Consider the following 115,343-nt stretch of genomic DNA (forward strand, 5'->3'; position numbering starts at 1 on the left):
ATCAGTAATAATGTAGTCATCAGTTTTATGACCAATGGCCTTGATGTGCGACACAGTGCCCCCGAAAATTGGCAGATATCCAATGACATTCGACGTAAACAAAAAGAATTCATGAGATCAAATATCTGCGGATGAGCCAAGTCTTGAACAAGGAACATGGAGTTCGTTATTTTTTGAACCTCTAGTTAAACAGTGGTTATCATTCTATATGTCACCGATAGCGGTGGATGGTAAATCAGTAGGTATCTTTGCCAGTGCAATTAATGTCGATAATGTCATTAATGAACTTCGGAACAAATTAAAAGAGTCTCAAAATGGTTCAGAAATATTCATTTATGACGCTAGCGGCAATTTAGTATTTCATCCTGATTATGGTTCACGTTTAATTCGTCAAAATGACAACTTACACTTATTACAACGGACTAACTCAATTGTACGTTCATCAATCGTTGATTTTATTACCCTTGATAAACAAAGTGGAGAGATCTATCAGTTCACAGATTGGGGTAATAAAGTTTTTGCCGTTGTGCAAGATATTCCTCTAAATGACTGGACCGTGGTTAGTTATGTTCCTGAAAAAGTGATGTTGCAACATGCCAATCAACAGTTGATGAAGATGTTATCAATCATAGCCATATTACTTACCATCTTGTTCTTTATGACTATTTGGTTAACTAGACGTTATGTATCAATACGTTTAAGACAAACCGCAAACTTAATAACCCGAGCGAGTAACGGCCATCTAGACTTACGCCAACACATCAATGGTGAAGATGAAATTGCACAAGTTAACGATAAACTAAATCATTTGTTTGATCGTTTTAGTAGCCGTTTAGAAGGTAAACGAATTGCCATAGAACAATTAAAATTAGAAGTTGAAGAGAACCGGGCATTAGCTCAAGCAGTTAGTTATTCAGACAATGCAGTTCTTATTTTAGAGTTGGATTTCACCATTGGTTTTGTCGACAGTAAGTCGTTAAAGCTATTAAATTGTGACCGAGATATCGTGTTAGGTTCTCGTTTTTTCAGTCACATTCATAACCTGATGGCATTTATTCCAGAGCAGATAGTCAATGATATTAGACGAAAACAAAGTTGGCATGGGGAACTGGTGTTAAAGGAGTTTGGCTCTGAAAACCAAGTTTGGGTCAATACCACAATAACACCAATGAGAGATGATAACGGACACGTAACTAAGTATGTAGTGTCGTTACAAGATATATCGTTTATCAAAGACAGCCAAAGCAAAATTGAAAAGTTAGCTTACACCGACGAATTAACTAATTTAGCTAACCGTAGCTTTTTTGTTGCCCAGTTAGAAAAATTTGTAGAGATGAATAAACGCGGCCACTTTAACTTTGCCTTATTACACTTTGATATTGATGACTTTAAACGCGTTAATGATAAATATGGTTATGAAGGCGGCGACTCAATCCTAACTCAACTAGGTCAACGTTTAACCGAACGCTTACGCCGAGAAGATGTTGTGGCTCGTATGGGCGGTGATGAATTTGCGCTTATTATAGGCATGGGTGACTCTGAACAAAGTATTTTGAATACGGCAACCACCATTCTCAATTTAGTTGCGGAGCCATTTAAGATTAAAGATCAAAGCGTGCAAATAAACACAAGTATAGGTATCACGCTGTCTAATGATGACGTTAAAGATGCAGAGATATTATTACAGCATGCAGATCTGGCGATGTTTGAAGCCAAAAATAATGGTAAGAACACGTTTAACTTTTTTACTCAAGAATTAAATGACACAGTCAAAGAGCGTTTAGATATTGAACTGGCACTAACTAAGGCGTTAAGCCAAGATAAGTTGGAATTATATTATCAGCCCAAAGTTGACTTTCATAAACAACAACTTGTTGGTTATGAAGCCTTATTACGCTGGATGGATGACGATTTAGGTTTTGTATCGCCGGCTAAATTTATTCCCATCGCTGAACAAAGCCATTTGATATTAGAGATCAGTGACTGGGTAATGGAAAACGCCATTAAGTTTGTCAGCAGTTTAGATAACAAAGTCCCTGTGTCTATTAATATTAGCGCACGTCAGTTTGAGTCAGGAACCTGCAGTGAAACCATAGAGTTACTGATCAAAAAATATAATGTTGATCCAAACCTGGTTGAATTGGAAATAACGGAATCGTATCTGATGGCGGATGTTGAAGATGCCATTTTGCAGTTACACGAAATGAAACAAATTGGTGTTCAGATCTCCATTGATGACTTTGGTACTGGTTATTCGTCTCTGAGTTATTTAAAACGTTTCCCTGTCAATACCCTTAAGATTGATAGGTCATTTATCCAAGATATACCGCATGATGTTAATGATGTTGAGATCACCGGCGCTATCATCGCCATGGCCAAAAAATTAGGATTGGAAGTCATAGCCGAAGGGGCTGAAACAAAAGAACAAATAGACTTTTTACAATTAAACGAATGTTACTTAGTACAAGGGTATTTCTACAGTAAACCATTACCTGAACACGCCGCACGTCAATGGCAATTTACGAATTTGAAATAGACAGCTAAAGCCAGTAGTCGTCTAATTCCAGAGACGTTAAGCCTGTGTACCATAACCAGTTAAAAGCTGGAAGAATAGCGTCGCTACTAACCTATTGGAACGTGAGTTAACTTCGCTATTCACTGTCACAAAACTTCTAAACAATATGAGTATCAGGAAAGTTATGTGCTAGCGTAACTAGTTCATTGAGAATAACTAACGCTTTACTTTAAAGGACAAGGATTGTTTTACAACAGGCCACTCAGATTCAATTATGGAAAACACCACAGTATCCCTTATTGTGCCGTCTAACCCTATCTGGTGATTACGTAATACGGCATCTTGTTTGGCACCAAGTCCTGCAATCGCTGCTCTTGATTTTACATTATGCCAATGGGTCCTAAATTCAACCGCAATGCAATTTAATTGCTCAAAAGCCAGTTGTAATAACAATAGTTTACATTGACGATTCACTGCGGTTCGCTGGACACGTTTGGCGTACCAAGTGTAGCCGATTTCAACTCGTTTATGTTGTTCAACGGCATTACAAATACGTGTGCAACCAACAACGGTTTGTGTTGCATTCTCAATGATGACAAAGGGTAAAGCAGTGCCATCTTGTTGCTGCTGTAATGCTTTTTCAATATACCTGTGCACCGTGTCGGCTGAGGGGACGGAAGTATACCATAAGTTCCATAATTCACCGTCAGAGGCGGCCTCTACTAATGCCTCAGCATGTTCTAGGCGTAATGGCACCATAGATACTAAATCACTGGTTAATGTGGTCTCAACTAGCCATGGTGTAGTCATAACACACTCCTATCCATTTAACGGTGGTAAATTACTGTCGCTCTGTTTTTTGGTAGTAGAGTTAAACATTTTAAACGCATTCCAAAAGGCTTTACCAGACCACTCGGTATTATGTTTTGAATATTGGCTGTTTTGTAATATTGAAATTTGTTGCTGTAATTCAGGATTAACCAATGGCATTAACGCCGATAAGGTTAATACTGGTTGAGTAAATTCGACTTTTGCCCATTTTAATAATTCGGCGCGCACCATATTCGCTTGGTTGTTCAAACACGCTTGTTTTAATACCGATTTATCATAAGTCACTTTGCTATTAGGTGACTGAGATTGTTTATTTTGTTTACGGCGTAATAAGCTGGATAGCAACCAAATTAATGAGGTGAATATCCATAATGCCCAACCGGCCCACATTAATAGGGTGTTATAAGAACCGGTAGGGAGATTACTGCTGTCGTTGTCTGAATGAGTTGAATCAGAAGGCAGATCACAAGTTTGTTCACCTATAGCCGTTGATTCTATGATAGGTGTTTGTAAATTGGTCATCGGTGCCGCTTGAGCATTTGTTGATGGAACAATGTTCATTGTTTTAGCTGGAATTGTGGCAACTTCTTCACGCTTTGTTTTGGTATTAAACCAATTTACGGAGACTTCAGGTAAAACAAACTCACCAGCTTTTGTGGCAACTATGGCTTCTGTACTTACCCGTTGCGACACGATGGCATTTTGACGAACTTCCGAATGCGACTCAGATTGATCTGGGTACGTTTTAAATGAGTCAGGGTAATTACCAATAACTTCTGGCAACTGCTCTTCGTTTACGTTTAACGCGGTTAACGTGAAGGTTCGAGTGATAGGTTCACCCACTTCATAACTGTCTTGGTTTGGCTGCCATTCTTCGTTTAACATCACTAAGTCACTTGGTAACCAAGTGCCAGAATATTGTTTTGGAATCGATGAAACATTTATCTCTATATCACTGCCAATACTTGTCACTGGTTTAGTTCCGCCAAAGTTACTAAACGTAGAACGTCGACGACCTGTGCTAATTTCACCATTAAAAGCCGGTGAACTAATGGTAAATGTGCCACTTGATTGCGGCGTTACAGTGTAAATACGCTCAATCACACGATAACGAACCCCCATAATAATTTCGCTGGAGTCCTTGTCTTTACCGTGCTGTTTGATAAACGCTTGATCCAAAATAGGATCGCTTAACGTACCGCTTTGTAAATCTACATTTGGCGCAAAGTATAAACGTGTTACTAGCTTGACGGTTTGCTGTAGATATAAGTCGGTTTGTTCAATTATGTTTTTTAAGAAAATAGTTTGATTGTTTTGACCTGCTGCGGCGTTGGACTGCACTACAGAGACGGTAATAGGCTGACTTGAAACTCCATCAATAGTGAGAGAAGGTATAGTATAATTGCCTTCTTTTCTTGCTAATAACACGACATTCCAGCTAGTGGTTTTTGAAATACTGCCATTAATGATCTGCGTTGAAGAACTCGTTGCTGTTCGACCCACCACTAAACCAGATTGTCTAAGCGGGGTTAAGTCAAGATCATTACCGTCCAGAGAGTCATTTGCCACAACTTCTAAGACAAAGGATTCGTTAACCATAACAGGGTTTCTATCTACTGTGACGGAGACATTCGTTGTTGCATTCACTGTTGCAGAAATTAATAAAAAACCAATGATTGAAATACGAGTAAACATGTTAATAATCGTCATAAATTGAGTGCATACTTTTGAATAATTAAGGTCTGATTGAAAAAGGGCTACCATGACTTAGTTGCTCCTCTTGGCGAACGAGCATTTTGCTGACGTTTTTTGCTTTCTAATATCATTTTATTTCTTAATAACGTTGCGGGATCATCTGATACTTTTCGTAACAGTTGTTCTATTTTTTGTTGTTGTTCTTTATCTTCAATTTGTTCTTGGCTCATTTGTGCCTGTGTCGCTTGAGCTTCTTGTTCGGTTTGCTCATCTTTCGTTTCTTCAGCATCACTCGCGTTCTGTGATTCTTCTTCTGTTTCTTGTTTAGAAAGCTCTTGACCTGACTTTTGTTGTTCAGGCGTTTCTTGGCTTTCAGATGGCGTTGGCTCAGGTTGTTGATCTGATTGAGAATCTGAACTATTAGAATCTTCGGCGTTAGCATTCTCTTTATCAGACTCTTGTTGCTGTGAGTTTTGTTGCGACTCTTGATCTGAGTCTTTCTCTGAATCTTGCTGCTCTTGTGAATCTTGTTCTTGACCGCCTTCCTGATCTTTATCTTGCTGTCCGTCCTGATTTTGTTGATCACCATCTTGTTTTTGTTGCTGCTTAATTTGTTCTAACAAGGCACGATTAGCCATGACTTTTTCATCATTAGGGTTAAGTTTAAGTGACTCATCATAGGCTTTAATAGCATCATCTATTTTATTTAAATTGGCTAATGCATTGCCTTGGTTATATAAACCTGTGGCTGAGTTGTTTTGTTTAAAATAATCAAGGGCGGTTTGATAGTCACCAGCCTTATAAGCCGAAGCGCCTTTCCACTGAGTGTTTTCAAATGATTCTAGTGCTTGGTCAAACTGTTGTTGATTAAATAACTCGGCACCAACTTGATCTTGTGTTTTGAACGCGTAATCCGTCCAAGAAGGGTGGGGAGTAATAGCAGCGGTCTTATCTACTTTGGCTTGTCCGTTGTCGGCCGCAATAGCTTTATTTGGCGTAAAGCTAAAAGGTAAAATCAACATCATTAAGAAAGTGGCACCTTTACGGAAAAAGGTAAGCACTAATGGTAAAATTAATAAAATGATGTATGGCCCAAATTCTTGCCAATCATCACCTGTTAAGGAGTTATCCTCGTTTGTCTCGCTATCATCTTGATTTTGTTTCTCCCTAGGGCGTGAAACCGTTGCCGCTAATAAGGTTCTGATATCAGCGTCGGTTGCCGTGGAATTAACAAAAACACCATTACTAATGTTACTAAAATTCATCAACACACGATTATTTAGTTTAGGGATTACGATGCTGCCTAAATGATCTTTTAATAAACTGTTATCCAACATTTTTATCGGCGCACCGTCTGCAGTACCCACAGTCATGATATTTACTCGATAAGGCGTTTGCTCTGAAAAAGAGGTTAAGTCTGGTAAATCTTCATCATCCACCCCATCGGTGATCCAATAAATGTCCCCCGTTGGGTATCCGGCTTGTTGCAATAATTCACTTGCTTTGGTTAGACCTAATAGAGGGTAACTGCCTTGTACTGGCATGATTTCAGGTTTTAAACTTGGGATTAAAGCCGTTATATTTCGGGTGTCAGGCGTTAATGGTGAAATAGTAAATGCATCACCGGCATAAGCAACCAAAGCTACTTCACCGTCAGTGATAGCATTAGCTAAGTCGATGGCTTTAAATCTTGCTTTAGATAAACGATTGGGTTTGATGTCTGTGGCGCGCATGGACATTGACATGTCCAATACAATGACACTGGCACGTTTAACTTGGAATACAGGTTTTTCTATTTTATCCCATGTCGGCCCGGCCAAAGCGATAACGGCTAATAACCAAATAAAAGGCACAAAGGTTCTTTTTTGTTTTACTTTATTATTTTTGTTATTGCCTAACATGGCATTGGCTAGATGTGGAGGGATCACTTGATGCCACTGAGTCGTTGTTACTACTTTAAGTTTTAATATCCAAAAAATGATCAAGGGAATTAATACCCAAAACCAGTCCGGTCGTAAAAAATGAAATTGTGAAAATTGAGCTAAAAAATTCGTCATGGCCAATTAACTCTTTTGGTTTGATGGAGCGAATTTATTACGTAAATTACTCCATTTTAATGTGCGCTGTATAAGTGGGAAATATACAGCTAAAACGGATAAAAATAATGCAACACTTAACGGATAGAAAAACAATGATTGCATAGGCCTTAGCTGAATAGGGTCATCTTCAATGGGTTCAAGTTTATCTAATATTTCATATATTTGTTGTAAACCTTGGGTGTCTCTGGCTCTGAAATATTGTCCGCCGGTTTGTTTGGCGATATCACTCAATAATGCTTCGTCTAAGTCAGCGGACGGGTTTACTTTACGATTACCAAAAAAACTGCGTACTAACATTTCATCAGCTCCAACCCCTATGGTATAGACCTTAACGCCAGCGGCTACTGCTATTTCTAATGCTTCTTGGGGCTGAATATTGCCAGCAGTATTTTGTCCGTCGGTTAGTAATATTAAAATACGATTTGAGTCTTTTTTATCATTAAAGCGTTTTGCGGCTAAACCAAGTGCATCGCCTATGGCGGTTTTCTCACCCACTAAACCTAATACTGCTTCATCTAACATTTGGCGTACGGTTTTTCTGTCATAAGTTAATGGGGTTTGCACATAGGCTGTGTCGGCAAATAGAATTAAACCAAGGCGGTCACCCACTCGACGTTCAATAAAGTCATTAAGTACGTACTTAAGCATGACTAAACGATTAACTTTTTGATTGCCAATCATCATGTCTTCATATTGCATTGAACCTGACAAGTCCACCGCTAACATTAGCTCACGGCCTTCTTGTGGAATGGTCACCGGCTCCCCTAACCATTGTGGTCTAGCAGCAGCCAACACTAGCGCTATCCAGATTAATAAAGCAAACCAAGGAAATCCCCGTTTTATTTCAGACTGAGAAGGTGTGCCAATAAAATCAAACGTAGGTAAAAATAATGCAGTAGATTCTTGTTTTTTTACCGCAGGTAATAATCGAATAATAAAAGGAGCAATTAATAAGGTTAACAACCAAGGCCAAGCAAAACTAAACATTTTGTTCTCCTTGTGATATTGATTTTAATGCCTGTTTACTCAAAGGTAAGCTTTTATTAATCCAGTTTTTACTTTGTTTTAAATATTCACTGGCTTGTTCAGAACTGCAATTTGCTTGATACGCGAGTTGGACAAATTCAGAGTTTATTTGAGCATTTTTATGACCGTGTGTATTAAGCCAAGTAGTCCATTTTTCGCCGTTGAGATTGGCAACTAGATCTCGCTCGCAATAAGCCAATACCACACGTTTCAAAATACTATTAATGGTTTGTACTGCTACAAGTGGGTTTTGTTTTGGACTTACTTGATTTAATAATTTAAGCGCTTGTTTTTTTGCTTTACGTTGTTGAATAAAACGATAAACCGAAATACAAATAAACACGAGTAGTAGAAGTGACAATATAATCACAACCCACCACCCCCAAGCTAATGGCCAATGACCAACTTGTTGTGGTGTTTGTATGTCTTGTAGTTGAGAAAGTAAATCAGGTTGCATAATTAAAGTTGCTCACTTAATGGCATTCCAGCAGAGATAGATAACCATTTAATGTTGTAATCTAACAGGGCATTTTTTTTAGACGCAAAATGTTGTTTAGCTTTTAATTTATATTCAGCTAATTGCGCAGTGTTATTCACTATTTTAGTTTCGTTACCATCTGTTACGGGCATTAAGCCAGACATAGCCGATGGCAAAGTTTGCTCGATAGGATCGTTGACCCAACAAGCCACCACTTCACAATGTTTTTGCAATTGATATAAGTGTTGCAATGCATCATTAGTTAAATGCTGAAGATCACTAATTAAATAGACTAAACTGCCAGGATGGGCGACACGTCGTAAATGTGCACAGGCTTCAATAAACTTTTTCTCTTGAGTTTGTTTATCAAGCTCATTGATTGTCACTTCTTGCTGCATAGGCAAGTCATTATGATTGTCTTTTAAAGCTTTTAACCAATGTAACACTGCTTGTTGACGACTTCTTGGCTTGGCCTCAAAAAGGTTGTTTTCTGATAATATCAATCCACCAATTTTGTCACCACGCTGCTTAGCGGTCCATGCTATCAAAGCACTTAAATGACAAGCTTGAACCGATTTAAACAATAATTGGCTGCCAAAACGCATAGACGGTAATAAGTCGCAAAACACAAAAACAGGGCGGTCTTTTTCTTCACGAAAAATTTTAGTATGGGTCTTACCCGTACGTGCGGTAACGCGCCAATCAATTGTACGTACATCGTCGCCGGGTTGATAATGACGTGCTTCGTCAAACTCCATGCCTCGACCTTTCGTTTTGGCTAAGTATTGGCCAGACATTTGATGTTTAACTTTACTGTTGGGTTTGTTTGATAACAAATGAGTAAAGTTTCGATACATCAATAATTCGTCAAAGCTAATATCAACACCTGATAAATTATGGCGATGAAGCCACTCTAAACCAGTTTGCAATTGTATTGCAGCAGAGTCAGTCATAATGTTACTTAATATCCTGTAATGCTCTGTATTATGGAACGGCAACCAATTCAAGAATACGACTAAGTATTTGATCTGCTGTAACGCCTGCGGCTTCCGCTTCGTAACTTAATAAAATACGATGGCGTAAGCAGTTAAAAAATACAGTTTGAATATCATCAGGGGTTACGAAATCGCGACCATCTAACCAAGCCGTTGCTCTTGCGCATTTATCTAATGAGATTGTGGCACGCGGGGAAGCACCAAATGCAATATGTTTTTTAAGCTCAGGATCAAACTGTTCTGGTTGACGGGTCGCGATGATCAACTGCACTAAATATTGTTCTAACTCAGTCGACAAATGAATTGAAAGAATATCTTTTCGGGCTGCGAATATATCAGCCTGAGTTAATGGTTCCGGCTTTTCTACCGGTTGCTGCAATGCTTCACCACGAGTTAATCTTAAAATTTCTATTTCCGTTTCAGCGCCCGGATAATCAACATTTAAATGCATTAAAAAGCGGTCAAGTTGCGCTTCTGGTAACGGGTAAGTCCCTTCTTGTTCAAGCGGGTTCTGGGTTGCCATAACAAGAAATAATTCAGGTAAAGGATAGGTTGTTTTACCAACCGTTACTTGTCTTTCTGCCATAGCTTCTAATAAAGCGGATTGCACTTTAGCCGGTGCACGGTTGATTTCATCGGCCAAAACTAGATTGTGAAATAATGGTCCACTTTCAAATTTAAACTCACCCGTTTCCGGACGGTAAATGTCGGTACCGGTTAAATCGGCTGGCAGTAAATCAGGGGTAAATTGAACGCGGTGGAAGTCACCTTCTAAACCATTAGCTAATGCATTGATTGCTCGGGTTTTTGCTAGTCCTGGAGGACCTTCAACTAATAAATGTCCATCAGCTAACAGTGCAACTAAAATACCTTTGGTGAAGTCCGGTTGACCGATCACCTGTGAATCTAAATATTGTTTTAATTGGTTAAAACGGGTTACTGACATGTTTTACATTCCTGAGCTATGAATCTGAGCTATATATAAGTGACTTAAAGGTTAATCGTCACTAAATCGATATCTATGATAATCATAGATATATAAGGTTCCCCAAGCAGAAAACAAGTGACGAAAAATCAAACGATGATATTTTAAACAATTGTTTCATACTCCTTAATTCTTGTGTTAGGAGACAGTTGTAACAAGATGTTTGCGCACTTTTAACGTTTGGCTAATCTGCAGTTAATTTTGCGCATTAGTTGCGATTTTAAATGTAAGTAAAGAGACAACTAAAAATATTGGTTTTAATTCTATATAGATATGGTTATTATCACTGGGTTACTATCAGGTCAGACCAGAGGGTCTGAGATAATTTGTTCGGTTATGTTATGAACAACTACACTTGGACAAATAATAATTTATACAGGGTAAAATAATGACAGCTAATAAACTTCAAACTAGAAATGGTGATCGTATCGCGGTTGTTGCCGGATTACGTACTCCTTTTGCTAAACAAGCAACGGCTTATCATGGAGTGCCAGCTCTTGATTTAGGTAAGATGGTTGTTTCTGAAATGTTACAACGTTCAGAATTAGATCCATTAGAAATAGAACAGTTAGTTTATGGCCAAGTTGTTCAATACCCGTCAGCGCCTAACATAGCACGTGAAATCGTTTTAGGCACAGGAATGAATGTGCATACTGATGCTTATTCAGTATCGCGTGCATGTGCTACAAGTTTTCAGTCTACCGTAAATATCTGTGAATCTATCATGGCAGGCCACATATCTGTGGGAGTTGCCGGTGGTGCCGATTCATCTTCTGTCTTACCTATTGGTGTAAGTAAAAAATTAGGCAGAGCCCTTGTTGATTTAAATAAAGCGAGAAGCCTAGGCCAGCGTTGGAATATTATTAAGAAGTTAGGCTTTAAGGACTTAATGCCGGTTCCTCCTGCCGTTGCTGAGTACTCAACGAACCTAAGCATGGGTCAAACGGCCGAGCAAATGGCTAAAACCCATAATATCAGCCGTGCCGATCAAGACGCATTAGCGCATCGCTCACATTCATTGGCAACTAAAGCTTGGGAAAGTGGCATCTTTAAAGATGAAGTTATGACTGCACATCCTGAACCGTTTAAAGGGTTTATAGATATGGATAATACGGTTCGTACTAACTCTACCGCGGATGGTTACAGCAAGTTACGTCCAGTATTCGATCGTAAACATGGTACGGTAACGGCAGCAAATTCAACAGCATTAACAGATGGTGCATCAGCAATATTATTGATGAGTGAAAGCAAAGCAAAAGCGTTAGGTTATGAACCTTTAGGTTATATCAGAAGCTTTGGTTTTGCAGCAATTGACGTGTGGGAAGACATGTTAATGGGACCGTCGTATGCAACGCCAATTGCACTAAAACGTGCGGGCATGAATTTAGCTGATTTAGATTTAATAGAAATGCATGAAGCATTTGCTGCGCAAACATTGGCGAATATGAAAATGTTTAGCAGTAAGAAGTTTGCTCAAGAGCAATTAGGTCAAGACAAAGCCATTGGTGAAATTGACATGGCTAAATTTAACGTTAACGGTGGTTCACTTGCATATGGTCACCCATTTGCCGCAACTGGTACACGTTTAGTGACGCAAACTATTAATGAACTGCGTCGTCGTGGTGGTGGTGTTGGTCTAACAACCGCTTGTGCCGCTGGTGGTTTAGGTGCATCTATGATTGTTGAAGTTGACGGATAATCTAAGCCTCGATTAAAAGTAAAACGATTCAGTCTAATTTTAAGAGAGCCGAAAGGAAACTCAAATGACTCAAGATATTAAAAACGCATCAGCGTTTAGTTTAGAAATAAAAGAAAATGGCATAGGCGTGATCAGCATCGATGTTGCTGATGAATCAATGAATGTATTAAAAGCCGAATTTGCCGAGCAAGTAACCGACGTTTTAGATCAAGTTGAAGCCAATAAAGAGGTTGTTGGTTTAGTCCTTATATCTGGTAAAGACAACTCATTTGTAGCTGGTGCTGACGTGGCTATGTTAGATAGCTGTGAAACTGCAGATCAAGTTAAAGAAATTGCTCAGTTGGGGCAAAAGTTATTTGACCGTATTCAAAATATGTCGATTCCTGTGATTGCTGCGATAAACGGTCCCGCTTTGGGCGGAGGTTTAGAGTTGGCAATGGCGTGTCATGGCCGAGTTGTTTCTGATAGCGACAAAACCGTATTAGGTTTGCCTGAAGTTCAACTAGGTTTGTTACCAGGGTCTGGTGGCACACAACGTTTACCTAAGTTAGTAGGTTTACAAAAAGCTTTAGACATGATGTTAGCGGGCAAACAATTAAGAGCAAAACAAGCGGTTAAAGCTGGTTTGGCTAATGAAATTGTTCCAAATAGCATACTCCTTAATACTGCAATTGAAATGGCGTTAAAAGGCAAACCAGTTGTTAAAAAGAAAAAACAACCACTTGTTACTCGTTTGTTAGAAAACAACCCGTTTGGTCGCAAGGTCTTGTTTGATCAAGCTGGCAAGCAGGTGATGCGTTTAACAAAAGGTAATTATCCTGCTCCATTTAAGATTATCGAGTGTATTCGCACAGGCGTAGAAATGGGTTATGCAAAAGGGCTTGAAATTGAAGCTCAGCGTTTCTCAGAACTTTGCATGACTCCAGAATCAAAGGCATTACGTGGTTTATTCTTTGCTACAACAGCAATGAAAAAAGAAAACGGTGTAGAAGGGGTTGAACCCGCTAAAGTTAAAAAAGCCGGTATTTTAGGTGGCGGCTTAATGGGTGGCGGTATTGCATTTGTTACGACGACCAAAGCTGGCATCCCTGCTCGTATTAAAGATATTGCTCATGAAGGTATCCGTAACGCGTTTAAATATAGCTACGATATTTTAAGTAAAAAAGTTAAACGCCGTTTTATGCAACACTCTCAAATGCAAAAGCAGCTATCTATGTTGTCTGCAGGGACTGATTTTGTTGGTTTTAAAGATGCGGATATTATTGTTGAAGCGGTATTTGAAGATTTATCACTTAAACAACGAATGGTTGCTGACATAGAAGAAAACTGTAATGACAAGACTATATTTGCGTCAAATACATCTTCATTACCAATTCGCGATATTGCCGCTAATGCAGCACGTCCTGAGAATGTCATTGGATTACATTACTTCTCACCAGTCGACAAAATGCCATTAGTGGAAGTTATTGCTACCGATAAAACGTCTGACGAGACTATTTCAACAACTGTTGAATTTGCTCGTCGTCAAGGTAAGACGCCGATTGTAGTAAAAGACGAAGCTGGATTTTTTGTTAACCGCGTTTTAGGTCTATACATGAATGAAGCGGCTCAAGTTGCAATGGAAGGTGAGCCAATTGAGAAAATAGACAAAGCATTAACTAAGTTTGGTTTCCCTGTTGGACCTATGACGTTATTGGATGAAGTGGGTATTGATGTTGGTTCTAAAGTATCTGCGATTCTGTTTGATGCATTTGGTGAACGTTTTACCGTTCCATCGGCAATGGAAAAATTAATTGCTGATGATCGTAAAGGCAAGAAAAACCAAAAAGGTTTTTATAAATATGGTAAAGCTGCACAACCAAGCTTAATGGACAAATTAAGGTTTTCTGGTAAAGGCAAACAAGTTGATGAGTCGGTTTACTCGGTGTTAGGTGTGACGCCTAAAGGCAGTTTGTCATCGGATAAAATTGCAGAACGTTGTGTTGTCCAATTACTAAATGAAGCAGCGCGTTGTTTAGATGCTGGTATTGTTCGTAATGCGAGAGACGGGGATATCGGCATGATATTTGGTACTGGTTATCCTCCGTTCCAAGGTGGTCCATTCCGCTATATGGACAGCTTAGGAATAGATAATTTAGTTGAGATATTAAACGGTTATAAAGAGTTACATGGCTCGCGTTTTGAACCGGCTGAAATATTAGTTTCAATGGCTAAAGACGGTAAAATGTTCTACTAGAACAGCATTGTCTTCGAAAAACAAACGCACTCAAGAGTGTAATGCCAGTCAGTTAAGAAAATTAATATGATCAGTTGACCGATCTTTTGGGGCTGTCAGAATCCAGTGATAATATGTCACTGGATTTTTTTATGCCTTTTTTCCAACAACTCGAAGATATGTCATCCTTTTTAGATGACGTGCACACATTAGATAAACTTAAAAATGTTTTAGACCCAACTATTTTAGAGCAAGCGTTCGAGCATGTTGGGATCGCGACGGTCCGCAGGAGAAGATTACCACTGGATGCCGTGATGTGGTCTGTCATAGGCATGAGTTTATTTCGTAATGAAACCGTTTGGGATATTGCGAGCCGACTTGATATCTCCCTACCTGGAAAAAATAAATTGGTTGCACCTAGTGCCTTAGTACAAGCCCGCCAACGGTTAGGTTATGAAGCTGTTCAACATACGTTTCAATTATTAGCTCAAAAAACGTTTACAACCCAAGCATTTGAGCAATGGTGTGGATTAAACTTACTTGCCGTTGATGGCGTGAGTTTCCGAACTCAAGACAACGAAGAAAACCGCAATGAATTTGGTAGTGACAGGAACCAACATGGCGAAGGTAGTTACCCACAAATAAGAATGTGTAGTCTGATGGAAGTATCGAGTCATCTACTATTGGATAGCTGCTTTGATGCTCGACGTGTAGGCGAAATGAGTTTAGCTCAAGGGCTATTGCCCTCGGTCCCCGACGATTCATTGACCCTATTTGCCCGAGGTTATTTTTCATTGGGGTTATTACACGAATGGAGAAAACGGGGCACCAATATCCATTGGATGCTCCCAGCCAAAAAGGACTTACAATATCAGGTCGAACGTAACATTAGCGACAACGACAAAATAGTTACGCTATTTACAACCCCTCAAGCCAGAAAGAAATTTACTGAGTTGCCAGAGCAAATTACTGCACGGCTAATCACTTATAAGATTGATGGTAAAAGCTACCGAGTGCTTAGTTCATTAACAGACCTAATGCGCTATCCGTATGACGAATTAACCGAAGTTTATACTCAACGTTGGGAAATTGAGCTAGGATTTCGAGAAATGAAACAAGGCTTACATCAATCTAAGTACGCATTACGAAGTAAAAAACCAGACATGGTAAGCCAAGAACTATGGGGGATGTTGCTAGCCTATAACTTAATACGGATAGTCATGATAGATGCGATTAAGGAGGATGAAGAGCTGACACCTATTCAGCTTAGCTTTAGCCTAAGTTTGCGTCATATCATTGCTTTCTTGATAACGACACCACTCCAAAGTGCAAGTAAGTTACCCATGCACTATGAAGAATTACTTCATACTCTAAGAATGTTCATATTGCCAAATAGGCTACCCGATAGGAAGTACCCAAGAGTGGTTAGAAAGAAGCCACAAAAGTATCCATATAAAAGAAAAATGCCAGTCAGTTCTTAACTGACTGGCATTACACTCAAGAGTGCGTTTTTTTTATGCTTGTTTGTCTGGATATCGTTTACAGTAGATTACTGTTGGCAACTTTGGCAGATACCCTTTAATTCCAGCTGACTTGTACTTAGTTTAAATCCGGTTTTCTCAACACTGGCCGTTAATTCACTCATTACTGATTTTTTAACACTAATTTCAGAAACTGAATTACATATCTCACAGATTAAAAACTGAGGGACGTCGTGGCTATGTGAACAAGTAATGTGTGAACAGGCTATGTATTTATTTGCCGATGTGAGTTTATGGACTAAAGAGTGCTCAGCAAGAAAATCCAAAATTCGATAGACTGACATCGCAGGAATACTTTGTTCAAATATATCTCTGTATTGCTCAGCTAGTTCATATGCGGACATAGCTTCACTTGCTTGGATTAACGCCGATAAAACATGTTCGCGTTTGGTGGTTAATTTGACACTATTCTCACTGCAAATTTGATGTGCATGTTTAATGATGTCTTCAAGTAATATATCTTCAACCACAAATGATCCAACTAATGAATAAGAGCTTTATTGTAGTGAATACTCGCTTTGAGGTAAATATCAAAATTGAATAATCTAAATTAGTGTTAATTAATTCTATTTAGTTGAAATTTTGAGTCAGATATAAGCTAAACTTATCAATAATATAATCAGGAATAGTTTTATTGTTATGGACTATAATAAACCGAATGGCACAACGAGACGTTAACATAATTTCAATCACTCAATCTCCTATCTATAGAAACCTATTAAAATGGTTTTTGGTTTTATCTATCCTGCCTCTGGTGATCATTACAGCCGTAAATTATTACCAATCAAATACGCACCTTGAAAAAATCGCACTAGAAGAAGCTACACTTATCGGGGAAAGCCGTAAGCGATATTATAATAATTGGTTTCAATCTCGTTTTGATGATTTAGAAGAGCTTTCCGTTTCTCCAGTCACCTTAAAAGTATTAACTACTCTTGAACAAGCATTTGATAAATATAATGGTGATACTAAACAATTTGTTGAATCCAATGTTTGGAATGAGGTCAATGTTCATTCGGCACATGAATTGGCGTTAGCTAGTCTAACCCATGATTTCACACATGATATTTTTATCATAGATAACGAGGCTAATATCCTCTTTAGCATGGCGAAGGAAGATGATCTTGGAACCAGTTTAAAGGTTGGAAAATATAAAAATACCTTATTTGCCCAATCAGTTTTGGATACCTTGGATACTGGATATGAAGTATTTTCCGATTTAGAACGTTACCCCCCTCTGATGGATTGATATCTGCATTTCTCACTGCACCTATTTTATTAGATAATCAAATTAAGGGGGTCGTTGCAGTTCAAATTAAATTAGACACGATTCATAATGAGTTAAATTTATTAAACAAAAAACAACCATCTCTGACTCAATATATTTTAGGGATGGACGGTAAGTTAAGAAGCAGTTTAACGGTTGATTCTAAAGACGTATTAACGTTAATATCAAACTCCAGCTTATTCACTAAGTTTCAGAATAATCCTAGTCTTCAAGGTCGCACCAGCAAAGAATATATTAATAGTTTTGGTGATGTTGTCGTTGGCCATATTGTTCCCATTAATATCGCTAACGTGACTTGGCTTCATGTCACTGAAATTAAAAGGACCGAAGCCCTTAAACACGCCGATGAATTTCTCAATTATTCCATAATCTTGTTATTGGTTTTTCTTATTTTTGTTATTTTCCTGGCAAGTAAAAAGGCCAGCGCGTTTATAAAACCAATTTTACAACTAGTTGAACATTCTAATTTAGTTGCAAAAGGTCAAAATGTTACAGGTGTCATTGTTGAAACTGACGACGAAGTGGGGAGATTAGCAAAAGCGTTTAATGACATGTTAGTTGCATTAAAGCAGCACGAATCTTTGTTAACTAAAAGTCAAACGGAAGCTTTAGAAGCATTAAAAAAATCAGAGCATCAACAATTTGCGATTGACCAACATTGCATTGTCACCATATCAAATCGAGCTGGTATTATTGAATATGCCAACGACAAATTTACCGAGATCACTGGGTACAAACGATCTGAATTAATAGGTGTGACTCACAAGATAATAAATTCTGGTGTTCATCCTAAGTCTTTTTTTAGTGCAATGTATGACGAGATCACTGTAGGTAAAACTTGGCATGGAGAAATCTGTAACAGAGCGAAAGACGGGAGTTTATATTGGGAGAGTACAACCATAGTCCCATTTTTGAATGACTTAAACGTCGTTAAAAATTACATATCAATACGTACCGACATTACAGAAAGTAAACAAAATCAAGCCGCTCTATTTCAAAGTAAAGAACAGTATGAGTCGTTAGTAAAAAATATCCCGGGCATCGCTTATCGTTGTTTATACGATAACGATTGGAGTATGTTGTTTATGAGTGAGCAATGTATAGAGATAACCGGCTATAAGGTAGAACAACTCCTTAATAACAATGAATTGGCCTTTGCTGATTTAATATTACCTGAGTATCAAAACCAAGTTTTGGAAGACATAAACACAGCGATTAACAATAAAGCCCCTTGGAATATTGAATATAAAATTAATACCAAAAGTAATGATATTCGCTGGTTATATGAGAAAGGCAATGCGGTTTATAACGAAAGCGGTGAGATTTTATATTTAGAAGGTTTCATTGTTGATATTACTCAAAGAAAACAGTCTGAGAAAGACATGGCTAAGTTATCTAATATAGCCTCACAGACTGATAATGCCGTTATTCTAACGGATACCTCTGGAAAAATTGAGTGGGTTAACAGCGCGTTCACAAAAATTACAGGGTATTACTTACATGAGGTCATAGGCAAAATCCCAGGCCGGATTCTCCAAGGTGAATTGTCGGATCTTGATACGGTTCATCGCATTAGAACAGCGATTAAAAATAAACAAGCGTTTAATGAAACGCTGATTAATTATAATAAAAATGGTAATCCATATTGGATTGAAATCCGTTGTAAGCCAATTACAAATGAGAATGGCGACGTAACTGGTTTTATGGCTATGGAAATGGATGTATCGGCCAAAAAAGAAATTGAAGATAAAGTGCGTTTGCAACAACGTTTATTAGAAAGCATGAGTGATCAAGCTAAAATTGGCGCATGGGAAGCTAATTTAATTGAAGGTTATGTTTACTGGTCACCAATGACCAAATTGATCCACGAAGTGGAACAGGATTTTGTTCCAAGTTTAGAAACTGGAATTGATTTTTATAAAGAAGGTGAAAGCCGTAACCGGATTGTAGAAGTTATTAACCTTAGTATGAAAACCCCTACTGAGTGGCATGAAGAGTTACAAATCATAACCGCCAAAGGACGCGATTTGTGGGTCATAGCACATGGTGAATCTATTATTGTTGATGGCGTGTGTGTACGGTTATTTGGTTCATTCCAAGATATCAACGATAGAAAACTCGCTGAGTTAAAAGCATTAGATGAAGCAACGCAGAATAAAGTTTTAGCTAACTTAACGGTAAATGAAGCGGTATTAACTGGTAATTTAGACATTGCTAAAAAACTAATAGTTAAATCAGTCTCGCAAGCATTAAATACTGAGCGTGTGTCTTTATGGACATTCAATAGTGAAATGGCCGCAATTGAGTGTATATCTTTATATGAGCAGTCCAATGATCACATAAGTGAAGGACTTATTCTTTACCAAAAAGATTACCCTGAATATTTTTCAGCTATTGCAACTGAAGCTTTGATCTCTGCCGATGATGCACACTCTCATCCTGCGACAAGATGTTTTTCTGAAATATACCTTACCCCTTTAAATATCAGTTCAATGTTAGATGGTATTTTTTCAACCGGTAATGGGGAGTTTGGCGTGTTATGCGTTGAACAAATAGGTGAAGCAAGAACATGGAGTGACCATGAGAAACGTTTTATTATGTCAGTCTCTACGTTAACCAGTAGTATTTTCGCATTAGGTAAAAGACGCATCGCAGAGAAAAAGTTGTTGATAGCAAAAGAAGAAGCAGAAGCGGCGGTAGTCGCAAAATCTGATTTCCTTGCAACCATGAGCCATGAGATAAGAACACCGATGAATGGTGTATTAGGGATGTTAGAGCTCCTGGAACAAGATGGTCTAGATAATGAGCAACTGAAGAAAACACAAGTGGCTAAATCGTCCGCCAATACCTTGTTAACATTGATAAATGAGATACTTGATTTCTCTAGATTAGATGCCGGTAAAATGGAACTAGAGTCCATAGATTTTGATTTAAAAGTATTAGTTGGCGACACATCATTAGCGTTAGCTTTAATGGCGCAAGAAAAAGGCCTTGAGCTAGTTTTAGATTTAACCAAGCTTAATCACAAAATGGTGGTAGGCGACCCTGCAAAATTAAGACAGATCTTAACTAACCTATTAGGGAATGCGATTAAGTTTACCAAAACAGGTGAAGTCAAAGTCGTTGTTAGTACAACGTCAAAAGAGCAAGATGAAGACAGCATCATTGATATAAAAATTGAGGTAATTGATACTGGAATAGGGATCCCTAAAGAAAAACAAAAGCAGTTATTTGACCCCTTTACTCAGGTTGACGCGTCGACAACTCGCCGATTTGGCGGTTCAGGTTTAGGCTTAGCAATATGCCATAAAATTATTACTTTAATGCAAGGGGAAATTCAGGTTTCAAGCTGTGACGGTGAAGGCAGCACCTTTACTATTAACCTATCGTTAGATAAGAGTGCGGTTGATAATCAAACAATGCCGCCATTAGATATTGTTGGGCATAAAATACTCATCGTTGAAAAAAATGAAAGTAGTCGTCTTGTATTACAAAAGCAGTTAGAAGATTGGGGCGCGGTGATCACTTCAGTGTCTTCTTCATATGGGGCATTAGATTTATGTGATGCAATAGATGTAAACGGAACGGATAGTCCATTTGATGTCGCCATTATTGATAAACAGTTACCGAGTATTAATGGGGCTGAGTTAGGAAAACTAATACGCACTAAACCCAATTGCACAAATATGCCTTTAATAATGATGACAAATCTCGGTGAAAAAGGCGATGGTCATTACTTGGCGTCCATCGGTTTTTGCGGCTACTTCACCAAACCAATCATTACAGAAGACTTAGTTTCAGCATTATCAATCGTGTTTGACGCTGACAAGCTTGTAAGTCAGGCTAATCCTCTGTTGACGTCACATTACATTCATAGCTTAAAAGACACGACATCCCCACAATTTGATCAGATGACCACTTTGACTAAACCTGTAAAAGCCACTGAATCGGTAATTAATCAAAGTAAACAAAGCCGTGACCTAGCTGACGACGTACATCAGACTAGTAAATATAAAATATTATTAGTTGAAGATAACGTTGTTAATCAGCAGGTTGCTAAATTTATGTTAACCAAACTGGGTTATCAATATGAGTTGGCTGAAAATGGGTTACAAGCAATTAATATATTAAGTAATAGCCAAGAACACTTTGATTTGATCTTAATGGACTGTCAAATGCCAGAAATGGACGGGTATGAAGCAACCAAACATGTAAGAGAAAATAATGCAGGTAAAGTGAATCAAACGATTCCTATTATTGCGTTAACGGCCAATGCAATGGAAGGTGACAAAGATAAATGTATTGCAGCTGGAATGGATGACTACTTAAGTAAACCTATTCAACTTGCTAATTTACAGCAAAAGTTAGAAGAGTATTTATACTAGTTAGAGAGTGCTTTACTGGTTGTTGTATAGAGTTTTAAGTTGCTCATATATTAAATTCGACGTTGGAGTAGGTATCCCTAGTTCCTTACCTAACTTCACCACATGTCCTGTGATAAAATCAATTTCAGTTTTTTTATGAGCATGAACGTCTTGATACATGGATGAGTAATTATTAGCGGTTGCTTGGATCACTTGGTAAACCCTATTGATAAGTTGATCGTGCTTTAACTCTACCCCAATAGCTTGGCCTACCGCTAGCGTTTCATTAACAATATTAGCAATGCTTGAACGATAGACATCTTGATCTAACGCACCATTTTTTATTTTATTAATCGCGGTTAATGGGTTAATAGCACAATTAATAACTAATTTTTGCCACAATACCTGCTGTAAATTATTTACCATGTTCGCGCTCCCCAAAAGGGACGTAAAATCGTTATTCGTTAACTTTTCCGGTTGAAGTCCAGCGACATGGCTCCAAAGTGATTCTCCTAATCCTGCTTGAAACACGCCTTGTTCATTTTTATACAAACCATTGTTGGTGGTGCAAAAAAATAAATCCATGTTATCGGTAATGAGTTCGGTTGCTAGTTCAATAGTACCTAAGCCATTATGGCAGAGGACGATTGCAGCGTTTTCTGCTAAAAATGGTTTAACCTGCGTTAAAAAAGGAACGATGTCATAAGCTTTTAATGGCACGATTAAAAATTGAATTGATGCTGGAACTAAACCAGAAAAGGGCAGCGATTCGGGTAATAATATCGAGTCTTTATCAATCGGGTGAAAACAAGTTTGGCTGGTCTGTGTTAACTCACGAACGATTTGTTTGCAGCTAATACCCTTGTTCATTGCATTGTATGCAATGAAACTCCCAATAGAACCTTGTCCTGCTACAAACCAGGTTTTATTGTTCATTAAGGAGTTTGTTGAGTAAAGTTTGAAAGTATTTACGCGCTAATAACAAGTAGACAGCGACACCAAATACGTCTGCGATTACATCACCTAAAGACGCTTCTCGGTATGGTAAAAAGCTTTGCATGAATTCGATTAAAACACCGTAAGCTGAAAGTATAATAAGACTTTGTTTAACTGAAAATTGAAAAGCTAAATCCAATAATAAAGCTAACGAAAAAAATATAACAAAATGGCCAACTTTATCAGCATGTTGAAAGCTAATTCCTGAATGCCCACCTTGTTTTAAAAATAAAAAAGAGGCAAAAATCACTGCAAGCAGAAATGTTAACTTAAAAACTGCTGGTTTGCTGAATTCAAAACGTATCATAAGAGTAATACTGGACCATGGTGTTAAAAATGAGGTGCACATTGAATTCTAACAAAATAATCAAGTCTTTAGGTAGTCTTTAAATTGATATTTAAACTTTTCTAATTTAGGGGTCACAACAATAGCACAATAGGCTTGTTCTTTATTTTCATTCGCATAGTTTTGGTGATATGCCTCGGCTGGATAAAAAACGGATACCGGGGAGACTTCAGTCACAATCGGATTGTCCCAAATTTTTAAGTTCGTTAATTCTTTGATTTGAGATTCTGCCAGTTGTTTTTGTTCTTCATCGTGGTAATAAATAACGGATCGATATTGTGTTCCAACATCATTCCCTTGACGATTTAGTTGTGTTGGATCGTGCAATTGAAAGAAAAATAACAACAGTTGTTCAAAACTAATAATATCTTGATCAAACTCTACTTGAATGACCTCAGCATGACCCGAGTCCCCTTGGCAGATTTGTTGATAAGTCGGATCTGGTGTTTGTCCACCTGAGTAACCAGAGGTCGCTGAGATTACACCTTCAACTAAATTCAATGCCGCTTCAATACACCAGAAACAACCGCCTCCTAGTGTTGCTAATTTTATGTTAGACATATAACGTATCCTTAGTATGTATGACTCATTACCCTAATGTATAAAACAAAGAAGATAAATGAAATTTTTTAAAACGGATTGCCCAGTTTGTAACCGATTAAGAGCCGCGATTGTTTGGTGCGTTATCTGTTTATCGATATATTTTATATTTAAGCCATTTTGAACAATTTAAGTTTACTAAAACCTTATAAACTATAGAGAAATTAAATTGTACGCTTGATCAATCCAGCTTATCAGGCTAGAGTTGAATCAGGAAATCTAACAAAAAGTAGAAATTGTAGAGAAATAATATGTCTGAAGCTGCCTATATCACTAGTGGACGTAATACTATCATTCATAAAATTAGAAAAATGGATTTATTGATTGTAAGTGAAATCGAACACCCAGTTATTAAAGTAACACAAAATGGTTTAATGATTCATGATGGTCCAGTTCCTCGTAACAGAAGAGAAGCTAAAGATGCATACTGTGAAGTAATTCATATTGCATCTCCTGATATCTTTGGAGAGCCAAAAACATTGTTATTTGTTCAATGTTTAAATGGTAAAGAATATAAAGTAGATTACTCGAAAACAGATTCACCTCTATTCATTCGAGTACATCAGCAAAGTTATATTTAATGCTTAGTTAAACGCTAACTTATTTAGAAGTCGATACGTCGGCTTTTTTTATGCTTAAAATTTAATATTTAACCTCAAAAACTAACCGATTTAGGGTTATTCCCGATTTTATTATTGTGTATAGACCTTAAAATACCGCCTAAATAAACTAAATGGTGGTTTCGATGTTGATCTTATTGATAATGTTAATTGTCCTTTGTTTTTCAGTCTACGTAGCGATAGAAGCTATGAAACACGGTATGTCTGAAAAGAGTTGGTTTATAGCTGGTATGTGTTTTGGACCAATTATTTGGCCGATGTTTAATGCAAAACGTAAAATGGCGTTATTAAAATACACGGAAAGAGGCTCGGTTCGGTTTCGAGCTTAGTAGAGCTGATATCAATGCCGGTTAGAATTTATAAGGCTAACCGGTTATTCAGTATTGTTGGGATAAACTTAGGCTTTGTGTTTATTAGCAAAACGTGAAAACTCTTTAGCTGATAACGGTTTGGAATATAAGTAGCCTTGAATTACATCACATTTCATCGATGACATGAGCGCTTTTTGTTCTTCGGTTTCAACCCCTTCAGCGACGGTGGATAAACTTAAATTCCGCGCTATGGTCACTATAGTATCTATCATCGCTTTACCAATATTTGTACTGCAATCATCCACAAATGCTTTGTCTATTTTTAACGTATTAAGTGGAAATTTACGTAAATAAGACAATGAAGAATAGCCAGTACCAAAGTCATCTAAAGCTAAATGAATGCCACGCTCTCGTAATTGATGCATGATCGTAATGGCATGTTTAGGATTATCCATAACCGTGCCTTCAGTAATCTCTAATTCTAGATTAGTCGGATTTAATCCTGTTTCAGCTAGTATTGTATCAATACGTTCGATTAGATCCGGTAGAGTAAACTGACGTGCCGATAAATTCACGGCAACACGTCCTGTTATTATGTCGTTATCAATCCAGCGTTTCATATCAATACAGGCTTTACGTAAAACTAAGTCACCGATATCAATGATCTGTCCCGTTTCTTCAGCAATAGGAATAAATACGCTAGGGCTAATTAATCCTTTTTTCGGCGTGATAAAACGAACCAAAGCTTCCATGCCTACCAACTTGTCAGTTTTTAAATTGGATTTAGGTTGGTAATACACTTCAAAATAATCTTCTTTTAAACCATGGCGTATTAAGTTTTCTATTTGTAAGCGCTTAACCGCTTGTTTATTCATTTCATTATTAAAGAATAAATATTTATTACCATCGGCTTTGGCGTAATACATGGCCGTATCCGCATTACGCAATAATGTTTCAGGTTTTAAGCCGTCATCGGGATATAAGACAATTCCTATGCTACCTGCAATAACAAACTCATGTTGGTTAATACGATACGGAGTGGATAATAAGGTTAAGATCTGTTTAGCCGCTAATGTGACTTTATGGATGTCATTGGTATTTTCCATAACAAAAGCAAATTCATCACCGCCTAGTCGGTATAAAGTGTCATTATCTTCTGCTAGGGGTTTTATTCGGTCGCCTATCTGTTTTAATAACTCATCGCCCAGTTGATGGCCAACGGAGTCATTAATCTTTTTGAAGTCATCTAAGTCGAAAACAAGAACAGCGGTAGGGGATTTTTTTGAGACTTGTTTTTGTAGATTGGAAAAGAAAACATCGCGATTTGGTAGGCCCGTTAACGTATCGGTTTTGGCCATTTTGACTAATTTTGCTTCAGTTCGTTTGCGCTTGGTGGTATCAGAAACGATGGCCACATAATTGGTGATCTTACCTTGTTCATCTTTGATGCAGTTGGCCGTAATATAAGCCATATAAAAACCACCAGAGACATTTTGACCGGAAACATCGCCTTGCCAATGACCAATCCTATCGACTTCAGATTTTATTTCTTGGGCCAATGACATGCTAATTTGGTTAAATTTTAATTTAGTTCCAACTATTTCCGTGACTTTGTGTCCTGTTATTATTTCATATCCTGGATTTACATGGACAACGGACAATTGGGCGTCAAATATGATCACCCCTTCAGCAATACTTTCTATACTTTGGGCAAATATTTTAAGGTTGTTTTCTATTTTCTTTAATTGATGAATGTCTTTGAAGGTACCTGTCATCCGAATTGGACTTCCATCTTCATCAAAACTGACCACTTTGCCTTTATCTAAAACCCAATTCCAAGAGTTATCGTTGGACTTTAATCGATAAGCACATTCAAATGATTCACTATCACCATCTAAGTGTAATTTTAATTTTTTTGCGACTCTTACTAGATCATTAGGATGGATAACGGCTTTATTTGGGGGAAAGGTATCTAAATCAATACTTGGTAAGGTATACACGCCATTCGCATTAGTTCTATACAATGTACCGTCTGCAATATTCCAGTCCCACATCTCATCACCACTGGCCCACAATGACAACTTTAATCGTTCATCACTGGCGGTAATATCTGATTGATATCTTCTAAAGCGGATTAAGTTGTATAATAAAAAGGCGGCAATGACTATTGCAAACAAACACAACATTAACATGAAGGAAATGTCGATTTTATTCGATAGGAATATAGAATTAGACTGTTCTTGAGCTTGGCAAGTAAAACTAAAGCTCAATAATACAGCCACCCATTTATTATTTTTATTAAGTGGAAATATCAATATCATTACAACTGAAAATGAATACGCCAAGCGAATCTAACTTAATTAAGCGTGAAATGTCAAAACAATAAAGGAATCAGGTGAGGAACTTTAGTGTCATAGTAATTTATTTGAGGTGTGGGAAGGGCTTGTCTGGAAAAGGTGGGTAAATTAAACCGCTGCTTTTATAGACCCAAGTTGGATACCTTGTAAGTTATCTTGATTAAGTTTGCTCCTACACCAATTTATTAATTGTGGTTTTGTGATAGAAGATATCTCATTAGCAATCATTTCTTTTTGGATAAATCCATAATCTTGGTTGCCAATACTAATCCATAATTGTTGCGACTTTTGGTTTAAGTTACTTGGTAACTCGTTATATTGGTGGATCACAGCTTGTTTATGCTGTTCAAACTCTTGGTTATCCATCATCTCAACTTCTTCGATAAAATAAGTTAAACAGTTAAGAATATTAGAATTTAATGGAGGGCTGGTGTAATCATGTGATTGAATATAAATAGCCAAGCCTGGAGTATTGCAAAGTGGCATATAACCACTCCCAGCAAGATAGCCTAATTGTTTTTCTGCTCTTAGATAGTTAAATGAAAATGGTGAAAGGATCTGACTGACCAAAATAAATACGGCTTTTTCCATATAGTCAAATTTTGTATTTACAACATCGGTTAAACCTTGAATGTAGAGTAAAGCAGCATTGTCATTATGTTCAATTTCTTTATCAAAATACAATAACTCAGCAGGTGCTAGCGAAGTGATTGCACGTGGTAACTCATCGACTTTATGGCAAGATGTTAATTTCAGTTTTAATGACTGGTTTATGCCAATTGCCTGTGAAGTTGTCCAATTCCCGTATAATAATATCTCTGCATAAATCTGTGAGAACAATTGACTGGCAAACTGTTCAAATTCTTCAAAGTTAACGTTATTTAATTCAATGGCTAGTTCGTTGGACGTAGCCGTAGTGGGCATTAATTTGGAGTTTAATAAGGCAAATAATTGACTGATAGGCTTATTACTTTCTGCGTTGCGCCAATGTTTAATCAATTGACGTTTAACTTCTTTAAAACGCATATTGGTGAATTTAATTGTGATCATTGATTCCAATAAGGTCAACATTAAGCTGTCTTGGTTATTGCTTAGTCCCGACGTATATAAAGTCACACCTGCGTTATGCGCATATAAATTGTAATGTAAACCTGCCATTTCAGCTTGGTAATGTTGCTCTGATACTGAGTCCATAAATAGGTCACAAAAAAAACGCATCATGGCTTGATTACGCTTGGATTTCACCCCAAAAGGGAGATCTAAACCTAGGTAAATATTACCTTTCGGAACTCTAAAGCTCACATCTTGTTTAAACCAAGTTTGCCAACCTAAGTCGTGATCAATACTGACGGGGATCATACTGTTAAAATCAGGGGATTCTAACTTTATTGGTTTGGTTAAGTAAGGATTTCTAACTGGAAAATGGTAACGACCCGAAGCGGCTTGTTGTTCGTTGAGTTGCGTTATTTGGTCAACGGACAGGGCTTCAACATAATAAGGCGTGTGATACCAATGCGCTTTTTGGTTGGTGTGAATATTTTGGCTGACAAGGGTTAACCTCATGTTATTCGCGTCAAAATAGCTAAATAGTTCCTGCCATTGCTTGCTTGTATAACCATCCATACAATAATCACCGTAAACATAATTATCTACATCGTAATGATGCATGTTTAATGCAATATTATTGGCTAACGTTAATGGTTTAATGTCTTCTTGGTACTCAAAACTGATTTCAGTAAGTTTTTTTGTTCGTTGTATAAGTAACTAGGAACCGATTGTTTTTCAATCCAATGTAAGTAAGCAAACACTTCGTTTAAAACAGTTTCTAAATCATCTTCCCCTGCATGTGTTAACTCCAGAGATATGTTAAAGTCTTTGAAATTACTGCCTGATATACCATTACCTGCAGCCAATGCATTGATTAAACCTTGTTCTTTTAAGTGTTCAAATAATGAGCCTTCACCTTCATCACCAATTAAATGGGCAACAAAGCTGACTATTTTACTTTTATAGTATTTATCAATACTTGGTAACGGAAAGGTAATGTTGAGTTTGTGTAGCTCTTTAACGGGCTTGATAGCAATGAATTGAGCTAGATCTTGTGGTCGATATAAATTTTCAGTTAGTTCGGGTTTAGCATGTTCTAGGTTAATGGTTTGTATTTGTGAAAATAACTCATCCACTTTATTTGTTAATAATTCTATAGGTAATGGGCTCACGACACATAAAGTCATAAACTGACTTTGATAATACTGTTGCCAAAATTGAATTAACTCATCTTTCACCGGTCGTTCCGGTAAGTTCGCTAACGTATGTTTATTACCCACAGTAAATTTATGAAAAGGATGAGCAGGATTACAAGTTTCTTTATGCACCTGTTGAATACGTCGACTGTCATCTTTTAATTTGAGTTTATATTCCGCGTGTATTGCATTTTGCTCTTTCTCTATAGCGTCATCGGTAAATAGCGGCTCGATAAACATATTGGCAAAATAATCTAGGGCTTGGTCAAACACTTCATGTTGAACATCAAAATGAAAACTGCTGTGCTCTGTTGCTGTCCATGCATTGCAATGACCACCATGTTTGGCGACAAACTCGTTTAACTTAGCAGGCTCTGGATGTTTTTGGTTGCCGTTAAATAATAAGTGCTCAATAAAATGCGCAAAACCAGGGCGGTCAATAGGATCATCAAAACTGCCGGTATTTACAACTAACGAACAAGCACTCTTATGAACATCTTCAGAATGAATAAGCACCACTTTAATACCATTGTTCGTGGTAAAGTTGTGATAGGTCTTATTATCGTTCGGACTGGTTCTCAATGCTTGGCCTTAGGGAGTTAATTGATTGCATCATTGCTTAAAAATATCGTAGCGTATTTTAGCAAAATTACTAGGATCCGTTTATCTTTCATTCTAATCAAGGTTGCTGAAATTAAAAGATAAATAGACATTAGTTAAATTAAGAATTAAGCGTTAAAAATATACGCTATATTCTAATATAACTGTGGCACATTAAACTTGAATTGACTATATTGCTGCCTAATTGATGTATCTTATTTTACAAGATGGTGTTAATCCATATTTGTTGGAAAATTTTATGGCTGTTTATCTTTATATTGTAAGACATGGTGAAGCTGAACCTATGACCAAGGCTGATGAGTTACGTCAGTTAACTGAGCATGGTAAATGGGAAGCAAAACGCACGGCATTGTGGTTAAAAACGCAAGTGGCTAGTTTCGATTATGTTTATGCAAGTCCATATATAAGAGCACAACAAACGAAAGATATTATCTTAGCGCGAGGCATTGAAGCTCAAAACGAAGAAGTAATAGATGCGCTAACGCCAGAAGGTGATGCTAAACGTGTGACTGATTACGTTTTGGCTAACATCGACGATAATTATAAAGATGCTAAAAAAGATACCAATATTATCTGTGTATCTCATATGCCATTAGTTAGTTACTTTATTGGCGAGCTAACAGGGTATACACCAATTATGGCCACAGCAGGGGTTGCAAAAATCAAGATCGATTTAGATAAGTGGACTGGGTTATTAGAAACGCTATTAGCGCCAGAACAGATGTTATAGCACCTTAAATTTAAACTATTACTTTATAAACTGCCTTCTAAAAAAGAAAGCGCTTATCTATTTAACAAATGTTCCAACTCTTCTCCAAGGTCAATAATAAAAACGATTGCGCCTTGGCCTCCCCATTCTAGTGGCGCTTGATGTAAAGCAATTACATCTGGGTGTTGAATTAAATAATGCGGTAACTTGGTTTTTAACACACCACCGCCTACACCATGAACAACACAAGCACAGGGAATATGTTTTGCTTTGCAATCGTTGATCATGGCTGCGAGATCAAATTTGGTTTGTTCTTTGTTATAACCATGTAAATCCAAGATCACTTCAGGTCTAACATCCCCACGCCTTAACAGTTTAGTGTAATAAGCTGGAAAGCCATCTTCTACATAACTTAGAGTTTGATTGTTGCTGATTAACGGCTCATATTCGTCAGAAAAGTGAAATGCAGGAGGATTTTTCAGGTTTGGCTTATTATCGCTGGTTCTATCATCTGCATATTTGTTTACTTGCAGGGCTTTGTTTTGCTTGCTGTTGTCCTTTCCAAAGTGTATTTTGTCTTGCTTAAGCGGCTTAATTCCTTGCATGACATTTGCAAAACAATCTTCATCAAATGGATGTAGATGTTCATCTTCAAATTTTGACATGTAAACACCTTAACAACGTTTATTAGCGATATGAAAATCATAGGTTTGTTATTGTAAGTTAAGGTAGGACATCAGCCAATAAAAAATGCATTTGTTTCTTTATAAACCCAGTTAGGTAACTCAATGGAATTAGATTTAGACATCTTGTCTCAACAAGCGATTGATGAATTAAAAACAGTAAATGACTTTTTACGTTGGGGCGTAAGTCGCTTCAACGGATCAGATATATATTATGGTCATGGTACTGATAATCCTTGGGATGAATGTTTATCATTAATTAGTTTTGCGTTAAATATGCCGCCACAATTAAATGCAGACGTATTGTCATCGAACCTGACATTGTCAGAAAGAGAAACAATCGTCGAGTTAATCGCTCTACGTATCACAACGAAAAAACCAGCAGCGTATTTAACCAATGTTGCTTATTTTGTTGATTTACCATTTTACGTAAATGAAAGTGTATTAGTGCCACGTTCACCAATAGGTGAGTTGATAAGAAATAAATTTGAAGGGTTAATCAAACAAGAACCAACTCGAATTATGGACTTATGTACTGGTTCAGCTTGTATCGCAATCGCTTGTGCTTATGCGTTTCCAGACGCAGAAGTGGATGCCTTAGATATTAGCCCAGAGGCATTATCAATAGCAGATGAAAATATTCACAGATTGGATGTTGCTGATCAAGTCGTGCCTATCATGTCAGATGTATTTTCTGGTGTGAGTGGTTTGCAATATGACTTAATTGTGTCGAACCCGCCATATGTTGATGCCGAAGATATTGACGATATGCCAGAAGAATTCCATCACGAACCGGCTATTGGATTAGCAAGTGGTAATGATGGTTTAGACATTACACGAGTTATTTTAGCGCAAGCGGCGGATCATTTAACGGATGATGGTGTATTAATTGTGGAGGTGGGTAATTCGATGATCCACTTACAAGCTGAATATCCGCAAGTGCCGTTTAATTGGATTGAGTTTGAACATGGTGGCTTAGGTGTATTTTCATTGACCAAAGCGCAATTAGTCGAATACAAATCATTATTTACAAAATAAGCGCTCAAAAAAGCGCTCTGAGTAGCAACCTATATTGAATTAGAAAACAGAATTAAAAGGGTAAAAAATGGCTGGCAATACCATTGGAGAAGTATTTAAAGTTACCACATTTGGTGAAAGTCATGGGTTAGGCCTAGGCTGCATTATTGATGGTTGTCCTCCTGGATTAGAAATTGACGAAGCAATTATTCAAGTCGATTTAGATCGCAGAAAGCCTGGCACATCACGTTTTACAACTCAACGCCGTGAAGCGGATGAAGTTAAAATTTTAAGTGGTGTGTTTGAAGGTAAAACGACGGGAACGTCAATTGGTTTATTGATTGAAAATACCGACCAACGTTCAAAAGATTATTCGGATATCAAAGACAAATTCCGTCCGGGTCACGCCGATTATACTTATCATCACAAATACGGAAACCGTGATTATCGTGGTGGTGGTCGTTCATCAGCGCGTGAAACGGCTATGCGTGTTGCAGCAGGTGCCGTCGCTAAAGCTTGGTTAAAGCATAAACTGGGCTTAGAAGTGTTTGGCTATATGAGTCAGTTAGGCCCTATTGCCATTGAAACGGTTGATACCTCACTGATAGAAACAAATGCATTTTTCTGTCCTGATGCAAATGCAGTAGAAAAATGGGACCAATACATGCGTGACCTTAAAAAACAAGGTGACTCAGTTGGCGCTAAAATTACAGTGATCGCAAAAAATGTACCTGTTGGATTAGGTGAGCCTGTATTTGATAGATTGGATGCTGATATTGCCAAAGCGTTAATGGCGATTAATGCAGTAAAAGGCGTTGAAATTGGTGACGGGTTTGATGTTGTGGCGCAAAAAGGCTCAGAACATAGAGATGAACTAACACCTGAAGGGTTTAAATCTAATCACGCTGGTGGCATTTTAGGTGGTATTTCGAGTGGACAAGATATTGTGGCTCATATTGCATTAAAACCAACCTCTAGCATCAGTGTTGAAGGCGAGACCATTGATGTTAATGGTCAAAGCCAAACGTTAGTCACAAAAGGTCGTCACGATCCTTGTGTTGGTATCAGAGCAGTCCCTATTGCTGAAGCTATGTTGGCTATAACATTAATGGACCACTTCTTACGTAACCGTGCCCAAAATGCGGATGTGGTTGTTGATACGCCGATCATACCTGCTAGCAAATAAGAGAACACATAGACTTAACCAGTCACTCGTTCATTAATAAACGAGTGACTGGTTAATAATCTTAAGCTTGATTCAAACCTAAATTAGTTTGGTTTATGTTAATAAACAAAATATTTCAGTATTCACTAAGCTCTGCATTGGTATAATGTTCACACGTTTTAATAAATACGATAGTTGCCCAGTGTCATTAGCTTATCAAAACTTGTCCCAAGTCGATCACGCGCTTACTCAAACATCAGCGCATAACATCCAAGATATTATTGATCTGTTTAACGACTGTTTTTTTGACCGTTTTAATACTCGATTAGTTAAAGGCAACGACGAACCGATTTATTTACCTGCCGGTGAAACCGATATTAATATACCTGCACAAAGTTATGCTCAAGTGGTATTCGCCCACGGATATTACGCCAGTGCATTACATGAAATAGCTCATTGGTGTTTGGCTGGAGAACAAAGGCGTAAGCTCGTAGATTTTGGTTATTGGTATTGCCCCGATGGCAGAACTGCTGAGCAGCAAAAGACATTTCAACAAGCTGAAATAAAACCTCAATCTATTGAGTGGGCTTTATCTATTGCCGCAGGTTTTAAGTTTAATGTCAGTTGCGATAATTTATCTGGTGATGAATTTGGCAATCAGCCAGATAGCCAAGCTTTTGAGCAAGACATACTAAAACAAATCAATGACTATCTCGTCAATGGTTTCCCACCAAGAGCACAACAGTTAATGGAAACGTTAGCAGAGCGATATCAGCAAACGATACCAACTAACATCAATCAATTTATACCTTCTTTCAAACTGGATATTAAATAAATGCCAGATAATAAAAGCGTAAATACCAATATTAACCAACAAAGCCGAGTTAACTTTAGGCTTGGCTTGATTATTAACCCTATTGCAGGCGTAGGGGGAAGTGTCGGTTTAAAAGGCTCTGATGGTGACAATACAGCAGAATTAGCTAAGTCCTTAGGCGCAGAACAAAAAGCTAATGATAGGGCGTCTATTGCCTTATCTATGTTGTCTGAATATATAGAACACGTCGATATGTTCACAGTTGCTGGTGAAATGGGGCAAAGCCTTTGTGAGCAACTTCAATTCGCCCATAATGTGGTTTATACACCAACCTCTGCAGTGACAACTCATCAAGATACGGAAAACGCAGCTAAGGTTTTAGCGGATTTAAAAGTAGATCTGATTCTGTTTGTTGGTGGCGACGGTACCGCACGTAATATATGTGCCGCGGTGGAAGATAACGTAACGGTATTAGGGGTGCCAGCTGGCTGTAAAATTCATTCAGGAGTTTATGCCATTACACCAAAAGCAGCTGGACGCGTATTGCAGCTATTAGTAACAGGCGAGTTAGTCACAGTGTCAGATGCGGATGTTATGGATATTGATGAAGAGAAGTTTCGTCAAGGCATAGTTAAAGCGCGCCGATATGGTGAGTTGTCGGTACCAAGTGAATTACGTTTTATTCAAAATGTGAAAATGGGTGGCAAAGAAAGTGATGAGTTGGTATTAAACGATATCGCAGCCCACGTGATTGAACTGATGGAACCAGAGCAAACTTATATCATGGGTTCTGGCAGTACGGTTGCTTATTTGATGGAAGAGTTAAGCCTACCAAATACCCTATTAGGTGTGGATGTTATTCAAGACCACAACTTGCTAAAACAAGATGTAACTGCCAGTGAATTGTTAACCTTTATCGATGACAATACCAAGTTAGTTATTACCTTAATTGGTGGGCAAGGGCATATTTTCGGCCGTGGTAATCAACAATTAAGCCCAGAAGTTATTAAGAGAATAGGCAAAGACAATATTTTAGTAATAGCAACTAAAACAAAATTAAAAGCACTTAACGGCAGACCATTAATTGTGGACACCGGTGATGTATCTTTAGATAAATCCTTATCGGGTCACATAAAAGTGATCACGGGTTATCACGATCAAGTATTATATCCTGTTGGATACGAAGAATTATAAAGTTAAACAAAACGTGTAAAACAACATAAATTAAAAAAGGTTAAAAGATGTTAAATTTAGAACAACTTAGTGATACCGCCCAAGAATACTTTGATGGGTTTGTTGTCAGTGGAACGGACGATGAGTTGTTCGCAAGTGGTTATTTAAGAGGGCATGTTGATTTAGTGATTGGTACTGCTATGTTAGAAAATACCAGCATTGAGTTAGAGCAAGTCGTTACTGAAATCACCGCTAGCGTTAACAAAGCCATAAAAAATGGCGAGTTAGAGCAAGAAGATATCAAAGCGGTAAATACAGTTTTAAACTCCCTGCTAATTCATATATCTAAATAAATTTTATATTCAAACTAATTAAGACTAGAGATACTTACTAGCTATATCCAATAGAAAGTGCGGGTGGCGGAAGCAGAAATATTTGTATACTGTTTCTCGCAACTCGAAACTCTAGCCTTTCTTAATTTCCATTAATGCGCGCTTCTCTTGCTCAGATAGAAAGGCGGCTTCAACACCATTGAGTTGTATTTGCCTTAACTCGTTTGCGGTTAACCCTAAAACATCGGTCGCCACTTTGTATTCATGTTTAATGGTAATGTTTGAAACCGCAGGATCATCAGTATTTAAACAAACAATCACACCATGGTTTAAAAACGTTTTCAGTGGGTGTTTGGTTAAGTCTTGTATTGTTGCTGTTTGATAATTGGAAGTAGGGCACGACTCTATGGCGATTTTATTATCTCGTAAATAATCCATGAGTTTCATGTCTTGAGTCGCAGCAACACCATGACCTATTCGTGTTGCGCCGAGTAACTTAATAGCATTCCAAACACTTTCAGGGCCAGCCGCTTCGCCGGCATGAACCGTAATTTGTAAACCGGCATCACGTGCCTGTTTAAAATGATTAACAAACATTTCAGCAGGGTAATTAAGTTCATCTCCCGCTAAGTCTAGTGCTGTGATTTTGTCTTTGTGAGTCAAGATGGCGCTTAACTCTTGTTGGCAAATCTCACTGCCATAGGTTCTACTTAATATACCGATCAAGTTCGTTTTTATATTAAACTCTTTGCTCGCAGTAGACACGGCATCCGCCACAACATTAACCACTTCCGCTATATTTAATTTGAATGTCTCAGCCATGTAATATGGTGAAAAACGTAGTTCGGTGTAGTCCAAACCTTGCTCTTTTGCATCTTTTACATTTTCATAAGCAACACGATAAACCGCATCCAGGTTAGCTAACACAGATACGCCATAATCTAGCTTTTTTAAGAAAGCCAGTAGATCTGAGGTTTGATCTTGTATTTGAGCGTGTGGAGTAAACTCATCAACATTTGCGCCTGGTAGTTTAATGTTATGTTGTTGGGCTAAATCCCAAACCGTCGCAGGATGGATATTACCGTCTAAGTGACGGTGTAAGTCTACAAGTGGTAAGCTATGGTCTATCATCTAATTCAAATTCTATCCGGTGGTATTATGCAAATTATAACACTGTTAATGCAGAACAAGAGAGGGGAAACACTATGAGTGACGAAAAAATTAATTATTTGGAATTGCCATCAAAGGATTTAACAAAAACTAAGCAGTTTTTCAGTGCCGTGTTTAATTGGCAGTTTGTTGATTATGGGCCTGAGTATTGCTCATTTTCGAAAGAAACTGGAATGGATGGTGGCTTTTATTTATCAAATAAAATTGCGAGTACTGACTCTGGTTCAGTCCTTGTCGTTTTTTACTCCGAGGATTTAGCCGCAATTGCAAGTAAGATCGTTGATAATGGTGGTGATATAGTGCAAGAGATATTTGAATTTCCTGGTGGGAAACGTTTTCATTTCACCGATGTTACTGGTAATGAGTTTGCAGTTTGGTCAGATAAGTAACTGGATTACTTATCTAACACCTTAAAGCTTTAGGGCTTAGGGTTTAGAGCTTAGGGTTTAGAGCTTAGGGTTTAGAGCTTAGAGCTTAGAGCTTAGAGCTTAGAGCTTAGAGATTTAAGCTTTAAGGTTTTAGACCTGAAATTTGTCACATCAACTTCGAAGCTCGACACTCGAAACTCGTCACTCGATCCTCGCTTTTTTATAACTGCTCTCTCACCCAATTAGTTAATGAGGTTTTATCCATAGCGCCTGCTTGACGGGCAACCTCTTTACCTGCTTTGTAAATAATAATAGTTGGAATGCTTCTAATATTATAAGCAGCTGCAACTTGTTGAGCTTGTTCTGTGTCTACTTTGGCAAAACGGGCTTGGCTATTCATTTCACCAGATACTTGTTCATAAACTGGCGCCATCATTTGACATGGGCCGCACCAACTTGCCCAAAAATCGACGATGACAGGCAAGTCATTGTTTTGGATAAAGCGCTGAAAGTTTTGATCATTTAACGCTAATGGCGAGGCAATTAAAATAGACTCTTTGCATTTCCCACAAGTAGGGTCTTGACTTGTTTTTTCAAGTGGAAGGCGGTTTTTAGCCATACAGTGACTACAAGTAACATGGATAAGTTCAGACATAATAGTTTCTCTAAAGTCGTTATCAGTGAATTAAATACATTTAGCTGGTTTTGGAAGACCAGCGATGCGAGTAGCTTGTTTAGCAGGACCTTTCGGGAATAGTTTATAAAGGTAAATACTATTACCTTTGTCTGCTCCTAACTGTTTTGCCATCGCTTTGACTAACATTCGAATAGCTGGGCTGGTTTTGTATTCTTTATAAAAATCTCGCACAAAGTTGACCACTTCCCAATGATTTTCTGTCATGGTTACATTTTCTAACTCTGCAATATGTAAAGCGAGCTCTTGACTCCAGTCAGAAAGATGCAATAGATATTCATGTTTGTCGGTCTCAAATTGTTGGCCGTTAAATTCAATCATTATAAAACTCTAAAATTTATTTATGTGATAACTCTTTAAATCTGATTCCTAAGCGCTTCATTCCAATAGCTTTCGGAAATAGCTTTATTAGCAAGAGCTTACTTACCAAGAACTGCATTACCAAGAACTTACTTACCAAGAGATAAGGTTGTGCGCTGCCGTTGTTAATTCAACCCACTTAGTATCATCTATGACTATGTAGTCAGCGGCTGGATGGATATTTCTAGCACTCATATCTAATTGTCTTACAAAAACCTGTTTACAATTATGGCCTAAATCATTTTTAGCGACTAGATAGACAGCATCCTGTAATAACAAGACTTGATCATTAACATCTACTAACGGTTTCGCTTTAGTCCATGCATCGGGGGAGAAGATTAAATGTAATGTTGTTTGATTCATGATACCCCGTTAAACCACATAAATATGATCGGCATTGGATTTTAACTGTTTGATATCTAGCAGTGATATTTGCTCGACACCTTGGATTAACTCGTGATGAGCTAACCCCATTTGTTGTAGGCTAGTCTGACACGCAAAAACATGATCAATATCGTAAATACCGAGTGCTTTGATGGTGGACAGATAATCTTTTTGATTTATTAATTCTGGCGTTTGTTGAGCTAATGTTTGAGTAACGCCTTGTTGGTAAAACAACACAGAAACGTTTTGTTCATAAGCACCAAAAATCAAACTCAAATCAAGGGCTTCTTTACCTTGCAAGTTATTAAGTCCTGATTGTGTATGTATGATAAGAATATTCTTTACTGTCAAAATAGGCCTCACTTAAATTGTATGACTTTATCGGCTTGAGTCGTTAACTCAGCAAATTCAGCAAGACCAGAAATAGTAAATTCAGGACTAATATTTCCTACAGATAATCCACGTTTTTCAGCCGCAGTTACGCACAACAATAACTTAATATTATGTTTATTACTGAGTTGTAATAAATGAGATTGACCATTCAATTCCTCTGAAGGGATATCTAGCGTATTAACTGCGTTTAATACCGCATCTTGATAAAGAAAAATAGCAGGAACGTTATGGCCAGAATCAATTGCTGCTTGGGCAAACTGACAGGCACTTAATACACTTTGGTTTGACCAAGGTGTGCCATGTAACATCAATAAATAACTAGCCATATAGATATCAGTTTCATCAATTAAGGAGTGGGGTATTGTATGTGATTTTGACTGTAGAGCAAACTAAGTTGGAATATCTTTAGGCAATAAAAAAGGCTTAGTAAACTAAGCCTTAATTAAAATATTAATTAACGATTAATCGTCATTACCACCAAAAGCGGTAAGTAAATGGATTAAGCTTAAGAAGATATTATAGATAGAAACGAATAATGTTACCGTTGCTAAAATATAGTTTCTTTCGCCACCATCAACGATTGCTTTTGTTTGTAACAAAATTGCGCCAGATGAGAATAAGATAAACAAAGAGCTAATCGCTAACGACAGTGCTGGGATTTGCAAAAATATGTTCGCAACAACAGCAACTATTAATACCCAGAAGCCAGCCATCATCATTCCGTTTAAGAATGATAAATCGCGTTTAGTCGTTAATGCGTAAGCGGAAACACCAAAGAAAGTTAGTGCCGTGCCGCCCAGAGCAGTCATAACGATTTCACCACCGCCATTACCTATGACCATATTTAATATAGGTCCTAGTGTATAGCCAAGAAAACCTGTGAAAGCGAAAACTGAAAGCAGTCCTGTAGAGCTGTTTGCTGTTTTATGAACTAAAAAAAGTAAACCGTAAAAACCCACTAAGGTAATAATCAATCCTGGATGAGGTAAGTTGAATGCCATTGCTGCACCCGCAACTACTGCTGCAAATGCTAATGTCATTGCTAATAGAGAATAAGTACTTCTAAGTACTTTGTTTGTTTGCAGTACTGAAGTAGATTCACTTTGATATACTGTTCTGTTGTTCATTTAAGAACTCCTGTTAATTTAACATTTTTAAACTAGGGCTAGTTTTCATTAAACTTCAGCCTTGGTCAATACATGTAGGCAATTAAACTTGTTTCAAGCACCTATTAAATGCTTTTTACAAATAAAAACAAGATAATGCCGATATATTCACCAAGCGGTTTGACTGCGCTTTATATTAATTGTTCCGTGTTTTATTAAATTTATCTATATATTTTATAAATGTTGATTATGAAAAAGGCGTTTTGTTTTAAAAGTGACCATATAAACAATAAAATCAATAAAATATTAAATTTAGACTTTACAGGAGCCCATTAGGTCATTAATATGCGCCCCACAGTGGAGAGCTGGCAGAGTTCGGTCGAATGCACCTGACTTGAAATCAGACGAAGGGTTAAACCTTCCGGGGGTTCGAATCCCTCGCTCTCCGCCACTTTAATAAATATTGATGTAATCTAATTCGATATTTAGAACGACCATAGGAAAGCTGGCAGAGCTCGGTCGAATGCACCTGACTTGAAATCAGACGAAGGGTTAAACCTTCCGGGGGTTCGAATCCCTCGCTTTCCGCCACATACGAATAACCCGATACTTTCACGAGTATCGGGTTTTTTCGTTCTTACACCGGATGTTTTTGCGAGGGTGAGAAGCCCCGTTGGGGTTTGACTAAATTTGTCTGGAACAAATTAGAACGCGCTTTAGCGCGGCCGCGAAGCGGTGAAATACAAGGATGTATTTCATAATCACACCTCGCTTTCCGCCACATACGAATAACCCGATACTTTCACGAGTATCGGGTTTTTTCGTTTAGGCTCGTAGAGCCAGCTACGAGAATCGAGCTACTCGCAGCTGCTTTTAACTCGCCACTCGTAGCTCGATACTCGAAACTCATTAACTCGCCACTGCTTTTAACTCGCCACTTTCCCTTACAACTTTTCCTTGAGTATTGCCTGAGCATCTTTTAGTGTGAGCTTGTTTATTTACAACCAGAATATAGAGAGTTAAATGGCTAAGTTAGAAATGAACTTTGCGACCAAGTTTTTATTTGTGATGGCGTGTTTGGTGGTGATGTTAGCGGGTATTAAAGCCGCAACACCGATATTAGTGCCATTTCTGTTGGCTTTAGTCATCGCAATAATTACCAACCCTTTAGTTAACAAGCTAGTTAACTACAAGATACCTCGTGCTGTTGCGGTGTTATTTATTTTAAGTCTATTAGTTATCGTCGGTTTATCTTTAGCCGGCGTAGTAGGGCAATCATTTAACGATTTTTCTCGCTCAATGCCAATGTATCAAGAAAAGCTTTCAGGGCAGTTAGTTTGGCTAGTAAGCAAGTTAGCGCTGTTTGATATCGAAATAAATAAAGAACAATTTACTCAATATTTTAATCCTGGTGTTGCCATGTCTATGGTTGGTAATTTATTAAGTGGATTTGGTGGTGTAATGGCCAACCTCTTCTTAATTTTATTAACTGTTATCTTTATGTTGTTTGAAGCACCTGATGCAAGCAAAAAAGTACATATAGCGTTAGATGATCCTACTATGAAGATGCATCATATTGACCGTTTCTTGGACTCAGTAAACAAATACTTAGCCATTAAAACCTTAGTTAGTTTAGGTACCGGCATTTGTGTTGCGATCCTCCTGTGGATACTAGACGTTGAGTATGTATTGTTATGGGCCGTGTTATCTTTTCTGTTTAACTTTATCCCAAATATCGGTTCTATCATTGCTGCAGTGCCTGCAGTATTGCTTACCTTAGTTATCCAAGGCCCTGCAATCGCCGGTTTAGTTGCAATAGGGTATATATCTATCAATATGGTGATGGGTAACGTTATAGAACCTAAATACATGGGACGCGGTTTAGGTTTGTCTACTCTGGTTGTTTTTTTGTCGTTAATCTTCTGGGGGTGGTTATTAGGTACTGTGGGTATGTTGTTGTCTGTGCCGTTAACTATGATAGTTAAGATTGCGCTTGAAGCGAATGAAGATAGTAAGTGGTTGGGCGTGTTGTTAGGTGACTCTAAATAAAATAGTTAGGTGTGAAGCATTAAATTGAGTCAATGCTTCACACCTTTTTATACAAAAAGAATTTATTCAAAAAGAATTTATTCAAAAAGAATTTATAAATAAAACAATAAAAAGCGTTAATAAATCATATTTTTATTCAATTATCCTTCAGCTAAAACGTCTAATAAATTCATCACTTTTTTACTTGCTATTTCCATCGATTTTAATTGTGAAATAGCTTTTTCCCTGTCACCAGCTACTAATGAATTTAGCGCTCCAACCCCACAAGTGTGAACTTGTTTATGAGGTTCACTAAGTTGGTTAAACGTACTATTATTTGAAAATATTGATTTGCCTTCAGCGTTATACCACTTACCTAGTCGGCAGCTATTATGATCAGCAAACTCCGTCGCTGATTTAGAACTAAATCCGGCAGCAACAGCATATACATCACCTTTCCAAACCACGTGATCTAATTTCACCGTTTGAATAAAACTTTGTAAACTAGCGTCTGTAATAGTACCTCTCATCGAATTACAACATTCGATCAAATTACGATAATCGCTATCTAATGTAGTCACGCCAGAGGTGAGTTCTTCATTAGTAGAATGTATAGTATCCACCGACTTAACGGTTTCACTGGTTGAGCGAATAATCTCGTTTACTAATTCTGATACTTCATTGGCTGATTCGTTGGTATTGTTTGCCAGCGCTCTTACTTCATCAGCGACAACACTAAAACCACGACCCGCCTCACCAGCTCTCGCTGCTTCAATTGCTGCATTTAAGGCTAATAAGTTAGTTTGATCTGAAATTTTTGAAATGGTTGAAACAAATATATTAATTTTATCGGCCATTTCAGATAAGCCCGAAATATTGGATGTCATTGAGCCCATTTGAGCACCAAGTCCACTCATGCCGTGCACTATGTTTTTAAGTGTTTTAGAGGACGAGTCAAATAGATCGTTTATATGGCTAATACCATCACTTTCTTTTTTAATTTGCTGGAATGAACTAAATACTGTCTCGCGAATGCCTTGGAGCTGTTCAATAGAGTCAACGGTACAACCTAAAACTTGTTTTTCGAACTCAATGTTATCTGTTTGCTGAACATTTTGAGCGTGTTGAAGTTCGGCGATCAATTCATCAGAATTACGAATTTGTTGTTGTAACGTTTGTATTTGTGTTTTTAGAGAAGAGTTTTCAGCGACTACGTTATTAAAGCTTTTTTTGTTACAAACATCGTTATTTTTTCTCGATTCTATTATTTTTGTCTTTATGCTTTATCGGCTAATGAGTACAAAAGTTCAATTAAAATATAAGTAAACTACGCTAATGTTTGATTTACATTAAGTTAATTTTATAAATCAGGTTATTGCTATGAAAATTTATAAACTTAGGTAAACTTGTGGTCATACCAGAGAAGTGAGAAGGTGTTGAATCTTCCCAACCCCAATTTACATATTGAGTATTTACACATGAGTATTGATACCTTATTTGAAGCTTTTAACGAAACTAAATCTGAATACATAATTAAAGTGCCTAAAACCTGGGGACAGGGCAGAACCTTATATGGCGGTATTTCTACCGCTTTGGCTTATCAAGCGGCGGAGAACTTAATTCTTGATGATCGTTCATTACGTTCATTGCATTGTAATTTTGTTGGTCCATTAAATTGGGATGAACCTGTAGTTGTTTCTGCTGAAGTATTACGTACTGGTAAAAATGTTACGCAATTATTGGCCAAAGTCTGTCAAAATGGGCAAGTTGGTGTGATGGCTCAAATATGTTTTGGTATGAGCCGTGAGTCGAAACTATTTAGTCAAGCTCCAGATAAACATGTAATGCAAGTGCCAAAAAAAGGTAATTTCATACCTAATATACCTAAGTTAGTGCCTGCTTTTATTCAGCATTTTAATTTGTCATTACACAAAGGCAGTTTTGGTTTGGGCAAAAGTGAAGAAGCCGCTTTACACGGTTGGAGTCGTTTTGCTAGCGCACCCAAAACGATGAGAATGGCATATTTTATTGCCTTAATGGATGCATGGCCGCCAACCATGTTTCAAATGTTAAGATTACCAGCTCCAGCTAGTACTATGTCTTGGGATATTGAGTTTATAAATCCAAAACACCCATTGGACCCAACTGCTTGGTTTGCAAGTGAAACGGAAGCCAAACATATCCAAGACGGATATGGTCATGAAGAAGCTAAATTTTGGGATCAAGATGGCAACTTACTCGCACTTTCTCGACAAGTCGTTACCGTATTTGCATAAAATACGGTACGTGATAAAACTCTGATTAGTTTTAAACGAATGGGCGTAATTGATCATTATACAGTTGACCTTTCTCTACATAATGCTGGGCAGACTTAGTTAATAACTCGGCTTGCTCGGCACTTATCTGCTTTACAACTTTACCTGGAACACCCATCACCAATGAATTATCTGGGATGGTTTTATTTTCTGTGATTAAACTACCTGCGCCAATAATGCAGTTTTTGCCAATTACGGCGCCATTTAAAATGGTCGCGCCCATACCTATCAAACTGTTATCTCCAACACGACAACCATGCAGCATCACTTTATGGCCAACAGTGACGTTGTTGCCTAGTTCGATTGGAAACCCCTCATCTACATGCAAGACAGATCCATCTTGAATATTGGTGTTATCGCCTATGTTTATGGCTGCATTATCAGCTCGTAAAACACACTGAAACCAAATGCTAACTTGTTCACCTATATTTACTTCACCAATCACGTCAGCGCTATGGGCAATAAAATAATCTTCACTTTTAGATTGTGGTTTTTTGTCATTTAGTTGATATAACATTTATTTATCCTCGGTAAGCATACATATCTGTTTTGCGTTATTAACTTAACTTATACTAAACCCATTAATGTGTCGTATAAATTTGTTGTTTTTAGGATTTTTGGGAGTAGTAAATGAAGTTATCTGACTTAAGACGTGAATATTGTCAGGGTGAATTAACCGAACAAGATGTGACAAATGATCCTATGACACAGTTTGATGTTTGGCTAAAACAAGCCATAGATGCAAACCTACAAGACCCAACGGCAATGGTCGTGGCAACGGTTGATGAAAATGGCCAGCCATCACAGCGTATCGTGTTGTTAAAAAATAGTGATGAAAATGGATTTGTATTTTTCACCAATTTAGCCAGTCGAAAAGCACAAGAGTTAAAACAAAATAACAAGATATCACTCCACTTTCCTTGGCATGCATTGGAAAGACAAGTGATTGTTTATGGTGAAGTTGAGCCATTAACAACAAAAGAAAATATGACGTACTTTTTATCACGCCCTAAAGAGAGCCAGTTAGCAGCTTGGGCTTCCAAGCAGTCACATCCAATCAGTTCTCGAAAAATGTTAATGGAAACCTTTGAGCGCATGAAACATAAATTTAGCCAAGGTGACATGCCAACCCCTGATTTTTGGGGGGGATATAGAGTTAAGCCTTCTAAAGTCGAATTTTGGCAGGGGGGAATATAGGTTACATGACAGAATCATGTACACCCGAAAGGAGTCGGATACCTCCAGTTGGGATATACAAAGGCTAGCGCCATAAAATTGAGCTACGAGGGGCGAGATATGAGCTTCGAGATACGAGATACGAGATATGAGCTTCGAGATTTGAGATATAAAGCCTTACAGCCCTAAAGCCTTTTAACCTTCAAGCCTTTAATCCATCATGAAAGGGATTAATAAATAATGAGCCAAATAAAATGCAATTGATTGATAGCCATTGCCATCTTGATTTCTCTGACTTTGAAGACGATTTAAATTCAGTCATCAAACGTGCAAATCAACATGGGATTGACTCATTTATAGTGCCTGGCGTGTCTAAGACAAATTGGTCGAAAGTAACTAAGTTAACTCAACGGTTTGATAATGTTTATTGCGCTTATGGTATTCATCCACTGTTTTTAAAAGATAGTGTAATCAGTGAAAGCGAACAAAGTGATGTTTGTTTTGATGATTTAAAGGTACTAGAAAACCTACTACAGAATGAACCTTGTATTGCGGTGGGTGAATGTGGACTGGATGCGACGGTTGATAATATGGCATTACAACAGAAAGTGTTTAAGGCGCAGATTGAACTGGCCAATAAATACAATAAACCGTTAATCGTACATCACCGGAAAACGCATCATTTGATCCAACAATGTTTCAAACAAATTAAACCACTTAATGGCGGAGTTATTCATGCCTTTTCTGGCAATCTACAAGAAGCACAAAAGTACATTGAATTAGGCTTTAAACTTGGAGTAGGAGGTGGAGTTACTTATGTACGTGCGACAAAAACACGTGCAACCATTATCAAATTTGGTTTGTCTCATATTGTATTAGAAACAGATTCACCAGATATGCCGTTATCTGGCCAGCAAGGGACGCGAAACGAACCAAAGAATATATATGGCGTTGCCAAGGCTCTCGCTGAGTTATTGGAATGTTCAATTGATGATGTAGCAACAACAACGACGGAAAATGTAAAACGTTTATTCAGTCTTTAATTTTATCTTAGTGTTCGTCTTTTACACTTTCTTTGACAAAGTATGAGTGAGATGAAAATGGTCTTAAACCTATAGTGAATAAATACCCAATCAATCCTGCAATACAAGCCAGTAATACAATTTGTTGGCTAATTCGGCTGATAAATAAGTTACCACTTTGCTGTAAGTTTTTCTTTAACACGGTAATACGTACAAATCCCAATAATTCATTTTCATCGTCACGGATCTCTTTAACAAAAGGGGTCGGTAACAATGGTTCAAATTCTTGGTTTAGCTGAGTAATGAAACGGGCTTTTGTGGTGATTGCATTATCGCTTTTACTTAATACTAATCCTTTATTGTCATAAATAACCATTTCTAAGATATAGTCAGACTTAAGGGCTGAATCAGTTAAGTGATCGAGTGATTTTATATCGTCTTGAGATATATAGGTTTTAGCACTATGTGAGGTTTGCAGTAATATATTCTCAGCTAATACTATTGAGTTTTCTTCAAGCATAGCTCGTCCTTGGTTACTGACATTTAGCCAAAGACTGATAGTGACAATTAATAAAACAATCGCAAAACCCAACTGTGTGAACTTTCGATTTAACGACGATGTTTTAATGTAAGTAAGTTTTTTACTCATTAGGATCTTATTTATATGAGATTGTTTTAAATACTGCGCATTTCTAGATTAAAAAGCAATGCACTTTAATATATTCTATTAAGTCATTTCTACATTTGATTAAATAATCCACAAAAACTAAAGTTGGAACCCCAAAAATGGCTATAGATGAGTTATCTCACATATTTTCGATATCCGAAGTTTCTTTCGTCCAGGTTCAGCAGCAATTAAAAAACACCGACTTGTTTAATTTAGTTTGGTTAGCAGATAACACAGACAATGATGCACCGACATTAAAAGATATTAACGATTGTCAGCAAGTTAAATTGGAAATGATAGCAGAGCAAGACTTAAGCGCACACTCATCCAGTGCCAAACTTGTTTTATTTAATGATCTTAATTGGCAGATATTGTTCGACTTCATTAAAGTATGCGAAGCAAATTCGATTAATTTGAACATTTGTAAGTTAGTTAAACCCTCGGATGAATTAGATGGAGCCATTAGTTTCACACTGACTGATGCCATTACGAAACAAATCCAGACGGAATTAAATCAATGGGCTGAACAACACGATGTAGAATTGTGTTATGTCGAAAATGGACCATCAATAGATAAACCGGGTTTATTAGTTATGGATATGGACTCAACAGCTATCCAAATTGAATGTATAGATGAGATTGCTAAGTTAGCTGGGGTCGGTGAGCAAGTTGCAGAAGTGACCGCCGCTGCTATGCGCGGTGAATTAGATTTTGCTGAAAGCTTACACGCTAGAGTAGCCACATTAACAGACGCACCAGTATCTATTATTGACCAAGTGGCGGATAATTTACCGCTTATGCCTGGATTGGAAAACTTAGTCTCACAGTTACAATCTTATGGCTGGAAGTTAGTCATTGCATCGGGTGGTTTTACTTATATGACCGATGTTTTAAAACGTCAGTTAAATTTAGATGAAACCGTAGCAAATCAGCTAGAAATGAAAAATGAAAAACTGACTGGCAAAGTACTTGGGCGCATTGTTGATGCCAATGTAAAGGCAGAAACCGTTGTGGAGTTGGCGCATAAATACAATATCGACATCAGCCAAACCATTGCAATGGGGGATGGTGCCAATGATTTAGTTATGATGGAAGCTGCCCAACTGGGGGTTGCCTTTCATGCTAAGCCATTGGTTCGAGCACAAGCCGATGTAAGTGTCAGAACCGGTGGATTAGATCAGTTATTGTATTTACTGTAAAAATCGCATGAATTTAGCCGCGACTTTGTTAGAATGCGCGGTCAAATTTACAATTGTTTTATTAATAATAACGTTATTTAAAGATCAGGAATATAAATGTTACGTATATACAATACATTAAGCCGCCAAAAAGAAGAGTTTAAACCACTAGTTGCAGGTAAGGTTGGCATGTATGTGTGTGGCATCACAGTGTATGACTTATTACATATGGGGCACGGTCGTACGTATGTTTCTTTCGACATTATGCAACGCTATTTCAGATACTTAGGTTATGACGTTACTTATGTTCGTAACATCACCGACGTTGATGACAAAATTATTAAACGAGCTCAAGAAAATAATGAGACGTTTGAGCAATTGACCAAACGTACGATTGACATGATGCATGAAGATTTTGATGCATTAAGAATGTTACCTGCGGATATTGAGCCTAAAGTTTCGACGCATATGCCAGAGATCATTGACGTGATTCAACGTTTAATTAATAAAGAACATGCATACGTGGCGTCCAATGGCGATGTGATGTTTGCCGTGTCATCTTATGGTGAGTATGGCAAGTTAGCTCGTCAAGATTTAACTCAGCTTGTTTCTGGTTCACGAGTTGACGTAGATGAAGCTAAGCGTGATCCCCTTGACTTTGTATTATGGAAATTAGCAAAAGCGGGTGAGCCGAGTTGGAGCTCGCCATGGGGCGAAGGACGACCTGGTTGGCACATAGAGTGTTCAGCAATGAACTCTAAACATCTAGGTAAACATTTTGATATTCATGGTGGTGGTTCAGATTTAATTTTCCCACATCATGAAAATGAAATTGCCCAATCTTGCTGTGCATTCGACACGCCATATGTTAACTACTGGTTACATACAGGCATGGTGCAAGTGGACAATGAAAAGATGTCTAAATCTTTACATAACTTTTTCACTGTAAGAGACGTATTAAAACAATACGATGCTGAGTCAGTTCGTTATTTTTTAATTAACGGTCACTACCGTAGCCAATTAAATTACTCAGATGATAATTTAAAACAAGCAAAAGCAAGTTTAGAACGTTTATATACTGCTTTACGTGATGTAAAAGTGAATACAGATGTCGAATTAAGTGGCTTTGAGCAAGTGACGCGATTTAATGCCGCAATGGACGATGACTTTAATACACCAGAAGCTTTGTCGGTTCTGTTTGAATTAGCTAAAGAGTTAAACAAAGAAAAACTGATCGACGTGAATAAAGCGTCAGACATAGCCGGTGTATTAGTAAAACTTGGTGAAGTGTTAGGTATTTTACAAACGCCAGCAGAGCAGTTTTTCCAAAGTGGACAAGGTGATGATGTTGCAGTGATAGAGCAATTGATTGTTAAGCGTAATCAAGCTCGTGCTGATAAAAACTGGGCTGCAGCCGATGAAGCGCGTGATGCGTTAACCGCTATGGGCATCATTCTTGAAGATAGTGAAGGTAAAACAACTTGGCGTAAGATCTAATCTATTATTGCGTTAATCGATAAACAGAACTTTATCAATAAACAACGAAAAAAGGTGCATCAATGATGCACCTTTTTATTTAACTAATAATAGTTAGAGTTTGTGTTAATGGCTAAACGCTGGGGCGTAACCTGAACTCCAAAATATGGCAAAAGACGTCATAATACAAACGAGTAATATCAGACCACAAGTTACAACTGAACTCGAGTATATGAATCCACGTTCCTCTGGGATATGCATTAAAATTGGAACCCCTGCATAAAGTAGATAAACAGAATAGGCTAATGCACCAAACCCAACTAACATAACAAACCAAATTTCTGGATATAAAGCAGCTAAGCCAGCAGTAAATAATGGTGTTGCTGTATAGGCTGCTAATTCAAGCGTTTGGGTGTAGGTTGGTTTTGAACCAAATGTGTGGGCCATCCAATGTGCTAAGTATCCTAATACAAACACACCGGCTATCAGCGCAAAATACATACCTACGGATAACATTAATGCAGAATTTGTTGGTAAAAATAAGCGTTCTCCAACGCCAACGCTCCAACCTATCGATGTAAGTGAAAAATAAGCACTAATGGCTGGAATTAGTGCGATGATCATTATGTGTGACATAGAATATTTAAAGCTTTCGTGTCTATCGTCAATAGAATGCCACTCTTCTACTGGGTGTGCGTAAAGGCCCCACAGGTGGTTTAATATCATAATTACTTCCCTCAACTTCTAAAAATACCTAATGATTATATTGTTTAATTTCTCAACAATATGTTTATGTTATGACCAAAAAAAGTGGATACGTCAAGTATTTAACAGTTTAAAATTATCGACCTACGTCGGTTTTGGCTCAATATAGAATCATTAATACAAAGAGCAAAAACTCTAATCTTCCGGGTTAGTGCCCACTAATAAAGGCTTGTGCATTTTAGTTATGTCTACATCCCTGACATTAATAGAAGTTATAAATTTTTGATCATTTCTTTATTCATACTCTTTACACAATAGATGCACAGTGTCTGCACATTGGGTTGTTAATTTCCTGCTCTAGTCATTTCAAATGGATAAAAGTCTCAAGCCTTGAGAAATCCAATACTATTTCTAATAACAGGAACATATAAATGAATTTTAATCGTGGAATTTTTAATAAAATTAAACGCGGATTGCCTATCATTTTTGCAGCTCATATATCACTTACACTATTTGGATGTGACAGTGATTCATCTTCAGGTACTGGCTATATTCAAATGTATAATTTGTCATCGAATGCCCCTGATATTTACTTAACAGTCGATCAATACAGTGATGATGATTTTGTGGAAACCGCTTATTCTGGCGTTCCCTTTACAGGTTTAAGTAGCCGCCTTGAATTTGAATCTACAACTTACGATATTGAATTAGCTTGGCAAGATGAATACAACAGCAGTGACTTAGAAAATATCTATGAAAGCGAATTGTCAGTCAGTGATGATATGGTTGAATTTGTGGTCATGACTGATGACGTAAGATCACCTAATGTACTTGTGTATGAATTGCCCATTCGCGATGAAGATGAAGTAGAAGAAGACAGTGATGATGAAGTCTTTAATATTCGTATTTTAAATATGCATGACTCTTCACAAGGGGTGGATATTTATTACTCAGAATCAGATGAAAGCTTCAATGAAGCGCAGTTAATATCTCAAACTAACTATACCCAAATGTCTGAAAATCAAAAATTAGCACAAGATGATCTTATATTTTATTTAACATTGGCTGGCAGCACAGAGGTTCTATTTCAATCACAAGATATATCGTTTCCTTATGCCGCTGAGTACATTATTGTAATTAGAGAAAATACCGGTGCAGGCACATCGCCATTTATTATCGATAAGTTATCGACCACTTCATCAGTTGAATACTCAGACATTAATGCCGAAGCTCAATACCGAATTTATAATGGTATTGTCGAGCACGAATTACTACCTGAGTATCAAGGGATGTTCGACTTTTACGTGAACGGTGTAGATGAAGAAGCAGAAGTATCGTCATTAACCTTTGGCCAGTTTAGCGATTCAATACTCTCTAATTCTGGCGATTTTAGTATGAGTTTGTTATCACCTGCAGATCAAAGTGTGATTGTGAATAACCATTTATTATCATTAAGCGATAATACAAATACGACGGTTTTCTTTTACCTGTTAGAAGAAGCAGTTGATGAAGATGGAGATAACGATGTTGATGAAAACGGTGATGGTTACATAGATGAAATTGAAATTTCGATTAATTCATTAGTCGTTAATAATAGCCAAAGTGAAAGTATTTATAGTCACCAAATTAATGTAATTAATTTAATCGATGAAAATGAAATCTCAGATGATTTTTCTTATATCAAAGTTTATTTTGTAAAGAGTGATGAGACAATTAGTAGCGCAGATCAATCAACGTCGGCGGTATTTGCAACGCCTAGTTCGGTACAGTTACTTAATAATACTTATGAAGTCTACGTAATAGGACGTTTAGGTAGTAGCGATGTGATTTTAACATCACAAGAATTAGTGTTAGATGAAAACAGCAAAGACCAATTTCTAATTCTAGAAAAAGAATCATCGTCTTTAACTAACTATAAAATGGCGTTTGTAAATCAAGCAAACTAATTTTGCGTGATAGTAAACACCCATTGATACCGTAATAAACTTTAAAATAGGCCTCAAATGCAGAGGCCTATTTTTTTATGTGCAGATTTAGGGGCAACATAATTAAATGGCAAAATTACAGGGTTGGTTTAGCTCTATGGTTTTTGAAGCCATTTGACGCAAAAACGATTGAGTTTCTTGATTGGCAATAATCTCTTCAATAAAAGGCAGCAGGGTTGCAGACTCTCCGGTGATCACTTCATAAAATATATAAGCGGTTAATAACAAACCTAACTCTGAAGCATGATTGCCGTCTGGACTATGTAGAGGTATTTCAGGATCAGCAAGTATGGCTTTATCCCAAGCTAACCCTATCGGTGCAACACACGACTTTTGTAGTTTGGCTATACCTGTATGAATTCGATGAACTTGCGCCGCTTCTTTTGTTCTGCCTCGTTGTGGATGTTCTGGAAATAAGATAGGAGTAGCATCAAGGTGTTTAGTTTTATCTATCCACATCCTAGTTTGAGTTGTTGGATACCGGTAAACACCAGATTGAGAGTACTTTTGTCCCTGTAAGATTACATGTGTCCATGGTTTACTCTCTAATAATGTTCTTCTCGCTGTGCGACTAGATGGGTTATCTAAAAACCCGCCTCCGGCATTAACAACTTCGATTTCTGCAACAGGATTGCCATTGTTAATTAAAACGCTAAGCAACTCGTCTAAGCCAATAACGTGACTATTACCAAATATTAATATTTTGTATGTGTTTGAATATCGATTGTCAGGTATCGATAAGTTGGTTTTTTTCTGTGTTGAAGTGTTGTCAAAAATGGAGGCGTTGTAATTGGCGCTATTTCCTGAACAAGCCATTAAAAAATGCAGCGTAAATATTACAAAACATAAAATGCGCATGATATATCCTTGTTTTAAAGTTAATACGGTTTAAGTTATGAGGTAAAGATTGGACCGGAGTTTCTCAGCTTATTGATTTAACACAATAAAGAGATAACAATGTTTTCATAATGAAATGGTAATGACGCAAGATAACGAGGATATAAATGCAATTTGTGTTTGGCGATATAGTGGTTGACACCGAACAGGTGAAGTTAACCAAAGGTGCAATGCAAATTGAATGTGAGCCACGGGTTTTTGACTTGATGGTATATTTTTGTCTACATCCAGCAGAAGCCATTTCAAGGGAAGAGTTAATAACACACGTTTGGGACGGCAGGATTGTAAGTGATGCGGCGGTAAATCGAGCCGTTGGTGAGCTTCGTAAAATTATAGAAGACGATCCATCATCACCACAATGGATAAAAACGGTCAGTAAAGTGGGCTACAAGTTAACCGTTACGCCGGAAGTACTCACGAACAAAGCCACAATTTCTAACAACTTACAAACTCCAACGAATACGGTTAATACCAGTGTAATAACGAATAAAGCAATCTGGATTAGCCTTATATTGTTGTTCATAATCGTTTGGATCTATTTACAAATCACCAAGTCTGGTCTTGATAAAACTAGGTTAATCATTACAGAGAGACAACCTTTAACTACTTCTGTCGGCAGTGCTTTTAATCCTTTTTACCATGAAAAATCCAATACCTTGTTGTACCTATATCGCTCAAGTCTTAACGCTAATGCTCAAATTTATTTGAAACAAGAACCATCAATTCCGATTACCAATGACGACTATTATTATACAGACGTCGTATATGCGGATACTGGTTATGTGTTTGCCAGCAGAGTTAATAATTTACAACAAAGACAATGTGAAATAGTCAAAATTGAACTGGATTCACAAAAAGTTGATTCAATACTCGGTTGTGGTGAAGGGAATATCAGCCAGATAGTTTATGACAACAGCAATAACCGATTAGTTTACCAGTATCGACCAAGTATCTCAGAACCTTATGCACTGTACTCTTATCAGTTAGATACAGGACGAAAAATACAAATAACACATCCGCAACAACGAGGAAATAATACTGGGGATTATGTATTTGCGTTATCACCTGACAATCAAAAGTTAGCCATAGTTGAGTATCTAGGAGATGGTATTGATGATATAAAAATAGTTGATATCAACAACAATAAAACCAGTATCAGCTTGCCTTTTATTAATAATGTATTCGGATTGGTTTGGCGTACTAATGATCAAATAATTGCCTCAAATAATGACGGTTTGTATGAGTTTAGCGTTAAGGAATTAAGCGTTAACAAAATAGAAATGAATGACCAATATGGACGTCTTGCGATTGGGGCTGGTAAATCAATATTAACTGAGTGGAGTAGAACCACAATTAACATATTTAGATATAGTAATAATGGAACCTTTAAACATCCAATGACGGCAAGCCGAGGAGCAAATACCAACCCTACCTTAGGTAATAGCTCGAATATTATGGCGTTTCTATCGGATAGAACGGGTAAAAAACAGATTTATATACAAGATGAAAATAAACCTGAGGTGATTGCCACCTTTGATGGTGAGATTGAATATGTCGATGTTATGGCGTGGTCACCGGACGACGATATATTAGTCGCAAGCATCAATAACCGATTATTTGCTTATTCCCTTAATAACAAAAGTTGGCAAGCGCTGGCTCAGCAATATAAAAAAGTGCATTACGTCAGTTTTGTCGGACAAACCATTATGTTCAGTGCCGAAGTGGACGGGCAATGGAATATATGGCAATTAGATTTGCGTAACGATGAGATTGTACAGGTGACAAAAAAAGGCGGTTATAGTGTTCAAGGTGAGGGTAGACTCATTTACTTTACCAAATTTAACCATGACGGGTTATATAAACTTGATTTAACAAGTGGTGAAGAGTCAAAAGTGATCGATGCATACCCTATAGTAGGTTGGCGGCATTGGCAATTAAGAGGCAATTCCATTTATTACCTTCAAGGTAAGCAGTACTTTGTAATTGATATTAATTCGGGTAATAGACAGGCGTTGAAAAATTTTGACGACGAAAAACCGAATCGGTGCCATTTGTCATTTCGTCAGGATCTTTTAGCCTGTGAACACGTCGAATTTCGTACTAGCAACATCTGGCAGCTAAAATGGTTATAAATAAAAGTAGGCCAGTTGTTCAATATATTGATGGCTCAACAAATAAAAACCCTCAAAAAATCGCACAGTTGTCAGACACCCTATGATAAAATCAACGGCATAATCACTCCTAAAAACAGATAGAAGCTGCTTAATGTCTAATCAAGAATTATTAACACCGATATTGTCATTTCTAAAATGTGAAACGCCACAGTCTTGGATTGACGAAGCCATCAAAATTGAAAACTTACCTGTGTTATTAATCGATCATTTAGTCTGCGAACTTAAAGCCGCACAATCAGCCATGTATTTAATACGCAAGTATGCGGTAGACAAAGAAAGCGGGGATGCCCTATTAAATTGGCTACAACCTTTTGAACAGTTTATATATAAAAAAGAAGGAGATTGGCGTGAATTACCGAGTAAAAATAAACTAACCAAGTCGATGCTCCCTAAGTCTAATTCACCTTATGGACAAGAGTTGATAGATAAAATGGTGTTGTTAATAAAAGAAGAGTTACATCATTTTTATCAAGTATTAGAAATCATGGATGAATACGATGTGGAATATAAACATATAACACCAGGGCGATACGCAAAAGGAATGTTAAAACATGTTAAAACGCACGAACCTCAAACCTTAGTGGATAAACTTATTTGTGGCGCTTATATAGAAGCTCGTTCTTGTGAACGATTCGCAAAGTTAGCACCCTATGTTGACAAAAGACTCGGTGACTTTTACGTCTCTTTATTACGTTCGGAAGCCCGTCATTATCAGGACTATTTAACATTGGCGGAAGAGATTGCGCAATCGGATATTACACCAAGGGTGTCTCATTTGGGCAGTGTTGAATCAGAGTTAATCACATCGGTGGATGACGATTTTAAATTTCATAGCGGAATACCGAGCGGCAGGTAGTTTTTATATCTCTATTGAATAGGTGAATAGCCTAAATAACATTCTTTACATTAAACTTATGAAACTCTAGTACGGTATTTAGTACCAATTCTACTTGGTTATTTATGCTTTCAGACATATCGCCATTAAATTCTACCTCTAATAAATAGTCTTGTTCATCGTGATAACAGTCAGACACTTTTAAGTGCTTGCTTTGTTGAATGTCATCATGCAGTAATTCAAAAAATCCACGAAAGTTAATGTTCTCATCCCATGTACTTAAATTGTAAGACATGGCAAACCGAAAATGTAATTCGCTATTTATAAAGCCAATGCTGATGGTATCGCAGTATTTATAGATAGAAATTGAACAAGGGAAGTGTAAAAAAGTATTTTCAGGTAGCTCATTAACAGAAGTATATTTGACATCGTCGTAAGTTAATTCGGATTTATCACATTCAAAGATATTTAAACAAGACCAGTAATATTCATCTGGAGCAATAGCAAAGCCAGATAATCGTTTATTGTTAAATAATAATTCAATAGCAACTGCAGACCCATGATCGTTCATACTCGTTCCTTGAATGGTAAATTACCCTTAAAAGGAAATTGTAGAAAAGGATAGTTATTTTGCAAATGTAAATTAAGTTAATTAATCCATTTATAAAGGCTGTTGGTGTCAAATGAGAAGGGAAAGTTAGTTTTTGGGATGATCTTCGCGGTTATGGAATATATTTTAATCAGTCATGACAATAACTAAAGGATTCTACAAATTATGAGTGCCATCTAGAATAGAATTAGATTACAATTGCCGATTACATTTTTTATGTTTCATAAAAAACAGAATTCAGGGAATAGCGACATATGTTTAACGGCAGTAAAAACATTCTTTTAATAGTATTTTGCACAGTATTAGTTTCATTAACTAGTTTCTCTATTGGTGCTCAGATCTCTACCACTCCTTCAGCTGCGCAGATAGAACAATTTAAAAAACTTCCAAAGTCACAACAAACTGCATTAGCAAAACAATTCGGGTTCGATTTGTCATTGCTCAATTCTAATATGAGTGGAGTTAAATCTTCGGAAGAAACAACAACACCTGAAACACAGTATTTAAACGGTAATAACAATCCATTACGTCAGGTTGAAAAAACTGCCGAAGAAGACAAAGAATTAAAACCGTTTGGTTATGAGATGTTTGAACAAATGCAGGATGCATTTTTACCTCAAGGTAATATCCCTGTGCCTTCGGATTATATCATTGGCAGTGGAGACAGTATTAACATCTCTTTGTTTGGTAAAGAGTCCCAAGAACATCTGTTGACGGTAAACAACGAAGGCAAAATCACCATACCAGGATTGGAACCAATCTCAGTGGCTGGTTTAAGTTATAGCGAAGTTAAACAGTATATTGCCAATATCATTTCGACTAAGATGATCGGAATGAAGTCCGTTGTCTCCATTGGTGAATTAAGAAGTGTTCAAGTTTACGTTCTGGGTGATGTCAAAAAACCTGGTGCTTATTTACTATCAAGTCTATCGACAATTTCAAATGCGTTGTTTATTAGTGGCGGCCCAAATGAAGTTGGCTCACTAAGAAATATACAACTTAAACGTTCAGGCAAAACACTTGCTCATTTTGACCTTTACGAGTTTATGCTCAAAGGAAATGTAACCACAGATCAAAGAATACAGCAGGGCGACGTGATATTCGTTGCTCCAATCGCTAACCAAGTTACGGTTATGGGAGAAGTTCGACGTCCTGCCATATATGAAATTAAATCTAACGAAACCTTAGCACAACTGCTGGAATTCGCTGGTGGTTTAACACCACAGGGTTATGCCAAGTCAGTACAACTTTCTACATTTGATTCTCAGCAGTTAAGAAAAATTAACACCATCGACTTAACAAACAGTAATAGTAAAACGCAGCTAATACATAACGGCGATATTGTTAAAGTTCATAAAAACATAGAACGTATCGGCGAAGCGGTAAACTTAGCAGGTTATGTGTCTAGACCAGGTGCTCAAAGTTGGCAAGAAGGGATGACGTTAAATGATATTTTAACTAACCCAGCAGACCTTTTAATTGGTGCTGACTTTGATTACGGGATCATTGTTCGTTCGGTTGGTAACTTTTATCAAACCTTCAATATTAAACAATTCTCACCTATTAACGTTATTCAAGGCAAAGACGTAATACCGTTACATAAAAACGATTTGGTATTATTTTTTAACAGCTTAGGTAAAGAGCATTATTACAAAGAACAAGGGTTAATGGTTGACGACCTTGAAAAAGAAGTAAAATTAGAAGAAAGAATAAACCAACTAAATACGCCTCAAGGTGTTAAAAACCAAAACTACCGTGTTGCACTAGAAGAGCTTTCTGCTATTTACGGTGATGAAGAAGCCTTAAAAGCAGAAGAAAGCCAGAAAACGAATTATTTATACAAAATCTTGTTTGGTAATTTAGTAGAAAAACACCAAGCTTTGATCAACACACAGCAAATGTCTCGTCATCAATTGTTATATCCAATCAAACAATTATTGGAGCAAAAAATAACACCTGGAGCCAAAGTTAAATTAGTGGAAGTAAGAGGTGAAGTTCGCTTCCCTGGTGTTTATCCTATCAATGGCAAATCTACAGTCACGGATGCCGTGATTGCAGCAGGCGGGTTAAAAGAGTCTGCTAGTTTGTATCGCACTGAAATATCAAGAATAACCACCGACGTAGATGAGACCGTGACCACTCAACATATGTCCGCAAGTTTATCGGCCGCATTATCAGGGGTAGAGTCAGAAAATATCAAGCTTGAAGGACGTGATGTAATAAATATATTTAAACAAGCTAATTGGAACGAAGAGTTAAAAATCACCTTAGAAGGTGAAGTGCGTTACCCTGGTGAATACACAGTTAAAGAAAATGAAACCTTAACTCAAGTCATTGAGAGAGCCGGTGGTTTAACCGAGCTTGCGTCTTTAGACGCTGCATTTTTCACGAGAGAGTCGTTGAGAAAACTTGAAAAACAACAAGCGCAAGACATGGCGAGAATGTTAAATAAAGAACTGGCGTTAAAGTCCATGAGTTCTTCGGTATCAAATGTAAATGTAAATGACGTGAATAAACTGGTAACCGCACTTTCTGAAACACCTGGTATTGGACGGTTAATTATAGACTTGGAAGACATAATCGCTGGCAATAGAGACGACATAAAGCTAGAAAGTGGTGACAAACTTATCGTGCCTTCTTACCGTAATGAAGTGAATGTAATTGGTGAGGTACAAGTAGCCACCTCTCATATGTATAACCCTGAATGGACCGCTAAAAAATACATCAATTCAAGCGGTGGATACCGCGCACAAGCTGACGATGACAGAGTTTATATTATCAGAGCAAACGGTTTAGTCGACATCCCAAATTTAGATAAATGGTTCGGCACCGACAAACGAGCATATTTAAAAGCTGGAGATACGATAGTTGTACCGTTGGACGCAAGTTATACAGATAGATTAACCCTTTGGGAAAAAGCAACGTCCATATTTTATCAGTTAACAGTTGGTTTAGCAGCGTTGGGTAGGTTGTAGGTTAAAATGGAAAATGTAAAAGTTATAGATATCCAAGAAGTTATTGTCGCTTTATGGCGGAAAAAACTAATGATCGCAACTATCACCTCATTGTTCATAGTTTTATCAGTATGCATAGCTTTAATTCTGCCAAATATATATCAATCTAAAGCTTTGTTAGCACCTAATAGCGAAGACAGTAGTAGGGGGCTAGCTGGTATGTCAGGGCAGCTAGGTGGTATAGCTGCATTAGCTGGTGTTAATTTGGGTAGCGGTCCTACTGACAAAGTTTCATTGGCATTGGAAGTGTTAAAGTCACGTGATTTTCTTTTTAATTACTTTAAAGATAAGGATTTAGCCAAAGACATAATAGCCGCTAAAGGTTGGGAAAGATCTACGAATTCTTTAATATATGATGAAATTATATTTGATGTAAAAACAAATTCCTGGGTACGGGAAGTGAGTGCACCTTACAAGCCAAAACCCAGTTTTCAAGAGTTATATGATTACTTTATAGAAAATAATATACTAATTAACAGAGATGAAGAAACTGGTTTTGTCACAATTGCTGTTAACCATTACTCACCATACATAGCAAAAGAAATTGTTACTGATTTAATTAGCCGTTTGAATAAGGTTATTCAACTGCAAGAGTTAGAGGAAGCTGAAAAAACTATACAGTTTTTGGAAAGCGAGTTAGAAACAACTAATGTAGCTGAAATGCGTAGTATGTTTTATCAACTAATAGAGCAACAATATCGGACCGTTATGTTGACAAAAGTTAAAGTTGACTATGTGCTTAAAATAATAGATAGCCCCATTATTACAGAAAGAAAGCATAAGCCATCTAGAGGGGTAATTGTTGTTGTTGGTGCATTACTAGGCTTTTTTCTATCTTGTATTCTAGTTTTATTTCTAACCTTTAGAAATCGCTTTTAAATAGGTAATTGTATTAATGAAAATAAAGCAAAAGAAAATATACGTTTATTGTTCAGAAAGTTCTCTTGAAAAAATAAAAAAACGCTCCAACCATATGACGTTGAAGTGATTTTCAATGATCATAATCTCAAATCATTTAAAGGTAAGATATTACTACATCATGAATTAAGCTTTGTGACTAAAGAAGAGAGACACTTTTTGATTAATGCAACTGAAAGAGGTGCATGGGTTGAGCCGTTAGTGAGCTTTCTAGATAGAGTTTTAGGTTATACAGAAGTAGAGTTGTTACAAAGTAGTTATTTTTTGCATACAAAAGCTTTTACAATTTTATCAACAAAACGGACACAAGTGGTAAAAAGAATACTTGACCTATTTTTCTCATTCATTTTACTAGTATTAACATTGCCTATTATGATTGCAACGGCTATTGCAATTAAAATTAGCTCAAAGGGCCCCATTTTTTATTCACAAAAAAGAGTTGGACTTTTTAATCAAGAATTTAAAGTCTTAAAATTTCGTTCAATGCGCACTGATGCTGAAAGTTCAGGTGCTCAGTGGGCTCAAGAGAATGACGATAGAGTAACTAAAGTTGGACATTTTATACGAAAGACTCGAATTGACGAATTACCTCAATTGCTCAACGTGATCCTGGGGGAAATGTCACTGGTTGGTCCAAGACCCGAGAGAGAAATTTTTGTAAAAGACTTAGAAAAAGACATTTCTTATTATAGATTTCGTCACTCAGTAAAACCGGGAGTAACAGGGTTAGCTCAGGTATCTTACCCATATGGAGCTTCTTTAGAAGATGCAATCTGGAAACATAAGTACGATATATATTATATAAAACATCATCGTACACTTTTTGATTTATACATAATAATAAAAACAATAAAAGTTGTGATTTTCGGTATGGGAAGGTAATTTGAAAAACTCATTTTCCGTTCTTTGTTCTTTGTATTTTGCTGAAAAACCAGACTTTTTAACTTCAGCATTAAAGAGTATTGAAGCTCAAAGTATTCAACCAGATGAAGTCGTTGTAGTACAAGATGGTCCGCTAACGAATGAGTTGTTGGATGTAATAAATGCGTGGAAGTCACGTTTACCAATTACAACGGTTGTGATGGAAGAAAATGTAGGCTTAGGTAAAGCACTTAATAAAGGTTTAAGCGTTTGTCGCAATGAGTTAGTTGCAAGGATTGATACTGACGATATAAATAGACCAAATAGATTTGAACTTCAACTAGCTGAGTTTGCTAACGACTCAAGCTTAGCAATAGTTGGCTCCGCTATTGAAGAGTTTAATTTATTACCTGGAGATTTAGGACTAGTCAGGCAAGGTGCTATTACAGACTCAATCAAGAAACAAAGCGTTTATAAAAACCCATTTAATCACATGACGGTTATGTTTAAAAAGTCTTTAGTTTTGGAGGTTGGAAGTTATCAAGAGCTACATTTTATGGAAGATTACTCACTATGGTTAAGAATGATAGCTGCGGGATATACTACTAAAAATCAGGAGCAAGTATTAGTCGATGCAAGGATTGGTAATGGGATGATAGCTCGACGGTTAGGGGTTAAATATGTCAATTCCGAATACTTGTTATTACGATTGAAACAAAAATTAAAAATAGCTTCTCCATTTAAGTTGTTAGTTTCGTTTATTCTTAGGAGCTGCACTAGAGTACTTCCAGTTCGAGTCATGAGCCGCATTTATAAAATATTACTTAGAAAAAAAGCTAGAGTTTGTAAATAATGAAAGCAAAAATATTAAAGCTTTTTAATAAATTAAGTGATGGAATACTACTTTATATCCCCCAGCTACTATTTGGTATTGTAGCTCCAATATTAATATATCAGTATGATAATTCAGCTCAAAACATGCTTGGCTTTTATACAGCAACGTTTGGTATCGGTTTATTGTCTAGTGGTTTCGCAAATACCTGTCAGTATTTAACGAGAAAAGAGGATTCCCACAATTCTATTTTTGGTTTCTATAATAGTTATATTATTTCTCGTTTATTATTGTTATCTCCGTTGTTAGTTATAGATATTAATTTTGTTATATTTGAATTTACATATACTAAACTATTAATTTTATTCGTTATTCTAGGATCTCTGCCTAGTTGGGGCTTCTTATTTCTCTTAGGAAAACGAAAGTTACCTATATATCTAGCTTGGTTAGAAACAATCTTAAAAATAAGTATTTTAGCTTATGTACTTGAGCAACAATTAGCTGTTTGGTATTTCGTAATCGGCACAGTAGTTGTTAATATGTTTATAACTTTCTATGTAATATTAAAGTACAAAAGTAAGGCGATAATGACACTGAAAGTGTTTTTACAAAATTATATTCCTTTCATAACGTCTGGGGTTTTATTTTCTCTAAGCTGGTTAACCTTCATGTCAATTGTTCTTGTTAATTACACAAATACTTCAACGGTAGTTGTCTTTTTAGAAAGGACTTTAAGAATATTAGAACGTGCGAGTGCTGTATTAACTACCGTCCTATTTAGAAAAGACAATAAAGTATTGCTATCTACACAGGTAAAAATTAAGTTTCAAGCAATAATTAAATGGTCTTTAATTCCTGTTATTGCTTTAAGTTTTGTTGGGAGTATTTATTGGCAGCAACATGCTGTATTTTTTATTTTATGTATTATGAATGTATTAATTGGCCAGCTAGCCCAACAACTTTTTAATCCAAACCGATGGTATAATTGGGGGGAGTATTAGCCGCGTTAACATTGTTACTCCCAATATTTTTTATCCCCGAAGCTGAACTATATGGCTTTGAATTATTTACATTAGGTACACTATTTAATTTTTTAATAAGACGAAGTTCATTATTAAGCAATACTAAAGGACAACAATGATCGATCTAGACTATATTCAAGAAGAAATGCTAAAAATTGCAATCAAGTTTGATGAATTTTGTGAAATTAACCAACTAGATTATTCAATAAGTGGTGGTAGTTTGATCGGCGCAGTAAGGCATCAAGGTTTTATCCCATGGGATGATGATTTTGATGTAGTTATGCCAAGACGTGATTTTGATAAATTTGTACAATTGTGGCCTAGCTCGGAGTTTTATCAGTTAATTACTACAAAAGATGATTCGTATTATAAAGTTGGGACTCCTGCCAAACTGTATGACCCAACAACAAGAGTGGCTGAAATTAACGAAAAAGAAAACGGAATGCCTGAATATAACCCTTATGGATTATTCCTAGATATCTTCCCAATGGATATATACCCAAAAAGTAGATTAGGTAAGTTAGCAAATCGTTATTGGGGCTACGTAGTTTTGACTAAAGCGTTAAGTCAATTCTCAATGAGAAATAGAAGTTTAGGTCAACGACTTATATTTAGAATGGTTGGTTTAATTCCAAAGATATTGGTTAATAAAATAAACAATAAATTGGTAAATTGGTTAAAACAGTTTGAATCAAAAACTGGAGATGATTTTTTTGTTGGTTATGGGGTAGAAACACCTTTTCATAACTTAATAATTAGGCCTGAACAAATGTGGCCCGCTAAAAAAGATTTTGATATACACGGTCACACATTTAAAGGCCCAAATGACCATATTGCATACTTAACGTGTCGGTTTGGTGATTTCATGAAACTACCGCCAGAAAATGCTCGTTTTCAACACATTATTAATGTAAAAAAAGTGAATAAATAGATCATGTCCAAGAAAGTAGTAGCCGTTTTAGCTGAAATGGCTTTTGTAAAAGGGATTGCAGCAAGTAATCCTACAGTGGCATGGTTAGATAAATACTTTTCTAACGACAAAGTTACTTACATAATGCGAGGGAATGAGCCTAATACTGAGAGTGTAATAAATTTACCTCCTTCTCAAGGAACTATTGATTATTTAAAAAACTACTTCTTCAATCGTAATTATAGAATTGACGCAAAAACTAAAGCGCAAAAAATCAGAACCGATATTATTAATGCTGATCTAGTATGGGTGAGAGCTCCATCATTAGTTCCCATGTTAATTGCGCAAATATGGAAAAAAGAAGTACAAAATAAACTTAATGTTCATATTTGTGCTAATAGAATGACATGGCGTTATTTAAAAGAAGTACCAACCTTTAAAAATCTTGCCCGGCTCATATATGGTGTCATCCTAAAACTATGTTTTAAACGGCTTGAATCTAAAGGTGTAAAATTTTATTTTACAGGGAACCAGGTTAAAGATAATTTTGGTTTAAAAAATGGCACTTATTTAATTGATTATTTAACTGGGCCATTGAAAGAGAGCGACTTTAATTTTGAAATGATCGCTTTAGGAAGAACGACAAAGTTTGTTAATAATAAAGAAATGCTTCGTTTTGCTCAGGCTGTTGGAAGTCCCATAGATATTTTTGGCCCCGGTGAAATATTAAGCAAAAAATTTTCAGAGAGTTATAATACGAAAGGCATTGTTTCCCCAAGTGAAATACAAGCTATATTATCCAATTACAACACATTAATATGCATTAGTTTTGAGTACTACGAAGGTTTTCCTCGTGTCATAGCTGAAGCAATTCAGCAAAACCTATGGGTTGTAGTTACCAAAAAATGTGTATTTTATAATGACATTAAAGATTATCCTAAATTAATAATTTCCGAGTCAATATATAATAAACAAGATTATTTAAATATAATTGAGTCGGGGATTAATAGTAAGAAGCTAGAACAATTTAAAGCATTAATACGCGCACGTTCATTGTTAAAGTAACTTATGAGATTTTTAGTAAAACTGATTTGTATATTCTTAGTTATTTTTTTAACTAACGAATACGCTCATGATTATCAAATGCTGGAAAGCGCGTTTCAAAAGCAGCAAGAAAGTTACGGTATTGTATTTGTAACGTTATCAAAGTTTTATTTTCAGCTCGGTTTAGATTATATCTTTCTGCATATCACTTATTTGTTTATTATGTCTATATCAATAGCACTAATTACGTCTAACTTGCTATTGATGATGACGCTATTAGTATTAGTTGGTCATATCTTAAATGAACAAACTCGCTTTTTTACTGGGGCTATGGTAGCGATAGCTGGGGGGCGTTACTACAAACCTGCAATTTTAATTAGTTTTATCTTCCACCCTGCATCATTTGTATTTGCTCTAGCTGCTTATTTAATCCATTGGTTTACAAAGTTAAAACAAAGTAATTGGTTTATAATTTATCTAATCACATCATATGTTGTTGGATTTTTGCTAAAAGAGGTGATTTTAAGTATCGGAAGAGCATTAGGCTACGATTACTCAGGAAGTATTTATTTAGATCCTATATCGTTAGCTGGACAGGTATTTTTATTTGCTATAGCAATTTTTGAGGTATTTAAAAAACAATTAGAAGAACAAACTAGTCAAGAGCTAGTTAAGCAAAATGAAGTAAGGGCATTTATACTGTTATGTGTAGCATGTTCTGGTTTTGCAATTGTTGCTGGAAGGTTATTAATGGTTATTGCTATTTTAGTGATTGCTAGCAGCACACTGCCAAGGCTTTACGACCAAAGTCAAGTATCTAAAAAATACAACGTATTTCTTCTATTTTCTGTCATTGTGGTTTTCCTTACTCTTCTTATACGAACATTAAAGTTTTTTGGTATAGGATAAGTATTAGTTAAAAATATTTGTTAAAATAGACATACATTCCAATTAGATTGACTAATTATGAGCCATAACTCCCCCAAAATTGTTATTACATACGGCACCTTTGATTTATTTCATGTAGGTCATGTTAGATTACTTAGAAGATTAAGCGCTCTTGGTGATAAGCTTTATGTAGGTATATCCAGTGATAGCTTTAATGCACTAAAAGGAAAAAAGTCGTTTTATAGTTATGAAGAACGGAAAGAAATTTTAGAATCTACTCAATATGTAGATTTGGTTTTTTCAGAAGATACTTGGGAACAAAAAAGAAGCGATATTGAAAAGTATAAAGCAGACATTTTGGGCATGGGATCAGATTGGACAAATAAGTTTGATGAACTTAATGATATTTGTGAAGTTGTTTATTTACCAAGAACGGAAGAAATATCAACAACAGACATAAAAAAAATGTTATCTAAAATTAATAGTGATGAACTCGATGTCTTAGAAAGTTCTTTGCACTCAGCTTTAGAAGTTGTTAAGTCTGTTTCAAACTCATTCCATAATCGCTAAATTAACTTGTGAGTTGTCTATAAATGAAGATATTAGTAACCGGAGGGGCTGGGTATATAGGCTCTCACACAGTAGTAGAGCTACTCAATTCAGGATTTAAGGTCGTTATTGCAGATGATTTATCCAATTCCTCAATAGAAGCGCTTGAAAGAGTGAAAAAAATTACAGGAAAAGATTTTGATTACTATCAACTAGATATTGGAAAATCTGATTCAGTAAGAAATTTATTAAATGAGCATACCGATATTGCAGCTGTCATCCATTTTGCAGCATTTAAAGCTGTTGGTGAGTCTAGCCAAAACCCTTTGAAGTATTACAAAAATAACGTTGCCAATACAATTATTCTTTTAGAGGAATTAAAGCGTGCAGGTATTTACCAATTCGTGTTTAGTTCTTCTGCAACTGTTTATGGTGATCCAAACGCAGTTCCAATTACTGAAGGCTTTCCTATTGGTGCGACTAACCCTTATGGACAGTCAAAATTGACCGTGGAAGAAATACTAACAGATCTTGCAAAATCGGAACACAAATGGTCAATTTCAATTTTAAGATATTTCAATCCAATTGGCGCACACGAATCTGGATTAATTGGTGAAGATCCAAACGGTATACCCGATAATTTATTACCTTATGTTTCGCAAGTAGCTGTTGGTAAATTAGATAAGCTAAGGGTTTTTGGTGAAGACTATGATACCCCTGATGGTACAGGTATTAGAGACTATATTCATGTTGTTGATTTGGCCAAAGGTCATATCAAGGCTCTGGTAAATCAGAGTAAAAAACATGGCTGTTTTACTTATAATTTAGGTACGGGAAAAGGGTATTCTGTATTTAATATAATAAAAGAATTTGAAGTGGTATCGGGGAAAAAAATACCTTATAAAGTTGTTGATAGAAGACCTGGAGATATTGCCGAGTGCTGGGCTAATGCAAGCTTGGCTAAAGTTGAATTAGGTTGGGAAGCAGAGTACGACTTAAATCGAATGCTTGAAGACACCTGGCGATGGCAATCTAAAAACCCTAATGGGTATGAATAGAGTAGCTTGATAATTAAACAGTAGACGGTTTAGTCTAAAGTTTGTGCTGTTATTTATAGTAATTTTTGTTAGATTAGCGTCCGTAATATTAAAACCTAAGTTATGGATGCTCTAAATGAAGTTTTTGTTTTCTCTAAGCGCAATATTTTTCTCGCTTTCGATATTTGCTATCACTCCCTCAGCAGCACAAATTGAGCAATTAAAAAACCTTCCTCGTGCTCAACAAGAAGCATTAGCTAAACAATATGGTATTGATTTAGATTCATTAGTGCCAAGTAAAGGTTCTTCAACAGGTGAATATGATGAAGAACGCAATCTACCTGCAAAAAAAATAAAACAAAACAAAAATGAATTTAATCAAGAAACCAAATCCAAAGGTAAAACTTTTAATGGTGCCAACTTAACTAATTTAGTCGATCAAGTTAAAGATAATGGCACATCGATTAAACTAACAGAACAAGGTACTGACAAAGTTACGCCTATTGAAGAACCACTAAAACCATTTGGCTATGAAATATTTTCTGGTGAAAATAATGGTTTTGCTCCATTAAAAAATGTACCCGTTCCTGCAGGTTATATATTAGGTCCCGGAGATGAAATAAACCTTCAGTTATACGGTAAAGAAATTCAGAGCCTATCCGTTGTTATTGATAGAAATGGCGTTTTTATTACCCCAGAAACTGGGCCTATACCAGTAGCAGGATTAAGCTTTTCTGAATTCAAAGAATTATACACCCAACAGTTAGAACAAAAAGTTATTGGTCTAAAAGCGCTTGTCACAATGGGAGAGCTACGCAGTATAAAAGTATTTGTATTAGGCGATGTTATGCAGCCTGGTAGTTATACCTTGAGTTCACTTTCTACCATTACCCATGCTATTTTCTCAGCTGGTGGTATTTCAAATGTGGGTACGTTAAGAAATGTTCAGCTAAAACGACGAGGTAAATTAGTTACTTCATTAGACTTGTATGATTTCTTATTAAAAGGCGATACCGCCAATGACATGAATTTGTTGCCTGGAGATGTTGTATTTGTGCCACCTTCAGGTAACGTTGTTGGTGTGAAAGGTGCGATTAAACGTCCTGCGCTTTATGAATTAAAAGGTAATGAAACAGCGTTAGATATGTTTAACCTTGCCGGAGGCGGTGCTACCAATGCATTTATTAAGTCGTCTAAATTACAAAGAATCAATGATAATGGATTAAGTACGTTAATCGATATTGACTTAGCTAATAAACAAGAAGCAAATACGCCCTTAAGAAATGCAGATACTTTGGTTGTGGGCTCTGTATTAGAGCAAGTAGAAAATGTGGTAGTGTTAAATGGTCATGTAAATAGACCAGGCGTATATGGGTACAAAGAAGGCTTAAAATTATTAGATGTAATTGGCAATATTAAGCAGTTAAAATCTAACCCTGACTTGGAGTACGGATTAATTGTTCGTGAAGATAAATTAGTAAGAACTATTTCAACGGTTTCCATTTCTTTACGCAAAGCTTTCGAACAACCAACAAGTAAATTTAATGTCGAGTTAACCAGCCGTGATGAAATTTGGATTTTTAGTGCAGATGAACCACGTAATATTGAGAACATTATTGCTAGATTAAAGTCCCAAGCAACAAGAACCAATCCAACTCAACTTGTAGAAGTGATAGGCAATGTTGAACTGCCAGGCGAATACCCATTAACCGAGAATATGACGGTACAAGATTTAATTAAGTCAGCACACGATATTAAAGAATCAACGGATTTAAATTATGCGCTGATAAAACGAGTGAATATAGAAAAAAACATAACCGATTTTGAAGTATTGTCTTTGTTAGAAAACACAGAGTTACAACTTAAATCACAAGATAAGCTGTATATATTTAATATAAATGAACCTCGTGAATTTCTAATTGCTGACTTAATAGAAGAAATAAATCTACAGACCAGTAAAGAAAATCAACGTTTGTTAGTCTCCATTCAAGGGGAGGTCCGCTTCCCAGGTGAATACCCTCTTGCAGAAGGGATGACTGTAAAACAATTATTAGCTGCGGCTGGTGGGTATACGGAAGCCAGTTATTTAGTTGATTTTAACCTTTCAAGATTTACTTCTAACGGTGTTGATGATTCAAAGTTTGATTTATCTACTGAACCGTTAACAGATGAAATAACCTCACAATTTAAGTTAAAGCCACGTGATGCAATATTTATAAAACGCATACCAGATTGGAAACAAACCGAGGTGGTTGAATTAAAAGGGGAATTTAAATTCCCAGGTAAATACACGATTAAACGTGGTGAAACCTTAGCTCAGCTGATCCAGCGTGCAGGTGGTTTTACTGAATATGCAGCGCCTAAAGCGGGCGTGTTTACGCGTGAGTACCTAAAAGAAAAAGAAGATAGAATATTAGCTCAAGCACAAAAAGAACTTAAAAAGCAGTTGGTAACCGCTAGATATAATGTTGGTCAACTTTCAGGTGGTGAAAACGACAACTTGGAGCAAATATTAGATTCGTTAGAATCAGCCGAAGCCGTAGGCAGAATGGTTGTTGAGCCTGAACATTTCACTAGCTTAGAAAGCTCTATAGAGCTAAGAGATGGTGACAGGTTAATCATTCCACGTAAATCGTATGAAGTGAGTGTGTTAGGTCAAGTGTATCAACCAACTACATTACCTTGGACTGAAGATATGAGTATGAAAGAATATGTATTTGGTGCAGGTGGTTTTAACCAGATTGCAGAAGATGATGATACTTATTTAATCAAAGCCAATGGGCGTATTGTGGTAGATAGTTGGTTAGGTGTGGACATTGAGCCTGGTGATACCGTAATGGTGCCTGCCAATGTACAACCAATACCAACTTTAACGTTATGGCAAACCGTAACTAGTATTTTAGCGCAATCGGCAACAACACTTGCGTTAATAGCGGCTTTATAAAATGATTTAACGAAACTCGAAACTCGAAACTCGAAACTCGAAACTCGAAACTCGAAACTCGAAACTCGAAACTCGAAACTCGAAACTCGAAACTCGAAACTCGAAACTCGAAACTCGAAACTCGAAACGGAATGAAAATGCCCAAAGACAAAACGCTTGAAAAAATCGTCACATTAACAAAAGATAATGACGCAATTCAAGCAGTATGGCTATACGGTTCGAGAGCTCGAGGTTTAGCCAGCGATAACAGTGATTATGATTTAGCGATATTGTTTAAAGAGCACATTAATGAACCGTTAACAAACAGAATTCGAGTAGAAGAGTTAAGTAACAATTTGAGTAGTCAGGTAGACCAAGAGGTAAACCTTATTGATATCTCAATGGCACCGTTACCCCTAGCTATGACAGTTGTTACAGACAACTATTTATTGCTTGATAAAAGTGCATGGTTACGAATGCGATGTGAGCAAAGTATCATGTCGAAGTGGGAATTAGATTACCAGTACAATAAGGTGCGTTATGCTTAGTGAGTACATTGACGCAATGCAGGAACAAACAGCAGAAGTGGAGGAGGATTTACAAGAGTTATCAAAAATAATCCTTGATAATCCATTAAGTAAATACGAATATCGTGCCGCAGAAAGATTACTACAAATATATGTAGGATCATGTATTGGCATTGCCAAACATTGCATTAAAAAAGCGGGCAAGAATGTACCTAATGAAGCATACGCATCATTTGAAAAGATTAACGACTTAAATCTGTTTACCATAGGCGAAACAGAAAACTGGCATAAAATTGTTGGCTTAAGAAACGTATTAGTACACGATTATTTAAACATTGATAGACGAATAATCGACTCAGTGTTGATAAACAAACACTACCAACAACTGTCAGAATTTATAAAAAATGGATTAGAGTATTTAGGGAAAGAAGAAAGTAAACCTGGATAAAAAAAGTAACTCGAAACTGCCTTCATCCCGGAGTGCTTTTGTCCTGGACCTCGAGCAGATAAAAAAATAACTCGAACCTCGTGGCTCGAAACTGAATTAAATTAAAACCCTTTGTGTCCTTTGTGTCCTTTGTGGTTAATCGCTTTTAGAAGATTATGAAAAATAAAGAAAACAACGAATTGACAGAACTAAAAGCCAAACTCGACATATACGAGAAATGGCACAATGAAGAATCTAAATTCTCTAATCTAAATTCTTCTTTTTCTGCAGGGCAAAGCCCTGACGATGAAATCGACCTAAAAGAATTATGGAACGTAATTTGGGCTGGAAAACTTAAAATATTTGTTATTACAGCAGTATTCGGTATAGCTTCTGTCTTTTATGCATTGTCCCTACCTAACATTTATAAAGCAACAACAGTATTAGCTCCAACAAACCAAGAATCTTCCGGTGGGTTAGGTGGTTTAGCGAGCCAATACGGAGGTTTAGCCGCCATGGCTGGTATCAACCTTGGTGGCAGCGGTGACAATAAAATAGAACATGCTTTAGAGTTAATGAAAAGTTGGCACTATTTAGATTCATTCATTACAAAGTACAATTTAAAACCGACGTTTATGGCAGTAGTTGGGTGGAATAAAACCACAAACCAACTGGTTTATGATGACTTATTATACAATAAGACAACTAAAGCATGGATTTTAGGCTCTGATAATATAACACTAGAACCATCTAGCCTCGCTACTTATAAAACAGTATCTGGCTCTATTTCCGTAACACAAGAAAAAGATACAGGCTTAATTAATCTAAATGTTAGTCATTATTCCCCGAATGTAGCTTACGATTTAACAAAATTGTTAACAAAAGAACTTAATGACCATTTTCGTAATTTAGATAAACAAGAAGCCGAAGCTAGTATTAATTTTTTAACTAACAAAATTGATGGAACCTCTAATACAGAGATGCGGCAAGTGTTTTACAGTATGATAGAGGCCCACTCAAAAACATTGATGATGACCGAAGTGAACAAACAATATTTGGTAAAAACGTTAGTGCCGACTATGATGCCAGAACAAAAGGACAAGCCTAAGCGAGCCTTAATAGTTGTGTTAGGTACAATGTTAGGTGGCATATTGTCTGTACTATTTGTATTGATTAGATACTTTAAAAATAAAAACTAATTAGTTTAACTATTATGAAGACTCAATCTCGTAACTAATCAAAAATATCTTCATTAGCTGAGAAAGAACTAGATATTGACGACCCATTTGACAGACGACTTATACCAGAAGTCCAGTCAATACATTGCAGTCATGAACTTAAAATGAAAATTTCGATTTTAGATTTAAACCTAGCGCCAATAACGTTAGTCTATTCTGTAATCAGCAACAATTCAGTATTTTTTAGGAAAACGATTATAGACAAATAATAGAACAACAAAGAATAATGTCTAAGTGGGAAATTGATCATTTATATCATAGGAAACCCTATGTTTGATGGTTACGTTAATGCAGTTCAACAACATGTAAACGAATGTTTTGAAGACTTTATTCGACAATGATCCAGAATAGAACGTAAGGGAACAGAGTCTTTGTTGCAAGTATTAATTGAGCCTGTAATAGGGATGTCTAAGCATTTAATTTAGAAAAATAATGTAGTTGTACAAGAAGAAGCTTATCGTGTGCTCACAAAATTAATAGAATTAAAACTGATACCAGATAAACAAGAGTATCAATGGCGAAAAGTCATAGGTATGAGAGTGTCATTGTTCATGATTATTTGGATTTAGATGAAAAAGTGATTAAAGCAGTAATTGAACAAATTCATATAGTACTCCACCGTTATGTATTAGACGCAAGTAGTCAGTTGAAATAGTGGAATCTGAATACAACACAAAGATAAAAAATTGATAGCATGTAAACTTTAAAAATCTTTAACTCAGTGAACTAGGGTCCTCGGTGGAGAAATGCGTTATAAACTGAAATATTAATTTACCAACAGAAAGTAAACCGAATAGTACGTTAATTATTGTGCTGGATACTTAACTAGCCGTATTAATTTTATGATTTGTTATTTTTCTACTAACGGCATATAGGTAGTCTATTGGCGGAGTTCGAAAATCGATGACAGGAAAGGTTGTCTACCAGTTTTTATCGATGGTTGATAGTTTTTTATGGTTGGATTGTATCTCAATCGCGGACCAATTTGACTTAGGTGATAAAATCACCTGAGTCAAAATGTTGAAAATTTTCAACACATTTGCAACGTATTTATTTTATTAAAGCAATTTATTTTAGGAAAATAGTATGAGCTTTTCATTGGAAAACGCCAAAATTGGCATCATTGGTTTAGGTTATGTCGGACTGCCATTAGCCGTTGAGTTCGGAAAAAATTGAAACGTTAGGTTTTGATATTAACCAAGGTCGTGTTGCAGAATTACAAGGCGGTAATGATGCTACACTTGAGTGTTCGCCAGAAGAGTTAAAGGAAGCTACACAGTTAACTTATAGCTCTGACAAAGCGGATTTGAACGCCTGTAATATATATATAGTGACAGTGCCAACCCCTATTGATGCACACAAACAGCCTGATTTAACGCCACTAATTAAAGCAAGTAAAATGTTAGGAGAAGTTATCTGTAAAGGCGATACCATCATCTACGAATCAACAGTTTATCCGGGCGCAACTGAGGAAGAGTGTGTTCCCATAGTTGAACTAGTGTCAGGTTTAACCTTTAATAAAGATTTTTATGCTGGCTATAGCCCTGAACGTATCAATCCAGGCGATAAAGAGCATCGAGTTACGAATATTTTAAAAGTAACTAGTGGCTCAACTCCTGAAATAGCTGAAATTGTTGATCAACTATATAAGTTAATTATAATTGCTGGAACTCATAAAGCATCATCCATTAAAGTAGCAGAAGCATCAAAAGTCATTGAGAATACTCAGCGTGATGTAAATATTGCTTTAATCAATGAATTTTCAATCATTTTCAATAAACTTGATATTGACACTTTAGATGTATTGGAAGCTGCAGGCACAAAATGGAATTTTTTGCCATTTCGTCCAGGTTTAGTTGGCGGACATTGCATTGGTGTTGATCCATATTATTTAACACATAAAGCTGAAACTACGGGGTATTACCCTGACATGATCCTTGCTGGTCGCAGGATCAATGATGGTATGGGAGCTTACGTTGCTTCTCAATTAGTTAAAAAAATGTTAACTAAACGTATTCATATTGATGGCGCGAATGTACTAGTGATGGGGCTAACATTCAAAGAAAACTGCCCGGATATACGCAATACTAAGGCCGTTGATATTGTTAAAGAACTGAAAGAGTACAATATTAGTGTCGATATTATGGACCCATGGTGTTCAAGCGTAAAAGCGGAACAAGAATATGGATTACCACTATTAGAACAAGCTGAAAAGGGTTTCTATGATGCTATTGTTTTAGCGGTAGGACATAACGAATTTAAAGCACTGGGTGCTGAAAAGATTAGAGCATTTGGAAAGGAAGATCATGTTTTGTATGATTTGAAATATGTACTCGATAAACATTTAGTAGATATGCGTTTATAGTCTCGAGTAAATAAAATAAATTATTATACTAATTGAAATTTAAATAAAATGGTTGTAAACATGTCGTCAATATTAGCTTTGATAGGTCGAGAAAAAGATTTATTCTCGAGTGACATTTTAAATAAAGAAGAAGAGCTAAGTAATATTGTTTCAGTATCTTCTTTTTTAGTTCTTGGTGGTGCTGGCTCTATTGGCCAAGCGGTAACAAAAGAAATATTCAAACGTAATCCTAAAAAAGTACACGTCGTTGATATCAGCGAAAATAACATGGTTGAGTTGGTACGTGATATTCGCAGTTCATTTGGTTATATTGAAGGTGACTTTCAAACCTTCGCCTTAGATATTGGCTCTATTGAATACGACGCTTTTATTAAAGCTGATGGTAAATACGACTATGTACTCAACTTATCAGCATTAAAGCATGTTCGTAGTGAAAAAGATCCTTATACATTAATGCGTATGATCGATGTTAATGTTTTTAACACTGAAAAAACTATGAAGCAGGCGGCTGATAAGGGAAGCAAAAAGTACTTTTGTGTTTCTACTGATAAAGCGGCTAATCCAGTAAATATGATGGGAGCATCAAAACGTATTATGGAAATGTTTCTAATGCGACGCAGTGCAGATATTGCTATATCAACTGCTCGCTTTGCTAACGTTGCTTTTTCTGATGGTTCGTTGCTGCATGGTTTTAATCAACGAATTCAAAAACACCAGCCTATTGTCGCCCCTAAAGATATCAAACGCTATTTTGTTACTCCTCAAGAATCGGGTGAACTTTGTTTGATGTCATGTATCTTTGGTGAAAATAGAGATATATTTTTTCCTAAATTAAGTGAATCACTTCATTTAATTACTTTTGCTGATATTGCGGTAAAGTATTTGGTCAATTTAGGGTATAAGCCTAAATTGTGTGACTCTGAAGACGAGGCAAGGGAACTGGTTAAAACGTTGCCTGAACAGGGACAATGGCCTTGTTTATTCACTGATAGTGATACAACGGGTGAAAAAGACTTTGAAGAGTTTTTTACAGATAATGAAACGCTAGATATGGAACGATTTGATAACTTGGGCGTAATCAAAAATGAAGCTTTATTTGTTCCTGAATTAGTCAATGAATTTGAACTAACAATTGCCAAGCTAAAACAAGACCAGGCTTGGACAAAAGATGAAATTGTTGAGCTGTTTTTCAAAATGATCCCAGCGTTTGGTCATAAAGAAACTGGTAAATATCTCGATAGTAAAATGTAGTTGGAATAGACATGCACAATAAGTTAGTAAAATTTGTTCAAGACACTTATCAAACCAAAGAGTTTATTCCTCTTCATGCACCTACCTTCGCAGGCAATGAAAAAGAATATGTCAATAATACTATCGATAGTACATTTGTCTCCAGCGTAGGAAAATATGTCGTTCAATTTGAGCAACAAATTGAAGCCTTTACTGGTACGGCCAAAGCCATAGCAACGGTTAATGGCACAGCTGCTTTGCATACAGCGCTATACATGGCAGGTGTAAAAGCAAGGGATTTGGTTATTACTCAAGCCCTTACGTTTGTAGCTACCTGTAACGCATTGTATCACATGGGCGCAGAGCCTGTATTTGTAGATGTGTCTAAGGTTAGTCTAGGTTTATGCCCTAAATCGTTAGAGGTTTACCTAGAAGACAATGCTTTTATTAATAACGATGGTTTAAGTCAGCATAAAGTTACTCAACAAATTTTCCGTGCGGTAGTTCCTATGCATACCTTTGGTCATCCTGTAGAACTTGATGAACTTATGGCTGTTTGCTCCAAGTGGAATCTTGCCTTAGTAGAAGATGCGGCTGAAAGTTTAGGATCTTTTTATAAAGGTCAGCATACAGGCACTTTGGGGTCTTTTAGTGCAGTTAGCTTTAATGGTAATAAAGTTATTACTACAGGTGGAGGCGGCATGGTTTTATGCAACAACTATGACGAAGGCATGCAAGCTAAGCATGTAACCACTACATCTAAAGTTCCTCATCCATACGAATTCTTTCATGATGAGCCGGGGTTCAACTACCGCTTACCTAATTTAAATGCTGCGTTAGGTTGTGCACAAATGGAAGTGTTACCTACCTTTCTAAAACAAAAAAGAGAATTAGCAATGAAATATAAAGAATTCTTTAAAGGGAGTGATTTTAAATTTATTGAGGAGCCTGAGTATGCACAGTCAAATTACTGGTTAAATGCGATAGTTTGTCCTGATGTGGCTAGCCGTGAATCCTTCCTTAAAGCAACGAATAAAAATGGCGTAATGACAAGACCAATCTGGAAGTTAATGAACCACCTACCGATGTTTAAAAACGCTAAATGTGGTGAATTACAAAACTCAGAAAGACTTGAGTCGTTTTTAGTTAACATCCCAAGTTCTCCATTTAGTAAGGTGAGTAAATGAGTTTTGATCTAAAAGACGTTATGGATGTTTTTCAAACAGAAAATTATGTTAATACTGAGTTATTAAGGGATAAAGGCGCTGAGCACTTTTGTTATTTAGATGAAAATGATGGCGAGTACTTGATGAATGTCGCAATCAAAAGAGAGATTCCTGAAGAGTACCGAGAATTTATGGAGTCAACGGTTTATGATTTAGAGTCACCATACGGCTATGGCGGTTTTCGAACAAATATAACTAATAAAGAAAAGTTAGACGAATATATTCTTAGGTATAGGCAGTATTGTCAATCTAAGAATATAGTGGCAGAATTTTATAGAAATAACCCATTAAATCGCTTTTCTATAGAGAATCAAGATGTTTTTGATTTCTATAGGGAAGATCGAATTACTGTATTAATGGATTTATCAAATTATGCAGATTTACAAAAAAATTATTCAAGTTCACTGAAACGAAATATTACAAAAGCCAACAGGAATGACTTGAAGTTTGAAGTCTTGGACAAAAGCAAAATAGATTGTTTCATTAAGCTCTACTCTTTAACAATGAAAAAAAATAATGCTGATGATTTCTATTTTTTTACGAATGAGTATTTTCAATCATTGATTAAATGTGATGAAGCAGAGATTGTAGGCATATATTATGAAAAAAACCTCATAAATATGGCAATTATGCTTAAAAGCGATGGGGTAGTATATTATCACCTTGGTGCCTCACACCCTGATTTCTACACACTCAATGGAAACCCTTTATTATTTGACAATGCAGCAAAACTTTACTCATCACAAGGTTACAAGTACTTGTATATGGGAGGAGGTTCGTCAACATTAGAAGATGATCCATTGCTAAAATTCAAAAAAAGTTTTCAAAAACAGTTAAGAGCTTCATTATTTCAGGGATTATTTTTAATGAGCAAGCCTATCAAAAATTAAACGCACACTGGGCAAATCAAGTAAACACTGAAAATAAAAGCAAAAAAATGTTTTTGCAATATAGAGCACTTTAACTGATGAATACAAAGAAATTAAAAGTTGGTTTTTTATGCAGTAGTGGAGGTGGTGACCTTATAGCTATAAACCATGCTATTAATTATGGTCTATTAACTAATGTAACTATTCTAGCAGTTTTTACACCTGAGGATAGTCACCTTCGTACGAATGAACACCTTTCAGGCTTACCATTTGTAGATTACAGTATAGTGAAAGAAGAGCGGGATAAATCATTTTTTAAATTATTGCAGAAAATAAATGAGTTAGAGCTTGATATTGTTTTTTTAGCGGGCTTTAAATATATAATTCCTTTATCTTTCATAAAGAAGGCCTGCCCAATAATCAATTCACATCACTCCTTACTTCCTGCTTTTCCAGGCCTATATAAGAAAGAAGACGTCGTACGCACTGATGTAGGTATCATAGGGCACACGTTACACTATGTTGATGAAGGTGTAGATACAGGAAAAAAAATAATTCAAATGGCAATGCCTAATTTTAAAATGGATGGTTTTGATAAAATTTTATCTCTATATCGTCAAGGTGCAGATATTATGAATATACAAACCTTATTGACCCTTAGTTCTATCAAGGGTGAGACATCTATGCTCCCGCAACAACACGTTGTAGGTAATCTACTTTTCTCAGAAAAAATAGATCAAAGGGTGATCACATATATCAACGATTTAGCTTATAGAAAACTTCGTTAAGCATAAATATTGAAATTTCATCTCATACGAAAACGATTATCACCTTAATTAATAGGAATCAAATGTTAAAACCTTTGTCGGAAACTATACAAGAGTTAACCATTTACGAATCTGATAGCCTACTGAGTGCTTTAAAGAAAATGGATGATATTGGAAAAAAGTTATTAATTATTTTATCAGAAAAACAAAAGTTTTCTAATTTAATTTCCATAGGGGATATTCAGCGAGCTATTATAAATGGTACTGATCTCCAAGAATTTATTTGTAATATTAAGATCGAATCGAAGCTTGTGATGTCGGAGCCAGTAACAATAAAAAAGGTTCAAGATAAGATATTAGAACTGCGTTGTGAATATATGCCAGTTATAGACGATTCTAACAATATTTCAAATATTTATTTTTGGGATGATTTATTCACCAATAAAAAAATTCTAGACAATCGTAAAATATCGTTGCCTGTTGTTATTATGGCTGGTGGGCAAGGTACTAGGTTAAAGCCTATTTCAAATGTTTTACCTAAGCCTTTAACACCAATTGGTGACAGTACTATTGTAGAAGAAATAATGAGCCGGTTCTCTGCTTTTGGTTGCTCAAACTTTTATTTATCAGTTAATTATAAAAAGGAATTGATAAAGTATTATTTAGCGAATAACTCTGAATTTAAAGATATAGTGTATTTTGTAGAAGATAAACCTTTAGGTACTGCTGGTTCTTTAAGTTTATTAAAAGGTAAAATTAGTCAGCCCTTTTTTGTTTCGAATTGCGATATTTTAATCGATCAAGATCTGGCCGAACTTTATGAATATCACAAAAATAATAAGAATGAAATCACAATGGTTGCAGCGCTAAAACATATTCCTATTTCATATGGAACCTTAGAAACTAAGGAAGATGGTTTACTTGAAAGCATGAAGGAAAAACCAGAATTAACTTTTAAAATTAATGCCGGAGTCTATATTTTAGAGCCTCATTTATTAGAGCAAATACCAGATGATACATTTTTCCATATAACGGAATTGATTGAAAATGTAAGAGCCAATGGGGGACGTGTTGGCGTTTATCCTATTAGTGAGAAATCCTGGATGGATATTGGAGAGTGGCCTGAATATATAAAAACGGTAAGGGCTTTATCTAACGCTATAAATTTTAAAGGCTTATAATATATAAGTTAAGGTATTTAGGTTGATTATAATTAAAAGAATAATAAAAAAATTGCTAACTTTTTTAGGCATAAATTTAAAAAAAATTAAAGTTTATCCTTATAAAATAGGAAACTTGAAACATCAGAATGCTAGAGTTGACAGCTTGACTCCTATGTTCGTTGAAATTGGCGACGATTTTGTATCAGCCCCCGGATCCATTATTTTATCTCATGATGCGAGCCCATTTATGCATACCGGAAAATATCGTATTGAGAAAACAATAATTGGTGATAAAGTTTTCTTAGGTGCTAACTCAGTTGTGTTGCCAGGAGTTACTATTTCTAACAATGTGATTGTTGGTGCAGGTTCTGTAGTGACCAAAGATGTACCTGAGGGGGTCGTTGTTGCAGGTAACCCTGCAAGAGTTATGTGTACGATTGATGAATATTTTTCAAAATGCATCAATAAAGGATGTTTATATCAGGCTCCAAAGGAGTTTGATAATATTTTAGATGATGGTCGCCCATCTAAAGAGAGTATTCTTAAGTTTCAACATGATATTTTAGATCAAAAAATAGCTGGATCTTAATCTTGAATAAGTTATCTGTTTTTTTTGCGCAATTTAAAAAGCGTGGTGGTATAGAAGTAGTATTTTCGGCTTTTGGAACCAAGTTAATATCATTAATAGTTTCTATTATGATCGCAAGGACGTTATCAACCGAAGATTTTGGGCTTATTAGCTACGCCTTAATGATAATTATTCCACTTATACCGCTTTCAGGTCTTGGCATGGATTTTATCTTATTGCGGTATGGTGCATTGACCGAATTTAAAAGTAACTTATCAATTTATACACTAAAGCACGGCACTCTCTATAGTTTCCTTTTAATTTGTTTGATTTTTATATTAGCCGATGTCATTGCTGTTGAACACAAAGACTCTGCTTTTTTTATCAAGCTAACGAGCTTTTTACTTTTTTGGATTTCTTAGTTAGAACACTACAAAACTACTTCAGGATAACGGAACAAAATAGAATTTTTGCTTTAACAGGTATTGTTCGTTCTATTAGTTTACTGTTTACATCTTTAGTTTTAGTTCATTATTATTCAGCAATAGGATATTCCCTAGCTTTATTGATTAGCCCGCTAATCGTTATTGTACTCTTTGCAAGAAAAATTTCTTTTGGAAGGAAATATCTTGAATGTGCTAGTTTTGAATTTGATAAAACAGAGCTGCATAAATATGGCATATTAATAGGCTTAGGTTCGGTTGTATCGCAATTACAATTACCAATAGCTGGAATTCTTCTTGGTCAAATTAGTAGTGACGCAGCAAATTTGGCTATCTATAAAGTGGCAAGTATTATTCCTATAAGTTTATTGTTTTTACCAAATATTTTTTTTAAATCTGAATTTGTTCACTTAACCAAAAATCATGAAAATAAAAATTTAATAAAAGAATATATTATTAATTATTGGAAATTAGCGCTTTCAATATCTTTAGCCTTATGTCTTTTCACTTTTTTGTTTGCTGATTACTTTATTCCTTTTATTTTTGGTGATAAATATGCTGAAGCAAGCCCTGTTTTTAAAGTTCTCATCGTTGGAGTATGTGGCGGATTTTTATTAAGGCAACTGTTTGGTAATTTAACTTTTGCAGCTGGGAGGGCAGACATAAATACAGTGTTGTCTATTATATCTTTGCTCTTTAGTTTAGTTTTAATCACTGCATTTATTAACTTATATGGGGTTTTGGGTGCTGCAATTGGTACTGCTGTAATGTTCTGGTTATCAGGTACATTAAATGCAGTGTGTTATTATTATTTTATCTATAAGAAATTGTTATGAAGTTATGTATAGTTGGTCAAGGGACTGGTGGTAATGCATCAATCTGGTTTGATTATTTTAATTCGACCCAGAACAAATCTAATCCGGTGGACGTAACATTTATATGTCGTACGGTTAAAACACTGGAGGCAAAGTTTAAAATTATAGCTCCATATGGTAATGGTAAAATACCTTCATTTATATATAAGTTGTATGCTCCATTTATTTCACGAATTGGTATGAAACTTATGATAAAGATATTAAAGGTCTTTAATAAGTACAATGCTCTAATATTACAAGGGAATTACAGCCCAGCTCTAAATCTAATGATCATGAAGGAGTTTAACTGCCATACAATAGTAAATATATATGGTAGCGATTTCTATAGGAATTATCTTCTAGATGGTTTTTCTTCTAAAGAGAAAATTAACTTTGTTCGAGTATTAAAACTCGCTGATAGTATCGTATTTAATTGGGATACAACATATAAAGATTTTGTAAATGAATTTCCTGAGTTGATAGATAAATGTAGTGTTAAAGCCTGGGGAGTAAGCGAAAGTTGGTTAGCCGCTTCTGTACAATCGAAAAGTCAAGTTGAAGACAGCTTAGAAAAGCTTAGCTGGCCTAGAGCTGAAAAGGTTTTTCTATCCGCTAGGGCGTTATATGATTATAATAACATTGATATTGTTGTAGAGTCCTTTTGCAGAGCGTTTGAAAAAAATAAAAATTATAAATTATATATTGTTAATGGCTACGGTAACCATCTACCAACTGTAGATAAGGTTAATGCTATTATTAAAAAGTATGATGCTCAAGAGTTCGTAATTACAAAAATCGGCAAATGGATTAGCGATGAAGAGCTTCAGTATTTATATCAAAGGGCAGACTATAACTTATGTTTTGGTTCATCCGACCAGTTAACTGTTAGCATAATATACTCGTTTTTATCAAAAGCGAATAATATCCTATCACCATTAGAAAACTACAAAAGTTTAATTACTAAAGGCTATAAAACGCCGATTATTTGTCAAGAGATCTCAATAGAGTCATTAACCAATCAATTGAAAAATTTGCCTCGTTCAAGTGAAACAGACGAAAATCGGTTAAATGATCATAATATGGCATCCATAGAATTCGATATGAGTACTACTTTTCAACACTATTTAGACCAAATAAAAGGTAATACTTAGTACTGTTTATTTAGATGGGGTGTCATGGTTTGGAATGATTTATTGTTCGGTAGTTATTCAAAATGGAGGATTAACCGTTGAATGAAACGTTCAGTATTTTTCTGATTTACTAAAAAAAGTTTAATGAGTCAATAATGGATATATATAAGAAGCAACACATACAAAAAAATATTTATGATACTGGAGTTTTAGGGTTAGAAATTCAAGCTGAGAACGGAGCTATGCCTGCAGGGCATAATGGCCCTTACTTTGATACTGAGTTACCCACAAGAAATACAGCTCATTGGTTGATGATTTTTTTACATTTATTTGATACTACACAAGATTCACAATGGAAATGTGCGTCCGAGAAATGTTTGAATTTTTTATTTAGTAAAGAAGCAAAACCTCATGATATCACTTATTTTTGTAGAGAAAAAAGGTAAAGATAAATGTAATGGATTAGTTGGCCAAGCTTGGGTAATAGAGTCGCTAGCTTTTGCATTTGAAAAACTTAACAGAGAAGACTGTTTACAAGAAGCATTACGACTATACCATACTCATCCATGGAGCCCGGACACCGCATTATGGTATAGAGTTGAAATAGATGGGACTGTATTAAGTTATGATCCAACGTTTAATCATCAATTGTGGTTTGCAGCATCGGCAAGTATTTTAGCTAAATATGATGATAAAATTAAAAAACAAGTAGAATCGTTTGTTAATAAAGTTCTGTTAAAGATACAAACATATGATAATGGCGTTGTTTTTCATGCTTCTAGGATGGGAAGTGTTTTTAACTATACTAAAGAACCTAATTTTGGTTTTATAAAAGAATGTAAAACAAGACTCAGACGAATTTTACAACGAAGATCTTTATATTCAAAATCGGTGGGTTATCATGGTTTTAATTTACATGCAATTGCCATGGTATTGGAAAATATGCCTGGCACTCTTGATGTAAACAGTTGGGTAATAAAGGATTTGTCCCGAGCTTTTAGTGATGATCGCTTTATTAGTAGCCTAAATAAATCTAAATTTGGTTATTTTTATAATGTTTCAGGTTTTGAAATAGCTTACTTCCTTAAGACTTTAGGTTATGAAGCCGGAGTAACCCTAGATTGGTACGATAAGCAATTAGAAAAAACATTGGAAAATGAAAGTCACATCCTTACTAAGCATGCACCTGATAAAAATACTGCTCTAGCTCGAGTATATGAGTTGGTTCGATTAGTATGATTCTAAATGAAGGTGTGAAATATAGTCGATATATATTTAAGAGAGCAGCCTTTTTATCGATTGTATTTTCACCATTTGCAGCATATTCTTTGAATCTAGGTATATCAATATCAATTGATAGGTTTTTTCTTTTAATTTCTTTAGGCTCACTATTTGCCTGTATGTTATTTCAAAATAAAACCCAAAAAATAACTTTGTTTTATGTCTTCATAATTTTTTATTTACTCTTTGTTTCATATCTAAATTCCTCTTTTGAATTTTCAGGTCTTCTTTCCTATGTTTTGGCACTCTCGTATTTTATTGTTACATATTATTATTTTTATGAGGTGAAAAGCTGGGAGAAAATTCAAACTCTTCTTTCTATTTGGACATTTATATTCTTGTTATTTGCGGGTTGGGCTCTTTATAACCAATTGATATTGAAAAATTTGGTTTATTCTGATCCTTTAGGAATTGAATATAGTGACCCCGTCCATCGTAAAACTATGATGTTGAATGGCCGCTTATTTTTACCTTACGCGAGCGCACCGTTCTTAGCTTTTGTGTGTGGTTTTATCTTTATCTGGAATAAAATTAGGGAAAATATTTATCATGTAAATAGATGGGAGAGCAACTTCATCTCTATCTCGAGCATAGTGATTCTATTTCTAACACAATCAAGGGGGCCTTTATATTCATTAGTTGTATGTCTTTCTTTTTATTATGCAATGAAATTTATTATCAGACGTGAAATAAAGTTTAGTTTTCTTATACTCATTGTTTTTTCGTTAGCTGTATGCGGTTATGTTGTCTACTCCTTTCATGAGGTTATTTTTAGCAGTAGGCTTATACCAAGTTTAGAGTCTATTTTGCAAAGTCGTCATGCTGATTTAAGACTAGAAGCACTGGAGATATATTCAAATTTTTCAACTTTTAACCTTTTTTTGGGTCATGGTACTGGGTATTATTCCCTCGTTGGAAATGCACCGTATTCATTTATGTCATATTTAACAGTACTAATTGAACTTGGGTTAATTGGACTATTCCTATTTTTAATAATTACATTTTTACCAACATTATTTATCTGTTTTAAAATTCTTCGGAATAACAATGTAATCAGCATAAATGATTCGGGCATAATAGCATTAAATTTTTATATTGCGTTTTGCCATATATTCTATGAGTACAAAACTCTGGTTCCGTTATGGATCTTACTTGGCCTTCTAGCATCAATCTCTTCAAAAGGAAAAATAATTAAAAATGTGTATTGATTTAAAGTTATCAGTAATTGTTCCCGTTCATAATGGCACAAAATATATTAACTGTTTTAAAGCTGCTTTGGATAAGCAAACAATAAAAAGTGACTCTTTTGAGGTTATTTTCATTGATAATTTATCTACAGATGAAAGCTTTGATTCTTTGTCGAAGAAATATTCTGAATATAAAAATGTAAAAGTTATAAAGTACCATCAAAAGCCAAGTAGTTATGCTGCGAGGAATGAAGGGGTAAAGTTAGCTAGAAGTGAAACATTAGCTTTTATTGATATAGATTGTATACCTGAGGCAGATTGGTTATCTAATATAGTACAGTCATTTGGCGACTTTACTGAAAGTAAATTAATATCTGGTCAAGTTTTTCTATTTTATAAGAATAAAGTTCCCAATGTTTTTGAACTATTCGATCAGCATTACTTTTTGAATCAAGATGCTTATGCAATTGAGAAAAGTGGTGCTACAGCAAACTTAACTGTTTCAAAGAGTCTATTCCAGGGGGTTGGCGGTTTTAGAGACGTTGAATCTGGTGGAGATAGAGACTTCTGTAAAAGGGTTGTTGTTGAAAATAACTCATGTTTTGAGTTTAATAATACTATTGTAGTACGTCATCCTGCTCGGTGTACAATTGATGAAATAATGAAAAAAATTAAGCGTGTTTCAACCGGTAAAGTTAATTTAGCTCAAGATAAGCCACTTTTTTTTAAACTAAAAACATTGGGGAAAAACTTACTAGGTCTCATAGCTCAACGTAAACAATTTGTTGAAATAAAGAATGTCCTAACCACGGCAGATTATAATTATCCTCTTAAAATTAAATTTATTTACTTCTCTTTATTTTTTGGTTTTTATGCTCGGTTCGTAATGGTTAAAGGCTTATTAAAAGGCTTGTCAACAGGGAAAGTATGAAAATCTTACACTTTTGCTCGTACTTTATAGGTTCTAAAGTATACAAAGAGCTTTTCCAAGAAATTGATAAACATGGTATTCAGCAAGATATATTTGTTCCTGTACGAAACTCTAGTCATAAAGGGGTAAATAATTTTAAATCTAATTTTGCTCAAGTATCGTATATAAATATCTTAAGTTTTGTCACTAAACTTAGTTATTTAATAAAAATATTTATGACTATTTTCGGTGTGTTAATTACTCAGGGCAGAAATAGATATAATGTAATACATGCACACACATTATACTCAGATGGCATACCTGCTTATATTTACACGCTATTATTTGGGGGAAGCTTGTAATTACCTTAAGGAATACAGATGTAAACCTAGGTTTTAAGTATTACCCCCATTATAATTGGTTAGTAAAAAAAGCACTCCTTAAGGCAGACCATATTATTTTTATTTCTCCTGCACATAAAATAAAGTTTGAAGATAAGTTCGGGAAAGTATTTTCGAATAAAATTATTTTACAGCCGAATGGTATAGCGAGTTTTTTCATAAAAAATTCTATGAACCAAAAAAAACCGTCAATGGAGTTCATGGCCTTTATGTAGGGAAAATTGATAAGAATAAAAACTTGGAACTTGCAATCCAAGCATTCTTCGATGTGGCTCAACCAAAGGAGAAAGCAACATTTACAGTAGTAGGGGGGCTGTATGATTCCTATAAGAAAATATATGGTCAATTACCGGATAAATACTCTGATAAGGTGTTTTTTATAAGTTCGCTCGGGCACAATGAACTTTGTAAATATTATGACAAGGCGTCTGTCTTTATTATGCCATCCCATCTCGAGACTTTTGGCTTGGTTTACATAGAAGCACTGAGTAGGTGCCTACCATTTGTATATACTCGAGGACAAGGGGTCGATGGTGTCTTTAAAAATGGTGAATATGGTTTCTGCTGCATCTCAACAAATATTGAAAGTATTCGCTCTGCAATCGAATCGACACTAAAAAAATTCCCTATGGGCCTTGGAGAATTTCAAGGTAAAAACCCTTCTGCTGAGTTCTCTTGGCCAACAATTGCTTTAAAATACATAAGAAATATCTATTTATGAAAATACTGTATCTCCACCAATACTTCAAGAAACCTACAATGAATGGTGGTGTAAGGTCATACGAATTTTCACGTCGGCTAGCTGTTGATGGACACTCTGTCAGTGTTATCACTGCAGATACGGAAAATACCTTTCAAGGCTGGAAGATTGAAAAATTTGAAAATATTGAAATTCATTGGATTTCTATAAAATATGATAATAGCTTTGGGTACGTTAAACGGTTATACGCGTTTTTTAAGTTTTTGACTTTATCTTCTATTTATATTTTAAAAAGACCTAGCGATATCCTGATTGCAACTAGTACCCCACTATCTGTTGCCATTCCTGCGCTGTTATACCATTGGTTTAAACGTAAGCCTTATATATTTGAAGTTCGAGATGTTTGGCCAGAAGTTCCTATTGCCTTAAAAGTAATAAAAAACAGAATTATTATATTCTTAGCAGAGCAATTGGAAAAGCTAGTATACAAAAATGCAAAATCAATAATTGCACTTTCGCCAGATATGAAGCATAGCATCGAAAGTCGTTGCGAGGCACCAGTAATTAGGGTTATCCCCAATGCTGCAGATACGGAACTCTTTAATGTTAAACCTAGTTACATGCAAAGTGACGTCTATAAGAGATTAAGCCAATTAAAGGTTAAGCACGAAAAAGTAGTTTTTTATACAGGAACACTTGGCCTTGTAAATAATTTACGTTATTTAATTCATCTATCTTCGTTTTCGGATGGTGGTGTGGCTTTTGTAATAATTGGAAGTGGAAAAGAAGAGGTGGACTTAAAGGCTTATGCTTCAGAACTTGGGGTTTTAAGCTCGAAACTTTACTTTTATCCAAGCGTTAGTAAATCTGAGCTATTTATTATACACAAACTCTTTGATTTGGCTTGCTCTACTGTTTTACCAATTAAAGCACTATATGCAAACTCGGCGAATAAAATATTCGATGCTTTTGCTTCAGGCACCCCTATCATGATAAACCATGAGGGATGGTTGCAAAATTTAATATTGAAATATGAATGTGGTGTTGTATTACAACCTGAACCTAGTCTTAATGAATATAAAAAACTGCATAAGTTTTTGTTTTCCTCAATTCAAATGGATAAAGCAAAGCTGGCATCTACTCAATTAGGGATGAAGAAATTTAACCGAGATGTGCTTTATAAAGAATTTAAACAAGCGGTAGAGGAATAATAATGAAACGAACTTTTGATTTATTGTTATCTCTTTTTTTGTTGTTTACGTTTTCACCAATACTTTTGATTGTCGCTGTTCTTGTTAAGGTAAAGCTTGGTTCACCTATTCTTTTTGTGCAGGATAGACCTGGAAAACAAGGGGCGATATTTAAAATGGCTAAGTTTAGAACTATGTTAGATGCTTTTGATGAAAGTGGATCCCCACTTCCTGATAATATGAGGCTGACCTCATTTGGTGCTCTTTTACGTTCAACAAGTCTTGATGAATTACCAGGTTTAATTAATGTTGTAAAAGGGGATATGAGTTTGGTTGGCCCTAGACCATTGCTAGTAGAGTATCTGCCATTATATTCGGATGAACAAGCTCGTAGACATAATGTTAGGCCTGGAATCACTGGCTGGGCTCAAGTTAACGGAAGGAATGCCCTAAGCTGGGAGGATAAGTTTAAACTTGATGTATGGTATGTTGATAATAAAAGCTTTTTACTTGATTTGAAAATTTTATTACTTACGGTAAAAAAAGTATTTGTACGTGAAGGAATAAATGCTCATGGACATGTAACTAATGAGCCATTTAAAGGCTCTAACAATGACTAAAGAGTTAGCTATTGTTGGCGCAAGTGGCCATGGTAAGGTTATAGCTGATATTGCTGAGCAGCTTGGCTATACAGTTAGGTTTTATGATGATGCATACCCAAGTAAAAAAAATATTGAACATTGGCCTATTTATGGTGCCTGTGAAGACTTAATTGCTTCTAGCGATGGCCAAGCTGAAAATGCAGTTGTTGCTATTGGTAATAATGACATTAGAGCTGAAAAAATTTCATTATTACAACAGCACAATTTCACCCTTGTTACTTTAATTGATCCTAGTGCGGTAATAAGCCAATATGCCAAAATTGCTCCAGGGTGTGTTGTTTTTCCTGGTGCTGTTATTAATGCTTTTGCTAGTATTGGTAAAGGCTGTATTATTAATACCTCAGCCGTTGTCGAACACGACTGTAAACTTGGTGACTTTACTCATATTTGCCCTAATGTTGCATTAGCTGGTGGAGTAAGTGTTGGCAGTAAAAGCTGGCTGGGTATTGGTAGCCAAGTAAAACAATTAGTTTCTATCGGAGGTAACTCTTTAATTGGTGCAGGTAGTACCGTAATTAAAAATATACCAGATAACGTTACTTCGTTTGGTTCACCTGCCATTGTTGTTACGAATAACAAATAATATTATGCCTTTTTCTATCTTAATCTCATAGGAACATCATGTTAAACACCCCATTTTCTCCATGGCCTAGCTTTACACAAGAAGAAGCTGATGCTGTAAGTCGCGTTGTATTATCAAATAAAGTTAATTACTGGACTGGAACGGAAGGTCGTGAGTTTGAAAAAGAATTTGCATCTTGGACTGGCAGCAAGTATGCAATTGCTTTAGGTAACGGTACATTAGCCTTAGATGTCGCGCTTAAGGCACTAAATGTTGGTGCTGGTGATGAAGTGATAACTACTCCTCGTACTTTTTTAGCTTCTGCTTCAAGTATCGTTACTGCTGGTGCTAAACCAGTATTTGCAGATGTTGATTTAAATAGTCAAAATATTACTGCTGATTCAATAGAAGCGGTTCTAACTGAAAAAACTAAAGCTGTTATTGTTGTTCATTTAGCGGGTATGCCTGCTGAAATGGACGAAATAATGGCATTAAGTAAACATTATGGTTTTTATGTAATTGAAGATTGCGCGCAAGCACATGGTGCAAAATATAAAGGTCGTTCAGTAGGAAGTATTGGTCATGTTGGCGCTTGGAGTTTTTGCCAAGATAAAATTATGAGTACTGGTGGTGAGGGAGGCATGGTTACTACTAATGACGATGCCTTATGGAATACCATGTGGAGTTATAAAGATCATGGTAAGTCGTGGGATGCTATTTATAACCGTGAGCACCCTCCTGGCTTTAGGTGGTTACATGAAAGCTTTGGTACGAATTGGCGGATGACAGAAATGCAGGCAGTCATAGGTCGTATTCAATTGACTCGTATGAGTAATTGGACCGCAAAACGTCAGCAGTATGGCAAGATGTTAGATAATGTGGCAAAAACCTTTGATTTAATTCGTTTAGTTAAGGTACCAGATTATAGTGAGCATGCTGAATATAAACATTATATGTTTATAAAACCTGAACAATTAGCTGAGGGGTGGACAAGAGACAGAGTTATTGATGAAATAAACTGTCAAAGCGTACCGTGTTTTCAAGGGAGTTGCTCTGAAGTATATTTAGAAAAAGCATTCGATAATACCGGTTTCAAGCCTGAAAAACGTTTACCTAATGCAGTTGAATTGGGCGATACTAGCTTGATGTTTTTGGTACACCCTACTTTGAGTCAACAAGAGATAGAGAAAACTTGTACTGTCATTAAAAATGTTTTTAAGAATGCTACAAAGTAATTAATGAAAATTCATTGGAGAGTAAATTGTTAAATATATTATTTAATTTACCGCGCTCAACGAAAAGGCTAGTTTCTGTTTTCACAGATATGTTTTTTTTATCAGTTTCATTTTTCTTAGCTTTTTTTGCGCGTCTTGAAAGTACTGAAATTTTCGTTCTATCAGAAAGCTGGTTTTTACTTTCAGGTATTTTATTTATAAGTGTCGCTAGCTTTGTTCAGTTAGGTTTGTATCGTGCCGTACTTAGGTATATGAATCTTCATGCAATGTGGGCTGTATTTACAGGAGTGGTAATTTCTGTTGTCACTTTTATAGCACTTTCATTTATCTTTAACATTCCTGTACCAAGAACAGTCCCTTTTTTATATGGTTGTTTTGCGTTAATTTTATTAGGTGGGTCACGTCTTGTTGCTCGCTCCTTAATAGGCCGTCATAACTGGCACAAAAAAGAATCTGTTCTTATTTATGGAGCAGGTTCTGCAGGTAGACAATTAGCAACTGCATTAACACAAGGTGCTGAATATTTTGTTTCCGCGTTTATAGAAGATGACAAAAACAAACATGGCAGCATTATCCAAGGAATCAGAGTTTATTCAAACCTAGAACTAAGGGCTTTAATTAATAAACTTGGCATTAAAAGTATATTATTAGCACTACCAAGCACGACAATCTCACGTAGAAAAGAAATATTATCTCATTTAGAACATTTGCCTGTTAGGGTTTTAACTATTCCGGGTTTTGCCGATATAGTGTCTGGCAAAGCAACCGTCTCACAGTTTAAAGATGTAGAAATTGAAGATTTGTTAGGGCGTGATGCCGTTACTCCAAATCAACAGTTATTAACCGCCGATATTACAAATAAAGTAGTTATGGTAACAGGTGCCGGCGGTTCTATCGGATCGGAGCTGTGCCGTCAAATAATTAGGCAAAAACCCTCGAAACTTGTTTTGTTTGAACGTTCAGAGTTTGCGTTGTATTCAATTGATAAAGAAATACAAGAATTAAAAATTGAGAATGATTTAGATATTGATGTTTTACCAATAGTTGGTTCTGTTCAACGTATCAATCGAATAGAAACAGTGATGAAGTCATTTCAAGTTGAAACTGTTTATCATGCTGCGGCTTATAAGCATGTTCCGTTAGTAGAACATAATGTAGTTGAAGGTATACGAAATAATGTGTTCGGCACTTATCATGCAGCAAAAGCTGCAATAAATGCAGGCGTGTCGACATTTGTTTTGATTTCGACCGATAAAGCGGTTCGTCCTACTAATGTAATGGGGACAACTAAACGTTTAGCTGAGTTAGTACTTCAAGCTTTATCAAAAACTCAAGAATCTACTCGTTTTTGTATGGTACGTTTTGGGAATGTACTGGGCTCTTCAGGTTCAGTTGTTCCGCTCTTTAGACGTCAAATTAAAGATGGAGGCCCGATTACATTAACTCATAAAGATATAACTCGTTACTTCATGACTATTCCAGAGGCTGCGCAACTTGTTATTCAAGCTGGAGCAATGGGAAAAGGAGGGGATGTTTTTGTCTTGGATATGGGGGATTCAGTAAAGATTATTGACCTAGCAGAGAAAATGATCCGCTTAAGTGGTCTAACTGTTAAAGATGATAACAATCCTGATGGTGATATAGAGATCTTATGTACGGGTTTACGTCCAGGAGAAAAGCTTTATGAAGAGTTACTCATTGGTGATAATGTCAGCGGCACCCACCACGAAAGAATCATGTCTGCTCAAGAGTTAATGTTACCTTGGAGTGAAGTTGAAGACTTATTGAATAAGTTAGATACAGCTTGTCACGCATTTGATCATGAAGAGTTAAGGCGACTTATAATAGAGGCTCCTACCGGTTTTAATCCAACAGATGGAATTTGTGACTTAGTTTGGAAAGAAAACCAAAAGGTAAAAAATACCAACAAAGGTTTTTTGAAGAGTGTTTAATTATACTATAAGGATATAAGGATATAAGGATATAAGGATATAAGGATATAAGGATATAAGGATATAAGGATATAAGGATATAAGGATATAAGGATATAAGGATATAAGGATATAAGGATATAAGGATATAAGGATATAAGGATATAAGGATATAAGGATATAAGGAAAAGCCGTAGAAAGCTTAATGTATTAAGCATTAAATGTTTATATTCCTAATTGAACTTAATTAGTATTTTTTTATAACGTAATTACAATTATTTCTCTTTAACAACATTCCTAACTTAGTCATAATGAACCAAATCATTTTGTTAGGAATGCTTGTGTCGCACAAAAATCTTACTCATTTAAAAAAACTTGAAGCTGAGTCTATCCATATTATTCGTGAAGTCGCTGCTGAGTTTGACAATCCTGTTATGTTGTATTCAGTTGGTAAAGATTCTGCTGTTATGCTTCATTTGGCTCGTAAAGCTTTTTACCCTGCAAAAATCCCTTTTCCTTTATTACATGTTGATACTGATTGGAAATTCAAAGAGATGATCCAATTTCGTGATCAAATGGCGGAAAAGTATGGTTTTGAGCTTTTGGTACATAAAAACCAAGAAGGGATAGATGCTGGAATTGGTCCTTTCACTCATGGCAGTGCTAAACATACCGACATCATGAAAACTCAAGGTTTGAAACAAGCGTTAAACGCTGGCGGATACGATGCCGCGTTTGGCGGCGCTCGTCGTGATGAAGAGAAGTCTCGAGCTAAAGAACGTGTATATTCTTTCCGTGATAAAAACCACGCTTGGGATCCTAAAAAACAACGTCCTGAATTGTGGGATACCTACAACAGTAAAGTAGAAAAAGGTGAAAGTATTCGTGTTTTCCCATTATCTAACTGGACTGAATTAGATATTTGGCAATATATCTATTTAGAAAATATCGACATTGTACCTTTGTATTTAGCTGAAAAACGCCCAGTTGTTGAGCGTGATGGTACTTTGATCATGGTTGATGATGACCGCATGCCTATTGATAAAGATGAAAAAGTGGAAATGAAATCAGTTCGTTTCCGTACATTAGGTTGTTATCCATTAACCGGCGCTGTTGAATCTACCGCTGCAACTTTACCTGAAATCATACAAGAAATGCTGCTTACCAAAACCTCTGAACGACAAGGACGAGTTATCGACCATGACTCTGCTGGGAGTATGGAGAAGAAGAAGATGGAAGGGTATTTTTAGGCGTAGCCTAAAAATACAGCAACGAGGGACGAGTCAAAAGCTATAAGCTATAAGCTATAAGCTATAAGCGGTAAGCGGTAAGCGGTAAGCAAAAAGAGAAATGAAATAAGAGTAAGGATAAGCCTTAAGTTAGAGCCATAATCTTAATTGGCTAATTCAAATAAAATACCTACACTTTGTTTCCATTATTGGAAAAGGTGTTTGGTATGAACTTTGAAAATTTAGATGTTTGGAAACGTTCGGCTAGATTGTCAGCAGATATTTATAAAGCGACAGCGGAATTACGTGATTTTGGTTTTAGAGATCAACTAACAAGGTCTGGATTATCAGTCCCAAGTAATATAGCTGAGGGAATGAGTCGAGATAGCTCAAAAGAAAAAAGACGATTTTTAGATATAGCGCGTTCTTCTTTATCAGAAGCTAGAACGCAAATTTATATTGGTATAGACATTTGTTATATACAAAAAGACTTAGGAGTAAAGTGGCTAGCTGAAACTAGAGAGTTGCATGCAATGCTAAACAGTTTGAAGAAAACACTTGTTTAAACTCAGATTGCTTACAACTTAAAACTTACAGCTTAAAGCTTGATTTTGCGATGATTGAAAACGAATTATTAAAAGCAGATATTGAAGAATATTTAAAGCAGCATGAGAATAAAGAGTTGTTACGTTTTATTACTTGTGGGTCTGTTGATGATGGGAAAAGTACGTTAATAGGGCGTTTGTTGCACGACTCTAAAATGATCTTTGAAGATCAGTTGGCTGCGATTAAAAATGATTCAAAACGTTTTAATACCACAGACGAAGAAATTGATTTGGCTTTGTTGGTTGATGGTTTGCAATCTGAGCGTGAGCAGGGCATTACTATTGATGTCGCTTACCGTTATTTTGCTACTGATAAACGTAAATTTATTATTGCCGACACGCCAGGGCACGAGCAATATACTCGTAATATGGCAACCGGTGCTTCAACTGCAGATTTGGCCATTATTCTGATTGATGCACGTTACGGGGTGCAAACTCAAACACGTCGTCATAGCTTTATCGCCTCGTTACTTGGTTTAAGTAATGTGATTGTTGCGATTAATAAAATGGATTTAATGGACTTCTCAGAAGAAGTTTTTGAAGATATTAAACAGCAATATATGAAGTTGGCGGAAAGTTTAGAGCTTAAGAATATTCAGTTTGCACCTATTTCAGCGTTAAAAGGCGATAACGTGGTAACACCAAGTGAGAAATCGCCTTGGTATCACGGTGAAACGTTAATTGAAATGTTAGAAAATACACCAATTGCGGACTCGTATAACTATCAAGATTTCAGACTTCCGGTTCAATATGTAAACAGACCTAATTTAGACTTTAGAGGTTTTGCCGGAACGGTTGCCGCAGGGATTGTTCGCGTTGGTGATGAATTAACTGTTTTACCTTCAGGCCAATCATCAAAAGTAAAAGAAATTGTCACTTTTGATGGTAACTTATCAGAAGCGCATGCTGCTATGTCGGTAACGATTACGTTAGAAGATGAAATAGATATTAGCCGTGGCGATGTGTTAGTTCACTCTAATAATCAAGCTGAAGTAGCAAGTGACTTGGAAGTGAACCTTATTTGGATGGCAGAACAAGCCATGACACCAAATAAACAATATGACTTTAAGTTTGCCAGTAAAACAACCCCTGGTGCGTTTTCAAATATTGATTATACCTTAGATGTAAATACCATGGCGCATGGCGAAGCAGTTCATTTAAAACTTAATGAAATCGCTCGTTGTCAGCTTAGTTTGAATCATCAAATTGCGTTTGATAATTACAACAAAGTAAAAGGCACTGGTTCTTTTATCGTGATTGACCGCTTAACAAACGTAACGGTTGGTGCGGGTATGATTGTTAAAAAAGGCGCGGTTCCTGCTAGAGCATCAGGCGGAAATATATCTGAGTTCGAAATAGAGTTTAATGCTTTAGTTCGTAAACATTTCCCACATTGGGAAGCGAAAGATATTAGTGAGTTGTTTAAGTAGAAGCAGTTTTAAGCTATAAGCTATAAGCTATAAGAAAAAGAAAGTGTTTGTATGGATAAATACACGCTTTAAAATCTTGCTTACGGCTTACGGCTTACGGCTTACGGCTTACGGCTTACGGCTTACGGCTTACGGCTAACGGCTAACGGCTTTTAGGATATTTAGGATAAATCTTGAATCTTGACATGATCATTATGGTACTCATTTTTGTGGGTACCATTTTCACTTTAATTAAGTTCCAACAGAAGTCTGGGCTTGTGTTCGGTGTTGCGTTTGTTGTTACTTATTTAACAAATAATATTTCGGATCAACAAGTTATTGACAGTTTTTCAAATCAAGGTTTATTAATTTTAGTATTATTAATGACTTGCTCTGTGGCGATAGAAAAAACGTCTTTAATCCGCTGGATAACAGGTAAAATTGAAGGTCGTTCTTATTTCGTTACTTGGTTAAAATTATTTTTATCGACGGCCATCGGTTCAGCCTTTTTAAATAATACGGCGGTGGTTTCAACCATGATCTCACCAGTACGTAACAACGCTACTATTCCAGCCAGTAAATTATTATTACCTTTATCTTATGCTGCCATTTTAGGTGGTACACTAACCTTAGTGGGTACTTCAACAAATCTAATAGTAAACAGTATGTTAACGGAAGCCGGGCATGAAGGTTTTCAATTTTTCAGTTTTACTTTGGTTGGCTTATTTGCGCTTGTTATTACCAGTGTGGCTATTTATTTTGTGTCCACCAAACTCCCCACCATAAAAGCAAACAAGCAAGATTTTCAGTGTTATTTGTTAAATGCCAAGGTTCAAGAGCATTCTAATTTAATTGGTAAGTCAATTACCGATGCAGGCCTAAGGCATTTAGATTCGTTATTTTTAGTAGAAATAAGCCGTCAGAATAGAGTCATTTCACCAATCTCACCTAATGAACAATTAAAAGCCAATGACCGATTGGTATTCAGTGGTGATGTGCGCCAAGTAACTCAAATAAAGCAGTTTGATGGCATTGAAATTGTTGTCGATTCTAATTCAGTTTCCGTCGATAACATGACAGAAGTGGTTGTACGCCCAGACAGTGACTTAATTAATAAAACCTTAAAAAAAGCAGACTTTCGCTCAAAATTTAATGCTGCAGTTATCGCATTTAAACGCGATGGTGAAGCATTAAGCGGTAAGTTAGGAGAAATAAAAATACGTGCTGGTGACTATTTAGTTCTCGTTACAGGGCATGACTTTTCCAAACGCCAAAATGTGAAAAAGAACTTTATAACCTTAAGTGGTGTAGAACCGAATCATAAGCTGACGGGTAAAAAACAAAGTTTTGCCGTTGGAGGTTTTTTGGTTGCAATTTTACTTGCTGCGGTGGGTGTAGTCAGTTTATTTAAAGCGTTAGTCGTATTATTCGGTTTGTTAATGTTCACTGGTTGTTTGAGTTTTCAAGATATAAAACAACGTTTACCTTACAATATTTGGTTAATTGTTGGTTCTGCAATCGCCTTATCTCATGGCCTCGGTAATACCGGTGTATTGTCTTTTGTCACATCACTTATTAGCTTAGAGCTAACCTTGGACAACGCCTTTATCTTTTTGGTCGGCCTATATTTTATTACCTTAATACTAACTGAGTTGGTCACCAACAATGCAGCTGCTGCGTTAATGTTTCCGTTAGCTTATAGCATACCGTTATTTTACGGCATTGAGCCCACACCATTTATTTTATCCGTCGCGTTTGCTGCTAGCTCAAGCTTTATTAGCCCGTATGGCTACCAAACAAACTTAATGGTATTTAACGCTGGGCACTATAAACTAATGGACTTTGTCAAAGCAGGAATACCTGTATCAATTACGTTTTCGACTTCAGTGTTATTGGCAATTTATGTGTTTTATCCGATAGTTAAGAGCTAGAGCCGTAAGCTATAAGCTATAAGCTATAAGCTATAAGCTATAAGCTATAAGCTATAAGCTATAAGCTATAAGCTATAAGTGATAAGTTTTAAGTGAAAAGATGTCATTGGTGAAAAATCATAATTTAAACAAAAATTAGGGAGAGGTTGGATAGTTGAATATATTTTAGGTTCGTAATCATTTACAGCGAATAAGCTGTCCTTTTACTTATGGCTTAAAGCTTACAACTTACGACTGTGTTTCATATGAGTCAACAAAAAACTGAAAATGTGGTTTGGCATAACCAAGCGGTTACTGCCGAGCAAAGAGAAGAACATAAAGGCCATAAAGCTTGTGTGCTTTGGTATACAGGGTTAAGTGGTTCAGGAAAGTCGACGATTGCCAATGCCGTAGACAAGCGATTATTTGAGTTAGGTGTCCATACTTATTTGTTGGATGGCGATAATGTTCGTCATGGTTTGAATGGTGATTTAACGTTTTCGGACAAGGACAGAGTTGAGAATATCCGACGTATTGGTGAAGTCTCTAAGTTATTTGTTGAATCGGGTTTATTAATATCCACTGCCTTTATTTCTCCATTTCAATCAGACCGAGACATGGCACGAGATTTATTAAATCAAGGTCAATTCATTGAAGTTTTTGTCGACACTCCAATCGAAGTATGTGAGCAGCGTGATCCTAAAGGGTTGTATAAAAAAGCACGTTCAGGCGAAATTAAAAACTTTACCGGAATTGATTCTACCTATGAAGCGCCAGTAAATGCAGAAATTCATTTACAAACAGTAGAGCAAACAATTGAACAAAGTGTTGATCAGGTAGTTGGGTATTTGCAAGGGGAAGGGATTATAAAGCCGCTATAAGCTATAAGCTATAAGCTATAAGCTATAAGTTGTAAGATAAAAGATAAAAGATAAAAGATAAAAGATAAAAAAAGTGTTGTGTATGTATAAATACACGCTTTAAATCATGCTTACGGCTTACGGCTTACGGCTTACGGCTTACGGCTTACGGCTTACGGCTTACGGCTTACGGCTTACGGCTTACGGCTTACGGCTTACGGCTTACGGCTTACGGCTTACGGCTTACGGCTTACGGCTTACTGACTAAGAAATTTATGACTTATTACGATGTATTTAATGGTGACGCGGATGGAATTTTATCTCTGGTGCAGTTGCGTCAAGTTCAGCCTAGAGATTCAATATTAATTACCGGTGTGAAACGTGATATCGAATTGTTAAAACAAGTGCCTATTGATGGCAGTAGTAATAGTAGCGGTAAAACAATCACTGTGCTTGATGTGTCTATGGAAAAGAATGCGGATGCATTACAAGCTCAGTTAAATAATGGAGCTGTGGTTTTTTATGTGGATCATCATCGTTCAGGTGATATACCTCAGCATCTTAATTTAAACGCTAATATCGATTTAGATGCAAATACCTGCACGGCGTTAATTGTTGATAAGTTACTTAATGGTACCAAACATGATTGGGCCATAGCTGCAGCTTATGGAGATAATTTAATATCAGTAGCTGATAACTTGTCAAAAGCAGCTGGTTTATCAGAGGCTGAAGCTGAGCAACTTAAAGAGTTAGGAACGTTAGTAAATTATAACGGTTACGGCGAATCATTAGATGATCTCCATTTTGAGCCTGAAAATTTATTCAATAAGTTAGTCAAGTATCCATCACCTTTTGATTGTATTAACGATCAACATTCGCCATTCCACTTACTTAAAAATGCCTACCAATCAGACTTAAAGAAAGCGCAAGCGGCGGTTGTCGTTAATGACGACGATACTTTATTGGCGCTTGAGCTTGAAGATGCGGCTTGGGCAAGACGTATTAGTGGTGTATATGGCAATCAGCTAGCAAATGATAACCCAGATAAAGCTATTTTAATATTGACGCAAAATACGGACTCTAGTTACAGAGTAAGCTTACGAGCCCCTATTAACAATAAACAAGGGGCTGGTGATATTTGTAGCCAGTTTAAAACCGGAGGTGGTCGAGCTGCCGCTGCAGGCATAAATAACTTACCTAAAGCGAATTTACACAAACTAATTGAAACGGTTAAACAGCACTATTAATAATCTATAACTTAGTTAGATTGTTGGTGTATTTTATATAGTGCTAATTGTTCAACAGTAGCAAAACTTATATACTTCATTGTCTTAAAATATTATGGATAAATATGAAAGTATTAGTAACTGGTGGAGCCGGGTATATAGGTTCCCATACTGTATTAGAATTGTTAAACGTTGGTTATGAAGTTGTTGTTATCGATAACTTATGTAATTCGTCAATAGAGTCTTTAAACCGTGTTGAAGAGTTAACAAATAAAAAGGTTACTTTCTATCAAGTTGATATTTGTGATCGAGAAAAAGTTAGAGAGGTGTTAAGAATACACTCAGATATTGCGGCCACAATCCACTTTGCAGCCTTAAAAGCCGTTGGTGAGTCAACTCAAATCCCACTTAAGTACTATCAAAATAATGTACATGGAACAGTGTCACTATTAGAAGAGTTACAACAGGCCGAGATTTATAACTTTGTATTTAGCTCTTCAGCTACCGTATACGGTGAAGAAGCGCCAGTCCCTTATGTCGAAACGTTAAAAACGGGCGTACCTTCTAGTGCTTATGGCAAATCTAAATTAATGATCGAGCAAGTGCTCGAAGATCTTGTTAAAAGTGATACTAAATTTAAGGTTGCCAATTTAAGGTACTTCAATCCTATAGGTGCTCATGAAAGTGGCCAGATTGGAGAAGACCCAAATGGAATTCCTAATAATTTAATGCCATTTGTATCACAAGTCGCGGTGGGCAAAAGAGAAAAGTTATCTATTTTTGGTAATGATTACCCAACTAAAGACGGAACCTGTGAGCGTGATTATTTGCATGTTGTGGATTTAGCACATGGCCATGTTAAAGCATTAGAATGGTTAGAAGACCAATCAGCAGGTATCTGCGAAGCATTTAATTTAGGCACTGGAAATCCATTATCAGTGTTAGAAATTGTGAATAAGTTCTCCCAAGTCACAGGTACTAATATCCCTTATGAATATGCTCCTCAGCGTGAAGGTGACTTACCTGCTTTTTGGGCTGACGCGGAAAAAGCAAAAACAAAATTAAATTGGACAGCGGATAAATCTCTTGAGGATATGATGAGAGACACCTGGAATTGGCAGTCTAATAACCCTCAAGGGTATAAATAGTTAAATTAATTAAAATGAAATGTGTATCTAGTAAGTTGTGAGATAGGCATTAATAATATTTATGAAAAGAGATTTTATGAAAATTGCAGTAGCTGGAACAGGGTATGTTGGTCTTTCAAACGCAATGTTATTGGCTCAACACAATGAAGTTATCGCGGTTGATATTATTGCAGAGAAAGTGAATTTACTGAATAAAGGTCAATCTCCCATTGTTGATGAGCAAATAGAGGATTTTTTAAGTAATAAAACTTTGAATTTTACAGCGACTATGGATAAAGAGTTAGCTTATAAAGATGCTGATTTTGTCATTATTTCAACACCAACCGATTATGATCCTCAAACTAATTACTTTAATACCTCTTCTGTTGAATCTGTGATTAAAGATGTGATGTTAATTAACCCTAATGCCGTTATGATCTTAAAGTCTACGGTTCCTGTAGGTTATACATCTCGAATTAGTAAAGAGTTAGGTACTGAGAACCTTATATTCAGTCCTGAATTTTTACGTGAAGGTAATGCCTTGTATGACAATTTATACCCATCGCGCATCATTGTAGGCGAGCGTTCTAAACGAGCCGAACAATTTGCTAACTTGTTAAAACAAGGAGCAATAAAACAAGATATTGATGTTTTATTTACTGATTCTACCGAAGCAGAAGCGGTTAAATTGTTTTCTAATACTTACTTAGCCATGCGAGTTTCATATTTTAATGAGTTAGATAGTTATGCAGAAATTCATGGTTTAGACTCCAAACAAATTATTGAAGGCGTTAGTTTAGATCCTAGAATTGGTTCTCATTATAACAATCCGTCTTTTGGTTATGGCGGATATTGTTTACCTAAAGATACTAAACAGTTGTTAGCAAATTACCAAGATGTGCCTCAAACCTTAATTAAAGCTATTGTAGATTCGAATACAACAAGAAAAGACTTTGTAGCAGACGCTATTATTGCCAGATCTCCAAAAGTAGTCGGTATACATAGATTAATCATGAAGGCTGGCTCTGATAATTTTAGAGCTTCAGCAATTCAAGGAATTATGAAACGCATTAAAGCCAAAGGCATTGAAGTTGTGGTTTATGAGCCGGTAATTGAAGATGATAATTTCTTTAATTCAAAAGTGATTAAAAACCTTGAAGAGTTTAAAAAATTATCTGACGTAATTGTGGCTAATCGTATGGTTGATGAATTAACTGATGTTGCTGAAAAAGTTTATACCAGAGATTTATTTGGTGGGGATGCTTAAGAGCAGTAGCGAGCTACGAGTTTCGAGTTGCGAGACACGAGAAAGGAAAAATGCTGGAAGGTAAAGGCAGCCGTAAGCCGTAAGCTATAAGTGGTAAGAAAACTGGAAAGAAACCGATTATAAGTTTTACTCCTTCAAGCCTTCAAGCCTTCAAGCCTTCAAGCTTTAGCTACGAGCAGCGAGTTTCACTCGACCCTCGTAGCTCGCGCCTCGAAGTTTTACGCTTTACTTAAATACTCTTTAAATGCGTTACCTAGAACAGGGTGGCGTTTTGAATATTCAACAAATGCTTGCATGTATCCTAGTTTATCACCGCAATCATGATAACTCCCTTTCATGTGATAAGCGTTAACTTGTTCCCAGCTCATTAGGGTTGCGATGGCATCGGTTAATTGAATTTCATCTCCTGCACCAACCGGTGTTTTTTCTAATATATCCCAAATCTCAGAAGATAAAACATATCGCCCTACAACGGCTAAATTTGAAGGGGCATCAACTAATTCTGGCTTTTCTACCATACCTTTCATGGCTTTAGATTCGCCGGCAGCTAACGCTTCACCATTAATGTCTACCACACCATATTTTGAAACGTCTTGTTCTGGTACGGCATCAACCATAACTTGGCTAGCTTTAGTTTCATTAAATAACTGCACCATCTCTGCTAAATTATCGGTTGCCAAATTTGAGTCATAGTCATTAATCATGACATCGGGTAAAACAACAGCAAAAGGATGGTTACCAACAACAGGTCTCGCACATGATATAGCATGACCTAAACCTTTAGCAGTACCTTGTCGTACATGCATTATCGTTACATCTTTAGGGCAAATTGCTTGAACTTCATCTAAAATTTGACGCTTAACCCGTTTTTCTAATATGGATTCAAGTTCAAAGCTTTTATCAAAATGGTTTTCAATGCTGTTTTTAGAAGAATGTGTCACTAAGATTATTTCTTTTATTCCAGCTGAGATTATTTCATTCACAACATATTGAATGATAGGTTTGTCAGCGATAGGTAACATTTCTTTAGGTATGGCTTTTGATGCTGGCAACATTCTTGTGCCAAGTCCAGCAACGGGTATAACCGCTTTTGTGATTCTTGATGGTTTCATATATTTCCCAATTTAGTCCGTTTGAAAATAGATTATATTCGAATTTCGCTGGAGTCAGTTCTCCACAACGAAGTGGAAATGATAGCAGAAACGGGGAACAGTTTCGAGCTACCAGTGGCGAGTAAAGATCAGTTGCGAGAATCGATGATAGTAGTTACGACTAACGATTTTAGAGCCGCGAGTTTGGATAAAGGACGAAAAATATGCTGGAAAGTAAAGGCAGCTATAAGCCATAAGCTATAAGTGGTAAGAAAAGCAGGAAAGCTCGAAACCTTCAAGCCCTCAAGCCCTCAAGTCTTAAATCTTTACTTTTGAGCTACGAGCCGTGAGTTAAACTCGAAACTCGTCAATCGCAGACTCATCACTATTATACTATGTCCGTCCACCAATCAGGATTATTTAAATACCATAAAATAGTTTTATCTAACCCATCTTCAAAGTTGATACTTGGCTTAAAATTGAGTGTTTTTTCAATTTTGGATGCGTCTATTGCATACCGTCTATCATGCCCTAACCGGTCATGAACGAAACTAATTAATTGTTCTGATTGGTTGTTATGAACACTAATTGCATTGGAATATTTGTCGATTAAAGCTTGGTTCTTACTAAATTGGAAATTCATCTTTTTACAAATTAGGTTAACGATATCAATATTGGTCCATTCATTATTTCCACCAATATTATAAACTTCTCCATATGTTCCTTTATTCAAAATGCTTTCAATGCCTCGGCAATGATCTTCAACCCATAACCAATCACGGATCTGTTTACCATCGCCATAAATAGGTATTGCTTTGTTGTTTAATATATTAGTAATTGTTAACGGGATTAATTTTTCAGGATAATGAAACGCACCATAGTTATTAGAGCAATTGGATATTGTTGTGTTTAAGCCAAAAGTTTCAAAATAAGAACGTACTAAATGATCTGATGATGCTTTACTTGCCGCATATGGAGAATTAGGTTGGTACTGATTTGTTTCCTTAAATGGCAGTTCTGACGAGGTTAGTGACCCATATACCTCATCGGTTGATATATGATGAAAATGATGTTTCTTTACATTATTATCAAACCAATACTGCTTTGAAGCCATAAGTAAATTATGTGTACCAATAATATTTGTTTTAATAAAAGCATCAGGTTCTGTTATTGAACGATCAACATGCGACTCGGCAGCAAAGTGGACTACCGTATCAATGTTGAACTTTAAGAAAATGTCATTCAACAAACTTGAATCACAAATATTTCCGTGAATAAATTCAACATTTTTTTGTGTTAATGCTGTGGCAATGTTTGCTTTGTTACCAGCATAAGTTAGCGCATCAAGAATGACTATTTTATCAGTGGGGTATCGGGTGGCCCAGTAGTTAACAAAGTTTGAACCAATAAAACCACAACCTCCTGTTATTAATAAATTTCTCATTAGAAGTTTTGTTCACTAATTAATTTTAATAAATATTCACCATAACCGCTTTTTTGTAATGGTTTAGCAATTTCTGCTAGTTCTTTGGTTGATATCCATTTACTACGCCAAGCTATTTCTTCCGGACAATTAATTTTGAGCCCTTGTCTTTTATCAATTGTCGCTATGAATTGGGCGGCGGCTAATAGATCATCATGGGTTCCTGTATCGAGCCAAGCAACACCTCGGCCAAGGTTAATTACATTCAACTGTTCTTTTTTTAAATAGTGATTGATCACATCAGTGATCTCTAATTCTCCTCTTGCGCTTGGCGTTACGTTTTCGGCTATACCTACTGCATTTTCATCGAAAAAGTATATTCCAGGGATAGCAAAATTTGACTTTGGTTTTTGTGGTTTTTCTTCAATGGAAATGGCTCTACCAGCATTATCAAATTCAATAACGCCATAACGTTGAGGGTTTGAAACATGATAACCAAATACGGTACAACCTAAACTTTGGTTTTTAGCTTGTTTTAGCAATTGTGGCAGTGTTTGCCCATAAAAAACGTTATCACCAAGGATTAAAGTGACAGGTGAGCCAGACAAGAAAGATTTGGCGATAATTAATGCTTGTGCAAGTCCATCAGGTGTTGCTTGAACTTCATATGCAAAGCTCAACCCCCATTGTTTACCGTTTCCTAATAAAGCTTGAAAACGAGGAAGATCAGCAGGGGTCGAAATAATTAGAATCTCTTTTATACCCGCTTGCATTAGCGTTGCTATCGGGTAATAGATCATTGGTTTATCATAGATAGGCATTAGTTGTTTGCTAACCACTTGAGTGAGCGGATATAGACGCATACCTGACCCACCTGCTAAGACAATACCTTTCAAATCAACCTCGGCTTTTAATTCTTATTGAAATTATAGTTATACAATATCACGGCCAAGTTTGGAGATCTCTTTTGAAATTTAAATACTTGAAGGTAATAGAAAAAGAAGGGCTATAAGGTTGGAAGGTAAAGACAGCCGTAAGCTATAAGCTATAAGTGGTAAGAAAAGCTGGAACTTATAAGGTAGTTGAAGGGTGTCGATTTATAGGTTTTACTCCTTCAAACCTTCAAACCTTCAAACCTTCAAACCTTCAAACCTTCAAGCCTTCAAGCTTTAGCTACGAGCTGCGAGTTTAACTCGTCACTCGCAGCTCGAAACTCGAGGCTGTAACTTTAACTCGTAGTTCGCCGCTCGAGTGCTCGCTGCTATTAACCCATTCACTAAACAAAATTGGGCAAAATAATACGTCACCATTATCCATAAATGTGAGTAGTGGATCTCTACATAAAACTTATTAAGGCCAATTAAGGAGTCGGAGATCACAAAGCTTATGCCGCCGAGAACAAGCCACTTATTAATTTTAGCACTTAAGACTGTGGCAATTGCCATGCTTAAAAGCACTAACATATAGACTAAAACTGGAATAAATAACTCGTTTAAATTACCGGCCATTAAGCTAAATAAGGCTAATCCAGGAATTAAATAGAGTGGGATAATTAACCAGTTTTGTTTTACCAAAGGCTTGAAGCTAAAGATAAAAAACAAGTGGCCAATCAAAAATGCGCCTAAACCAAAGATAAAGAAATGTTCATGGCCTAATGCCAGTAATATGTCACCACAGGTTGAAAACAAGAGCGCAATCAATAAATAGTTAAAGCTTTTTCCGCTGTTATCTGCCGTTTGATTATTGGCGACAAATGGAATTGACGATTTTACGATGACTTGCAGTGACACGATAAATATCAAAACCAGCATAGGTAAAATTTTAACTAACCATGAAAAGGGGTAAGGCTCTACAAAAGTGGTTAAGCAAAATATACTTGCCAGAATAATAAATAAAGCAGTTGTTTTATTAGACATTAATTAATCCTAGAAAGCTTTAAATCTTTAGTATCGAGCTACGAGCTACGAGTTTAATCTCGAAAACTCGTAGCTCGAAACTTAAAACCTTCAATCAAATACTTCAAAGTAGATTTGCTTTGCGCTTGATTCATAACCATCGGTTACCACGACGGTAATAAAAGTCGGGTCGCCATCACTGGTTGCTACTGCGTTTACAATAACCTTTTTTAAGGTATTTATACTATCTAAATCATTAACGATTTCTATAGCTGCACTGGTATTAACCACACTTAATATTTCTACAGTTTCGCCATCAGGGTCAGATAAACTTAATGAAACGCCTGTTTGTAATCCACGGTAAATGACTATCTTATCATCTGAATCTATTACCGGTTTTTCGTTTTCAAAGCGGAATTTAGTTGGAATCGTCACGTAGGATGCCGCTGGAAAATCAGCATCATCTTCTATTCTAATTTCCATATCAAACTTAGCACTTTCTGTTCCTGAAGAAACGGACTCATTGATACCTCTCACATAGTCAAACACGGCTCTTTTGCTCAACCCGAACAATTGCAATTTTTGGTCTACGTAGTTAACGGAAAAGTCATACACATCTTCTCTAAAGTCTTGAATTCTTACTTCAATTTCGTGGGTGCTGCTGTCTGCATCTTCAATGACATAATTAAGCTCGCTGGTTAAGTCATTAACAATAGCCAATTCAAATTTATCATCTTCTGTATCCTCTAATTGCTCAATGATAGTTAGAACTGGCGGGTTATTAACTGGAACCACAGTAAACGAAATCTCTCCAGGTGAAGGTAAATCAGCATCATCGCGAGCAACCACATTAAATGTGTAGGCTTGTTCCGTATTTACATTTTCAGGTGTAGTAACGGTAATAGTACCTTCATAAATAAATACATCCGCTGTCTCATTGGTATCTTCAAGTAATACAGGCGTGCTGATCTCAACGATTATATCTGGCGATACATTAGACATGGACATCACCATATCGCCACCATTTAAATCTGAAATTCGGTAATTGATGGTTAAAATTTCATTTTCATCCACTTCATCACTGTAAGGCAATATTTCTAAAATAGGGGCTGCAGGTGAACGTGGAACCACTAAAGTTACATTTTTTTCAGTTAAATTAATGCCATCAAAAGCGGTTAAGGTGATGGCATACTCTTGTTCAAAATCAGAGCTGATATCAACACAAAAACTAATGATCCCAGTATACTGATCCCATTCGTAAGTCACTAAAGCATTGCTTGATGCAGAATTTAATACCAGTGGGTCGTTATCGTCATCGGTAATGGTGACAAGTGTGCTGTTACATTCACCCGGTAATATAGAGAAGGACTCTTGTTCAAGTACAATAACAGGTGGCGCATTATCTGGGCTGATATAACGTACATATACTGAAATAATATCGGTGTCGGTTTCACCAAATTCATCTTGAACATATACTTGGATTTCACCCGCGTAATCTTCTTCTAAATCCACTGAAGAAACAGTAAGGGTGCCATCCACATAATCTAGAATTAATTTAGTTTCATCAAAGCTAAATGTTGGTTGCAAGTCAGGTTGGTCAATATCATCAACTCCAACAGATAACGAAATATTTTGTTGTTCTATAAATTGAATATCATTAGTTTCTACAATTAATGATGGGGCTGTATTTTTATAAATATTAACGTCAATTACATGTTCACGTCGGCTTTCGAATACATCTTCTAACCAAACAGTAACCTGCGTTGTAAAAGAGGCTTCAGGGCTTGATGCTGTGATAGTTAATATTGTGTCCGTGATTGACGCAACACTTTCACCGTCAATATAGGTCACCCCTATTTCAAATGGATGCCTTTCAAAGTCTTCGGTATTAAAAAACAGCTCAATGGTTTTTGTTTCTAACAAGTTGATGGTGGTCGGCAAATCAATAAACGGCGCAATATTAGGATTACCACCTAAAAAATCTAAATAGTTATCTGGAATGTATAAATGATAAGTCAGTTTTGATTCAAACTGTCCGTCACTGGCGGCTATAGTGATCTGATCGTGTTCAAGTTCTGACATATCAGTGGCCATAACATACACATATGGCTCTTCAATACGGAAAGTATAATTATCTCTTGATGAGGATACCGATATCTCTATGTCGTCGTTATCATCGTCAGAGTAAGCAAAGGCAAGCTCTGCCACAATGCCCGTTTCAGTACCGTTCATTTTCTTTATCAAACTTACTGCAACGTTTTCTTCGATATATATTTGTGGACGCGTATTTGGAGATTGTTTTACTTGTTGTGTCACTTTATGCGCGGCAGACGTTTGTGCTTGCACTAAGTTAAAAGTGTAAACATCTTTATTGTGCGCATCACTAACTTCTAATACTAATTCATTGTCCGACGCGTCAATCTCGTCGATGGTGTAAATAGTTAAATCAAAGCCTGATTCCACTTTGTTAATATGTGTTGCCACATAACTAGGTGCTGACAGAATACGATAAGAAATACGGTCACTATCTCGGTCATAAACCCCAAATGCTTTGTTTATAGTTGAATATGGCGTTATGGTTATTTCTGTGTCCAAAAGTGCGATTACTGGCACTTCTTCAGTGGTTAAATCTCTATTTTTATTGAAATAAATAACGTACATTTTTGACTCATGGATCACACCATCCACATTGGTCACCGCAATGATTTCACCATAGGTATCTTCATTACCTTCTTCAGCCGTTAGTGTAATTTGGGTTTTGTCTTTAGAGATTTTGCCCTTTACGTTATGGGTATTAAAATGGAAGGTTTCTACAATATGCTCTGCTTGTTCGTAGTTACGTTTTATATCAAACGTTATGCTTTCATGCTCAAAAATAGTTTGGTAATCAGAAGGAAAACGAATGTCATATTCCTCTGTACTTTCAGTGGGTGTGGTTGGTGTGTCTGGAGTAGGATCTGGCTCGGTATTTGTATCGGTACTTTCAATCACCGTATATTTAATTTCATGGGTGACAAACATGGTGTCACTTTCAAAACGTAAATAAAACGTACCTTCGCCTAATGTTTCTGCTGCTGTGTATGTAGCAAGGGTTAACTCGTCAGTGACGGAGACCGCTCCGCTTTCTGGTTCTTTACTGAGTTCAAAATTAACGTCAAATTCACCGGTTTTTGAAATTTGTAATGCGATATCAAAGGATTTGCCAGCTTCAACTTCAAAAGCTTCTGTACTGAAAACAACAGAAAATGTGTGGTCAACGTTTGTTTCTTTGTCACTTGAACAAGAGGACAACAGGAGCAAACTGACGAGTAAACATAATTTTGCAGTATATAAATCAAATTTAAACATATGATAACAACAACTGTTTTTTGAGTTTTTGGGGTCTAATTACTGTTAAACGCTTCAACCATAAAGGATAATTTATAAAATCTAGTTTGGTAACTATGTTACTCAAGGACTATTTGTAAATTATAGAGCAATAATAAGACTTGGATAAAAGGTTATCGGCAAAAAGCCTATTTGCTTTAAGGATGTGACGACAAAATTTACGGTGAGTCGCCTTGTAATTTTTGAGCATTATTACAAGGCGAATCTGATAATGAGAAGTTAATCTTTTTGTTGTTTGTAATAGTTTGTTTTGTAATCATTTAAAACAATATTGAGCTGCTCTAACGTTAATTCATCTTGGTCTAATTCATAATGCGTCAGAATTAAACGCGCAAGTTCAATACTTGCTTCAATATTTTCAGACACGGCGTTGGTCGCACCTAATTCACGCAATTGATGGCACGTACTGCGGTCATGTCCACGAGCGTATATCGTTAAGTCGGGTAATTGTTTATGAATCGTTTCTACTAATGTTTTTGCTGTCTCAGCTTCATTTACGGTCACGACCATATAAGCGGCGTGTTTGATACCAGCTGAATTCAACACCACAGGTTTTGTTACATCGCCATAATAGATAGGTACACCGAGTTTACTGTAATGAGCCACGGTAGCGGCGTTATCATCAATCGCGATAAAAGGTTGGTTTGCTATGGTCAGTATATCGCCAATAGAGCGCCCAACACGACCATATCCAGCAATTACTACACAATGATTGTCTGGGATCTCAGAGGCGTTATTCACCACTTTACTGCTTTTATTAAAGCGATTCGCTAAATAGCCAAGTACAGGTGTAATAAGCATACTTATTAAAACCACTAACAATAAAATATCAAACGTGTGGGTATCAAATATTTTGGCTTTTTCAGCTAGAGCAAATAACACTAATGCAAATTCACCACTTTGCGCCAATATAAAGGCAACCGCCAAACTGCGTTTTGAATCTAAATTAAACATTCTAGATAACGGATATAACAGACCGATTTTTAGAGTTAACAAAGCCGTAACTAATGCTGCAATTAATAAAGGATATTCAATGAGTTTGTCTAAATTTAATAACATGCCCATAGACATAAAAAACAAACCTAATAATAACCCTCTAAATGGCTGAACCTCAGCTCTTATTTGATGACGATATGCGGAATCAGAAATTAACATTCCAGCCAAAAAAGCGCCCATCGCCATAGATAAACCAGCCAGTTCTGCTAAATACGCAGTGCCTAGAACAATTAACACAGCTGATGCAGTAAATACTTCTGAATTAGCGGACGCTGCTACTTTATGTAAAATAGGATTAAGTAAGTACCTGCCAACTAATATCACCGCCACTAAAATAGAAATGGAGCGAACAAATGCTAAGCCCAGATGTGTGTCAGAACTGCCGTGTACTGATAACAATGGGATCAATGCCAACAAAGGAACCACGGCTAAATCTTGTAACAACAAAATGGCCACACTGGTGCGGCCGTATTCTGTATTTAATGATTTTTGATCGGTTAACAATTGCAGCACAAAAGCAGTAGAAGATAATGCTAGGGCTGGACCTATGATAATAGATGCAGGTAAAGACAAAGCGAAACCGTAATAACAAAGCGCACTAATAAGCGCGCCAGACAACAATACTTGTAAACTGCCTAAGCCAAAAACCAGACGCTTGATTTGCCAAAGGAAAGAAGGTTTTAACTCCATACCTATAACAAACAAAAGTAAAACAACGCCAAATTCAGAAATATGAGTGATATGTTCGACGTTATGGATCAGTCCTAAGCCAAATGGACCTGCGACCACACCTGCTATTAGAAAACCTGGAACCGCACCCAATTTAAATGCCTGACAAATAGGCACAGCTATAACGGCTGCGGTTAATAAAAATATAATCTCTAATATAAAGTCGGACTGCAAAATAGGTACCTATAGTTGTAATTTTAGAGTGATAGAATAGACCAAATCATAATTGTTTTCTTTGATTCATAACAACTTGTTGCGAACAAATTAACAATTTAAAGTATGAGAATAGATTTTGTCAGTTAGATACTGATTAGCAGAGAGGTAGGGTTAACAGAGAGGAGGGCGTTGAATCGGTTATCTAGAAACAATGTCAAAAAAGTCACCCCTAACTTAATTGTAAATTAGGGGGTTATATTTTATTTAGCAGTTGAGCTTCTACGATTACCTACCGCGCTAGAACCAGATCCACGAGTGTTTGTGTTTTGTGAATTTGAGCTGCGAGAACCAGAGTTTCGCGAACCAGAGCTTTGTGAACCAGAGCTACGAGAATTAGAATTTCTAGAGTCTGAATTACGTGCTCCGCCACGGCTATTAGCGTTGCGGTTATTAGAACGATTGTTTTTGGTTTCCGCACCTTCATTGTTCGGTTTATATTTTTTAGGCTTTTTGGCTTTTGGTGCTCTGATTTCTCTTGAAGGCGGTAAAGGCACACTTGGTGCAAATTCGTCATCGATCACACGTTCAATGTGTTGTTGAGTTAATTGTTCAATATCGTTGAGGTTTTTACTTTCATCGGCACAAACCAATGAAATAGCTTTACCTTCAGCACCGGCACGCCCTGTACGACCAATACGATGGACGTAATCTTCAGCAACTTGCGGTAAATCAAAGTTAACCACTTGAGGTAATTGATCTATATCGATACCACGAGCAGCGATATCGGTAGCAACAAGTACTCTAACCGTTTTATCTTTAAATCCAGCAAGGGCTTTAGTTCTGGCTCCTTGGCTTTTATTACCATGAATAGCCGCAGCACTAATATTTTTACTCTCAAGCGTTTTTGTTAAGCGGTTGGCGCCATGTTTAGTTCGGGTGAATACCAACACTTGTTGCCAATCGTTTTGTTTAATAAGTTTAACCAGTAATTTGCTTTTTTTACTCTGATCAACCGGTGTTAACCACTGTTGAACCGTTTTAGCCGTTTCGTTTCTAGGCGTTACTGAAATCTCAACAGGGTCATTGATAAGACCTTTTGCTAAGTCACGAATATCGTCAGAAAAGGTGGCTGAGAACATTAAATTTTGACGTTTTTGTGGAAGTACTTTTAAAATACGTTTGATGTCATGAATGAAACCCATATCTAACATACGGTCTGCTTCATCTAAAATTAATACTTCTAAGTCGTTAAACTTAATTGCATTTTGGCTAAACAAGTCTAATAAACGACCCGGTGTTGCCACTAAAATATCCACGCCTTTTCTCAACGCCATCAATTGTGGATTGATTTTAACGCCACCAAAAACAACATGAGAACGTAAAGGTAAATCTTTACCATAAGTTTCAACACTTTCTGCAACTTGAGCTGCAAGCTCACGAGTTGGTGTTAACACTAATGCACGTACATGATTTGATTTGGCTTTTTCGCCTTGAGATAACAAATGTAAGAGCGGTAATGTGAAACCTGCGGTTTTACCTGTACCCGTTTGCGCGGCGGCCATGACATCTTTGCCACTTAATACTGCCGGTATTGCTTGTTGCTGAATAGGTGTTGGTGTGTCGTAACCCTTTTCATTAACCGCTGTTAAGATTTTCGGGTTTAGACCTAATTCAGAAAAAAGCATATATTCTCACTATTGTAATTAATTTTGACAGAGCGTCAAAAGGCGGTGAAAGGTACAGTAATAAAGCGATAATGGCAATGTTTCTCTGTATCTATAAGCGTAAAATTGAATAAAAATAGGGCAATCCCTAGAGGGGGATTATTTATAAAAATGCAAAGACAAGGTGATAACGATCCATTACAGTGAAGAAAATGGTTAAATCGATGCAATAGGGTAATTGAGT

At 36.3% G+C, this 115,343-nt stretch carries 101 protein-coding genes, 2 tRNA genes and 4 pseudogenes (2 of these 107 cut by a window edge); 72 read left to right on the forward strand and 35 right to left on the reverse strand.

Translation table 11 applies throughout. The annotated features are described in order from the left end of the window. A protein-coding gene (locus tag RT723_RS16140) for a hypothetical protein (RefSeq protein WP_315948137.1) crosses the window boundary here: on the forward strand, positions 1 to 135 show its 3' end. Its footprint begins 297 nt before the window's first position; only the last 135 of its 432 coding nucleotides appear in the window; the start codon falls outside the window, past its left edge; the stop codon is at positions 133 to 135. A 73-nt stretch (positions 136 to 208) separates the two neighbouring features. After that, the gene (locus RT723_RS16145) at positions 209 to 2,536 is read left to right on the forward strand and encodes a bifunctional diguanylate cyclase/phosphodiesterase (RefSeq protein WP_315948139.1); all 2,328 of its coding nucleotides are present in this window, start codon (positions 209 to 211) and stop codon (positions 2,534 to 2,536) included. Between the two features lie 195 nt (positions 2,537 to 2,731). Here RT723_RS16145 and RT723_RS16150 read toward each other — a convergent pair whose 3' ends face one another. Genes RT723_RS16150 through RT723_RS16180 form a run of 7 tightly spaced genes read right to left on the reverse strand, consistent with a single transcriptional unit; the run spans position 2,732 to position 10,585 of the window. Continuing rightward, positions 2,732 to 3,325, reverse strand: a complete 594-nt coding sequence (locus RT723_RS16150) for a GNAT family N-acetyltransferase (protein ID WP_315948141.1) — start codon at positions 3,323 to 3,325, stop codon at positions 2,732 to 2,734. Positions 3,326 to 3,334: 9 nt separating this feature from the next. Beyond that, positions 3,335 to 5,110 (reverse strand): BatD family protein, encoded by a 1,776-nt coding sequence (locus RT723_RS16155; protein WP_315948143.1) that lies wholly within the window; start codon positions 5,108 to 5,110, stop codon positions 3,335 to 3,337. Next, on the reverse strand, positions 5,104 to 7,098 hold the full coding sequence (locus RT723_RS16160) for a VWA domain-containing protein (protein ID WP_315948145.1): 1,995 nt from the start codon (positions 7,096 to 7,098) through the stop codon (positions 5,104 to 5,106). The genes RT723_RS16155 and RT723_RS16160 overlap by 7 nt, the downstream gene beginning before the upstream one ends. Positions 7,099 to 7,104: 6 nt before the next feature. Continuing rightward, on the reverse strand, positions 7,105 to 8,127 hold the full coding sequence (locus tag RT723_RS16165) for a vWA domain-containing protein (protein WP_315948147.1): 1,023 nt from the start codon (positions 8,125 to 8,127) through the stop codon (positions 7,105 to 7,107). After that, on the reverse strand, positions 8,120 to 8,623 hold the full coding sequence (locus RT723_RS16170) for a DUF4381 domain-containing protein (RefSeq protein WP_315948149.1): 504 nt from the start codon (positions 8,621 to 8,623) through the stop codon (positions 8,120 to 8,122). Before RT723_RS16170 ends, RT723_RS16165 begins: the two co-directional genes overlap by 8 nt. A gap of 2 nt (positions 8,624 to 8,625) precedes the next feature. Beyond that, positions 8,626 to 9,597: a DUF58 domain-containing protein gene (locus RT723_RS16175; protein WP_315948151.1), complete on the reverse strand. Its 972-nt coding sequence runs from the start codon at positions 9,595 to 9,597 to the stop codon at positions 8,626 to 8,628. A 31-nt stretch (positions 9,598 to 9,628) separates the two neighbouring features. Further along, the gene (locus tag RT723_RS16180) at positions 9,629 to 10,585 is read right to left on the reverse strand and encodes an AAA family ATPase (RefSeq protein ID WP_216054822.1); all 957 of its coding nucleotides are present in this window, start codon (positions 10,583 to 10,585) and stop codon (positions 9,629 to 9,631) included. A 427-nt stretch (positions 10,586 to 11,012) separates the two neighbouring features. On the opposite strand from RT723_RS16180, the gene fadI reads away from it, so the two are divergent. The 3 genes from fadI (at position 11,013) to RT723_RS16195 (ending at position 16,019) form a co-directional block, all read left to right on the forward strand. Continuing rightward, on the forward strand, positions 11,013 to 12,323 hold the full coding sequence (fadI, locus tag RT723_RS16185; RefSeq protein WP_216054821.1) for an acetyl-CoA C-acyltransferase FadI: 1,311 nt from the start codon (positions 11,013 to 11,015) through the stop codon (positions 12,321 to 12,323). A gap of 64 nt (positions 12,324 to 12,387) precedes the next feature. After that, positions 12,388 to 14,559 (forward strand): fatty acid oxidation complex subunit alpha FadJ, encoded by a 2,172-nt coding sequence (fadJ, locus tag RT723_RS16190; protein WP_315948155.1) that lies wholly within the window; start codon positions 12,388 to 12,390, stop codon positions 14,557 to 14,559. A 131-nt stretch (positions 14,560 to 14,690) separates the two neighbouring features. After that, positions 14,691 to 16,019 carry an IS4 family transposase gene (locus RT723_RS16195; RefSeq protein WP_315948157.1) on the forward strand — a complete coding sequence of 443 codons (1,329 nt, stop codon included), beginning with the start codon at positions 14,691 to 14,693 and terminating at the stop codon, positions 16,017 to 16,019. A gap of 68 nt (positions 16,020 to 16,087) precedes the next feature. Here RT723_RS16195 and RT723_RS16200 read toward each other — a convergent pair whose 3' ends face one another. Continuing rightward, positions 16,088 to 16,549: a Fur family transcriptional regulator gene (locus tag RT723_RS16200; RefSeq protein ID WP_315948159.1), complete on the reverse strand. Its 462-nt coding sequence runs from the start codon at positions 16,547 to 16,549 to the stop codon at positions 16,088 to 16,090. Between the two features lie 188 nt (positions 16,550 to 16,737). Between RT723_RS16200 and RT723_RS16205 the strand changes: the two genes are divergently transcribed. Both RT723_RS16205 and RT723_RS16210 read left to right on the forward strand, forming a co-directional pair. Continuing rightward, complete coding sequence (locus tag RT723_RS16205) at positions 16,738 to 17,328, forward strand: hypothetical protein (RefSeq protein ID WP_315948161.1); 591 nt, start codon at positions 16,738 to 16,740, stop codon at positions 17,326 to 17,328. Next, a complete protein-coding gene (locus tag RT723_RS16210) occupies positions 17,325 to 21,752 on the forward strand; it encodes a PAS domain S-box protein (protein WP_315948163.1) in 4,428 nt (1,475 codons plus the stop codon). The genes RT723_RS16205 and RT723_RS16210 overlap by 4 nt, the downstream gene beginning before the upstream one ends. A gap of 12 nt (positions 21,753 to 21,764) precedes the next feature. On the opposite strand, the gene RT723_RS16215 is transcribed toward RT723_RS16210, so the two are convergent. From RT723_RS16215 to msrA, 3 genes are read right to left on the reverse strand one after another with little or no spacing between them, the layout of a single operon-like run. Continuing rightward, positions 21,765 to 22,667, reverse strand: coding sequence for a ketopantoate reductase family protein (locus RT723_RS16215; RefSeq protein ID WP_315948165.1), 903 nt, complete (start codon positions 22,665 to 22,667; stop codon positions 21,765 to 21,767). Beyond that, complete coding sequence (locus RT723_RS16220; protein ID WP_315948167.1) at positions 22,657 to 23,034, reverse strand: VanZ family protein; 378 nt, start codon at positions 23,032 to 23,034, stop codon at positions 22,657 to 22,659. The genes RT723_RS16215 and RT723_RS16220 overlap by 11 nt, the downstream gene beginning before the upstream one ends. Before the next feature lie 60 nt (positions 23,035 to 23,094). After that, a complete protein-coding gene (msrA, locus tag RT723_RS16225; RefSeq protein ID WP_315948169.1) occupies positions 23,095 to 23,634 on the reverse strand; it encodes a peptide-methionine (S)-S-oxide reductase MsrA in 540 nt (179 codons plus the stop codon). A 290-nt stretch (positions 23,635 to 23,924) separates the two neighbouring features. On the opposite strand from msrA, the gene RT723_RS16230 reads away from it, so the two are divergent. Further along, positions 23,925 to 24,254 (forward strand): hypothetical protein, encoded by a 330-nt coding sequence (locus RT723_RS16230; RefSeq protein WP_315948171.1) that lies wholly within the window; start codon positions 23,925 to 23,927, stop codon positions 24,252 to 24,254. 164 nt (positions 24,255 to 24,418) lie between these two features. Beyond that, complete coding sequence (locus RT723_RS16235) at positions 24,419 to 24,622, forward strand: hypothetical protein (protein ID WP_216054814.1); 204 nt, start codon at positions 24,419 to 24,421, stop codon at positions 24,620 to 24,622. Positions 24,623 to 24,690: 68 nt separating this feature from the next. On the opposite strand, the gene RT723_RS16240 is transcribed toward RT723_RS16235, so the two are convergent. The 3 genes from RT723_RS16240 to RT723_RS16250 form a co-directional block, all read right to left on the reverse strand. Beyond that, positions 24,691 to 26,925: an EAL domain-containing protein gene (locus RT723_RS16240; protein WP_428983714.1), complete on the reverse strand. Its 2,235-nt coding sequence runs from the start codon at positions 26,923 to 26,925 to the stop codon at positions 24,691 to 24,693. A gap of 144 nt (positions 26,926 to 27,069) precedes the next feature. After that, positions 27,070 to 28,629: a M16 family metallopeptidase gene (locus tag RT723_RS16245; protein ID WP_315948177.1), complete on the reverse strand. Its 1,560-nt coding sequence runs from the start codon at positions 28,627 to 28,629 to the stop codon at positions 27,070 to 27,072. A 26-nt stretch (positions 28,630 to 28,655) separates the two neighbouring features. Continuing rightward, entirely contained in the window at positions 28,656 to 29,786 is a 1,131-nt protein-coding gene (locus RT723_RS16250) for an insulinase family protein (RefSeq protein ID WP_315948179.1), read from the reverse strand. Between the two features lie 277 nt (positions 29,787 to 30,063). Here RT723_RS16250 and sixA point away from each other — a divergent pair, with 277 nt between their 5' ends. Continuing rightward, positions 30,064 to 30,555 (forward strand): phosphohistidine phosphatase SixA, encoded by a 492-nt coding sequence (gene sixA / locus RT723_RS16255; RefSeq protein ID WP_315948182.1) that lies wholly within the window; start codon positions 30,064 to 30,066, stop codon positions 30,553 to 30,555. 53 nt (positions 30,556 to 30,608) lie between these two features. On the opposite strand, the gene smrB is transcribed toward sixA, so the two are convergent. After that, complete coding sequence (smrB, locus tag RT723_RS16260) at positions 30,609 to 31,199, reverse strand: endonuclease SmrB (RefSeq protein ID WP_216054811.1); 591 nt, start codon at positions 31,197 to 31,199, stop codon at positions 30,609 to 30,611. Positions 31,200 to 31,322: 123 nt separating this feature from the next. Here smrB and prmB point away from each other — a divergent pair, with 123 nt between their 5' ends. The 5 genes from prmB to RT723_RS16285 all read left to right on the forward strand — a co-directional run bounded on the left by prmB (position 31,323) and on the right by RT723_RS16285 (position 35,739). Further along, on the forward strand, positions 31,323 to 32,255 hold the full coding sequence (gene prmB, locus RT723_RS16265) for a 50S ribosomal protein L3 N(5)-glutamine methyltransferase (protein ID WP_216054810.1): 933 nt from the start codon (positions 31,323 to 31,325) through the stop codon (positions 32,253 to 32,255). A gap of 67 nt (positions 32,256 to 32,322) precedes the next feature. Then, a complete protein-coding gene (gene aroC / locus RT723_RS16270; protein WP_216054809.1) occupies positions 32,323 to 33,420 on the forward strand; it encodes a chorismate synthase in 1,098 nt (365 codons plus the stop codon). A 145-nt stretch (positions 33,421 to 33,565) separates the two neighbouring features. Then, on the forward strand, positions 33,566 to 34,234 hold the full coding sequence (locus RT723_RS16275) for an elongation factor P hydroxylase (protein WP_315948184.1): 669 nt from the start codon (positions 33,566 to 33,568) through the stop codon (positions 34,232 to 34,234). Beyond that, positions 34,235 to 35,407, forward strand: coding sequence for an ATP-NAD kinase family protein (locus RT723_RS16280; RefSeq protein ID WP_315948186.1), 1,173 nt, complete (start codon positions 34,235 to 34,237; stop codon positions 35,405 to 35,407). 47 nt (positions 35,408 to 35,454) lie between these two features. Next, the gene (locus RT723_RS16285) at positions 35,455 to 35,739 is read left to right on the forward strand and encodes a YfcL family protein (RefSeq protein WP_315948188.1); all 285 of its coding nucleotides are present in this window, start codon (positions 35,455 to 35,457) and stop codon (positions 35,737 to 35,739) included. A 111-nt stretch (positions 35,740 to 35,850) separates the two neighbouring features. On the opposite strand, the gene add is transcribed toward RT723_RS16285, so the two are convergent. After that, positions 35,851 to 36,849 (reverse strand): adenosine deaminase, encoded by a 999-nt coding sequence (add, locus tag RT723_RS16290; RefSeq protein WP_315948190.1) that lies wholly within the window; start codon positions 36,847 to 36,849, stop codon positions 35,851 to 35,853. Positions 36,850 to 36,923: 74 nt separating this feature from the next. On the opposite strand from add, the gene RT723_RS16295 reads away from it, so the two are divergent. Further along, a complete protein-coding gene (locus RT723_RS16295; RefSeq protein ID WP_216054804.1) occupies positions 36,924 to 37,277 on the forward strand; it encodes a VOC family protein in 354 nt (117 codons plus the stop codon). Positions 37,278 to 37,476: 199 nt separating this feature from the next. On the opposite strand, the gene trxC is transcribed toward RT723_RS16295, so the two are convergent. From trxC to RT723_RS16325, 6 genes are all read right to left on the reverse strand, one after another. Further along, entirely contained in the window at positions 37,477 to 37,911 is a 435-nt protein-coding gene (gene trxC, locus RT723_RS16300; protein WP_315948193.1) for a thioredoxin TrxC, read from the reverse strand. Between the two features lie 30 nt (positions 37,912 to 37,941). Then, positions 37,942 to 38,271, reverse strand: a complete 330-nt coding sequence (locus RT723_RS16305; protein ID WP_216054803.1) for a TusE/DsrC/DsvC family sulfur relay protein — start codon at positions 38,269 to 38,271, stop codon at positions 37,942 to 37,944. 132 nt (positions 38,272 to 38,403) lie between these two features. Then, entirely contained in the window at positions 38,404 to 38,673 is a 270-nt protein-coding gene (locus RT723_RS16310; protein ID WP_315948195.1) for a DsrH/TusB family sulfur metabolism protein, read from the reverse strand. Positions 38,674 to 38,682: 9 nt separating this feature from the next. After that, positions 38,683 to 39,045 (reverse strand): sulfurtransferase complex subunit TusC, encoded by a 363-nt coding sequence (tusC, locus tag RT723_RS16315; protein ID WP_315948197.1) that lies wholly within the window; start codon positions 39,043 to 39,045, stop codon positions 38,683 to 38,685. Between the two features lie 8 nt (positions 39,046 to 39,053). Continuing rightward, on the reverse strand, positions 39,054 to 39,413 hold the full coding sequence (gene tusD, locus RT723_RS16320) for a sulfurtransferase complex subunit TusD (RefSeq protein WP_315948199.1): 360 nt from the start codon (positions 39,411 to 39,413) through the stop codon (positions 39,054 to 39,056). A gap of 135 nt (positions 39,414 to 39,548) precedes the next feature. Further along, positions 39,549 to 40,214, reverse strand: coding sequence for a Bax inhibitor-1/YccA family protein (locus RT723_RS16325; protein WP_216054799.1), 666 nt, complete (start codon positions 40,212 to 40,214; stop codon positions 39,549 to 39,551). Positions 40,215 to 40,552: 338 nt separating this feature from the next. Here RT723_RS16325 and RT723_RS16330 point away from each other — a divergent pair. The 3 genes from RT723_RS16330 (at position 40,553) to RT723_RS16340 (ending at position 42,242) form a co-directional block, all read left to right on the forward strand. Beyond that, a tRNA-Ser gene (locus tag RT723_RS16330) sits at positions 40,553 to 40,644 on the forward strand. Positions 40,645 to 40,692: 48 nt separating this feature from the next. Beyond that, positions 40,693 to 40,784 (forward strand) — tRNA-Ser (locus tag RT723_RS16335). A gap of 432 nt (positions 40,785 to 41,216) precedes the next feature. Further along, positions 41,217 to 42,242, forward strand: coding sequence for an AI-2E family transporter (locus RT723_RS16340; protein WP_252731693.1), 1,026 nt, complete (start codon positions 41,217 to 41,219; stop codon positions 42,240 to 42,242). Between the two features lie 140 nt (positions 42,243 to 42,382). On the opposite strand, the gene RT723_RS16345 is transcribed toward RT723_RS16340, so the two are convergent. Continuing rightward, positions 42,383 to 43,363: a methyl-accepting chemotaxis protein gene (locus RT723_RS16345; protein ID WP_315948200.1), complete on the reverse strand. Its 981-nt coding sequence runs from the start codon at positions 43,361 to 43,363 to the stop codon at positions 42,383 to 42,385. 336 nt (positions 43,364 to 43,699) lie between these two features. On the opposite strand from RT723_RS16345, the gene RT723_RS16350 reads away from it, so the two are divergent. Next, complete coding sequence (locus RT723_RS16350; RefSeq protein WP_315948201.1) at positions 43,700 to 44,497, forward strand: thioesterase family protein; 798 nt, start codon at positions 43,700 to 43,702, stop codon at positions 44,495 to 44,497. Positions 44,498 to 44,528: 31 nt separating this feature from the next. Here RT723_RS16350 and RT723_RS16355 read toward each other — a convergent pair whose 3' ends face one another. Further along, on the reverse strand, positions 44,529 to 45,053 hold the full coding sequence (locus tag RT723_RS16355; RefSeq protein WP_315948203.1) for a gamma carbonic anhydrase family protein: 525 nt from the start codon (positions 45,051 to 45,053) through the stop codon (positions 44,529 to 44,531). Positions 45,054 to 45,166: 113 nt separating this feature from the next. On the opposite strand from RT723_RS16355, the pseudogene pdxH reads away from it, so the two are divergent. Both pdxH and RT723_RS16365 read left to right on the forward strand, forming a co-directional pair. Next, positions 45,167 to 45,809 (forward strand): annotated as a pseudogene (pdxH, locus tag RT723_RS16360) (pyridoxamine 5'-phosphate oxidase). Between the two features lie 157 nt (positions 45,810 to 45,966). Beyond that, on the forward strand, positions 45,967 to 46,755 hold the full coding sequence (locus RT723_RS16365; RefSeq protein WP_315948205.1) for a TatD family hydrolase: 789 nt from the start codon (positions 45,967 to 45,969) through the stop codon (positions 46,753 to 46,755). 7 nt (positions 46,756 to 46,762) lie between these two features. On the opposite strand, the gene RT723_RS16370 is transcribed toward RT723_RS16365, so the two are convergent. After that, positions 46,763 to 47,383, reverse strand: a complete 621-nt coding sequence (locus tag RT723_RS16370; RefSeq protein ID WP_315948206.1) for an AhpA/YtjB family protein — start codon at positions 47,381 to 47,383, stop codon at positions 46,763 to 46,765. Positions 47,384 to 47,520: 137 nt separating this feature from the next. Here RT723_RS16370 and serB point away from each other — a divergent pair, with 137 nt between their 5' ends. Continuing rightward, positions 47,521 to 48,600 carry a phosphoserine phosphatase SerB gene (serB, locus tag RT723_RS16375; RefSeq protein WP_252731692.1) on the forward strand — a complete coding sequence of 360 codons (1,080 nt, stop codon included), beginning with the start codon at positions 47,521 to 47,523 and terminating at the stop codon, positions 48,598 to 48,600. Between the two features lie 96 nt (positions 48,601 to 48,696). Next, the gene (cysS, locus tag RT723_RS16380) at positions 48,697 to 50,076 is read left to right on the forward strand and encodes a cysteine--tRNA ligase (protein ID WP_315948207.1); all 1,380 of its coding nucleotides are present in this window, start codon (positions 48,697 to 48,699) and stop codon (positions 50,074 to 50,076) included. A 105-nt stretch (positions 50,077 to 50,181) separates the two neighbouring features. On the opposite strand, the gene RT723_RS16385 is transcribed toward cysS, so the two are convergent. Next, positions 50,182 to 50,781: a Yip1 family protein gene (locus RT723_RS16385; protein WP_216054791.1), complete on the reverse strand. Its 600-nt coding sequence runs from the start codon at positions 50,779 to 50,781 to the stop codon at positions 50,182 to 50,184. 410 nt (positions 50,782 to 51,191) lie between these two features. Here RT723_RS16385 and RT723_RS16390 point away from each other — a divergent pair, with 410 nt between their 5' ends. After that, positions 51,192 to 52,706: a hypothetical protein gene (locus RT723_RS16390; RefSeq protein WP_315948208.1), complete on the forward strand. Its 1,515-nt coding sequence runs from the start codon at positions 51,192 to 51,194 to the stop codon at positions 52,704 to 52,706. 102 nt (positions 52,707 to 52,808) lie between these two features. Here RT723_RS16390 and RT723_RS16395 read toward each other — a convergent pair whose 3' ends face one another. Next, positions 52,809 to 53,603: a hypothetical protein gene (locus RT723_RS16395; protein ID WP_315948210.1), complete on the reverse strand. Its 795-nt coding sequence runs from the start codon at positions 53,601 to 53,603 to the stop codon at positions 52,809 to 52,811. Positions 53,604 to 53,749: 146 nt separating this feature from the next. Between RT723_RS16395 and RT723_RS16400 the strand changes: the two genes are divergently transcribed. Both RT723_RS16400 and miaE read left to right on the forward strand, forming a co-directional pair. Continuing rightward, positions 53,750 to 55,774 carry a winged helix-turn-helix domain-containing protein gene (locus RT723_RS16400; protein WP_315948212.1) on the forward strand — a complete coding sequence of 675 codons (2,025 nt, stop codon included), beginning with the start codon at positions 53,750 to 53,752 and terminating at the stop codon, positions 55,772 to 55,774. 133 nt (positions 55,775 to 55,907) lie between these two features. Beyond that, positions 55,908 to 56,672 carry a tRNA isopentenyl-2-thiomethyl-A-37 hydroxylase MiaE gene (miaE, locus tag RT723_RS16405; RefSeq protein ID WP_315948213.1) on the forward strand — a complete coding sequence of 255 codons (765 nt, stop codon included), beginning with the start codon at positions 55,908 to 55,910 and terminating at the stop codon, positions 56,670 to 56,672. 31 nt (positions 56,673 to 56,703) lie between these two features. Here the strand turns inward: miaE and RT723_RS16410 are convergent, their stop codons facing one another. Continuing rightward, positions 56,704 to 57,222 carry a hypothetical protein gene (locus RT723_RS16410; protein WP_315948214.1) on the reverse strand — a complete coding sequence of 173 codons (519 nt, stop codon included), beginning with the start codon at positions 57,220 to 57,222 and terminating at the stop codon, positions 56,704 to 56,706. Positions 57,223 to 57,515: 293 nt separating this feature from the next. Here RT723_RS16410 and RT723_RS16415 point away from each other — a divergent pair, with 293 nt between their 5' ends. The 44 genes and pseudogenes from RT723_RS16415 (at position 57,516) to RT723_RS16630 (ending at position 103,758) form a co-directional block, all read left to right on the forward strand. Continuing rightward, positions 57,516 to 60,236, forward strand: coding sequence for an SLBB domain-containing protein (locus RT723_RS16415; protein ID WP_315948216.1), 2,721 nt, complete (start codon positions 57,516 to 57,518; stop codon positions 60,234 to 60,236). Positions 60,237 to 60,242: 6 nt separating this feature from the next. Beyond that, complete coding sequence (locus tag RT723_RS16420) at positions 60,243 to 61,154, forward strand: Wzz/FepE/Etk N-terminal domain-containing protein (RefSeq protein ID WP_315948217.1); 912 nt, start codon at positions 60,243 to 60,245, stop codon at positions 61,152 to 61,154. A gap of 16 nt (positions 61,155 to 61,170) precedes the next feature. After that, positions 61,171 to 62,075 (forward strand): annotated as a pseudogene (locus RT723_RS16425) (exopolysaccharide biosynthesis polyprenyl glycosylphosphotransferase). Position 62,076: 1 nt separating this feature from the next. Next, positions 62,077 to 62,907, forward strand: coding sequence for a glycosyltransferase (locus RT723_RS16430; protein ID WP_315948218.1), 831 nt, complete (start codon positions 62,077 to 62,079; stop codon positions 62,905 to 62,907). Next, positions 62,907 to 63,887, forward strand: a complete 981-nt coding sequence (locus RT723_RS16435; protein ID WP_315948220.1) for a hypothetical protein — start codon at positions 62,907 to 62,909, stop codon at positions 63,885 to 63,887. The genes RT723_RS16430 and RT723_RS16435 overlap by 1 nt, the downstream gene beginning before the upstream one ends. A gap of 136 nt (positions 63,888 to 64,023) precedes the next feature. Continuing rightward, positions 64,024 to 64,839 carry a LicD family protein gene (locus tag RT723_RS16440; protein WP_315948221.1) on the forward strand — a complete coding sequence of 272 codons (816 nt, stop codon included), beginning with the start codon at positions 64,024 to 64,026 and terminating at the stop codon, positions 64,837 to 64,839. A gap of 3 nt (positions 64,840 to 64,842) precedes the next feature. Beyond that, positions 64,843 to 65,883 carry a hypothetical protein gene (locus RT723_RS16445; RefSeq protein WP_315948222.1) on the forward strand — a complete coding sequence of 347 codons (1,041 nt, stop codon included), beginning with the start codon at positions 64,843 to 64,845 and terminating at the stop codon, positions 65,881 to 65,883. Positions 65,884 to 65,886: 3 nt separating this feature from the next. After that, positions 65,887 to 66,771 (forward strand): hypothetical protein, encoded by an 885-nt coding sequence (locus RT723_RS16450; protein ID WP_315948223.1) that lies wholly within the window; start codon positions 65,887 to 65,889, stop codon positions 66,769 to 66,771. A gap of 57 nt (positions 66,772 to 66,828) precedes the next feature. Beyond that, positions 66,829 to 67,320 carry an FAD synthase family protein gene (locus RT723_RS16455; RefSeq protein ID WP_315948224.1) on the forward strand — a complete coding sequence of 164 codons (492 nt, stop codon included), beginning with the start codon at positions 66,829 to 66,831 and terminating at the stop codon, positions 67,318 to 67,320. Between the two features lie 23 nt (positions 67,321 to 67,343). Further along, entirely contained in the window at positions 67,344 to 68,357 is a 1,014-nt protein-coding gene (gene galE, locus RT723_RS16460; protein WP_315948225.1) for a UDP-glucose 4-epimerase GalE, read from the forward strand. Between the two features lie 115 nt (positions 68,358 to 68,472). Further along, a complete protein-coding gene (locus RT723_RS16465; RefSeq protein WP_315948226.1) occupies positions 68,473 to 71,280 on the forward strand; it encodes an SLBB domain-containing protein in 2,808 nt (935 codons plus the stop codon). A 137-nt stretch (positions 71,281 to 71,417) separates the two neighbouring features. Beyond that, entirely contained in the window at positions 71,418 to 71,807 is a 390-nt protein-coding gene (gene mntA / locus RT723_RS16470) for a type VII toxin-antitoxin system MntA family adenylyltransferase antitoxin (protein WP_315948228.1), read from the forward strand. Next, the gene (gene hepT, locus RT723_RS16475; RefSeq protein ID WP_315948230.1) at positions 71,800 to 72,234 is read left to right on the forward strand and encodes a type VII toxin-antitoxin system HepT family RNase toxin; all 435 of its coding nucleotides are present in this window, start codon (positions 71,800 to 71,802) and stop codon (positions 72,232 to 72,234) included. Before mntA ends, hepT begins: the two co-directional genes overlap by 8 nt. A gap of 155 nt (positions 72,235 to 72,389) precedes the next feature. After that, entirely contained in the window at positions 72,390 to 73,412 is a 1,023-nt protein-coding gene (locus RT723_RS16480) for a Wzz/FepE/Etk N-terminal domain-containing protein (protein ID WP_315948233.1), read from the forward strand. Between the two features lie 553 nt (positions 73,413 to 73,965). Beyond that, on the forward strand, positions 73,966 to 74,106 hold the full coding sequence (locus tag RT723_RS16485; RefSeq protein ID WP_315948234.1) for a hypothetical protein: 141 nt from the start codon (positions 73,966 to 73,968) through the stop codon (positions 74,104 to 74,106). A gap of 431 nt (positions 74,107 to 74,537) precedes the next feature. Then, positions 74,538 to 75,816: pseudogene (tviB, locus tag RT723_RS16490) on the forward strand (Vi polysaccharide biosynthesis UDP-N-acetylglucosamine C-6 dehydrogenase TviB). A 60-nt stretch (positions 75,817 to 75,876) separates the two neighbouring features. Continuing rightward, positions 75,877 to 77,067 (forward strand): UDP-N-acetylglucosamine 4,6-dehydratase, encoded by a 1,191-nt coding sequence (locus RT723_RS16495; protein ID WP_315948236.1) that lies wholly within the window; start codon positions 75,877 to 75,879, stop codon positions 77,065 to 77,067. Between the two features lie 11 nt (positions 77,068 to 77,078). Then, positions 77,079 to 78,233, forward strand: a complete 1,155-nt coding sequence (locus tag RT723_RS16500; protein ID WP_315948237.1) for a LegC family aminotransferase — start codon at positions 77,079 to 77,081, stop codon at positions 78,231 to 78,233. Further along, positions 78,230 to 79,162 (forward strand): GNAT family N-acetyltransferase, encoded by a 933-nt coding sequence (locus RT723_RS16505; protein WP_315948238.1) that lies wholly within the window; start codon positions 78,230 to 78,232, stop codon positions 79,160 to 79,162. The genes RT723_RS16500 and RT723_RS16505 overlap by 4 nt, the downstream gene beginning before the upstream one ends. A gap of 77 nt (positions 79,163 to 79,239) precedes the next feature. After that, positions 79,240 to 79,929: a formyltransferase family protein gene (locus RT723_RS16510; protein WP_315948240.1), complete on the forward strand. Its 690-nt coding sequence runs from the start codon at positions 79,240 to 79,242 to the stop codon at positions 79,927 to 79,929. A 62-nt stretch (positions 79,930 to 79,991) separates the two neighbouring features. Continuing rightward, positions 79,992 to 81,089 carry a nucleotidyltransferase family protein gene (locus RT723_RS16515; protein ID WP_315948243.1) on the forward strand — a complete coding sequence of 366 codons (1,098 nt, stop codon included), beginning with the start codon at positions 79,992 to 79,994 and terminating at the stop codon, positions 81,087 to 81,089. Positions 81,090 to 81,111: 22 nt separating this feature from the next. After that, positions 81,112 to 81,660, forward strand: a complete 549-nt coding sequence (locus tag RT723_RS16520; RefSeq protein WP_315948244.1) for an acyltransferase — start codon at positions 81,112 to 81,114, stop codon at positions 81,658 to 81,660. Positions 81,661 to 81,662: 2 nt separating this feature from the next. Continuing rightward, positions 81,663 to 82,061: an oligosaccharide flippase family protein gene (locus RT723_RS16525; protein WP_315948245.1), complete on the forward strand. Its 399-nt coding sequence runs from the start codon at positions 81,663 to 81,665 to the stop codon at positions 82,059 to 82,061. Continuing rightward, positions 82,049 to 82,918, forward strand: a complete 870-nt coding sequence (locus RT723_RS16530; RefSeq protein ID WP_315948246.1) for an MATE family efflux transporter — start codon at positions 82,049 to 82,051, stop codon at positions 82,916 to 82,918. Before RT723_RS16525 ends, RT723_RS16530 begins: the two co-directional genes overlap by 13 nt. Then, positions 82,915 to 84,087, forward strand: coding sequence for a glycosyltransferase family protein (locus RT723_RS16535; protein WP_315948247.1), 1,173 nt, complete (start codon positions 82,915 to 82,917; stop codon positions 84,085 to 84,087). Before RT723_RS16530 ends, RT723_RS16535 begins: the two co-directional genes overlap by 4 nt. A gap of 134 nt (positions 84,088 to 84,221) precedes the next feature. Further along, positions 84,222 to 84,512, forward strand: coding sequence for a hypothetical protein (locus RT723_RS16540; protein WP_315948248.1), 291 nt, complete (start codon positions 84,222 to 84,224; stop codon positions 84,510 to 84,512). Beyond that, on the forward strand, positions 84,478 to 85,305 hold the full coding sequence (locus tag RT723_RS16545; RefSeq protein WP_315948249.1) for a hypothetical protein: 828 nt from the start codon (positions 84,478 to 84,480) through the stop codon (positions 85,303 to 85,305). Before RT723_RS16540 ends, RT723_RS16545 begins: the two co-directional genes overlap by 35 nt. After that, positions 85,302 to 86,555, forward strand: coding sequence for an O-antigen ligase family protein (locus RT723_RS16550; protein WP_315948250.1), 1,254 nt, complete (start codon positions 85,302 to 85,304; stop codon positions 86,553 to 86,555). The genes RT723_RS16545 and RT723_RS16550 overlap by 4 nt, the downstream gene beginning before the upstream one ends. Next, a complete protein-coding gene (locus RT723_RS16555; RefSeq protein ID WP_315948251.1) occupies positions 86,545 to 87,465 on the forward strand; it encodes a glycosyltransferase family 2 protein in 921 nt (306 codons plus the stop codon). The genes RT723_RS16550 and RT723_RS16555 overlap by 11 nt, the downstream gene beginning before the upstream one ends. Next, entirely contained in the window at positions 87,462 to 87,806 is a 345-nt protein-coding gene (locus tag RT723_RS16560) for a hypothetical protein (RefSeq protein ID WP_315948252.1), read from the forward strand. Before RT723_RS16555 ends, RT723_RS16560 begins: the two co-directional genes overlap by 4 nt. A gap of 241 nt (positions 87,807 to 88,047) precedes the next feature. Next, positions 88,048 to 88,566, forward strand: a pseudogene (locus RT723_RS16565) (glycosyltransferase family 4 protein); the annotation flags it as partial. Positions 88,567 to 88,604: 38 nt separating this feature from the next. Beyond that, positions 88,605 to 89,756, forward strand: a complete 1,152-nt coding sequence (locus tag RT723_RS16570) for a glycosyltransferase family 4 protein (protein WP_315948253.1) — start codon at positions 88,605 to 88,607, stop codon at positions 89,754 to 89,756. Between the two features lie 2 nt (positions 89,757 to 89,758). Continuing rightward, positions 89,759 to 90,355 (forward strand): sugar transferase, encoded by a 597-nt coding sequence (locus RT723_RS16575; protein WP_315948254.1) that lies wholly within the window; start codon positions 89,759 to 89,761, stop codon positions 90,353 to 90,355. Further along, entirely contained in the window at positions 90,348 to 90,980 is a 633-nt protein-coding gene (locus RT723_RS16580; RefSeq protein ID WP_315948256.1) for an acetyltransferase, read from the forward strand. Before RT723_RS16575 ends, RT723_RS16580 begins: the two co-directional genes overlap by 8 nt. A 38-nt stretch (positions 90,981 to 91,018) precedes the next feature. Beyond that, on the forward strand, positions 91,019 to 92,194 hold the full coding sequence (locus RT723_RS16585; protein WP_315948258.1) for a DegT/DnrJ/EryC1/StrS family aminotransferase: 1,176 nt from the start codon (positions 91,019 to 91,021) through the stop codon (positions 92,192 to 92,194). A 26-nt stretch (positions 92,195 to 92,220) separates the two neighbouring features. Beyond that, entirely contained in the window at positions 92,221 to 94,146 is a 1,926-nt protein-coding gene (locus RT723_RS16590; RefSeq protein ID WP_428983693.1) for a polysaccharide biosynthesis protein, read from the forward strand. 314 nt (positions 94,147 to 94,460) lie between these two features. Further along, positions 94,461 to 95,375 carry a sulfate adenylyltransferase subunit CysD gene (gene cysD, locus RT723_RS16595; protein ID WP_315948554.1) on the forward strand — a complete coding sequence of 305 codons (915 nt, stop codon included), beginning with the start codon at positions 94,461 to 94,463 and terminating at the stop codon, positions 95,373 to 95,375. A gap of 206 nt (positions 95,376 to 95,581) precedes the next feature. Next, positions 95,582 to 95,920 (forward strand): four helix bundle protein, encoded by a 339-nt coding sequence (locus tag RT723_RS16600; RefSeq protein ID WP_315948262.1) that lies wholly within the window; start codon positions 95,582 to 95,584, stop codon positions 95,918 to 95,920. Positions 95,921 to 95,970: 50 nt separating this feature from the next. After that, complete coding sequence (gene cysN / locus RT723_RS16605) at positions 95,971 to 97,389, forward strand: sulfate adenylyltransferase subunit CysN (protein WP_315948263.1); 1,419 nt, start codon at positions 95,971 to 95,973, stop codon at positions 97,387 to 97,389. Between the two features lie 173 nt (positions 97,390 to 97,562). Continuing rightward, positions 97,563 to 99,299, forward strand: a complete 1,737-nt coding sequence (locus tag RT723_RS16610; protein WP_315948265.1) for an SLC13 family permease — start codon at positions 97,563 to 97,565, stop codon at positions 99,297 to 99,299. A 245-nt stretch (positions 99,300 to 99,544) separates the two neighbouring features. Continuing rightward, positions 99,545 to 100,159, forward strand: a complete 615-nt coding sequence (gene cysC, locus RT723_RS16615; protein ID WP_315948267.1) for an adenylyl-sulfate kinase — start codon at positions 99,545 to 99,547, stop codon at positions 100,157 to 100,159. A 254-nt stretch (positions 100,160 to 100,413) separates the two neighbouring features. Further along, the gene (locus RT723_RS16620) at positions 100,414 to 101,385 is read left to right on the forward strand and encodes a DHHA1 domain-containing protein (RefSeq protein ID WP_315948269.1); all 972 of its coding nucleotides are present in this window, start codon (positions 100,414 to 100,416) and stop codon (positions 101,383 to 101,385) included. A gap of 104 nt (positions 101,386 to 101,489) precedes the next feature. Then, positions 101,490 to 102,512: a UDP-glucose 4-epimerase GalE gene (gene galE, locus RT723_RS16625; RefSeq protein WP_315948270.1), complete on the forward strand. Its 1,023-nt coding sequence runs from the start codon at positions 101,490 to 101,492 to the stop codon at positions 102,510 to 102,512. A gap of 76 nt (positions 102,513 to 102,588) precedes the next feature. Next, on the forward strand, positions 102,589 to 103,758 hold the full coding sequence (locus RT723_RS16630; RefSeq protein WP_315948271.1) for a nucleotide sugar dehydrogenase: 1,170 nt from the start codon (positions 102,589 to 102,591) through the stop codon (positions 103,756 to 103,758). Between the two features lie 218 nt (positions 103,759 to 103,976). Here RT723_RS16630 and galU read toward each other — a convergent pair whose 3' ends face one another. The 7 genes from galU to RT723_RS16665 all read right to left on the reverse strand — a co-directional run bounded on the left by galU (position 103,977) and on the right by RT723_RS16665 (position 115,120). After that, on the reverse strand, positions 103,977 to 104,870 hold the full coding sequence (gene galU / locus RT723_RS16635; protein WP_315948272.1) for a UTP--glucose-1-phosphate uridylyltransferase GalU: 894 nt from the start codon (positions 104,868 to 104,870) through the stop codon (positions 103,977 to 103,979). Positions 104,871 to 105,237: 367 nt separating this feature from the next. Then, a complete protein-coding gene (gene rfbB / locus RT723_RS16640) occupies positions 105,238 to 106,293 on the reverse strand; it encodes a dTDP-glucose 4,6-dehydratase (protein ID WP_315948274.1) in 1,056 nt (351 codons plus the stop codon). Then, complete coding sequence (gene rfbA / locus RT723_RS16645) at positions 106,293 to 107,168, reverse strand: glucose-1-phosphate thymidylyltransferase RfbA (protein ID WP_315948275.1); 876 nt, start codon at positions 107,166 to 107,168, stop codon at positions 106,293 to 106,295. The genes rfbB and rfbA overlap by 1 nt, the downstream gene beginning before the upstream one ends. Before the next feature lie 300 nt (positions 107,169 to 107,468). Beyond that, positions 107,469 to 108,188: a lysoplasmalogenase gene (locus RT723_RS16650; RefSeq protein ID WP_315948276.1), complete on the reverse strand. Its 720-nt coding sequence runs from the start codon at positions 108,186 to 108,188 to the stop codon at positions 107,469 to 107,471. A gap of 90 nt (positions 108,189 to 108,278) precedes the next feature. Then, complete coding sequence (locus RT723_RS16655; RefSeq protein ID WP_315948277.1) at positions 108,279 to 111,515, reverse strand: hypothetical protein; 3,237 nt, start codon at positions 111,513 to 111,515, stop codon at positions 108,279 to 108,281. Between the two features lie 258 nt (positions 111,516 to 111,773). Further along, positions 111,774 to 113,453: a monovalent cation:proton antiporter-2 (CPA2) family protein gene (locus RT723_RS16660; RefSeq protein ID WP_315948278.1), complete on the reverse strand. Its 1,680-nt coding sequence runs from the start codon at positions 113,451 to 113,453 to the stop codon at positions 111,774 to 111,776. 242 nt (positions 113,454 to 113,695) lie between these two features. After that, positions 113,696 to 115,120 carry a DEAD/DEAH box helicase gene (locus tag RT723_RS16665; RefSeq protein ID WP_315948279.1) on the reverse strand — a complete coding sequence of 475 codons (1,425 nt, stop codon included), beginning with the start codon at positions 115,118 to 115,120 and terminating at the stop codon, positions 113,696 to 113,698. Positions 115,121 to 115,341: 221 nt separating this feature from the next. On the opposite strand from RT723_RS16665, the gene RT723_RS16670 reads away from it, so the two are divergent. Beyond that, positions 115,342 to 115,343 carry a 2-nt sliver of a GIY-YIG nuclease family protein gene (locus tag RT723_RS16670; protein ID WP_315948280.1) on the forward strand. 253 nt of this gene lie beyond the right edge of the window, so a 2-nt sliver of its 255-nt coding sequence is all that appears in the window; its start codon straddles the right edge of the window (only 2 of its three bases are visible, at positions 115,342 to 115,343); the stop codon falls past the right edge of the window.

Source organism: Psychrosphaera aquimarina, from assembly GCF_032461525.1.
GTDB classification, from domain to species: domain Bacteria; phylum Pseudomonadota; class Gammaproteobacteria; order Enterobacterales; family Alteromonadaceae; genus Psychrosphaera; species Psychrosphaera aquimarina.

What these genes read in the sequence shown, in the direction of transcription:
- hepT (WP_315948230.1), top strand. Translation starts at nt 71,800, where the DNA reads ATGCTTAGTGAGTACATTGACGCAATGCAGGAACAAACAGCAGAAGTG.
- RT723_RS16325 (WP_216054799.1), bottom strand. Translation starts at nt 40,214, where the DNA reads ATGAACAACAGAACAGTATATCAAAGTGAATCTACTTCAGTACTGCAA.
- rfbB (WP_315948274.1), bottom strand. Translation starts at nt 106,293, where the DNA reads ATGAGAAATTTATTAATAACAGGAGGTTGTGGTTTTATTGGTTCAAAC.
- RT723_RS16495 (WP_315948236.1), top strand. Translation starts at nt 75,877, where the DNA reads ATGTCGTCAATATTAGCTTTGATAGGTCGAGAAAAAGATTTATTCTCG.
- RT723_RS16455 (WP_315948224.1), top strand. Translation starts at nt 66,829, where the DNA reads ATGAGCCATAACTCCCCCAAAATTGTTATTACATACGGCACCTTTGAT.
- RT723_RS16515 (WP_315948243.1), top strand. Translation starts at nt 79,992, where the DNA reads ATGTTAAAACCTTTGTCGGAAACTATACAAGAGTTAACCATTTACGAA.
- RT723_RS16415 (WP_315948216.1), top strand. Translation starts at nt 57,516, where the DNA reads ATGTTTAACGGCAGTAAAAACATTCTTTTAATAGTATTTTGCACAGTA.
- smrB (WP_216054811.1), bottom strand. Translation starts at nt 31,199, where the DNA reads ATGTCAAAATTTGAAGATGAACATCTACATCCATTTGATGAAGATTGT.
- galU (WP_315948272.1), bottom strand. Translation starts at nt 104,870, where the DNA reads ATGAAACCATCAAGAATCACAAAAGCGGTTATACCCGTTGCTGGACTT.
- RT723_RS16240 (WP_428983714.1), bottom strand. Translation starts at nt 26,925, where the DNA reads ATGATATTGATATTTCCACTTAATAAAAATAATAAATGGGTGGCTGTA.
- RT723_RS16400 (WP_315948212.1), top strand. Translation starts at nt 53,750, where the DNA reads ATGCAATTTGTGTTTGGCGATATAGTGGTTGACACCGAACAGGTGAAG.
- prmB (WP_216054810.1), top strand. Translation starts at nt 31,323, where the DNA reads ATGGAATTAGATTTAGACATCTTGTCTCAACAAGCGATTGATGAATTA.
- RT723_RS16600 (WP_315948262.1), top strand. Translation starts at nt 95,582, where the DNA reads ATGAACTTTGAAAATTTAGATGTTTGGAAACGTTCGGCTAGATTGTCA.
- RT723_RS16500 (WP_315948237.1), top strand. Translation starts at nt 77,079, where the DNA reads ATGCACAATAAGTTAGTAAAATTTGTTCAAGACACTTATCAAACCAAA.
- RT723_RS16280 (WP_315948186.1), top strand. Translation starts at nt 34,235, where the DNA reads ATGCCAGATAATAAAAGCGTAAATACCAATATTAACCAACAAAGCCGA.
- RT723_RS16395 (WP_315948210.1), bottom strand. Translation starts at nt 53,603, where the DNA reads ATGCGCATTTTATGTTTTGTAATATTTACGCTGCATTTTTTAATGGCT.
- mntA (WP_315948228.1), top strand. Translation starts at nt 71,418, where the DNA reads ATGCCCAAAGACAAAACGCTTGAAAAAATCGTCACATTAACAAAAGAT.
- RT723_RS16650 (WP_315948276.1), bottom strand. Translation starts at nt 108,188, where the DNA reads ATGTCTAATAAAACAACTGCTTTATTTATTATTCTGGCAAGTATATTT.
- RT723_RS16175 (WP_315948151.1), bottom strand. Translation starts at nt 9,597, where the DNA reads ATGACTGACTCTGCTGCAATACAATTGCAAACTGGTTTAGAGTGGCTT.
- RT723_RS16160 (WP_315948145.1), bottom strand. Translation starts at nt 7,098, where the DNA reads ATGACGAATTTTTTAGCTCAATTTTCACAATTTCATTTTTTACGACCG.
- RT723_RS16465 (WP_315948226.1), top strand. Translation starts at nt 68,473, where the DNA reads ATGAAGTTTTTGTTTTCTCTAAGCGCAATATTTTTCTCGCTTTCGATA.
- RT723_RS16620 (WP_315948269.1), top strand. Translation starts at nt 100,414, where the DNA reads ATGACTTATTACGATGTATTTAATGGTGACGCGGATGGAATTTTATCT.
- RT723_RS16540 (WP_315948248.1), top strand. Translation starts at nt 84,222, where the DNA reads ATGGATATATATAAGAAGCAACACATACAAAAAAATATTTATGATACT.
- RT723_RS16220 (WP_315948167.1), bottom strand. Translation starts at nt 23,034, where the DNA reads ATGATACGTTTTGAATTCAGCAAACCAGCAGTTTTTAAGTTAACATTT.
- miaE (WP_315948213.1), top strand. Translation starts at nt 55,908, where the DNA reads ATGTCTAATCAAGAATTATTAACACCGATATTGTCATTTCTAAAATGT.
- RT723_RS16555 (WP_315948251.1), top strand. Translation starts at nt 86,545, where the DNA reads ATGTGTATTGATTTAAAGTTATCAGTAATTGTTCCCGTTCATAATGGC.
- RT723_RS16165 (WP_315948147.1), bottom strand. Translation starts at nt 8,127, where the DNA reads ATGTTTAGTTTTGCTTGGCCTTGGTTGTTAACCTTATTAATTGCTCCT.
- RT723_RS16560 (WP_315948252.1), top strand. Translation starts at nt 87,462, where the DNA reads ATGAAAATCTTACACTTTTGCTCGTACTTTATAGGTTCTAAAGTATAC.
- RT723_RS16545 (WP_315948249.1), top strand. Translation starts at nt 84,478, where the DNA reads ATGATATCACTTATTTTTGTAGAGAAAAAAGGTAAAGATAAATGTAAT.
- RT723_RS16535 (WP_315948247.1), top strand. Translation starts at nt 82,915, where the DNA reads ATGAAGTTATGTATAGTTGGTCAAGGGACTGGTGGTAATGCATCAATC.
- cysN (WP_315948263.1), top strand. Translation starts at nt 95,971, where the DNA reads ATGATTGAAAACGAATTATTAAAAGCAGATATTGAAGAATATTTAAAG.
- RT723_RS16145 (WP_315948139.1), top strand. Translation starts at nt 209, where the DNA reads ATGTCACCGATAGCGGTGGATGGTAAATCAGTAGGTATCTTTGCCAGT.
- msrA (WP_315948169.1), bottom strand. Translation starts at nt 23,634, where the DNA reads ATGTCTAACATAAAATTAGCAACACTAGGAGGCGGTTGTTTCTGGTGT.
- RT723_RS16245 (WP_315948177.1), bottom strand. Translation starts at nt 28,629, where the DNA reads ATGCATCATTACGATGTAGATAATTATGTTTACGGTGATTATTGTATG.
- RT723_RS16390 (WP_315948208.1), top strand. Translation starts at nt 51,192, where the DNA reads ATGAATTTTAATCGTGGAATTTTTAATAAAATTAAACGCGGATTGCCT.
- RT723_RS16295 (WP_216054804.1), top strand. Translation starts at nt 36,924, where the DNA reads ATGAGTGACGAAAAAATTAATTATTTGGAATTGCCATCAAAGGATTTA.
- trxC (WP_315948193.1), bottom strand. Translation starts at nt 37,911, where the DNA reads ATGTCTGAACTTATCCATGTTACTTGTAGTCACTGTATGGCTAAAAAC.
- RT723_RS16350 (WP_315948201.1), top strand. Translation starts at nt 43,700, where the DNA reads ATGAGTATTGATACCTTATTTGAAGCTTTTAACGAAACTAAATCTGAA.
- RT723_RS16385 (WP_216054791.1), bottom strand. Translation starts at nt 50,781, where the DNA reads ATGATATTAAACCACCTGTGGGGCCTTTACGCACACCCAGTAGAAGAG.
- RT723_RS16155 (WP_315948143.1), bottom strand. Translation starts at nt 5,110, where the DNA reads ATGGTAGCCCTTTTTCAATCAGACCTTAATTATTCAAAAGTATGCACT.
- RT723_RS16570 (WP_315948253.1), top strand. Translation starts at nt 88,605, where the DNA reads ATGAATGGTGGTGTAAGGTCATACGAATTTTCACGTCGGCTAGCTGTT.
- RT723_RS16365 (WP_315948205.1), top strand. Translation starts at nt 45,967, where the DNA reads ATGCAATTGATTGATAGCCATTGCCATCTTGATTTCTCTGACTTTGAA.
- RT723_RS16170 (WP_315948149.1), bottom strand. Translation starts at nt 8,623, where the DNA reads ATGCAACCTGATTTACTTTCTCAACTACAAGACATACAAACACCACAA.
- RT723_RS16550 (WP_315948250.1), top strand. Translation starts at nt 85,302, where the DNA reads ATGATTCTAAATGAAGGTGTGAAATATAGTCGATATATATTTAAGAGA.
- fadI (WP_216054821.1), top strand. Translation starts at nt 11,013, where the DNA reads ATGACAGCTAATAAACTTCAAACTAGAAATGGTGATCGTATCGCGGTT.
- RT723_RS16275 (WP_315948184.1), top strand. Translation starts at nt 33,566, where the DNA reads ATGTTCACACGTTTTAATAAATACGATAGTTGCCCAGTGTCATTAGCT.
- fadJ (WP_315948155.1), top strand. Translation starts at nt 12,388, where the DNA reads ATGACTCAAGATATTAAAAACGCATCAGCGTTTAGTTTAGAAATAAAA.
- RT723_RS16580 (WP_315948256.1), top strand. Translation starts at nt 90,348, where the DNA reads ATGACTAAAGAGTTAGCTATTGTTGGCGCAAGTGGCCATGGTAAGGTT.
- RT723_RS16485 (WP_315948234.1), top strand. Translation starts at nt 73,966, where the DNA reads ATGGCGAAAAGTCATAGGTATGAGAGTGTCATTGTTCATGATTATTTG.
- RT723_RS16655 (WP_315948277.1), bottom strand. Translation starts at nt 111,515, where the DNA reads ATGTTTAAATTTGATTTATATACTGCAAAATTATGTTTACTCGTCAGT.
- RT723_RS16665 (WP_315948279.1), bottom strand. Translation starts at nt 115,120, where the DNA reads ATGCTTTTTTCTGAATTAGGTCTAAACCCGAAAATCTTAACAGCGGTT.
- sixA (WP_315948182.1), top strand. Translation starts at nt 30,064, where the DNA reads ATGGCTGTTTATCTTTATATTGTAAGACATGGTGAAGCTGAACCTATG.
- galE (WP_315948270.1), top strand. Translation starts at nt 101,490, where the DNA reads ATGAAAGTATTAGTAACTGGTGGAGCCGGGTATATAGGTTCCCATACT.
- RT723_RS16355 (WP_315948203.1), bottom strand. Translation starts at nt 45,053, where the DNA reads ATGTTATATCAACTAAATGACAAAAAACCACAATCTAAAAGTGAAGAT.
- RT723_RS16310 (WP_315948195.1), bottom strand. Translation starts at nt 38,673, where the DNA reads ATGAATCAAACAACATTACATTTAATCTTCTCCCCCGATGCATGGACT.
- cysC (WP_315948267.1), top strand. Translation starts at nt 99,545, where the DNA reads ATGAGTCAACAAAAAACTGAAAATGTGGTTTGGCATAACCAAGCGGTT.
- RT723_RS16215 (WP_315948165.1), bottom strand. Translation starts at nt 22,667, where the DNA reads ATGAACAATAAAACCTGGTTTGTAGCAGGACAAGGTTCTATTGGGAGT.
- RT723_RS16585 (WP_315948258.1), top strand. Translation starts at nt 91,019, where the DNA reads ATGTTAAACACCCCATTTTCTCCATGGCCTAGCTTTACACAAGAAGAA.
- RT723_RS16340 (WP_252731693.1), top strand. Translation starts at nt 41,217, where the DNA reads ATGGCTAAGTTAGAAATGAACTTTGCGACCAAGTTTTTATTTGTGATG.
- RT723_RS16235 (WP_216054814.1), top strand. Translation starts at nt 24,419, where the DNA reads ATGTTGATCTTATTGATAATGTTAATTGTCCTTTGTTTTTCAGTCTAC.
- RT723_RS16505 (WP_315948238.1), top strand. Translation starts at nt 78,230, where the DNA reads ATGAGTTTTGATCTAAAAGACGTTATGGATGTTTTTCAAACAGAAAAT.
- RT723_RS16410 (WP_315948214.1), bottom strand. Translation starts at nt 57,222, where the DNA reads ATGAACGATCATGGGTCTGCAGTTGCTATTGAATTATTATTTAACAAT.
- RT723_RS16480 (WP_315948233.1), top strand. Translation starts at nt 72,390, where the DNA reads ATGAAAAATAAAGAAAACAACGAATTGACAGAACTAAAAGCCAAACTC.
- RT723_RS16450 (WP_315948223.1), top strand. Translation starts at nt 65,887, where the DNA reads ATGAGATTTTTAGTAAAACTGATTTGTATATTCTTAGTTATTTTTTTA.
- RT723_RS16420 (WP_315948217.1), top strand. Translation starts at nt 60,243, where the DNA reads ATGGAAAATGTAAAAGTTATAGATATCCAAGAAGTTATTGTCGCTTTA.
- tusD (WP_315948199.1), bottom strand. Translation starts at nt 39,413, where the DNA reads ATGGCTAGTTATTTATTGATGTTACATGGCACACCTTGGTCAAACCAA.
- RT723_RS16195 (WP_315948157.1), top strand. Translation starts at nt 14,691, where the DNA reads ATGCCTTTTTTCCAACAACTCGAAGATATGTCATCCTTTTTAGATGAC.
- aroC (WP_216054809.1), top strand. Translation starts at nt 32,323, where the DNA reads ATGGCTGGCAATACCATTGGAGAAGTATTTAAAGTTACCACATTTGGT.
- RT723_RS16630 (WP_315948271.1), top strand. Translation starts at nt 102,589, where the DNA reads ATGAAAATTGCAGTAGCTGGAACAGGGTATGTTGGTCTTTCAAACGCA.
- RT723_RS16180 (WP_216054822.1), bottom strand. Translation starts at nt 10,585, where the DNA reads ATGTCAGTAACCCGTTTTAACCAATTAAAACAATATTTAGATTCACAG.
- RT723_RS16440 (WP_315948221.1), top strand. Translation starts at nt 64,024, where the DNA reads ATGATCGATCTAGACTATATTCAAGAAGAAATGCTAAAAATTGCAATC.
- RT723_RS16445 (WP_315948222.1), top strand. Translation starts at nt 64,843, where the DNA reads ATGTCCAAGAAAGTAGTAGCCGTTTTAGCTGAAATGGCTTTTGTAAAA.
- RT723_RS16285 (WP_315948188.1), top strand. Translation starts at nt 35,455, where the DNA reads ATGTTAAATTTAGAACAACTTAGTGATACCGCCCAAGAATACTTTGAT.
- RT723_RS16230 (WP_315948171.1), top strand. Translation starts at nt 23,925, where the DNA reads ATGTCTGAAGCTGCCTATATCACTAGTGGACGTAATACTATCATTCAT.
- add (WP_315948190.1), bottom strand. Translation starts at nt 36,849, where the DNA reads ATGATAGACCATAGCTTACCACTTGTAGACTTACACCGTCACTTAGAC.
- RT723_RS16305 (WP_216054803.1), bottom strand. Translation starts at nt 38,271, where the DNA reads ATGATTGAATTTAACGGCCAACAATTTGAGACCGACAAACATGAATAT.
- RT723_RS16435 (WP_315948220.1), top strand. Translation starts at nt 62,907, where the DNA reads ATGAAAGCAAAAATATTAAAGCTTTTTAATAAATTAAGTGATGGAATA.
- galE (WP_315948225.1), top strand. Translation starts at nt 67,344, where the DNA reads ATGAAGATATTAGTAACCGGAGGGGCTGGGTATATAGGCTCTCACACA.
- cysS (WP_315948207.1), top strand. Translation starts at nt 48,697, where the DNA reads ATGTTACGTATATACAATACATTAAGCCGCCAAAAAGAAGAGTTTAAA.
- RT723_RS16205 (WP_315948161.1), top strand. Translation starts at nt 16,738, where the DNA reads ATGGCACAACGAGACGTTAACATAATTTCAATCACTCAATCTCCTATC.
- serB (WP_252731692.1), top strand. Translation starts at nt 47,521, where the DNA reads ATGGCTATAGATGAGTTATCTCACATATTTTCGATATCCGAAGTTTCT.
- RT723_RS16370 (WP_315948206.1), bottom strand. Translation starts at nt 47,383, where the DNA reads ATGAGTAAAAAACTTACTTACATTAAAACATCGTCGTTAAATCGAAAG.
- RT723_RS16575 (WP_315948254.1), top strand. Translation starts at nt 89,759, where the DNA reads ATGAAACGAACTTTTGATTTATTGTTATCTCTTTTTTTGTTGTTTACG.
- cysD (WP_315948554.1), top strand. Translation starts at nt 94,461, where the DNA reads ATGCTTGTGTCGCACAAAAATCTTACTCATTTAAAAAAACTTGAAGCT.
- RT723_RS16510 (WP_315948240.1), top strand. Translation starts at nt 79,240, where the DNA reads ATGAATACAAAGAAATTAAAAGTTGGTTTTTTATGCAGTAGTGGAGGT.
- RT723_RS16150 (WP_315948141.1), bottom strand. Translation starts at nt 3,325, where the DNA reads ATGACTACACCATGGCTAGTTGAGACCACATTAACCAGTGATTTAGTA.